Genomic DNA, 114,889 nt, shown 5'->3' on the forward strand with positions numbered 1-114,889 from the left:
GAATTGGCGTATTTAGTGATAAACCGCCGTTTGGATATTTAGATGCTCAAGGTAAAAATCAGGGCTTTGATGTAGAAATTGCTAAGCATGTCGCTAAAGACTTGTTGGGTGATGAAAACAAAGTTGAGTTTGTTTTAACTGAAGCGGCTAATCGTGTTGAATATTTAAAAGCCAATAAAGTCGATATTATTTTTGCAAACTTTACCGTTACACCTGAACGTAAAGAAGTGGTCGATTTTGCTAAGCCTTACCTAAAGGTTGCTTTGGGCGTAGTTTCTCCTAAAAGCCATCCGATTACTGATGTGGCTCAACTTAAAGATAAAACTTTGTTGGTAAATAAAGGTACAACGGCTGATTCATTCTTCACCAAGACTCATCCTGAAATTAAACTACAAAAGTATGAACAAAACACTGAAACTTTTGATGCTTTAAAAGATAGTCGTGGTGCTGCGCTTGCCCATGATAACTTGCTGGTTTTAGCTTGGGCTAAAGAAAATCCAAATTACACCGTTGGCATTACCAATTTAGGTGAGCAGGACTTAATTGCACCAGCAGTGAAAAAAGGCGATAAAGAGTTACTGGACTGGTTGAACCAAGACTTAGAGAAACTGGCAAAAGAAGGCGTGATTCATCAAGCTTATGAAAAAACTTTAAAACCAGTCTATGGCGATACGATTAATCCAAAAGATTTATTGGTTGAGTAATCGTGCTAATAACCTCTAATGATTAGAACTCTAGATAGTATTTACTCGAACTAAGATTCATCTACAGCCTGCCCATAATTTATAAAGGTAATGTTTTTGCAATATTTTTTATAGATGTAAACAGTGGTCAGGTTCTGTAGATGAGAAAGTTTTTTGGTTACTTTTTCCAAAAAAAGTAACAGAATTAGCTGATTGCTTTAGAGTTTAAAGGTAGGATTCAATCGTGCTAATTCTTTGACTTTATATTACTTTAACTTAAATAAAGTCGGCTCTGCTGCTAATTTATCTGCCAAATATTGAATCAACACACTCAATTTAGGCGGGACATGCCGTGTCGGTGGGTAGAGTAACCACAGCCCACCGCTATAATAGGTCTTAAAATACCAATCTGGTAAAACCTGAACTAAGGTACCTTGTTGTAGAGCATGGCGTGCAACGAAGTACGGCAAGCTCGCAATACCTAAATGCTGTAATGCAGCACTCAAACGCACACCCGTATGATTTGCTGCATAACGACCACGTACGGCAACACTTATCGATTTATTTCCTTGCTGAAATTTCCATTTTGAGTCACTGGCTTGTTCACCTAAGTAAATACATTCATGCTGCTTTAAATCATGAGGGTGGCTCGGTATGCCATGCTTGGCCAAATACTGAGGCGTAGCACAAACCAAGTGATCAATATCAATGAGTTTTCGACCCATAAGGCCACCCGGTGGTTGCTCTGTAATTCGAAGTGCTAAATCGACTCCATCATCAATGAGATCTACATAACGATCTTCTAAAAGCATTTGTATATCAATTTTCGGGTAGCGTTCTAAAAATTCGGGCAAATGTGGGTGAATCATAAAATGTCCCACAGCTTTCGGAACACTCATGCGAATAATACCTTCGGGTTCGACATGGAATTGGCCCGAACTTTCCATGACTGCTTGCGCAGCATTCACCATATCTAAACAACGTTGATAGACCTGTTGTCCACTTTCACTTAAACGAAGTTTCCGTGTGGTCCGATAGAGTAAGCGGGTACCTAAAGCACGTTCTAAACGAGCAATTGCACGACTAACAGCGGAAGGTGTGGTGCCAAGTTGTCTTGCAGTTTCGGAAAAACTTTCTGACTCGACCACCTTAACGAAGGTCGCCATTTCATTTAACAGAACCAGACTTTGATTTGTGCTCATGAGGCAAAAGTTATTTGGATTTTAATTGGATTATCGCGTCTAAAAAATCGCAATACAATCTTTTAGGTGATTTTCAGGAAACTAAATTGTTATGTGGCAGTTGTATGGGCATGAGTTTTTAACGCTAGCTCTTATTCACTTTATGGCGGTGATTTTACCGGGACCAGATTTTGTGATTACGGTAAGACAAAGTGTACGTTATGGCTACTTAATTGGATGTCTAACCGCAATTGGTATTGGTGTAGGGATTTCAGTGCATGTGTTTTATACACTTGTTGGTATTGGCTTTTTGATTCAGCAAAGTGAATGGCTCATGTCACTGATCAGAACAGCAGGGGCAGCTTATTTGATTTATTTAGGATGGCAGTGTTTACGTAGCCAGCCGAATACTAATATTGAAATTAATGGCCAAGCAAACGGTGATACGCCAAGTTTATTTAAAGCTTTTACTATGGGTTTTCTTACCAATGCATTAAACCCAAAAGCCACTATCTTTTTTCTGGCAATTTTTACGACGGTTGTAAGTACGACCACACCAATGAAAGTTCAGGTTTTTTATGGAGTGTGGATGTGTATGGTCAATGCTATCTGGTTTATGGTGGTGAGTGTACTGTTTGCACAGCCTATCGTACGTAAAAGATTTTTGGAGTTTGGGGTTTATTTTGAGAGGGTGATGGGATTGTTGTTGATTGGAATTGCATTGAGATTGATTTGGGGATTGTTTAATTAAGTTGGATATCTATTGATATTTCCTCAGGTTAAAGTCATCTGCAAGTTTTTAGACTAGCACAACGGAGTCCATACTTGCATTTGCTCGTGCTAAATTTCATCCACAGCCTGCCCATAATTTATAAAGATAATGTATTTGCAATATTTTTTGAAAAATGAAAACAGAGAACAGGTTCTGTGGATGAGAAAGTTTTTGGTTACTTTTTTAAAAAAGTAATGGAATTAGCTACTTTTTTTGGAGACAAAAACGGTAAGACTCCGCCGTGATAACCACTAATAATTTTTAGCTCAACCTAAAGTCATCTGCGAACTATTGCATAGCACGACAGAGTATTATCGCTTAAAGTTTTAATTTCTTCAGTCGCCTTCGGCTGGACTTACTTTGGTTTCGCTCAAAGTAAGCAAAAGCATTGTCATCTGCAAAACCTGTCGACTTATTTCATTTAACTAGTGTTTCACAGAAACAGAATCTTTTTGATGCTACGCAGGTTGCAGACGACTTTTGCTCGAGTAAATGTGGTGCTAGGACTATTTGAGTTTTAATAGTTTCCTCATTGAAAAATTGAATTTTAATGATGGCAAATTAATTATAAAAAAAGACCGCTCAAAAGCAGTCTTTTCTACAAATAGATTTAATTGCTACGCCTATTACGCGTCAGTTGATGTAACACTGACACCAATAAATCAATTTCTTCAGTCGTATTATAAAAAGCCAAAGACGGACGCACAGTCTGTTCTACACCAAAACGACGTAAAATCGGCTGTGCACAGTGGTGGCCAGAACGTACAGCAATACCATGTTGATTTAAAGCTTTACCGACTTGTTCGGTTGAATAGCCTTGTAAAGTAAAGGACATCACACTGGCTTTGTGATGCGCCGTTCCGATCAGGCGTAAACCAGACACACTACTCAGCGCATTTTGACCATATTCGAGTAGATCATGTTCATAGCGAGCAATGTTATGAATGCCTAGACTTTCTACATATTCAAGTGCAGCACCTAAACCAACAGCATCGGCAATGTTTCCAGTTCCAGCTTCAAACTTGTTTGGTGCAGGTTGGTAAACTACTTGTTCGAAGGTGACATCCTGAATCATGTTACCGCCGCCTTCCCAAACAGGCATATTTTCTAGCAACTCTGGTTTTGCATAGACCGCACCAATGCCCGTCGGCCCAAATACTTTATGTCCAGAGAACACAAAAAAGTCTGCATCGAGAGCTTGTACATTGGTAGGGATGTGCGAAACAGATTGCGCGCCATCAACTAAAACGCGTACACCTTTGGCATGGGCAATTTTAATGACTTCAGCAACAGGTGTGACTGTACCTAAAGCATTCGAAACTTGAGTAATTGACAGCAGTTTAGTGCGTTCATTAATCAGTTTTGGTAACTCTTCTAAAATAATCTGGCCCGTGTCATCCACAGGAATGACTCTTAATTTCGCTCCAGTTTTTTTAGTGAGTTGATACCAAGGCACAATATTGGCATGGTGTTCTAAGTGAGAAACAATAATTTCATCACCTTCACCAATATTTTGCTCACCCCATGTTTTTGCAATCAGGTTAATGCCTTCGGTTGTTCCTCGAACAAAGATAATTTCTTTAGAAGAGGGGGCACCAATAAATCGGGCAACTACATTTCTTGCATGTTCATAGGCATCAGTTGCACGAGCCGCTAACTCATGGGCAGCACGGTGAATATTTGAGTTTTCATGCTGATAAAAATAAGCAATCCGGTCAATCACACGCTGCGGTTTTTGTGTGGTCGCTGCATTATCAAACCAGACCAAAGGTCGACCGTTGATGCGTTCCTGTAAAATTGGAAAATCGCGACGTATGGCATGTACATCGAGTGGTTGCGCACTGCTTGCCACAAAGATTGGTTGTGATGGTTGATAATGGCTATAACTTTGTCCACTTTGAGGCAAGTCTAAAAAATAAAATGCAGAGCTTGCTGAACTTTGGGTAGGCGTGTTCGTTGCAAAACGATCTTCCGTCAGTAAGGACTTTAGCTGGTCACCATGTGGCAACTGAAAAGACTGCGCAACCGAATAATTGTCTTCAACACCTTTAACAGATGGTTCTGTTGCATTGGGGGCAGAAAAATCATTTAAAAAATAATAAGGTGATTCACCAGCACCCGTTGGTAAGTTTGGTTCAATGCGTGGCACATTTGGTTCACTATGAGCAGCTTGTGGCAAATGTGGTTCAAATGGTGGGCGTGGTAAATTAGCTCCACCAACCACAGGCGCAGACGCTACAATTCGGCGTTCAGGGTAGTCGGGCAAATTTGGAATATGCTCAGGATATTCCGGATTGAGACTTTTCTGAAAGGCGATATTGGGCGCACGACCACTGAGTGCAGAAAATGGTTCACCCGGTTGTGGTGGGTGCGGTGGTGCTCCGACAGGTAAATCCAAGTTAAGGCCCGATGGAGAAGTCGAACTGCTTGAGCTTGGCACTGCTGAAAAAAACTCATTAGCAAGTCGAGCAATGGTGGACTCATCAGGGAAGTTGGCTGGTGGGTTAACACCAGTCACTTCAGGCCCCGTTGGACTACCTTGCAGATTACTTGTAGTTAACTGGGTAGTCATGATATTTGTCCACCTCCACATCATCTAACACTGCCAAAGCATCGTCTGTTAATACTGCAAGTGAGCAATATAACGAGATTAGATACGACGCAATCGCGTTACGGTTGATTCCCATAAAACGTACTGAAAGCCCCGGTGACTGTTCACCCGCAAGACCCGGTTGGAACAAACCAACAATCCCTTGACGCTTTTCACCAACACGAAGCAGCAAGATTTTAGTTTTGCCATCTTCTACAGGAATTTTATTTGATGGAATAAGTGGAATTCCGCGCCATGTAATGAACTGCGAACCAAACAGACTAACCGTTGGAGGCGGTACACCACGGCGTGTACATTCACGGCCAAATGCTGCAATCGCATCAGGGTGTGCTAGGAAAAATCCCGGTTCTTTCCAGACTTTACGTAGCAAATCATCAAGATCATCAGGAGTAGGTGGGCCATTTAAAGTCGAAATACGTTGGTCATCTGTCACACTTGCCAGTAAACCGTATTCCGGGTTATTGATAAGCTCACTTTCTTGACGTTCTTTAATGGTTTCAATGGTTAAGCGAAGCTGTTCTTTAATTTGGTCATGTGGGCTGCTGTAAAGGTCGGCAACGCGTGTATGTACATCTAAAACAGTAGATACACCATTTAAAAAGTATTCGCGTGGCTCTGGGTCATAATCAACAAAAGTCTGAGGTAAAGTTGCTTCATCACGTTGTGTACAAGCCACCTGAATATCATCGGTATTATTGACACGGTTTAGGCGATAAATACCTGCTTCAACAGGAATCCACTGAAGTAAGTGAGTCAGCCAGCGGGGAGTAATCGTGGAAAGTTGGGGAGCTGTCTTGGTCGCATTAGCCAGTTGACGCGCTGCGTGGTCCCCAAGTGCAAGTTGGGCTTTGTCTGTATTTTTCGCCATGAATCATTTTTCCTTATTACATTGGCTTTTTGAAAATAAAAATTCTAGGATGCATATAAACTAGAATTAGTTCTGGTTTTAAAATTAAAATCGCGTTATAAATTTTTTAAATACTGAGCTTATTAATGAGTTATCTATTTTCTAAATAAAAATATATTTAAACTAGAAATAAGCATTTTATTAATCTGCACGTTCTTTGTTTATTTATCTCCTTATCTATTTATTTCACATCTATAGTTTTTAACCGGCAATATGATTTTTTTGATAAGACTCATTCGGTGACTGTAAAATCTGGCTACCTGCAGCAACACTATGGGTTAGCCAAACATTCCCCCCAATAATTGACCCTCGACCAATCGTAATACGACCTAAAATAGTGGCGCCTGCATAAATCACGACATCATCTTCAACAATTGGATGGCGTATATAGTCTTTTTTCAAACCACCATCATCATTGGTTTCAAAGCGTTTTGCTCCAAGGGTCACGGCCTGATAAATACGAACGCGTTCCCCAATCACGCAAGTCTCACCAATCACCACACCCGTACCATGATCAATGAAAAATCCTTTACCGATTTGTGCACCCGGATGAATATCAATACCTGTTGCAGAGTGAGCCAACTCCGAAATAATGCGTGACAATAAAGGCACTTGAGCATAGAGCTGATGGGCAATTCGGTGATAGATAATCGCAAATATGCCCGGATAGCAGAGTAATACTTCGTCTACACTATGTGCTGCTGGATCACCTTCATAAGCCGCCCGCACATCGCCGTCTAAAAGGCGCCGTATAGAGGGCAAAGTGTTGGCAAAATCCTGCACAATAGTTTGAGCAAGTTCTTGTGGCTGCTGCACTAGGCTTGAATGACTCAAATGTCGTTTCGCTTCATAATTTAAAGCCAGTTGTACTTGAGCATGTAAAGCTGTTAGTACCCGATTTAAAGTATAGGCAATATAAGAATCTTCAGTTTCCTGACGTAAGTCGGCAGGGCCTAAACGCATTGGAAATAAAATCCCGCACAGGTCATCTAAAATGGCCTTTAAAGCTTCTTTAGATGGAAGTTCACGGCCCCCAAATTCTTTGGTCCTGTGTTGCTGCTGACGCCAGTCATGCCTTGCTTGTTGTAAACCTTGTACAACCGCATTAATGTTCCATTGAGTCACAAGCTTTCCTTGATTCACTGAAAATTGATTGAAGTATTAGTCTTGTTGCCAAGGAAGTTGGTGGATGCGCCAGCCATTTTTCTGATTACGCTGTTGCTGTCCATTTAGATCACCTTCAAAGCCTTCAAGAACGTTATAAATGTGTTCAAAACCTACATTAAATGCGGCTTCGGCAGCTTGTGCTGAACGGTTGCCACTACGGCATAACAAAAGAATGGTTTTGTCTTTACCAACTTTTGATTCAAGTTCTTTTAAAAAGCGTGGATTACGGTTAAATGATGTGCCTGTTGCCCATGCAACATGGATACTTTCAGGGACATAACCCACAAATTTACGTTCTTCATTGGTACGCACATCAACTAAAACAGCTTCTCCTTGTTGTACGAGTTGCCATGCGTCAACAGGTGATAAACTGCCACTAAAATTTAGTTCGTGTTCTTGTGCATATTGCTGCGCTTTAGCAAGAATATCTTCGGCTGAAAAGGATGTATTTGAACCATTTGAGATAAAACTTTGTGGAGTTTCAGTATTTAATTTAGCGTTCATTGAATATATCCTTATCTTTGATTCAGATTGTTAAGGTTCAATTTACGCGGTTTTAAATATAAGCAAAAATAAGGAATATCTATTTATATATATTATTTTGATAAATAAGAGCGGTGGATATTTTATATAAAACAGTATTAGTTAATCTTATAAAGTTATTAAAATAAAATAGATTTAAGAAATTTTATTATTTAGTAAAAACCGTACAGATTAAAATAATCCGCACGGTTTTTAAAATTAAGCAAATCCACCATTTACACGAATGACTTGAGAGTTTACCCAGCGCCCATCTGGACCAGCCAGCATGGCCACTACGCCAGCAATTTCGTCAGGTGTCCCGATTCGTTCCAATGGAGCAAGTTTTGCAATCGCCGCCACTTGCTCTTCAGTTTTTCCATTATAAAAAAGGTCAGTGCCTATCGGGCCGGGCGCAACGGCATTTACAGTGATATTGCGTCCACGTAACTCATTTGCTAACACATGTACCAAACCTTCGACACCTGCTTTTGAAGCAATATAAGGACCATATGCCGGAAAAGATTTGGCAATTACACTGGTTGAAAGTGCAATAATCCGACCACTATCTGGCACTGTTTCGGCAGCATGCGCCAATATTAAAAACGAGCCACGTAAATTGGTATGAATCACTTTATCGAAATCTGGCAGGCTTTCAGGTGTAATTTTTGCCATAGGCATAATACCGGCACTATGAACTACCACATCTACTTGACCATTAATGGCTTTTGCTTCTTGAAATAAACGGCTCACCTCATGTTCATTTGCAACGTCCGCTTGAATAGCTAAGGCTTGACCACCTTGCTCAATAATATGTTCTACAGTGGCTTGGGCATGCACTTTATTGCCAGCATAATTAACTATCACATAAAAACCATCTTGAGCTAAACGTTCTGCAATAGCACGGCCAATACCACGTGATGCACCAGTAACCAGAGCTGTTTTTCTTGAAATATTCATTTTTAGATTGCCTATTTGATTAAGTATGGCTTATTTTAATAATATAGAAATATGGGATAAATCATCAGAATTGGATAAGATAATTCCATATTTATTAATAATAGACAGGGTTAAAAGCGAGCACTATGGATAAATTTGATACCTTGCAACTTTTTACCCGCATCGTAGAGCTGGGTAGTTTTAGTCAGGCAGCCGATCAGCTGAATATCCCACGCGCTACAGCAAGTAACGCCATTAAAGAGTTAGAGAGTAATTTACAGTGCCGTTTATTAGAGCGGACGACTCGGCATGTAAGACCATCACTAGATGGACAGGCATTTTATGAACGCTGCACACAAATATTATCGGAACTTGATGATGCCGAATCATCTTTACGGAATGTAATTGCTCAGCCCCGTGGTTTATTACGTGTCGATTTATCAGGCGCACATGCGACTAAAATTGTTTTACCCAATATCGATCAATTTCATCAACTGTATCCCGACATTGAACTGGTAATCAGTACGGGTGACCGCTTGGTTGATCTGATTAGGGAAGGCATAGACTGCGTGGTGAGAGCGGGACGTTTGGATGATTCCACTTTAATTGCTAGACATTTGATCGATATGCCGCAAGTGATTTGTGCAAGTCCTGACTATTTAAATAAACATGGAACGCCAGAGCAACCAGAAGATTTATTATCACATTATTGTGTCAATTTCTTTTCGACATCAGGCGGACGGAATTATCCATTTGAATTGATGGTGAATGGCAAAAAACAAGATTATTTTTTGAAAAGTTGGATCGCGGTAAATGATGCTGAAAACTATGTATTATCTGCCTTACAAGGGGCTGGCTTAATTCAAGTACCGCGCTACCATGTGGCAAATGAATTAAAAAGTGGGCGACTGGTTCAGGTTTTATCTGAGTGGGAAATTCCGAAGATGTCAGTTTCTGCTTTATATCCGCAGCATCGGCAGCTCTCACCACGCGTACGAGTTTTTGTAGCTTGGCTGAGTGAGTTATACACGAGTTATTTTGCCAACTTTGAATACCCGCAAAAATGAAATATCTTGCGGGTAAGTCAAAAACTAAATGATATTTTTAAGACTGATTCTGCAATTTATCTTGAGTCTTGGTCTCAAAATCACTCGCATCATGGCGTTCATGCAACTGCGTAGCTAAATCACCAAAGGTACGATTTACCATACGGCCACGTTGTACCGCAGGGCGCGCTAAAATCGCATCTGCCCAACGTTGAACATTTTTATATTGATCGACACCTAAAAACTCCGCGCCGTTATACACCCAGTTTTTAACAAGACCGCCATACCAAGGGAACGCTGCAATATCAGCAATGCTATATTCAGAACCAGCCAAATATTCGTTTTTTGCCAGATGCTGATCTAATACATCAAGTAAGCGTTTTGTTTCCATTGCAAAGCGGTTAATCGCATATTCAATTTTAACAGGGGCATAAGCATAAAAATGTCCAAAACCACCACCTAAGTAAGGTGCACTGCCCATTTGCCAGAATAACCAATTGAGGCATTCAGTACGTGCAGCAATATCAGTCGGAATAAACGCTTTAAACTTTTCAGCCAAGTAAAGCAAAATTGAGCCAGATTCAAATACTCTTAATGGCGGGTTTTGGCTATGGTCAACCAATGCTGGAATTTTAGAGTTGGGATTAATGTCTACAAAGCCACTACCAAATTGCTGTCCTTCACCGATTTTAATCAGCCATGCATCATATTCAGCATCTTTATGTCCTAACGCTAAAAGCTCTTCAAGCAAAATAGTAACTTTTTGACCATTAGGCGTTGCTAAAGAGTAGAGTTGGAGCGGATGTTTTCCTACTGGAAGTGTATGCTCGTAACGCGCACCTGAGGTAGGTTGGTTTAAATCGGTTTTTTCTCCAGTCCATTGCCAAACTTGTGGAGGAATATAGTTTGAATTACTCATTTTTTATCTCATGTTTGGTGTAAATATAAGGATTTATTTATGTCGCAAGGCAAGCCATTTTTGTACGGTCGGACGTTGCCATTGCTGTAATGCATAATTTTTTAGGCGCTCTGGTACAGCATCACCATTTTGAATAAGACGTTGCAACATTAATGCAAGTTCAGCATCCACAATGCTCCATGAACCAAAAAGAAATTCGGCATCAGACGCAAGAAGTTTTTCTGCAACAAAGAAAAGTTTTTCTGCTGCTTTTTGGCCTTGTTCGGAAAGTGGAGTGGACTTGGGCTGAATAAAAATAACATCGGTTGGACGCTCAGTTCTTAGTGCCACTAAGTCCGATCTGAGCCATGCCTGTATTTGTCTTGCTCTTGCGCGAGCTTGAATATCTTTGGGATAAATAGCTGTGTCTGGATAAAGCTCTTCAAGATATTCCAAAATGGCAGAAGATTCTGATAAGGCAAAATCGTTATGCTCAAGTACAGGCACTTTAGCTGTTAATGACTTTTCTACAAAAGATGTTTCAAACTGGCCTTGCTGACCTAAGTCGATGGTTGCTATTTCAAATGGAATTTGTTTTTCGTGTAGTCCTACAAAAACTGTAAATGCATAGGGACTTAGAAATTGTGAATCTGTATACAGCTTAAAATGCTCGTTATTCATTGTTATTGTCCGTATGATAAACAGATGGGTCTAGTCTAAGTGAGCTAAGCCAAGATTGGGTAGCTTTTTTGTGGAAAAGCTTTATCGGTTTTTGAACTAAGCTATTTCGGTGGTCAACGTTAGGGTTTAATGTGCTGAAAATGTTGACGAACAATGCTAAGCCAAGCTTGTACTGCTGGTGAAACAGGAAGATTTTTTTTCCAAGCCATCACTAAGTGCCACTGAATATTTGGTTTTTCGAGTGGTACCGCTGCAAATAAACTAGGATCAAGCATGTCGGTATAATACTGCGGGAGAAGCGCGATTCCCATGCGTTGTAAAACCATATCTGCCAAGAGGTGCCATTGGCTGGTACGGCAAGCAATGGTTGGGTAAAAACCATGCTGCTTACAGGCATCGAGAATAATACTGTTTAAAGAGAAATTTTCAGGAAACATTAAAAATGATTGGTGTTGTAGCTCTTCTAGATTTATTTTTTTACGGGTTGCCCAAGTCGCATCCCGACGTAAAAGAACCATTAAAGGGTAGTTACATAACTCGATGCTATTAAAAGTTTGTTCATCAAAAGGCTGCAATAAAACGCCAACGTCTAACTCATTGTTAAGCAAAGCTTGTTCAATACCGCGTGAACCCACTTCCATAAAAGCCAATTCAATATCTGGCCATTGACGATGAAAGTCAAATAGGGCAGTCGTTAGGAGCTGCGAACCTAAAGGTGGAACGCCAAGTTTTAAAGTACCTGTTTTTAATTGTTGATAGTTTTCTATTTCAAGAAAGATGTTTTGCTCTGCTTGAAGAAGCTCGACTGCATGTTGATAAATACGCTCTCCAATTTCAGTTAATTCAATTTGTCTTTTTCGTCCATGATCGGGTTTAACCAAAAGCTGTACCTGAAGCTGCTCTTCGAGTTGTTGTAATATTTTACTAATGGTGGGCTGAGTCAGATATAACTCTTCAGCAGTACGGGTAAAACTTTTAGTTTTAACCAGAGTAACAAAGCACTGTAATGATTTTAGAGAAAGCATAATAAAGAATAGGTTATTCCATTTTGGAATAATATTAACATGAATAATTCATATTTAGCAGGTTTAACCAAGCTAGCATAATAGTGTAGTTAACCATTTAATTTCGAAAAATGAGTACTGAATCTGCTTCTGGAACACCCTCACAACCATCACTGTTCGTGTTAGTTAAACAAATTCTCATTTTGGCTGGTTTTTGGTGGATCGGGTATCTCTTACACCAAAAACTCGGTGTGCCTGTCTCGGCAGGTATTTTAGGTATGTTTTTATTGCTTTTATGCCTGTTCTTTAAAATTATCAAAATGGATCAGGTGGCAATGGGAGCAACCGTGGTTTTAGGTGAGCTATTACTGTTTTTTGTGCCTGTAGTCGTTGCCGTTGTCCAGTATAAAACCCTGTTTATGACCGAAGGATGGCAAATCGTCTTAAGCATTGCTGTTGGAACCATTTTAGTCATGTTAAGCACTTCACTGACTATTCATTATTACAATCGTTTGAAGGCTTATTTACAGGCTAGAAAACGTCTTCAACATAAGCATATCTAAAGAGCATAATGACATGAATATCTGGTCAATTCTTTGTCTCATCTGGACTTTGGTCGCTTATGTTGTGGCAAAGCGAATCTATCAGAAACATCCAAAACTTTGGTTATCACCCGCAATTAGCGTGCCTGTACTTACCATCATTTTGATGACGATTTTTGGAATTTCATACCAAACTTATTCAGAAGATACCCAGTGGATTGTTAATTTATTAGGTCCTGCAACGGTAGCTTTCGCTATACCGATTTATCGTTATCGGGAAACGATTCGTAAAAACCTCGGAGTTCTTACGATTGCGATTATTGTCGGCATGAGTGTAGGCGTGATGACTGCTTATAAAATGGCGCAGTGGTTTCACTTTAGCCCTGAAGTCACCAACAGTTTGATGGCACGTTCTATTTCAACACCTTTTGCCATGATTTTAGCTGAAGATATTCATGGTTCGGCAGCATTGGTTTCCCTATTTACCGTTATTACCGGTTTGGTCGGTATGATTTGTGGCGATGCAATTTTAGCGATTACTAAAATCCGTTCTAATGTGGCCAATGGGGCGGCCTTTGGTAATGCAGCGCATGGTTTTGGTACAGTTAGAGCACAGCAGCGCAATAGTGAAGAAGGTGTAATTGCCAGTTTAACCATGGTCATTGCAGGTATTTTAATGGTACTCATTGGGCCATTTGCCATTCATCTATGGTTGCTGTTGTAGGCCTTATCTAAAAAGGCCTGTCATATTGTTGAATAATCTTTGATAATTTTTTGATAGCTTGTTGCATCAGTTCGGGTTCAAAATCCCCTAAACCGACAATCAGACCCGAACGTTGCTGTTCTTTTGAAAATGTCGGTGAAATTGCTTTAATGGCAATACCTGCATCGACTGCCGAGCTTGCAACGTCAATATCATTAATATGCTGAGCAAGCCATAACACCATGTGCATGCCTTGATCGCCCGGTTGTAACCAAGCAAGCTCTTGAGGTATGTATTTTTCAATCAAGCCAATAATGTATTCACGGACTTCCGCATAGACATTCCGAGTCCGTCGGATATGCCGCTCTAAATAGCCTTCTTGAATAAAAGCAGCCAAAACATGCTGGTCGGCAGCAGGTGGATGTCGATCAATTAATACTCTTAGCCCACAAAAAGGAGCTACCAGTTCTTTAGGTAACACGGCATAGCCAAGCCTAAGCGATGGAAATAAGACTTTGCTGAAAGTCCCAAGATAAATGACTTGGTCAGGTGCCATGCCTTGTAAAGATGGGAAGGGCTGACCGTTATAGCGAAGTTCACTGTCATAGTCATCTTCAATGATCCATGCATTTTGCTGTTTTGCCCAAGCTAATAAAGCTGTACGTCTTGCTAGACTCATTGGCATGCCAAGTGGATATTGGTGAGATGGGGTTACAAACGCAGCACGGGCATGTTTAGAAAGCTTAATTCCGGTTTCAACCTGAATGCCTTCTTCATCAACAGGAACACGCACCATTCGAATGTTTTGCATAGTATGCTCAAAAATGGCTGTTGTCCCACGATAAGCTGGATCTTCAACCCAAACTTCATCTTTCGCTTCAAATAAAATTTGGCTGCAAATATAAAGTGACTGTTGAATGCCGGGCGTAATCACAATTTGTTCAGGTTCGCAGTGGACAGAACGTGAGCGTCGTACATAGTCTGCTATAGCAATTCTTAGTGATAATACACCTTGGGGTTCGCCATATCCTGAAGGAACACCTGCTCCCCGAGATCTAAATTTATTACCAAATTTACGCCAGATATCACTTGGTTGAGTACGGCCGACGGGGACAGATACCGCAAAAGGAACATGGGGAAGTGGCTTAAATTCATCAAGCACTTTGGCATATGAACGTGCCGATTTGGTCAAAGATATCGAGTTAGGTTTATTTTCTTTTGATGAATGTTGTATTACAGGTGTTTTAACCAAAGCATGAGACACATAAGTGCCAGTTCGTGGTTGAGAGTCAAACACACCTTCAGCTAAAAGCTGATCATAAGCTTCAATAATGGTTCCGCGAGCGACACCTAGGGTTAAAGCTAGTTCACGAGAAGAAGGCAATGGATCGCCGGGTTGTAAATCACCACTTTGTACAGCTTCACGTAAAGCTTGAGTCAGTTGAGCACTTATCTTTCCTTGGCTTTTATCAATCTTTGCAATAGACGGAAGTTCCACAACTTTTGCCATTCTTGCCATAATTCTGGTCTACTTAAAAAAATGCAAAGTGGTTCTTTTTAATAAACCACATAAACCAGAAAATTTACAACACAAAATATAAATAGCCCTGATATTTACAGCGAGGTTTTTAGCCATGTATATCCCTGATGATTTTGCAGAAAACCGTTTGGATGTATTGCATTCTCTTATTGCAGACTATCCATTTGGGGTGCTTTTTACGCATGGAAGTAATGGCTTAGATGCAAATCATCTTCCATTCGAGTTGCAAGCAAATGAAGGGAAATTTGGCATGCTACATGCCCATGTGTCACGAAATAATTCTGTTTGGCAGGACATTAAAAATGGAGATGAGGTGTTGGTCGTTTTTCAAGCAGGCGATGCTTATATTTCACCAAACTGGTATCCATCTAAACATGAACAGCACAGACAAGTACCGACGTGGAACTATAGGGTTGTGCATGCTTATGGCAAAGTGACAATTCGAGATGATGAGCGTTATGTTCGTGGTGTGGTGGCTCGTTTAACCCGTACTCATGAAGCATCTCAACCTGAACCATGGAAAATGTCCGATGCACCAAAGGATTATCTTGAACTGATGTTAAAAGCCATTGTAGGTATTGAGATTGAAATTACCAAGCTGCAAGGGAAATCAAAACTTGGGCAAAACAAAGAACGCCGAGACATTTTAGGTGCGGCAGATGGCCTATCGAAATCTGGTCATCAAACTATAGCGAATGCCATGTACAGTGTGGCTGAGTTAAATAAATAATTTTGAAAATATAAAAGCTTAAGATCAATTGAGGAGATAAAGATGTCTTTGACTACACCTGTTGAATTAGTGGGTGAGCACGTTATTTTAAAGCCGCTAGATGTAACTCAAGCTGAAGCGCTCAAAGAGGCCGTTTGCGATGGGGAGCTCTATAATCTTTGGTATACCCGTGTGCCAAGACCTGAACAGATGACTGCTGAAATTGAAAGACGTCTTGATTTGCAAAAATCCGGCTCTATGTTGCCTTTTTATATTGAAGACCGAAAAACGGGACGAGCGTTGGGCATGACAACACTCATGCATATTGAAGAAGCGCATCGCCGTGTAGAAATTGGTTCGACATGGTACCGCAAATCTGCACAGCGTACGCCTGTAAATACTGAGTGTAAAAAGCTATTGTTGGCTCATGCATTTGAGACTTTAAAGTGTATTGCGGTTGAGTTACGCACATCTTCTTTAAATGTTCAAAGCCAAGCCGCGATTGTACGCTTGGGTGCAAAGCTAGACGGTGTGCTAAGAAGCCATCAAATTGTGAAAGATGATATTTTGCGGGACACTCATGTTTATAGCATTTTAAAACATGAGTGGCCTGCGGTTCGCCAAAATCTGGAATGGTTATTGAATAAACCGCGTTAGGAATTAATGCATAAGTCTATATTCTTGTGGAGTATTACCCGTCCAGTTTTTAAATGCTCTGCTAAAAGAATTGTGCTCTTGAAAGCCCAATAGAAATGAAATTTCACCTGTACTCATTGATGACTTTTCTAAGTAATGTTGGGCAAGAGATTGACGTGTTGTATCCAAAAGCGTTTTAAAATTAGTTTGCTCTTCTAAAAGTAGCCGTTGTAGCGTACGTTTGCTCATCGCGAGTCGTTGTGCAACATCTTCTATTGTACATAGTCCAGCAGGTAGGTTTTCTAAAAGTATAGCTTTAACTTTTTCGCTAACTGTTGCATCTTCATCAAGCTGTATAAGACTACGTTGCAAGTTTGGCTCGAAAAAAGACCACATGGTCGGGTTGGCTGTTAAAAAAGGACGTTCAGCATCTTGGCGTGAAAAGACAATTGAAATGTGTTCACTTTTTTGTGGAAGTACGCCAAAAAATGTTTTGTACTCCGCCAGATTATTAGGTAAATCGGGCAGTGTAACTTTCAAAGGTATAACCTGATGTCTTGTACATATTCTTGCTAATTGAGCAAAGAAGACCAGTTCTGACATGGCAAGACTTTGCGGCGTTGGCGTAGATACATTATAAAATTTGAGTTCTAGCGTTGTTGTGTCGTTATCAATTGCTACTTGTAACTGCATTGGCCCAATCAGTCTTTTAAATTCAGATAGACGCTGTATCGCAATATTGAAGTTGGGACTACAAATACAGGCAAAAATCGCTGGGTCAAAAAGCTCAACTGTAATCATTTGACCGATTTTTAAAGGTAAGTCATTTATTCCTGCAAGTTGTTCAATTGCGTGCCAAAAATTGAAATATTGAACGGGCGTAAGGCTTGCATCTTTACGGTTGAATAAATCAAGCGGTAGAGATGCCAAACGTAATGCATCTTCAAGATTTATGCCTAGGTCGTTCAGTAATAACTTCCAGTTGGTATTTAGGGCAAAATTTGAAGCATATTTCATTTGAGCATCTCAACATTAAACTTATATGGGTCACTTCATTTATTTAATAACTGACATCACCATACGATCAAACACACGGTCGCCAAACCATTTACGTACAAATATCATCAGTTTGGCATATTTGCCACCCACATAACGTGTTTTAGGTGAGGATGCATGAACAGCTTTCATCAGCATATCAACGACAACTTGCACGTCTGAAAGTTCACCTTTTTCAACAGAGGTATGTGTTGAGTTAGCAACTGCGGCTGCCATATGGCTATACGCACTTTGCCCTGAACGTTCAAGCATAGGTTGGACCATTACATCTGCAAATTCAGTTGCGATAGCACCCGGTTCAATGACAACAACATCAATATTAAATGATTTTAACTCTAAACGTAGACAGTCAGACCAGCCTTCAACTGCATGTTTACTCGCATGATACCAACTACCAAGTGGGGTATAAATTTTCCCACCCATTGATGAAATATTGATAATTCGACCCTGCATTTTTTTACGCATACTAGGCAGAACCTTTTGGGTTAAATAGGCCATACCAAACAGATTCACTTCAAATTGATAGCGTGCATCGGCAAGGGTAGTATCCTCCATTGCACCATACATACCAAAGCCTGCGCAGTTAACTAAAATATCAACACCCTGGGTTTCTTTTTCAATAGTTTTCACAACTTGGTCGATATCATCCTGATTGGTAATATCCATTTTTAATGTATGAGCACCAAGTGCTTTTAGTTCTTGCATAGCATCAACGCGACGAGCAACGGCATAAACAGTTGCACCTTCTTTGAGTAATGCTTTGGTAAATGCTTTTCCCATACCAGATGATGCGCCTGTGATGAGAACGATTTTTTCTTTAACTGTGTTCATATTCTGTCTCTCAACTAAAGTTTTAAGGAACTTGCTTTTCGATAGAGACATCATAGGAATTTGAACGATATTTATCCAAATCGAATGGCGACAATGTTTAATCAAAGTGCGCCAAATTTTAGTAAAGATCATTTATTAGAAATAGAAAAATAAACTCTGCATAAAGCGAAAGCTTATTTTTTGTTTAATCATGATGAACATAGGGCAATTAATAACCACGGGATTAAGCCATACTTAAATCATTAACCTGAAGTTAATAACAGCTCATCTAGGTTGATTGATCGAAAGTCCATAAAGCGTTTTTATAGATTCAGAACAAAACTGCGATCTATAGGTAAGTACATGGAAGGATCAGTTCAGAATAAAGAACGATTATGGACAAAGCGGCGTCATGCCAAACAACTAAAACTAGAGATGGCAAACCAATATATCGATGGTGTGGTGATTCCAACTCAAGACATTATTAAAGTTTTGGAAACCTTAATTACACCGGGTGACAAAGTTGTACTCGAAGGGAATAACCAAAAGCAGGCTGATTTTTTATCGCGCTCTTTGGCTCAAACCAATCCAGATATTTTGCATGATTTGCATATGATCATGCCAAGCGTAGGGCGTTCAGAACATCTTGATCTGTTTGAAAAAGGCATTGCGCGTAAGCTCGATTTTTCTTTTGCTGGCCCGCAAAGTTTACGTATTAGTCAGTTAATTGAAGATGGACTATTAGAGATTGGTGCGATTCATACCTATATCGAGTTGTATTCACGTTTGGTAGTCGACCTCATTCCAAATGTGGTGCTCTCAGCGGGCTTTATGGCAGACCGCCAAGGCAATATCTATACAGGTCCAAGTACCGAAGATTCTCCAGCACTTATTGAACCTGCTGCTTTTAGTGACGGTATCGTGATTGTTCAGGTCAATGAACTGGTCGATGACGTCTCAGAGTTACCCCGTGTCGATATTCCTGCCTCTTGGGTGGATTATGTGGTGGTCGCAGATCAGCCATTTTATATCGAACCGTTATTTACTCGAGACCCGAAACATATCAAGCCAGTGCATGTGCTCATGGCGATGATGGCAATTCGCGGAATTTATGAAAAGCATAATGTGCAATCGTTAAACCATGGTATTGGTTTTAACACTGCGGCAATTGAACTGATTTTACCGACCTATGGTGAGTCTTTAGGTTTAAAAGGAAAAATCTGCCGAAACTGGACTCTGAATCCACATCCAACCTTAATTCCAGCGATTGAAACGGGATGGGTTGAAAGCGTGCATTGTTTTGGTACCGAACTCGGTATGGAAAAATATGTTGCTGCTCGTCCCGATGTTTTCTTTACAGGTCGTGATGGCGCTTTACGTTCCAACCGCATGATGTGTCAGCTCGCAGGTCAGTACGCCGTTGATCTATTTATTGGTGCAACTTTGCAAGTTGATGGCATGGGGCATTCTTCGACCGTTACCAAAGGTCGTTTGGCTGGTTTCGGTGGTGCACCAAACATGGGGCATGATCCACGTGGACGTCGTCACGATACGCCAGCATGGCTGGATATGCGTTTGCAAGGTGCCAATGAAACAGAAACCTATTTGGCACGTGGTAAAAAGTTAGTTGTTCAAATGGTGGAAACCTTCCAGGAGGGTGGCAAGCCAACTTTTGTAGAACGTCTTGATGCGATTGATGTGGCTAAAAACGCAGGTTTGCCTTTAGCCCCGATCATGATTTATGGCGATGATGTGACCCATTTACTCACCGAAGAAGGCATCGCTTATCTATATAAAGCAAGCAGCCAAGAAGAACGTCAAGCCATGATTGCTGCGGTGGCAGGTGTGACCAGTATTGGTTTAACTCAAGACCCGAAAACAACAGCACGTTTAAGAAGTGAAGGCTTGGTGGTATTCCCTGAAGATTTAGGTATTCGTCGCACTGATGCAACACGAGAACTTTTAGCTGCAAAAAATATTGCCGACTTGGTGACATGGTCTGATGGTTTATATCAACCCCCTGCAAAATTTAGGAGTTGGTAATGATGGCACAAGTTCAATATCAAACGCTCAGCGATAGTCAGCTTTTGGCAAGTTTAGCAGTCGAAGCGTTAATTGATGAAGTGAATCTGACCCCTAAGCCCGCCTTGGTAGATCGCCGTGGCAGTGGTGCGCATGATGACCTGACTTTGGAGTTAATGGAGCGCTCTGCGAAAAGTTTAGGGCCTATGTATGATGCGATGGCGCAAGCTGCAAAGCATCATGGAAAAGTCTGTTTAGCTTTGCGTGAAGACATTGGAGAAATCGGTCGCCAAGGTGAAAAGACCATGATGTTGGCAACAGATGGTGTAAATACACACCGCGGTGCAATTTGGGCCTTGGGTTTAATGGTTACCGCAGCAGCATTGGCGCGCAGTAATCAGCAATATTTATCGGCTGTTGAGCTATGCCAGTTAGCAGGCCAGATTGCTCAGCTTGAAGATCGCTTTATTCCAGAGCAGGCCTTGAGTCATGGTCAGCAAGTACAAAAGAAATTAGGCATCTTAGGTGCCAAAGAACAGGCACAACAAGGCTTTCCAACTATTGTGAATTTTGGGTTAAAGCAACTTTATCAAAGTCGTAGTAAACCCATGAAAGAAGAGTTTGCTCGCTTAGATGCCTTACTTGCCATGATGACAGATTTGACCGATACCTGCGTGCTTTATCGCTCTGGCACATCTGGTTTAAAGCGTATGCAACAAGGTGCTCAGCAAGTATTGGATTTGGGCGGTAGCTCAAGCTTAGAAGGTCGACGTGCTTTGCATCTTTTAGAGATTGATCTGCTTCGGATGAAGGCGTCTGCTGGTGGTGCCGCAGATTTGTTGGCAGCAACCTTGTTTATAGATCGTGTTGAGCAGACATCTGTGAAAAATAAAAAGGGATTTTGATTATGGAAACACTTCATTTTGAATTTGTGGCCACAGAGCCACCTGTAAAAAAAGCATTGGTAGGATGTGTTGGTTCAGGTGATTTAGAAATTTTGATGGAACCTGGTGAAACTGGAAAAGCTTCTATTCAAGTGGTGACTTCGGTAGATGGCAGTGCAGCACGTTGGCACAATCTTTTTGAACGAATTTTTACTGCGCAAATACCGCCAGCGGTCAATATTGATATTCATGACTTTGGTGCAACTCCTGGTGTTGTTCGCTTACGTCTGGAACAAGCATTAGAGGAGATTGCTCATGACTGATATCGAGAGCTTGTTAAATAAACAAGATTTTATTGAGCTGAGTGCGAGAGAGCGTGCTAAAGCATTATTAGATGAAGGGACTTTTCGAGAATTACTCGACCCATTTGCCCGTGTTATGTCGCCTTGGCTCGTTAAGCAAAATATTGTGCCGCAAGCCGATGATGGTGTAGTGATTGCAAAGGGAACTATTCAAGAACAGCCAGTAGTTTTAATTTCTATTGAAGGCTTATTTCAAGGTGGAAGTTTAGGTGAGGTAGGTGGTGCCAAAATTGCAGGAGCCTTAGAACTTGCGGTTGAAGACAATCTGAAAGGCATTCCAACAGCTGCAATTTTATTGTTGGAAACGGGTGGCGTTCGCTTACAAGAAGCAAATCTGGGTTTGGCTGCAATTGCTGAAATTCAGGCTGCAATTGTGAACTTACGTCAGTATCAACCCGTCATTGCTGTAGTTGCAGGCAGTGTAGGGTGCTTCGGCGGTATGTCAATTGCGGCTGGTCTATGTAGCTATATTGTAATGACACAAGAAGGACGTTTAGGCTTAAATGGCCCGCAAGTGATTGAACAAGAAGCTGGTGTACAAGAATATAACGCCAAAGATCGTCCATTTATATGGAGTATTGCTGGTGGTAATCAGCGTTTCGCTAGTGGTTTGGCAGATGCTTATGTTGACGATGATCGCCAGAAAATTCGTGAGCAAGTCATCGATTATTTAATTCAAGGCGTGCCTCAGCAGCATCGTAGTTCAAACTACTCATTCTATTTAGAGAAGCTACAACAAGTCGATACTGCTGAGCAAATTACCCCAGCACAAGTTCAAGCTTTGTATCAAGGAGAGCAAGCATGAATATTGCCGTTGATACATTAAAAGCATCTACTCGTGGTGCACATTGGTTTAAAGCACTGATACAAGGCTTTAAGACAGTTGAAGGTTTTCCAGCTTCGGTTTGGGTGGCTGATGGTCAGATTGATCAGCAAGCGGTACGTGTGATTGCAGTTGTCCAAGACAGCAATAATCTATTCCCGCGGGCAAAACAAGGTGAAGTTGGACTGCTAGAAGGCTGGAGCTTGGCAAAAGCGGTTGATGACGTGATTCAAGTCGATGTTCATTCAGAAACTAAACGCGGCATTTTATGCTTGGTTGATGTCCCGAGTCAGGCCTATGGGCGCCGCGAAGAATTATTAGGTATTCATCAAGCTTTAGCGGGTGCAGTAGATAGCTATGCTAGAGCCAGATTGGCAGGCCATCCTGTTGTCAGTTTATTGGTTGGTAAGTCGATGTCGGGTGCTTTCCTAGCGCATGGATACCAAGCCAATCGTATTATTGCCTTAAAAGATTCAGGTGTTATGGTGCATGCGATGGGTAAGGAATCTGCTGCACGCGTTACCTTGCGATCGGTTGATGAGTTAGAGCAATTGGCTTCCAGTATTCCTCCAATGGCTTATGACATTGAAAGTTATGCAACTCTAGGTTTGTTATCTGAACTGTTATCTGTTGAAAACCCTGAACAACCGACAACCGATGATCTTTTGTCAGCGAAGCAGGTGATTGCTCAAGCGTTTAAAGAAATTAATGCTGATCAATCTAGAGGGTTGGAACAAAGACTTCACGGCCAAAACCGTCAAATGTCTAAAAAAGTCCGTGAATTATTGCGTGAGCAATGGTCATGAAACTTAAGCTCGAAGCCCATGATTTACTGTGGGGAATGACGGTCGATTGCTTGGCTGATGATGTTCCACTTTGGGTGAAAGAGGTATTGCAACGAGGCGATCCTGTTGTAGTTCGACGGTCAATTACTCCTGTAGATCAGGTGGCTGTGGGTGTAAGAGGGCAATTTCGTCATCAACGCTATGCAGCTCAAATGCCACGATCTGCAATTAGCAAACAGCTTAAGCCAGAAGCGCTGACTCACCTAGATAAGCAACAGTTTGAGCACTTGGCAGAACGTTTACAGAGCATTTCCAGCATTATGAAAAACTTTTCAGGATGCTGGGGATATACAGGAAGTTTTGGGTTTGAACTGGCAACGGGCATTAAAACAGTAACCGAGCAAAGTGACATAGATTTATTGATTCGAGCTGAACAGCCTTTTGCCAAAAAGCAGGCAGTTGAGTTACTCGAAAATTTTCAGCAAGCCGGGCTGAATGTGGATATACAGCTTCAACTTCCACAAGGTGGGTTGGCGTTAAAAGAATGGGCTAGGAACAGTGGAAAAGTTCTATTGAAACGTCCTGAGGGTGCTGTTTTAGTAGAAAACCCATGGAATTAGGGAATAGATATCATGGCTTCAATTTGGGTATATCCGGGACAAGGTGTGCAACGAAGCAATATGTTGCACGACTTACCTCAAACAGCTCTGGTTAAAGAATACCTTGAGCGTGCATCGGATGCACTCAAAGAAGATGTCTTGATGCTAGATAGTCCGGCTGCATTGCAATCGACACGTGCAGTACAGCTTTGTTTACTTATTTCAGGTGTGGTGAGTTCTGCACTATTAACTGAGGAAAACTTAACACCTGACTATGTGGCTGGTCTATCAATTGGTGCATGGTCTGCTGCGGTTGTAGCGGGAGTTTTAGCCTTTGAGGATGCCGTTCGTTTGGTTGCCTATCGAGGTGAACTCATGCAAAACGCCTATCCAACAGGCTATGGTATGACTGCACTGATTGGTACAGACCGTGCAGCTGTTGAAACATGGGTCAAACAGATTTATGAAATAACGTCAGAGGTGTTTGTCGCAAATATTAATGCACATAACCAGATCGTTATTTCAGGAAGTTTTGAGGCCATGAACCAAGTTGCTGTTTTGGCAAGGCAACAAGGCGTGGTGGCAAAAAAATTAGATGTATCGGTGCCATCGCACTGTGAATTATTAAGTCAGCAAGCAAAGCAACTTGCAGCGTCTATGGAGGGAGTGACTTTAAAGCAGCCTAAAATACGATATTTAAGTGGTACAACGGCTCGTACGCTTAGCAGGCCAGAACAGATTGGTGATGACTTGGCTTTTAATATGAGTCGAACTGTAGATTGGGAAAGTACCATCCAAGCTGCATGGGAGCGAGGTGTGAGGTTACAGATCGAAGCTTTGCCGGGAACGGTGCTTACTACACTTGCACGCCGAACATTTAAAGAAGGAACCGTGTTGTCATTTCAAGGGACACGCATAGACACTATTCAGATGGCAATGCAAAAAGAACAGGCAAATAGTTTTTCTTTTTGAGTCAGATTTTACAAAAGCATAAATGATCCAAGGATATGAGGGATTGTCATGATTATATATGGAGTTGGTTTACTCGCACTTTGCACCTTGGTGGGTGTTATTGTTGGCGACTTGTTGGGCGTTTTATTGGGTGTAAAGTCCAATGTTGGTGGCGTGGGTATCGCCATGATTTTACTCATTTGTATACGGTTATGGATGGAAAAACGTGGTGTTATGACAGTTGAAGCCGAAAAAGGCGTTTCATTCTGGGGCACTATGTATATTCCTGTTGTTGTTGCTATGGCAGCACAACAAAATGTGGTTACAGCATTATCTAGTGGACATATGGCACTCTTCGCTGCGGTAGTTTCGGTTATCGTTTGTACACTGACCATTGCAGGTTTAAGCCGCTATAACAAGGCAAGCCCTTTACCGAAGGAAGAAGACACCACATTAAACCGCATTGGAGGCAAAGTTCATGGTTGAATTATTATTAAAGGACTTAACCCATTTAGGTTTAATTACAGCTTTCGCTTTAATTGCTTTAATTATGTGGTTGTCGACCAAGCTATCTAAATATTTAACCAAGGGACGAGTGCATGCTTCAGCAATTGCGATTGTGATTGGTTTGATCTTGGCATGGTTTGGCGGAAAAATGACAGGCGGTGAAAAAGGTATTACCGATCTTGCACTCTTTACTGGTGTCGGACTCATGGGCGGTGCAATGCTTCGTGACTTTACCATTGTTGCAACTGCATTTGAGGTACAAGCGACTGAGGCGAAAAAAGCCGGATTTATTGGCGCCTTCTCTTTATTTCTCGGAACCATTTTGCCATTTATTGTCGGTTGTATGTTTGCGTGGATTTTTGGCTATCGCGATGCGGTAAGTATTACCACAATTGGCGCAGGTGCAGTGACCTACATTGTGGGGCCAGTGACAGGTGCGGCCATTGGTGCGAGTTCTGAGGTCATGGCGCTTTCAATTGCAACGGGGCTGGTGAAAGCAATTTGTGTAATGGTTTCAACACCGCTTACAGCAAAATTTATGGGATTAGACAATCCACGTTCTGCCATGATTTTTGGTGGCTTGGCAGGAACTGTGAGTGGTGTGTCGGCTGGTTTAGCAGCGACAGATCGCCGTTTGGTTCCTTACGGTGCGCTTACAGCAACGTTCCATACAGGTCTTGGTTGCTTAATGGGGCCGACTGTTTTGTTCTTTGCTGTTAAAGCTTTAGTTGGTTAATCAGTATTTAATATTCAGTCAAAAAGGCCGTTGCTATTAACAACGGTCTTTTTTATTTTTGAAATTAGAGGCAAACATTCGACATTCAGCAATCAGAGCAAGTAAGTTTGGATCGCGCTCTTTACTTTTTAAAAAGACGAGACCGATTTCTTGTTGCATGTGATATTGCTGTTTTAGTGGAATAAGTTTTACTGAACTTTCATAAACTGCAGAAATACGGCCGGGTAGTAGAGCAAAACCGACACCTGAGCTGACCATACTAATTAAGGTAAAAATATCATTGACCTGTAAAGCAACTTTTGGTGAAAAACCTGCTTTTTTAAAAATAATGTCACTGTCGTTATGAGTTGCAAAACCCTTAGTTAAAGTTAAAAAAGTTTCTTCTTTTAAAAGGCTTAAATCAATATCTTTAAAATCGGCATATTTTGAATCTTTATTGACGGCCAGAAAGATATCGTCTGAAAACATCGGCAAAATTTCAAAGTCATCATCTTGAGTGGTTTCATTTAAAGCCACGATAATGGCATCAAGCTCAGTTGCTTTAAGCTTTTTCACCAAGTCCTGATTTGAACTCAGCAACAGTTGAATATCAAGCTCACTACGTCTGAGCTTAAGACCGCTAATCACATTTGGAATGGTGTTTACCGTCAAAGAATAAAGAGAACCTAGATGTAAAACCTTGGCTGCAAAGCCAGCGGCTTCTCTGGTTTTATTTACGGTGATAAAAATGTCTTGTACGATTTTTTGTGCCCGTTCCTCAAAGACATAAGCACTTTTTAAAGGAATGAGGTTACGGCCTTCATTTTTAAAAAGAGGACAACGTAAAGCGCTTTCTAAAGAGTGTAAGGCTTTATGAACACTGACATTACTCAACTGCATTTCTGTGGCTGTTTTAGACAAATTTCCACAGCGCATGAAAGCCAAAAAAATCTGTATTTTTTTCAGGGTGAGTTCTTCATCAATTTCCATATTAATCCTTTGAACCTGCTTCCCTAAAACCAATAGATTTGAGCTATAAAGTTACCACAAAATAAAGTCTATAAAATTGTGCTTAGGTCGAAGCATTTCTTTAGAGACTTGCTTCAACTCTCTGTTGAATGGTTTTGATAACCTGATCTAATGCATTTTGAATTTTAGTGTTCCATTCAAAAGAACAGTTAATTCTCAAATAATGCTGCTGTGTAGGTAAAACACTAAATAGAGGGCTTGGCGCAACGCCAATATCTTGCTGAATCAACTCTTCATAAACTTGCATACTGTCTAGGGTACTAGGAAGTTTGACCCATAGAAAATAGCCACTTGGGTAGTAATACACTTCGCAAGAGCTCGGTAAATGCTGCTTTAAGTAGTGATAAAACTGCTTTTTATAACGCTCAAGTGAAAGTCTAAGTGTACGCAAGTGCTTTTCATAATGATGATGAGATAAAAACTCGACTAATGCATTTTGAATAAGGGCATTTACTGAAATGGTACTCATGAGCTGCAAGTGTTGAATATGGTCTGAAAACTTACCCGCATAGACCCAACCGACCCGAAAACCAGCACCTAATGTTTTAGAAAAAGACGAGCAGTGAAGCACCAGATTTTGTTGGTCAAAATACTTCATTGAAAGTGGTTTTTGGCCACCATAAAAAAGCTCTTCATAGACATCATCTTCAATCAAATAAATTTGGTGCTCGTGAAGCAACTTGGCAATTTTATATTTAATGTCATCACTGACGGTAAAACCAATCGGGTTATGGGCATTCAGCATCAGCCAACACACCTTAATTGGGTATGTTTGAATAACCTGTTCAAAAGCTTCTAGGTCAAAACCATATTGAGGATGTTCGGGAATGGTAATCACTTTAAGCCCTAAACGCTCGGCAGCTTGCCAAGCGCCGTAAAACACGGTTTGTTGCAATAGAATATAGTCACCCGGTTTAGCAACTGCTTGTAAAGAAAGATTGAGTGCATCTAATCCTCCGGATGTAATGACAATGTCATCTGGGTCGGTTTGTATGCCTTGCATACAGTAGCGCTGAGCAATCAGTTTTCTTAAGGCTAAATTACCGGGAGGTAGACTTGCTGTCTGGTCATAGCTTTGTCTTTGCCGAGCAAGTTGTCCCATAATTTGAATAAGTTTGGGGGCAGCTAAAAGCTGACTATCTGGAAAAGCTGAACCAAAAGGTACGACAGATTCATGTTGAATTGACTTTAGGTATTTAAAAACTAATGAGTTAATTTCGATTTTAGAGTTTAGTGAAACAACTGAATATTGCTCGAGTGGCTTTAGTGCAATTTGCTCGGCAACGAAATAACCCGATTTTTCTTTTGAATAAATGAGCCCTTGAGATTCAAGTTCTTGGTAAGCATTCATGACAGTCATTAAGCTAAAACCAGAACGTTGTACCTGATCTCTTAAAGACGGGAGTTTCTCATGCGCATTTAAATTTCCGCTCTCAATGAGTTGGCGAATACTATGGGCAAGTTGTTCAGATTTATACATGTGTTGGCTGCCAAAAATGACAAAATAAAAGAAGCGCTTACTCAATAATAAATGCCGTTTGTAGAATCTACAAACGGCATTTGTCTATAAGGATGGAATTACTTTAAGTAAGGGGCTGCATAAATCAATATCACTTTAAACAATCCCGCAATCACAGCTAAGGCTAAAAAACCACCAAGCCATAGCAGAATAAACCATTGGGTTTGATTGAGTTTAACGGATGACTTTTTCATAAAACCCTCCATACTTAATGATAGCCTTCATCACCTACACGGACTTTGTCTCTAAATACCCAGTAAGACACAATGGTGTAAGCAATAATGATTGGAATCAAAATAAGCGCCCCCACTAAAGCAAACATTTGGCTTGAATGAGGTGCTGCAGCCTGCCAGATGGTGACTGATGGCGGAATAATATAAGGCCATAAACTAATTACAAAACCAGTAAATGCAAGGAAAACGAGGGCCAATGTATATGCAAATGGTTTGAGGTCATGATCTTGCTTTTTACACGCTGATAAAATTAGACCAACAAACAATAAGACCAAAATAGGCACAGGGCTAAAATAGAACAGATTTGGTAAAGAGAACCATCGATCTGCAATTTCAGGATGTGTTAAAGGCGTATATAAGCTGACAGCACCAAAGATAATGAGCAGTGTAATAATTAGCTTAGGCATAAGCTCATACATACGTTGCTGTAAGCCTTTTTCGGTTTTTAAAATGAGCCATCCACAGCCTAAAGTGGCATACATAGCCACTACGCCAATACCTGTAAAGATCGTAAATGGAGACAACCAATCCAGAGACCCGCCAGCAAAAATACCATTTTCAGTTTTAATCCCTTGAATATAGGCACCCAGAATAATCCCTTGTAGGAAACTGGTTAAAACTGAACCCCAAATAAAAGCCAAGTCCCAAAGATGTTTGGTTCGATGAGCTTTAAAGCGGAATTCAAAAGCAACCCCACGGAAAATCAGTGCAATCACCATGAAAATAATAGGCAGGTAGAGCGCTGATAAAACTGTTGAATAGACCAGTGGGAAGGCAGCATATAGACCAGCACCACCGAGTACCATCCATGTTTCGTTACCATCCCAGACAGGGGCAACGGTATTCATCATGACATCACGTTCTTGGCTACTCTTAATGAACGGAAACATAATCCCGATTCCTAAGTCGAAGCCATCCATGACCACATAAATCATGACACCTAAACCGATAATACCGACCCATATTAAAGAAAGATCAATCATGACGGTTCTCCCCAGAGTTTTGTTTGCTGTCAATATTTTCATCGACTGCACTGAGCGGACGCATTGGTGTTTTAAAGTGTCCAACACCACCAGACTCGATATTTGGTGTATCGATAAATGATGGGCCTTTATTAATCAGTTTTAAGGTGTAGTAGATACCGCTACCAAAAACGATGGTATACACCACTACAAAAATAAAGAGACTGAGGCCAACTTGATCTGCCGACACCGTATGCGATAGACCATCTTTTGTTCGCAGAATGCCATATACCACCCAAGGTTGACGGCCAACCTCTGTGGTAATCCAGCCTGCAAGCATTGCAACATAACCTGCTGGGCCCATTAATAATGCAAATTTATGGAACCATGAAGTGTCATAAAGTTTTCCGCGTTTACGTAGCCAAAGTGCAATCAGTGACAAGGTGACCATGAGTACACCAAGTCCTACCATTACACGGAAACTCCAGAAAATGATGGTTGAGTTTGGACGATCTTCAGGTGCGAATTCTTTTAAACCTATGACTTGTCCATCTAAGCTATGCGTTAAAATTAAACTACCCAAATATGGAACGCCGACTTCAAAATGGTTACGTTCTTCTTTCATATCTGGAATGGCAAATAACAGTAATGGCATCGGCTCATTGTGGTTGGTTTCCCAGTGACCTTCCATTGCGGCAAGTTTGGCAGGTTGATGTTCACGAGTGTTTAAACCATGGTTATCACCAATCACCACTTGTAAACATGAAGTCACAAGTACCATCCATAAACCCATCGAGAATGATTTTTTCACCAATTCATCACGACGACCTTTTACTAAATGCCAAGCAGATGTTCCCACCACCAATAAAGATGAAACCAAGAAGGCAGCAGCACCCATATGGGCTAAGCGGTAAGGGAAGGATGGGTTAAAGACAATAGCTAACCAGTCTTTTGGCACAATAATGCCATTTTCGATGGCAAAGCCTTGAGGAGTCTGCATCCAGCTATTGGAAGATAAAATCCAGAACATGGAAATACATGTTCCGATGGCCACCATAAGTGTTGCGAAGAAATGGGCTCGAGGACCAACACGTCCCCAACCAAACAGCATAATGCCTAAGAAACCTGCTTCTAAGAAGAAGGCACTCAAGACTTCATAGGTAAGTAAAGGACCAGTAATACTTCCGGCGACGCGTGAAAATTCACTCCAGTTCGTACCGAACTGGTAACTCATGACCACGCCCGAGACCACACCCATACCAAAGGCAACGGCAAAGATCTTAATCCAGTATTTAAAAAGATCTTTATAAATCGGGTTTTGGGTTCTTAACCATTTCCACTCTAACACTGCTAAAAAGCAGGCAAGACCGATGGAAGTGGCCGGAAAAATAATATGGAAGGATACTGTGAAAGCAAATTGTATTCGCGCTAATTCTAGAGCGGTTAGACCGAGGCTCATAAACTTTCCCCCTGTGAACTAGCTGATGATGATTAAATGAGTTAAATACTTATTTTCAGGCAAAAAAGTACTCTGGCGATTAAACTTACTTCTGTGATAAATGTTCTTAGCAAGTAAAATGCCAACAGGGTAAAGCAACATAATTGCTTGATATTTCAATAGAATAGAGCGATTGATTGTTTTCAATCTGTTAACAAAGTTTATGCTTGATGTTGCATTTGTAAAAATGCATGTTGCATTGAAACATTGATGAAATATCTGGCGATATGCAATAGATCGTCTCATGAAAACTACCTACCTTAAGAAGTTTCCTTAATCATGCACTCACTGTATTTGTATATGTAGATACAGAAATTTTTTATAAAAATATAACAGTTAAACCGTGTTTTGATGGCGTGCTATAGTTTTTTTTCAATCATCTGTAGCTATATATCCAGTCCTCTAAAGTTCAAAATAAAAATGAACAGGATTTACCGCCAACCTAAATCAACTTTCAAGACATAATGTGAACGCTGTTTTAGATTTTATATAAGTACATGATAGTGTTCTTCTTTTCTATTCCATTGTTGTTTTGTGTAGGGTCTGGTTGTTGCGTGTTTCTTAAAGACCTAAGTGTAAGTGTAGCGCTTCTAAAATAGCTTGGATGTTAAAAAATGTTTATTACTTCTCAACTAAATGTTCTACATAAAATTATTAAAAATCAGTCTATTTCTACATTGGTAGTAGATCAGTTAGAACAGACTTATGTAAACCTTGAAGCAACCTTACTTAGAGCGAAAGTACTCAGAGACTTTTCTAAAACTCAAACGGTATATTTAATTCAGTCTCATATTGAGCCACAGCAAAGCAGTTTGGCTTATCTGTTCTCGCCATTTATTTTTGCGAACCTAAACAAGGCTGCTATTTATACAACACCTGCAACACCACCTGTGCTTACTATCCTGAATAAATACTATCAAGCTGACAAGAAGGTTGTGTTTAAGGTAGATGAGGTTTTAGAGAGTCTAAAAATATATATAGATTTGGAACTTGCAGAGCTTAATGAAGTTGAGTTTATTTATTTAAGCCTAATCAAGGCACTGTGCCGAAGTGATCTCTCAACAGTTTTTTTAATTACGAGTTTAGACGTAGATGTCGAGCATTTAAAAGCACTGGAGCAATTTTTAAAGATCAAAATTTATTGGATTAAAACCACAAAAGATAATGACTTAAAAAACCTCAATGGCTTAGAAATGCGGAAATTATTATTCAAAAATAAAGATGAAACTTATGTCAAATTATGCGCGAAATTCGCTCAAATGAATGCAGCGCTGGTTGGTTTATGCGACACTTTTACTGCTGCTCAAATGACACATTTAATTGATGATATGTTCTATTCAGAGCATATTTTCGAAAAATTATCTGTCTATTCAGAATATATACAAACACTTCTACAAAGCCAGCAGAGCATTAGACAAAAAGAGTTATCTTAGGGCTTGGGAGATGAGCTTTTTATGTTTGTGTTTGGGTTCTTATATAAAGAATGAATACAGTTATAAAAAAATAATCGTTTTCATGTGAAATAAATATTTTATGGTAAAAGCAAAGCAATATTGGTTTTACTTACATGACAAATTTAAATTTTGAGCATCATCTCGGTTCACTAACGCATGCTGCCCTTAGTCAGGCTTCAATCATTTCTCGCGTGTGGGGTGAAGGGCCTTCAGAACGTTATGATGAGTTGGCAAAAAATTTCAGACCGACTTTTGCCCGTATTAAAGAAGGGGCTTTAATCCGTGAGCAGCAGCATATTTTGCCGTATGAACAACTTCAGTGGCTCAAAGATGTTGGTTTTACGCGCTTAAGACTTCCCAAAGCCCATGGTGGCTTTGATGCAACTATTCCTGAATTATTTGCATTGCTCATTGAACTTGCAGAAGCCGACTCAAACTTACCGCAAGCTTTACGTGTGCATTTTGGTTTCACTGAAGATGTCTTGGTAAGTAAAGACAAAGCGTTTCAACAGCGTTGGCTTAGCCGAATTGCAAATGGGGAAACAGTAGGCAGCGCGTGGTCTGAAGGCGGGAAAGAGTCAATTGATCAGTTCGAAACACATTTATATCGAGACAGCGAAGGAAAAATTCGCGTTAAAGGTAAAAAATATTACACCACTGGAAGTCTATATGCCGATTGGGTGGACGTTGGTGTAACAGATTTACAGGGTGAATCCGGCTCAGTCGTTGTTCGCCGTAAAGATGAAGGTGTCGAAATTGTTGATGACTGGAATGGCTTTGGTCAGCAACTTACCGCGAGTGGTACAGCATATTTCCATGACGTATTGGTCGATGAAACTGAAATTTTACCTGATGACGACCGTTTTAAATATTCAGCGGCTTACTATCAACTGGTTCAACTGGCAATTATTACAGGTCTAGGACGTGCTGCAACCTATGATGTTTCTCAAGCTGTTGCTAAACGTACCCGAAACTATACGCATGCAAATGCTCAATTTGTAAAACAGGATCCGCAAATTTTACAAGTAGTAGGCCAAATCCGTGGTGCGGCTTATAGTGCAGGGGCGATTGTTGAAAAAGTCGCACAAAGCTTACAACGTGCTTACTTAGCTGCATTTCAAAATAATGAGCAGTTTGAAGAGGAGCAAAATGCGCTTGCCGAACTTGAAAGTGCACAGTCTCAAACGGTCATTACTGATCTAATTTTAAATGCTTCTACGATTTTATTTGATGCTTTAGGTGCTTCTGCAACAGACAAAGATTTAGGCCTAGATCGATACTGGCGTAATGTACGAACTTTATCTTCACATAATCCGAGAGTATTTAAAAATCGAATTATCGGTGATTTTAGTGTAAACGGCACATTACCTCCGTATCAATGGCGAATAGGGAATGTTGATAAACAATAACTTATAGTTTTAGATATTAAGCTGCTATTTTTAGTGGCTTAATATTATTTTAATTATTTAAATTAAATTATAAAAATCTATTAGAATAAAATCATATTTTGTTTGGGGTATATATTATAAAGAAAATGTAAAAATTGCTTTAGTATAAAAATAAATAAAATGCTGGCGAATATTTTATGACTAAGAAAATTAGTTTTAATGCTTTTGAAATGAATTGTATTGCCCACCAATCTCCTGGATTATGGCGACATCCTCAAGATCGATCTGTTGAATATAAAGATTTAGAATATTGGACAGATTTAGCACAAATTCTTGAGCGTGGTTTTTTTGACGGTATTTTTATTGCGGATGTGCTTGGTATTTATGACGTTTATCATCAAAGTGCTGAACATGCATTAACAGGTGCAGTACAAGTTCCGGTCAATGATCCGCTACAGATTGTGCCAGCGATGGCAGCAGTCACAAAGCACTTGGGTTTTGGTGTCACGACCTCTATTTCCTTTGAACATCCTTATCCTTTTGCTAGACGTATTAGTACGCTAGACCATTTAACCAAAGGACGAGTTGGTTGGAATATCGTGACGTCTTATTTAGAAAGTGGTTCGAAAAACTTAGGTTTAAAAACTCAGGTTAATCATGACAATCGTTATGATATTGCTGATGAATACTTAGAAGTTCTTTACAAACTTTGGGAAGGTTCTTGGGAAGAAGGTTCGGTACTGCGTGACCGTGAAAGCGGTATCTTTGCTGACCATAAAAAAGTGCATCCAATTCAGCACGAGGGTAAATACTTTACTGTACCGGGTATCCATATTTGTGAGCCATCACCACAGCGAACACCAGTACTTTACCAAGCAGGTGCATCTTCACGCGGACAGAAGTTTGCTAGTCAAAATGCCGAGTGTGTATTCATAGCAGCGCCGTCTAAAATTGCCACTAAAAAAGTGGTACAGGGTATTCGCCAGAAATTGGCTCAAGAAGGCCGCGACCCGTACTCTGTCAAAATTTATGCACTTTTGTCGATTGTCACTGATGAAACTGATGCAAAAGCTCAGGCTAAGTTTAAAGAATATCAAAGCTATGGAAGCTATGATGGGGCGTTAACATTGCTGTCTGGCTGGTCGGGTGTGGATTTTTCGCAATACCAGCCAACGGACAAAGTTGAATATATTCAAACCAACGCGATTCAATCTTTATTAGACTCTTATGTAAATGCAGATCCGGAACGTGTCTGGACCATTGAAGAAATTGCTAACTGGAACAGTTTAGGTGGTAATGGACCAGTATTGGTGGGATCTGCAGAAACCGTTTCGGATGCTCTAGAGCAATGGGTTGAAGATACCGATGTCGATGGCTTTAACCTTGCCTACATTTTGGCACATCAAACCTTTGCCGATGTAGTTGAGTTTATTGTGCCAGAGTTGCAAAAACGTGGGGTATATCAAACCTTATATGCACAAGGAACATTAAGAGAAAAACTATTTGGTGCTGGGCCATATTTGCCTGAAAATCACCGAGGTGCAAAATATCGCAATCTAAAAGAGTTAAAACTTGCTGAGGCGAGTTAAATATTTTGGAAAGTCTTTAAATAAATAGCTGGTTAAATGCCAGCTTTTATTTTGTCTTTTTATATCGATTTTATTGCTGAGTTAATAATGAAAAGATAATTCTATAATTTAGATTAAAACATCAGATTAATTTGTTTTTGTATGGTGTGAATAATCATTATTTTGTTCCTGTGATTAAAATACAGGAATTATTAAGTGAGCACAAAAGAACTCTATCATAACCATCGTTATGAAATTAAATCTCCCGATGATGTTTCACAATTAATTTCCAAATTTGCAGGGAAGGGTAAATCGAATAAAGTTATTTGGTTGGCACTGATTGGCGTATTTATTGATGCCTATGATCTAACAACGCTCTCTTTCGGTATTGAACAAGTTATCTCAGAATTTTCTTTAAGTCCTGTGATGACTGGTGTGGTGGCTTCAGCAATTGTCTGCGGAACCATTGTGGGTAACCTGATTGGTGGTTGGCTGACAGATAAAATCGGCCGTTATCGGGTCTTCATGGCGGACATGGTGCTCTTTGTCATTGCTGCAATTGTTGCTGGTTTTGCACCAAATGTTTGGGTTTTGATTTTAGCCAGATTTATTATGGGAATTAGTGTTGGTATTGATTTGCCTGTCGCAATGTCATACTTATCTGAGTTTTCCAAATTTAACGGTAGTAGCAACAAGGCAGCGCGTTTAGCCGCATGGTGCCCAATGTGGTATGCCGCTTCTTCGGTATGTTTTGGTCTAGTTCTGGCGCTTTATTTTCTTTTACCTCCTGAGCATAGTAACTGGTTATGGCGAGCATCTTTAATTTTTGGAGCAGTGCCAGCGTTACTCATTATTTTTATTCGCGGTAAATATTTAACTGAATCACCAATCTGGCTTGCAAACCAAGGCGATTTAAAGGGGGCAGCTAAAGTTCTACAAGAATCCTATGCAATTAATGCAGTCGCTACAGTTGAAAAAGTAGAAAGAACTGCTGAAAAGAAAAAGCGTGAGGGTTTTGCAGTTTTATTTAATAAAACCTATTTGCCAAGAACGATTGTGGCCATTGTGATTCACATTTCGGTGGCATTTCAGTACACGACCATTGCCTTCTTTTTACCTTCTATTTTAACGCGTTTCTTTCATACCGATGTCTTGACGACCATTACCACCACACTTGGACTTAATTTATTATTTGCATTTACGGGCGGGCTGTTAGGCGTATTTGTTGCTAGCAGATTTAAATCTCGTCATGTGTTGCTTACAGGCTTTTTACTCCAGTTTATAGCCCTCATTGCTTTGGCATTCATTGGTGAACCCGGTAATAGCTTTTTACTCTATACCGCAATTGGCATGCTCGGTTTGTGGCTTTTTGCCGAAGGCTTTGGGCCTGGGGCACAAATGATGGTTTATCCAACCATGGCTTATCCAGCTTCGATTCGTGGTGTTGGTGTGGGCTTTAACCGTGCAGTAACGGGCGTTGCTCAAGCAATTGCTTTGTTTGTTTTACCAATCTGGATGGCGGGATATAAAACTGATGTTTACCTGATTATTTCTATCTTTGCCTTTATTCCTTTAATTGTGATTGGTCTACTGATTAAGTTTGAACCTACCGCCCAAGATGTCGATGTTATCGATGAAGATAAAACAGAACTTCCACTCAATAATTCACCAGTAATCGACTAGAGTGAAAATAAATATCTAGATAAAAACAAAGGCCAACATCTGTTGGCCTTTGTTTTTCGAGTTAGAAGTAATAAGCAAAAATCACAAACGCTTTTTTATTCCATTTATCATTGGTTCCACCAGCCGCAAGGCCTTCACTGTCTCCTAGATATGGATCGTGTTTACCAATGAGTAACTCGGCTTGTACTGTCAATTTTTGATAGTTAAAGGCAATGCCGGGAATCAAACGGGTTGAATCTTTAAAGCCATCTTGCTCTTTTCGATAAGAACTATAGTTTAGGTAGGGGCGAACAGAGGTAATTGGGCCAAACTGCTGAGGAAATAAATAGCTGAGTTCTGCTGAATAAATCTGGCCTTTGGTTGCTGAGTTAAATGAATAATCGAAACCACCCAAAGTCAGGTGGTCTTTATATTCAGTGTCGGCATTATCAATGTCTTGATAACCAGCCAAAAGCTGTAAATTCCATTGATTGTAATTGGTATTGCTAAAAACTGAATAGACTTGGCGATCGCCATCTTGTCCTGAACGTTTATTTTCAATGGTGGAGTACCATGCAGAGGCGCCCAGTTGGGTAGAGAAATTTTCTTGGCCTAAGACATTTTTAAAGGTATGAGCACCGCGAACAACAATCGAGTTCTTTTCTTTGGTATTGGTGCCTTGTGGTACTGAGTCATCCGCATTGACAGGATTGATACTAAATCGACTCGAGTCTTTGCTTTTACCTCTATAGGTGCCACCATCGGTAGGATAAAAGGCGAGTTGTGCTTCATTGATTCCATCATTGAAATCATATTTCACCCCAAGGTTATGTACATCTTCCCAACCTGCACTATTGGCAATGCCTAAATAATAAGTATTTCCCCAAAAGCGACCTAAGCCAAAAGGAACTGGGTTTAAGCCCGCAATAATTTTACTGTTATCATTAATTTTATAACCCAACCATGCATCAGTAAGCCAATTGGCATCGCCTAAACGCCCGTAATATTCATAAACCCGATAATCTAGACGGCCAATCCATTTCGGGGAGTTGTAGTCCAGCCATAATACTGCGTCATTAAAGGAAAATTTACTGGTAGTGGGATCAGAGTCAAAGTCATAAACATATTTAGCTCGAACAGTACCACTCACTTTAAGTTGACCTTCTTCAGCATTACCAAAGGTGAGAGCCGCATGACTTGAAAGGCTAAATGTAATTAAAGACGCTGTAATTAATGTTTTTTTCAAAAATTGAGAATGTTTAAACAAAAGAATTTTTCTCCTCTTAAAAATAAAAATTAAATTTGCGTCATGTATAAACCAGAAAAAGATTTGTCCAAATCTTAATATTTGCAGAAGTTTTAAGATAAAAAGATAATAAAATCTGAACTTTATATAAAAGAATGAAAATTAATTAGATGCAAAACTCTGGATGCGATAAGCAAAAAATAAAAATGACGAAATGAGTAGGATAAAATAATTAGAGTAGGTATGTCAGGTTTTTCTCATCATGTATTTTTTGAATATCCTTTTTAATTATTGATATATAAGTATTTTAATTTTATGGCTAATCTGTAAGTTTGGTTGATATTTGCTTTTTACCAAAAGATAAAAACTTATATGAAAAAGTTATTTATCAAAAATAGATAAGCAACTCATATTTTTTTATTTTTCATTATAAAGCCAGCTGCATACCATGAGCTTATATTATTGAAAGATCATGAAATTATGAGCACAAAGACCAAACCGTTGATTATCACGGCAATTGTGGTTGTAGCAATTGTTGCATTTATCTTATGGCAAAATAAGAAAGACAATAATACAAGTGCTTCAGTTCGCGACAGCAAACCTGTCGTAATTGCCTATCAAACAGGGGTGGACCCAAGCAAAGTTGCGCAGGCCAATGGGGAATATGAAAAACATAGCCAACGTAATATTCAATGGAAAAAATTTGATGCGGGTTCAGACGTTGTAAATGCACTTGCTTCAGGCGATGTCGTACTTGGCAATATTGGTTCAAGTCCACTTGCTGCTGCGGCAAGCCGTGATTTACCGATTGAAGTATTCTTAATTACATCAAAACTTGGTGGATCTGAAGCATTAGTGGTAAGTAATAAATCAGGCATTAAAACGCCTCAAGATTTAATTGGCAAAACCATTGCTGTACCGTTTGTTTCAACAACCCATTACAGCCTTTTGTCGGCACTTAAACATTGGAACATTCCAGAAGACAAAGTCAAAATTATTAACTTGCGTCCACCTGAAATTTCAGCTGCTTGGGAACGTGGTGATATTGATGCAGCATATGTGTGGGAACCTGCTTTAAGTAAAGCCAAAGCATCTGGTACGGTTTTAACCGACTCAAAACAAGTGGGTGAATGGGGCGCTCCAACTTATGACTTATGGGTTGTGCGTAAAGATTTTGCAGAGAAAAATCCTGATTTCTTAAAAGCTTTTGTTAAAACTACGCTTGAGCAGCTTGAAAAATATAATCAAGATCCAGCCGCTTACGTTAAAGATGCCGATAACGTGCAAAAAATTGCGCAGCTCACAGGTTCTGATCCAAAAGATATCCCGCTTTTATTAAGTGGAAATATTTACCTTGACCATGCTCAGCAAAAACAAACGTTAGATGGTGAATTTGCGCAAAATATTTTTGATACAGCGAAGTTCTTAAAAGGTCAGGGCAAAGTCGATCAACTTAAAGCCGATTATAAAGGCAATGTGAATTCTTCATTTTTGCAGCCTTAAGGAGTTGTCATGAGTGTACTAGAAGCCAAACATATTCATCTGACTTTTCCTAAACAGCAAAAGCCAGTTTTACAAGACATTAACCTAACGATTGAAGAAGGTTCTTTAACCGTCATTTTAGGCGAGTCAGGTTGTGGCAAAACAACTTTGCTTAATATCTTGGCGGGGTTTCAAAAGCCGAGTTCAGGTGATGTGCTTGTAAATCACGAAGTGGTAAATGGACCAGATGTAACCCGCGCTGTCGTGTTTCAGGATCATGCACTCCTTCCTTGGTTGAATGTTGCAGATAATGTTGGCTTCGCTTTGCAGTTAAAAGGTTTAAAGCGCGCGGATATCGAAGCACAAGTGAACGCAATTTTAAAAATTGTGGGTTTAAGCCACGTTGAAAAAGCCAATATTTGGGAACTTTCCGGTGGTATGAAACAACGTGTTGGTATTGCCAGAGCTTTGATTAGTCACGCGCCGTTTATTTTGTTAGATGAACCTTTTGCGGCATTAGATGCTTTTACGCGTGAAAACATGCAGCAGTTAGTGCTCGATTTATGGATTCAACAAAATAAAAGCTTCTTTTTAATTACTCATGATATTGAAGAAGCATTATTGCTCAGTAATCAATTAGTTCTAATGACAGCGCATCCTGGCAAAATTGTAGAAACTCTACATCTCGATTTTGCTAATCGATATCGTCAGGGCGAGACTATTCGCTCAATTAAATCGGACCCTCAATTTATTCAGCTCAGAGAGCAGCTGTTTGAAAGTTTGAGGGCACAAAAGCAAAGCGGTAAGGAGGCGTTAACCACATGAGTACTAAAGATAACGTCTATGAATATGACAAAGCAGGGCTAAAACTTAAGCCAGATGTGCAAACAGAAAATGCTTCATTTCTATCGTCATTTTTTGAGAAGCATCGCACTTTGGCAGTCAGCATAATTAGTGTGGGAAGTGTGCTTGCACTCTGGTTTATCATTACTGCTTTGCATGTCGTACCTGAACTGTTTTTACCGAGCCCACAGGCAGTCTGGCAAAAATTTATATCGGTCAGCCAAGAAGGCTTTATGAAGGCTACTTTGTGGCAACACTTGGCAGCCAGTATCTCTCGTGTGTTTTTGGCTTTGATTGCTGCCGTGGTGATTGGTGTACCACTGGGTTTATGGATGGGCCTGAACAAATGGGTTCGCGCTGTTCTAGATCCTTTGGTTGAATTATTACGTCCAATTCCACCGTTAGCTTATTTACCCTTACTCGTAATTTGGTTCGGTATTGGCGAAACCACGAAAGTACTTTTGATTTTCTTCTCGATTTTGGCGCCTGTCATTATTAGTAGTGCGCATGGTGTTTTAAGCCATCAGCTTAATCGTGAGCGTGCGGCATTGTCGTTGGGTGCGAGTCAGTCACAAGTCTTTTGGCATGTCATTTTACCAACGGCTTTGCCTCATATTATTACCGGTATTCGTATTGGTCTTGGGGTGGGGTGGTCAACATTAGTTGCAGCAGAGTTGGTTGCAGCGGACCGTGGTATTGGTTTTATGGTGCAATCGGCAGCGCAGTTCTTAATTACCGATACGGTGATTCTAGGCATTATTGTGATTGCGATTGTCGCAGTTAGTTTTGAGCTGTTTTTACGTTGGTTACAAAAACAGTTTTCTCCTTGGTATGGTCAGCAGTTGTAGTAAAGAAGATGAATACAGAAGTAGCAAACTTAAATATTGAAGTGATCAAGCCTACCATTGGCGCAATTATTCACGATATTGATTTGAATGCGTTAAATGAACAGACAACGCAACAAATCCAGCAGGCTTTGCTTGATCATCAGGTCATTTTTTTTCGAAAGCAACAATTAGCACCGCAAGCACAAGCAGACTTGGCACGCAGTTTTGGCACCTTACACGTGCACCCGATTTATCCTTCAATTGAAGATGTACCTGAAGTGATGGTGCTCGACAGTTGGAAACAAGATTTGCGTGACAATGAACTTTGGCACACAGATGTGACTTTTAGTAAAACCCCGCCTTTAGGTTGTGTGTTGCAAGCCATTAAAATTCCACCTGTAGGCGGAGATACATTATGGTCGAGCAACACAGCAGCTTTTAAAGGGCTTCCGCTTGAGTTACAGCAAAAACTACGTGGCTTAACTGCAACCCACGATATTCGTAAGTCTTTTCCGCTTGAGCGTTTTGCTCATAACGAAGAAGAACGTGAAAAGCTTTTGCAAACATTTAAGCGTAACCCACCAGTGGTTCACCCAGTGGTGCGTACCCATCCGGTTACAGGTGAGCCTTTGTTGTTTGTAAGTGAGGGCTTTACCACTCGCATTAATGAGTTACCTGAACAAGAAAGTGAGCAATTACTTGATTTCTTGTTTGAACATGCGACCCAAGAGCAATTTCATTTGCGTTGGAAGTGGCAAGATGGTGATATCGCGATTTGGGATAACCGTTGTACGCAACATAAAGCATTATTTGATTATGGCGATGCTCATCGCATCATGCACCGCGCAACCATTAACGGTGATGTGCCATTTTATAAAAATGAACAACAGCCAGAGTTAGCTGAAGTTTAATTCTTTGGTTTTCAGCCGTTTCAATTCCAACGCAGCGCTTTGAGTTGGAATTGAAACAATAACTCTTTAGTGCACTCCAAATCCTGACAATATGCCTGTGTAACTCTTTACAGGAGGTGAGGCCCAATCACCAACTTTGCTGGTTTTTAAATTTAACTGAACTAACATTTCAGCTTGTTTAACTGCTGCTGCAACGCCGTCAATAATAATCACTCCCAATTCGTTTTGTAGTTTTAGGCATAAATCACTCATACCTGCACAGCCCAAAACAATCGCATCGCTTTTATCTTCTACTAGTGCTTTTTTGCACTCATCTCGTATGGTTCGATAAGCATCTGAGTCAGGAAGCTCCAATTCTTCAACTGCAATGTCACAAGCTCGAACATTTTTGCAAAATGGTGTAGCCCCATAGCGATGAGCTAGATGCCAACTCATATTCACTGTGCGTTGTAAGGTTGTGACCACACTAAATCCAGTACTTACATAACTTGCAGTTCGCATAGCTGCTTCGGCAATCCCAATCACAGGCGCTGAAGTCATTTCACGGGCAGCATAAAGCGCAGGGTCACCAAAACAGGCAATAACATAAGCATCTACGCCTAGAAGTTCACCTTGGCGGATTTCCTCTAGCACACCTACTGCACTTAGGGCTTCATCATAATAACTTTCAATCGTTGCAGGGCCCATTTGAGGACTCACTACAATAATTTGAGTAGCAGAATTTGCGACTATCTTTGCTGATGCAGCAATTTTGTCTGTCATGCTTTGAGTGGTATTGGGGTTAATAATTTTAATTTTCATTGTACTTTTGCCTTAGTCATTGCCGATTTAGCATGGGCAAGCGGTTGGTTAAGAAATCGGTAAATGACAAAACCAAATCCCATACCGATAAACCATGTGAAATTAGCAAGTGCAGATAATTGTGGTAAAAGCACACATAGAATAGGAATTAATGAAGCTGGAATTAAGGCATAAAAGGCAGAGTGGTTATAACCATTTTTGTACCAATACAAACCTTTGCTATCTAAAGTATATAAATCATCTACTTCGATTTTTTGTTTTTTAACGAGGTAAAAATCGGCGAGCAATACACCGAAAAGTGGACCGATAAATGCACCTAAAATATCAATGGTGTAATGGATCACTTGAGGGTTATTAAATAAATTCCATGGGGTAATGAAAATTGAACCTACTGCTGCAATCATTCCACCCATACGCCAGCTAATTTTGCTCGGTGAAACGTTGGAAAAATCAAAGGCAGGTGAAACAAAGTTAGCGACAATATTAATTCCAATGGTGGCAATCATTAACGTCAAGCTGCCTAAAATCACCACAAAGGTACTATCAAGTTTTCCAACCATCTCGACAGGGTCTGTAATGAGCTTGCCGTAGACTGGAAGCGTTGCCGCAATACACACCACAGTAAGTAAAGAAAAGCCTAAGAAATTAATCGGTAGTCCAAGAAAGTTGCCCATTTTAATCGCGTTAAAGCTTTTACCATAACGAGAGAAATCACCAAAGTTCAGCATAGGCCCTGAAAAATATGAGACAACAAGCGCAATAGCACCAATCATGACTGGTACAACCGCAAAACCGTCGTATTGAACACCGCTCAAGTTTAAATCAATATTTTGCCAGCCAGCTTTCCAGATGAGCCATACTGCCATCGCAAACATAACTACGTAGACAGCCGGACCTGCCCAGTCAATAAACTTACGAATACTGTCCATGCCAGACCAAAAAACAATCGCTTGAAGTAGCCAAAGCAGCATAAAGCCAACCCATCCTAAATAGGAAAGTCCAAGAAAGCCGTAAGTTGAAACATCGGCATAGACCGACCATTCTGGAAAGAACTTTAAAATGACCAATAAAAAGGCACTGGAGGCCAAATAGGTTTGAATGCCATACCATGCGACAGCAATAAGACCACGAATAACAGCAGGAATATTTGCACCAAGCACACCAAAGGTTGCGCGGCAAATAACAGGATAGGGCGTACCAGTTTGTTGGCTAGACTTGGCAATCAGGTTTGTAAAAAACTGAACTATGGCAATGCCGATGAGTAAAGAGAGAAGTACCTGCCAGCTATTGAGCCCTAGTGCAAAAAGGCTCCCAGCCATGACATAACCGCCGACACTATGAACATCAGACATCCAGAAAGCAAAAATATTATAAGCGCCCCATGTTTGCTTTTTTAAAGGAGCCAAGTCTTGATTTGTCAGTTTTGCATCATAAGAAGGTTTAATTATTGCTTCGGTATTATTCATCTTGAACACTCACTTCCTAAAGATGGAGGCACTTTCAGCAGCATTGTTTTTCTGTCTAAAAGAATGAAATTAAAATTGTGTACAATGTGATATTTAAATTGTGCACAATATTAATTGAGCAAAAGTTATGCCAAATTTAAGAAGTAGCGCTTATGAGTCATTTAAACTGGTATGGATTTTGGATATGCAGAGACAGATTTATAAAATGGGAAGTGCTTAATTTTTTATAAAAAGTAAGTAAATTAAGGTGTATAAGTGGATCTTTAGAGATTTAACATTGAATTATTTGGTTCAGTATAGTTGTTGTGGGAATGAGAGCAATATTCCAAAATGCTTAAGTTAAACTTACACTACTGTCATTAGATAAAGTTTTAAAAAGAGGAGGCGTTAATAAAAATGGATAAATCAATGTCATCGAATGCACCAAAAAAAGCCGTAGAAATGAGCAATGATGAAATTGATGACCATATATATAACGCTATTGTAGATGCTATTTTAAATCGACAACTTGTCCCTGGCGCACGTTTAGTTGAAGCACCTTTGTGTGAAGCATTCGGTGTAACGCGAGGAGTGTTGAGACGTGTTTTCGTCAAACTTGCACATGATAAGGTCATCGAAATTCAGCCTAATCGTGGAGCACTCATCGCAAAACATAGTGCTCATGAAACAAAAGAGGTCTTTGAAGCACGTAGCATGCTTGAAATCGCTACTGTAAAAAAGCTAGCTCAAAAGTCACATAGCTTAGATTTTAGTGAGCTTCGAGGTTTAGTAGATCAAGAGTCTCATGAGCGTTTAGCTGGCAATTGGGCCGAGTGGATTAAGCTATCAGGGCAATTTCATTTAAAGCTGATTGAAGCAAATCAAAATACGATTATGACCAGTTATTTGCAGACGCTTATTGCAAGGACTTCGTTATTAATTGGGTTATATGAAATTCCAAAACATAATAATTGTTCGGCAGATGAACATCGTGCAATTTTAAATGCCATTGAGCAAGGCGATGAAAAGCGAGCCACTCAATTGATGGAAGAGCATTTAGAACACTACGCGACGACATTTGTTGAAGAAGACAGCACAGTAACAGCAGAGCAAAATTTATTAAATTTATTTAAAAATAAGAAGATTGAAACCATTTAAACTAACTAAAAAATAATGGGCCATCTCCTATGGAAAAGGCCCAGATTAGTTATTTTATAGGAATGATTTGATGCGTTAAAAAATCAATAAATAGTTTTACTTTCTTCGATAAAATCTTACGATTTGGCCATGTAACATATAAGTGAAGCGGCTGACTGGTGTAGTCCTCCAAACATTTCTGTAATTTACCTTCTTTGTAGTAAGGCTCTGCAATAAACTCTGGAAGAAAAACAATACCGTGATCTTTTAAACACATATCTAATAATAATTCACCATTATTACAGGTCATCACAGGGAAGCAATTGAAAGAGACCTCTTTCTGATCTTTTTGAAAAATCAATTTTTTATGTCGGCTATCCTGATAATAAATCAGAAACTTATGTTCTTTAAGTTCTTCTAATGATTCTGGTAATCCATGCTGATTAAAATACTCAGGTGTCGCATATAGATAGCGCTGATAGGTATTTAATATTTTACTATTTGCTAAGTTTGGAGGAGAGCCATCTACACGAATGGTTAAATCAAATTTATTATTATTCATGTCTAGTAGTTGATCAGTCATGAATAAATCAATTTTGATGCTGGGATATTTCTCAATAAAATCTGAAATGATATTTTGAAGAAAAATATTGCTAAAAGACATTGGTGTATTGAGCTTGAGTTCGCCTTCTGGGTACTGCTGATTATAGCTAATTTCGTAGGCAGCCCATTCAAACTCACTTAAAATGACTTTGCTATGCTGATAAAACTTTTCTCCACAAGAGGTGAGGTTCATCTGTCTTGTGGTTCGAGTTAACAGTGTAGTTTTCAGGTCATTTTCGAGGTAGCAAACACGTTTGGCCACTAAGTCACGAGAGATGTCGAGTGCTCTGGCTGCGCTACTAAAATTCCCATGTTCTACGACACTTACAAAAGTGGAAATACAGTCTAATCGATCCATGGATAAGCAATAGTTAAAAAAATATATATCAATGATTAAACTATAAAAATTAAAAAGCAATCATTGATTTTATTGTATTCGTACAGCATACAGATTCGTGTTGATTTGCTGTCTATGCTTTTACATTTTTATCTGTTTTGATAATGACCAGTAAGCAATTTTAATGCATTACTCATAAGGAATAATGGAGTTTACCCATGAATAAGTCACTTTTAGAACAACTTTCACCAACAAATTGTCAGGTTATTTTTATTGATCATCAGCCACAAATGGCTTTTGGGGTACAGTCAATAGACCGCCAAGTATTAAAGAATAATACTGTAGGGTTAGCAAAAGCAGCTAAAACATTCAATATTCCTGTCACCATTACCACGGTTGAAACTGAAAGCTTCTCTGGTCATACCTATCCAGAACTTTTAGATGTATTTCCAGATGCTCCATTACTAGAACGTACTTCAATGAATTCATGGGATGACCAAAAAGTACGTGATTCGCTTGCAAAAAATAATCGTAAAAAAGTGATTGTTTCAGGTTTGTGGACTGAGGTGTGCAATAACACCTTTGCTTTTGGTGCCATGCTAGAAGGCGATTATGAAATTTATATGGTTGCCGATGCTTCTGGTGGTACATCAAAAGAGGCACATGACTATGCCATGCAACGCATGATTCAAGCAGGTGTTGTTCCGGTAACTTGGCAACAAGTGTTACTCGAATGGCAACGCGATTGGGCACACCGTGATACGTATGATGCAGTTATGGCAATTGTACGCGAGCATTCTGGTGCTTACGGTATGGGTGTGGACTATGCCTATACGATGGTACATAAGGCGCCTGAACGTACAACATCAAAACACGAAGTACTTGCACCAGTTCCTGCAAAATAAGAAATAGTTGAGTTAACGGTATTTCGATATTTAAGTTGATTTATTCGATTTTTGACTATATTGGATAAGTGGAAAAGCCATCTGCAACAGTTCGAGGCAGGACAAAATCTGAAAAGATTGTAATTGAACGGGTTTTGCAGATGGCAATGGTTTTGGTTACTTTTCCCGAAAGAAAAGTAACAGAATTAACTCCTCTTATTGGATGTAAAACGGTCAGACTCCGTCGTGTAAAATCAAAAAGAATAATGAAATATATATGTTGCTATACCTTTATTTTTTAGAACGATAATTCACAAGAATGGAGTTCAGAATGACCGAAATAAACCTCATACTCATAAACGGTAAAATCACAACACTAGATCCTCAGAACCCCGAAGTACAAGCAATTGCGATTGCAGACGGTAAAGTCGTACGTACGGGTACAAATGATGAGGTTATGAAGCTCGCAACACTAACAAGCAAAGTCGTAGACTTAAATGGCCGTCGCGTTATACCAGGTCTAAATGACAGTCATCTGCATATTATTCGTGGTGGCCTAAATTACAATATGGAATTGCGCTGGGAAGGTGTGCCATCCGTTGCAGATGCACTACGCTTACTTAAAGAGCAAGCAGATAATACGCCAGCTCCACAATGGGTTCGTGTAGTAGGTGGTTGGACTGAGTTCCAGTTTGCTGAAAAGCGTTTACCCACTTTAGAAGAAATTAATAAAGCTGCGCCAGATACTCCTGTATTCGTTTTACATTTATATGCCAGTGCTTTGTTGAACCGAGCTGCGCTTGATGTATTAGGCTTTAATAAAGACACTCCAGATCCACCGGGTGGCAAGATTGTAAGAGATGAAAAGGGTGAGCCAACAGGTCTGTTGCTCGCAACTCCATCCGCTATGATTTTATATTCGACTTTAGGTAAAGCGCCGAAATTGCCAGTTGAAGATCAAGTCAATTCAACTCGTCATTTCATGCGTGAACTCAACCGATTAGGCATTACTTCAGCAATTGATGCGGGTGGCGGTGGTCAAAACTATCCTGAAGATTATGATGTGATTAAGCAATTGCACGATCAAAATCAAATGACGGTACGTATTGCTTATAACCTATTTGCTCAGAAGGCAGGCCAAGAGCTTGATGATTATCGCCGTTGGACAGAAATGACATTTCCGGGCGATGGTGATGAGCTATTTAGAATGAATGGAGCAGGTGAGAACCTGACTTGGTCAGCTGGTGACTTCGAAGATTTCTATGAGCCACGTCCGGATTTACCGGAAAAAATGGAAGGTGAACTCGAAGCCATTGTAGAGCACTTGGCTGAAAAGAAATGGCCATTCCGTATTCATGCAACCTATGATGAAAGCATTAATCGTCTGCTCAATGTATTTGAGCGCGTCAATTCAAAACAGCCATTTGCAACTCGATTTATTATTGACCATGCTGAAACGGTATCTGAGCGTAATATCGAACGTATTGGTGCGTTGGGTGGTGGTATCGCCATTCAACACCGTATGGCATATCAAGGTGAGATTTTCGTCAAACGCTACGGTGCTGAAGCTGCTCAGGCAACGCCACCAGTTAAGAAAATGTTAGAACTCGGTGTTCCTGTGGGTGCGGGAACAGATGCGACTCGAGTTGCCTCTTATAACCCTTGGGTATGTTTGTATTGGCTAAGTACGGGCAAAACAGTTGATGGTTTGCCACTCTATGATGAAAAAAATCTGTTAGATCGCCAAACAGCACTTAAACTCTGGACTAAAGGTTCGGCTTGGTTCTCGGGTGAAAAAGATGTCAAAGGATCACTCACAGCAGGTGAGCTTGCTGATCTGGTCGTATTGTCCGATGACTACTTCAAGGTTGAAGCAGAAGATATCCAGTGGATTGAGTCTGTACTCACTGTTTTAGGCGGAAAAGTGGTATATGCAGGTGCAGAGTTTAAGCAAGATGATCCGCCATTACCGCCAGCATCTCCAACATGGTCGCCGGTAAAACGCTTCGGTGGTCAGTGGCGTTTATCTGAAAACCGTAATGCACCTTCGAATCAATCATTACAGTCGCAAAGTGCATTGTGTGCATGTGCTAGCAGCTGTGGAATGCATGGACACAGCCACGCTTGGATGCTTGATGTACCTGTAAATGATAAGGACAAAAAATCTTTCTGGGGCGCACTTGGGTGCTCGTGTTTTGCATTTTAAATAAAACAGTATGGGAACCTGCTGATTAAATGGCTTGCTTCCCTAAGGTATGTACGATGAAAATGTACTTGTTATCTTTGGCTGTAGGGTTGCTTGTTGGTGTCTTATATTATGTTTTAAATGTTAAGTCACCAGCTCCACCTCTTGTTGCATTAGTCGGTTTATTAGGCATGGTAATAGGAGAGCAACTGCTTCCTTTTATTAAATCCTATTTTTAATCCGTTTCATTCAGAAAAAGCTAAATGGTGTCATGCCATTTAGCTTTTTATATTACGAAGTATCTTCAATTACTTTATACGACGGCCTTGTTCGTCAATAATCACTTCACCATCTTCTTTTGCAAAATAGCCTAAGTTTTGTGAATCTAAAATGTCGAGCACTACTTCAGAGGGGCGGCAAAGTCGTGTGCCTTTTGGTGTAACCACAAATGGGCGATTAATTAAAATTGGGTACTGAACCATAAAATCAATTAACTGCTCATCGGTCCAATGATCTTGTTCCAACTCTAAATCTTTATATGGATCAACATTTTTACGAATTGCTTCACGTACAGTTAGGTTTGAATCCTTAATGAGTTGGATTAGCTCATCTTTACTTGGTGGTGTTTTTAAATATTCAATAACGAGAGGTTCAAGCCCGGCATGACGAATGAGTGCCAAAGTATTGCGTGACGTGCCACATGCAGGGTTATGGTAGATCTTCACTAATTCAGTCATGACAAATTTATCGATAAATTAAGATATTGCATTTATATATGGATATCCGTATATTTGCAATAACGAATATATACTGTTGAAGATATGATCAACCAAGTCGATTTCTTTAAATGTCTATCTGACCAAACTCGGTTAAATATTCTTAAATTAGTTCTAGATAAACAAAATATTTGTGTTTGTGAGCTAACAGAACAGCTTGAGTTGAGCCAACCGAAAATCTCTAGACATTTAGCCTTATTAAGAACTCATGGCGTATTACTGGATGAAAGAAAAGGACAGTGGGTCTATTACAGCTTAAATCCTGATTTGCCTGTCTGGGCTTTAGATATTTTAAAGGTGATAGAAAATGACGAGAGTGAGACAAGAGTAAAGCAACAAGATCAGCCTTTCATCACTACAACGTGCTGTGATTAATCTTCCTAGATTTCTGTCTTAAAAATTCGGATTTTCTTAGCATAAGTACATTAGTCATTTGTGTGTATTGAGCAAAATTAATCAATTCTTTCTTCGAGTAGAACATGACCAAACAAGGGCTTTCATTTTTAGATCGAAACCTGACGCTATGGATTTTCATTGCAATGGCTTTAGGTTTAGCCATTGGAGTTTTCTTTCATCAGGCATCTGTGTCTTTAAATGAGTTAAGTGTAGATAACGTTAATATTCCAATCGCAATCGGTTTAATTTTGATGATGTATCCGCCTTTAGCAAAGGTAGATTATGCTACGCTACCAGAAGTATTAAAAGATAAAAAAACCTTGGCTTTATCGTTGATACAGAACTGGATTATTGCTCCAGTTTTAATGTTTATCCTTGCGATTATTTTCTTACATAACTATCCAGAGTATATGACGGGCCTTATTTTAATTGGCTTAGCACGTTGTATTGCCATGGTATTAGTCTGGAATGGCTTGGCTTGTGGCGATAACCAATATGTTGCAGCGTTGGTTGCTTTTAACAGTATTTTCCAAATTTTGTTTTTTAGTACTTATGCATGGTTATTCTTGACCTTTTTGCCGCCGTATTTTGGTGTGGCAGGGCAAGTCATCGATGTCAATTTCTGGACGATTACACATGCGGTTTTGGTGTACTTAGGTATTCCATTTTTAATGGGATTCTTGACGCGTTTGATTTTAGTTAAATCAAAAGGGTTAGATTGGTATCAAACTAAATTTTTACCAAAGATCAGTCCAATCAGTCTTATTGCTTTGCTATTCACCATTGTTGCTATGTTTAGCCTAAAAGGTGGTGATGTAGTGAGCTTACCTTTAGATGTATTACGTATTGCGATTCCACTCACGATTTACTTTGTAGTGATGTTCTTCATTAGCTTCTTCATGAGTAAACGGATGGGGAATAACTACCCACGTACTATAGCCATTTCATTTACTGCTGCTGGCAACAATTTTGAGTTGGCATTAGCGGTTGCTATTGCAACATTTGGTTTAGCATCACCTGTCGCTTTTACCACAGTGATTGGACCATTGGTTGAAGTTCCCGTTTTAATTTCACTCGTTACCGTTTCTCTTTGGCTAAAGAAAAAGTATTACGCTTAAGAAATATAACAAAATTTATTTGTTTAGGGGGTATTAAAGTGCCTTTGTACAGGCACTTTTTTATTGTCTCGTTATTCACATTCAAGTCATCGTTGGTAATAGTTTTTGTAGTAGTTCAATGAAGTTTGAAACTTTCGCAGAATTTTCATTTTCACGTGTAATCAAGTAAATAGGCGCATTCATTTTTATAGAGTCATCAAACTCGCGATATACAATTTCATGTTCCCAAAAGTTATGCATTGAGGCTGGCACAATCGTTATACCAATTCCTGCAGCAACTAAATTTAATGTTGCGGTAGGACGTGGTGCTTCCTGAATAATACGTGGGCTAAAGCCTGCTTGATAGCAACTATATAAAATATTGTCATATAAGCCTTGTCCTGAAGAACGACGGTATAAAACAAAATTTTCATCTGATAAGTCATTTGAGCTAATTTTTTCTTTTTGTGTAAGTGGGTGGCCCATAGGTAATGCCACTACCATTGGCTCATCTAATATATGAAGATGCTTTAGCCCAATATCACGGCTGATGGGTGCTCTTAAAAAAGCGATATCAAGTTTCTCTGAGATTAATCGATCTAATTGTTTTTGGCTGCCTGCTTCTTCAAGTTTGGTTAGTACCTTTGGATATATTTCTCGATATGAGCGCAATACGAGTGAAATAAGCGGATGCAAACCTGCGGAACTTGTAAAACCAATATTGAGTTGTCCAGTTTTACCTTGGCTAACATCTTGGACTAATTTTGGAATATGTCTGGCATGTTCTAATAAAAGCTGTGCTTCTTTAAATAAGGCTAAACCAGCCTCAGTTGGTTCAATTCCTCGAGGCTGGCGAATAAGTAATTGTGTACCAAGTTCTTCTTCGAGTTTTTTAAGTAAACGCGTTAGAGGCGGCTGTTGAATAAACAATCGGTTTGCGGCATGCGTAATATTCCTTTCTTCAATTACTACAACAAAGGCATGGAGCTTATGTAAATCGAGCATAGGAATACCTTTATGGTATGGTTAATGAAAATAAAAGCATTTGTAGATATATCACAAAAGTATCATTCTATCTTGGTCAGATAAAGTGAAAAGTAACGAAAATGAACCATGTTGAGATTGCCGTGCAGAAGGAGAGTGTCCCGACCTGCACAGAGTTATTTTTAGGTTTTTTAACATTAGGTTTAATTGGATTCGGTGGCGTGCTGCCTTTAGCCCGTAAAGTTATTGTAGAGCAGAGACGGTGGTTAAGCCCTGAAAAATTCACTGAGTTACTTGGTCTGTGTCAATTTTTACCAGGCGGCAATATTATTAATTTATCGGTTGCGATTGGCATGGAGTTTCGCGGTGTTCGTGGGGCAGTGAGTTCAATCATTGGTCTGATCCTTGCACCTACGATAATTGTTGTACTTTTACATTATGTCTATGAGCAGTTCCAAGATAATTTAATGGTTAAGCATCTTTTCGAAGGTTTAGCGGCGGCGGCGGCTGGACTTCTGGTTGCAACAGGTTTGAAAATGCTTAAACCATTATTACGTAATCCATTAGCGATTTGCGTAGTTGTTGCTGCAATTATCAGTATTGCTTTTCTAAAAATCTCTTTACTAGTGACGATGCTGATTTTGTTGGCATTTTATTCAGCTATCATTTGGAGACGTGTGTAATGGGTGCAGTTCTACTTACTTTAGCGATCATTTTTACTCAATTGTCTCTTATTGCATTCGGTGGAGGGAATACAATTTTGCCTGAGATGCAACGCCAAGTAGTTGATATTCACCATTGGATGACGGCACAAGAATTTAGTGCATTATTTGCCATGGCTCAAGCAGCTCCTGGTCCAAACATGATGATTGTACCGTTGGTAGGATGGCATGTAGCAGGGTTGTCAGGTCTATTGGTAACGTCTACAGCTAAATTTTTACCTTCATCTCTTATTACTGTGTTTGTAATGAGAGGCTGGTCAAAATTTAAAGATAAGAAATGGCGCCGTGTTTTACAGCTTGCTTTACAACCTGTCACTGTGGGAACTGTGCTTGCCAGTGCTTGGATTATTTCTGAGGCAGCTGCAATAAATACTTTACTTATCATTATGGTAGTCATTGCAACCTTATTATCTTTAATTAAAAAGGTTCATCCTTTACATGTCTTGATTGCTGGGGCTGTATTTGGTGTGGTCTTACTCTAGTTTAACCAGTTTGCCGACCTGCGCTGGATGAGTTCAGGTTGGCTTTTTTTGATTTGAAGTAAATAATAATTAAATCTAAAAAACCGATCAAATATATAAAAACATACTGTTTCACCTATTTTATGTTTTCACGTACTATGCATCTATTGAAAGAATTTGGATGCATTGGAGTAAAAACAGATGTTAGATCAAAACATTAAAACTCAATTAAAAGCTTACTTAGAACGTCTAGAAAGTCCAATCGAATTAGTGGCTGCTTTAGATGAATCAGATAAAGCTGCTCAAATTAAAGAATTAGTTTCTGAAATTGCTGAGCTTTCTGACAAGGTGACTGCCCGTTTTGACGGTAACAATACACGTCGTCCAAGCTTTGGTGTGGCTAAAGCAGGTGAACAACCTCGTGTGTTCTTTGCTGGCTTACCAATGGGTCATGAGTTTACGTCTTTGATCTTGGCGCTGTTACAGGTGTCTGGTTATGCACCGAAGGTTTCTGATGAAGTCCTGAACCAGATTAAAGGTTTAAACCTCAAAGCCAACTTTGATGTATTCGTATCACTTAGCTGTCATAACTGTCCGGACGTGGTACAGGCACTTAACTTGATTGCAATTTATAACCCGAACACCACAGCAACCATGATTGATGGTTCATTCTTCCAAGACGAAGTGGAACAACGCAAAATCATGGCTGTACCAATGGTATTCCAAGACAACGAACACATTGGTCAAGGTCGTATGACCCTTGAAGAGATTGTGGCAAAACTCGATACCAACTCAGCTGAAAAAGATGCAGCAGCACTCAATGCCAAAGATGCCTTTGATGTATTGGTGATTGGTGGTGGACCTGCGGGTGCAACAGCAGCAATCTATGCAGCACGTAAAGGCATTAACACAGGTATCGTAGCTGAACGCTTCGGTGGTCAGGTCATGGACACCATGGACATTGAAAACTTCACGTCTGTGCAAAAGACTCAAGGTCCTAAGTTTGCTGCTGAGATGGAAGCACATGTTCGTGAATATGATGTCGATATCATGAACCTGCAACGTGTCAGCAAAATCACAGGTGCCAACCAAACTGAAAATGGTCTGGTTGCGGTAGAACTTGAAAACGGTGCAAAACTTGAATCGAAAACTGTGATCCTTTCAACAGGTGCACGTTGGAGAGAAATGAATGTACCGGGCGAGCAAGAATACCGTACCCGTGGCGTTGCATACTGCCCACACTGTGATGGCCCATTGTTCAAAGGCAAACGTGTAGCGGTGATTGGTGGTGGTAACTCAGGTGTTGAAGCTGCAATTGACCTTGCAGGGATTGTTGAGCATGTGACTTTGGTTGAGTTCGATACAAAACTTCGTGCTGACCAAGTGTTGCAAAACAAACTGCATAGCTTGCCGAACACTACAGTGATTATGAATGCCTTAAGTACAGAAGTGTTAGGTGATGGCTCACAAGTAACTGGTCTTAAATATAAAGACCGTGCCACTGATGAAGAGCATGTGGTCGAGCTTGCAGGGATCTTTGTACAGATTGGTTTACTGCCAAATACTGACTTCTTAAAAGACAGTGAAGTTGAGTTAACCAACCGTGGCGAGATCATTGTGAATGACCGCAACGAAACCAATGTTCAAGGTGTATTTGCTGCGGGTGACTGTACCACTGTGCCTTATAAGCAAATCATTATTGCTACAGGTGAAGGCGCTAAAGCATCCCTTTCTGCGTTTGATTACATCATTCGTTCTGGGCAGTAATATTTAGTCTCAAAACAAAAAGAGCCAAAGGATATCCTTTGGCTCTTTTTGTTTTTTATGGTTTATACAAACCATGTTCAACTAAATGCTCTCGTAAAATACGACGCAATTCTAATACCGCTTGTGGTGTGAGCTGGATTGAATGACCACCCGGAAGAACTTTCTCAGACTTTGCACCTTCTAGATGAGCACTCTTATAAGGAACAATACCATCGGTAATCACATTTGGATCATCGCTCTTGGTAATGTTACCCATAATAGAGTGGAAGACTAATCCTTGGTGTGGGTTAATATTTTCCGTAAGCTCCATAAATTTAGATTGATGGCTTAAGTCACTTGGTCCATTTTGAATTAGACCATTATCAATGTTATTCAAGAAATCTTTAACATCTAGGTTTTCAGTAGTTAGTGACGTCGCTACAGCAGATAAAAAAGCACCCGGCAAACGAATAATTTTACGAGCAGCCAAAGTAAACCATCGGTCTGCATAATCTGTACCTCTATGAGGCGATGCCAAGAAAATTGCACGATCAAAGTTTCCAATTGAATGCATTTGCAATCGCTCGGTAACCATAGGATGTTTTTTAAAACGGTTTTGTTGACGTACGGTCATCAACTTCAAGGCTGGTTGAGTAATATCACCATCGCTGACCAGCAAACGGCTAATAATACCGCCCATACTATGACCTACAAGCACAGCATCGTGTGCAGCAGGGTCATTGGGGTTTAGCGAACCGAACGCTTGTTTAAGCAGAGCATAAATCTGGAAGCGACTTTCCAAAATTGGCATATTGGTCGAGTAGAAAACTTGCCAAACCTGATAGTTATCTCTTAAAACAGTATCGCCCATGACATCGTTGGTGAGTGCAATCCATGCCTCGGGGCTACTTGCCAAACCATGCACCAACACAATAATTTTTTTGTTTGGATTATAAGGTTCGAGCATATATAAATGCGGCATAGTTAAATGCTGATCACGATCAATCAGGCTTAAATAAGCCGCTACGCCTAAGTTATTTTCAGCTAGCCATAAACCATAAGGTGCAGAGAAGTTCGCAGCTAGAGGGTATTGCTTACCAGCGACATTAATATTATCGGTGCGATAAGGGTCATAAACTCGAATTACAAATTCTGGGTTATTTATAATGTCTTGAACAGTTTTGGCATTTTTAGGCTCAGCCACAATCGTTGCTGCTAAATAACGGGCATGGTGAATATTAGGATTTACACCATTTTTATAGCTGTAATTGAGTGGATCTAAAATATATTCATTAATGTCTTCTTTTCCTGAACTCGGAAAAACAGCCACAAATTCAGAACCGAAACCATCACGACGATTGATTGTTCTCAAACCAGAGAAATTTAAGTTATAGCTCGAAATTAATTTCTCTAACTTTTGACCAGTTAATTGTCTATGAAACTCAAAGTCTATTGAATAAACACTCTTACCAATATGGATTTGCGGCTCTACCACATTTTTTTTCGGATATCTTAAATCATAGACACTCACCATTTTGGCAATGGCTTGATTATAAAAGTCGCGTATTTGAACTTGTCTGTTATCAAAAATACGGTCGGTCGGCTGACGTTTTGTAGAAAACAGATAAGCATAGCTATAACGGATACTCTTATCGAGTAGACTCAACTGTTGATCTAAGCATTCATCATATTTATTCTGAATCGCTTTTTGTTCATCAGCCGCTTTGTGTTTAGTGAATCGACTAATTTTACACTCGGAAGAATCTGATAAAGCCATCGCTTTTGCCAGATACATTTCGCTCGCAGCAGATAAAAGCTGTTCGTCTAAAATTTGGGGAAGATTTTTAAGCTGATTAACACAGGTGTCAGGGGAGTCTGTACAGGTTTTGGCCTCTTGTCCTGACATAGACAAAACGTTAAGACTTGCTTCACTCAGTTTATCTTGGGTAAGAATACTATTACGTTCATTTGCAATAGTAACGTTGAGAGCTTGTTGCTTAACATTGACCACCTGACATCCGCTCAGAATTGAACCGAGGAGTATGACCGTGAAGAGCGCTGAGTTTCTTTTTCTAACAAACATTATGGTCAAATATGTGGATCAGTAATATGCTGATCATACAAATTTTAAAGTATTTTTCAATTGATCAAATATAAAAAAAGGGCTGTCAAATCAGCCCTTTTTAATAAGCTTATACTCTTACTTTTTTGCAGGTGCAGTTGGGGTAGCTGGTGCCATAGCAGGGTTTGTTAATACTTGCCATACATTCCAACGACCTTGTTTTTCAATTTCTTGAATTAAACGATCTGCAACTTCAGCTTCGTCAGGGTATTTAACCTTGTAATTTTTCAAAGTCTGAATCGCATTTTTCTTTTGTTCCATTGCAATATAGTTATTTGCAGCGGCTAAATATGCTTCTTGAACATTGCCTTTAATGGCTTTGTCTAAGTATGGAATAGCTTCACGTTGACCACCACCTTCAGACAAACCAAAACCAAACCAGAAATTCGCTTCTGCATCGTCTGGGTTAATTTTTAAAAGTCTTTGAGCATATTCTAAAGATCTAGTTGTATGCGCAGTACCTAAATCAAGGTTACGGGCAAGTACGCTTGCTTTAAAAGCACGAATAAGAATATCAAATGACGCATTTGGATTAGCAGCTAATGTATCTAAGCGCTGAGTGACTTCTTTAAGTTTGCTTTCAAAACCTTTACGTTCTTGACGGTCAGTAAAGCGAGGCGGGTAGTGACGAGCTTTACCTTCAACAAGTTGTAAGAAGTCATCAATTTCAGTCACATCAATTTCATTATCGCCCGCTAAAACTGCGTATTTCATTGAACGTTGTGAATTATTGATAGTAGGTACAATTAATTTATTTGTATCTAATGTAAGTGATTTAGTTGGATCGTCCTGACGAGTTACCACCATTTTAGTTACAGGCTGTGCTGCAGCTTCTTTTAAAGCGACTTCAAACGCAGGTGGAGCATCATAATTAAATGGATTTAACGCATAAAATGGAGGAGTAAGCTCTGGTTCCTTGAAAACAAAAGGTTCAATTTTTTGTTCTTTTACAGGTGCCATTGTACACGCTGTTAAACTAGAAGTTGCAAGGATTAAATACGCCAATGGCTTAAAATTCATAGGATCTTCCGTTCATTTTAGTAAAGTCAGATTTGGTACAGCTAAGTCTAGGAAAAGCTAAACCCACATGCAAGGGTAAGCGTGTTACATTATGAATCAAGAATATTACGTTTTTGATGTCTTGTTTTGTGCACCGCATTCACGACGAACTTCTTCAAGAATTTTTAGCTCTTCATCACTAAAAGGCTGTTCATCTTGGCTTTCTTTTTTGAAAGTTGGATCAAGTTCAGATAAGCGTTGGCACAAACTATTCATACGTGTTTCATTATGTTGAATACGGTCAAGTAAAACTCGCATTCCTTCTAAAATTGGGTCAGATTGATCAGCAGTAGTCGCATACGGAGCAAAACCAATACTCTGTGCATAATCACGGCGACGTTCTTCATCTTTATCTTTAGTTTTGTCGGCATCTTTATAAATATAGCGAGCAGGGTTTCCAACTGCTGTTACACCAGCAGGAACCGCTTTTGTCACCACAGCATTTGAACCAACTTTAGCACCTTTACCTACTGTAAATGGGCCTAAGATTTTTGCACCAGCCCCTACAACCACGCCATCTTCTAGCGTTGGATGGCGTTTGCCAGTTTTCCATGTGGTACCACCTAAGGTAACACCATGATAAAGCGTTACATCGTCACCAATTTCAGCAGTTTCACCAATCACAACACCCATACCATGATCGATAAAGAAGCGTTTACCAATTTTAGCACCAGGATGAATTTCAATACCTGTTGCAAAACGGCTAAATGATGAAACAAAGCGGGCAGTCCCTTTGCAATCTTTTTTCCAAAGCTCATGTGCAAGTCTGTGCAAGAGCAAGGCATGAATACCAGGATAAGTAGTGAGTACTTCAAATGTATTTCGTGCAGCAGGATCTCGCGCGAATACAGCCTGTATATCTTCTTTAAGCTGTTTAAGCATTGGATTGATCCTCCTTATCCGATGATGCTTTTTTCCATTTGCCGCTAGTCAGAGCTTGAACTCGACTAAAAATACCGCGAAGTAAATGATATTCCATACGATCTAATTGTATACGACCAAATAAACGACGCAAGCGTAAAGGTAATAAACGTGGATTTTCTGGATCTAAAAATTCAATTTCGGTCAGCATTTTTTCCAAATGAGGATAAAACTCTTCCATTTGTTGCTGAGTGACTAAAGGCTCATCCCATTGCATGCTTTGACCTTGAGCAAGTGGCATTTGTCCATCATCAGAAATAGACTCTTTTTGCTCTAATACCGACATGCGAAGTTCGTAACATACGACTTGAATCGCTTGAGCAACGTTAAGTACACCATAGTCCGAGTTTACAGGAATAGTAAGATGATAATTTGCTAACGCTAATTCTTCATTGGTTAAGCCGCGGTCTTCACGTCCGAAAACGATCGCAATCTGTTGACCTTGTGAAGCTGCCTTAATTGCTTCTTTGGAAGCAGGGCGCACATCGAGCAAAGGCCATGGAATAGTACGGCTACGCGCACTCGTTCCAAAAACTAAATGGCAATCTTTAATCGCGTCTTCGAGTGTTTCAACAATTTCAACTTGTTCTAATAAATCTTGTGCACCAGCAGCTAGCGCCTGAATATCTGGATGTGGATAGGTCTTTGGTGAAACCAGAACCAACTTACTCAAGCCCATTGTTTTCATTGCGCGTAAAGCACTGCCAATATTAGCAGGCAAAGTGGTATTGACCATCACAATACGCACTTGTGCTAATTGTTTTGACACGGCGGTGTCGTCAAACAAACTCATAAGATTTCCAGAAATTACGAATATTGAGAAACTTCGCTTTGGTATGAATCCAATGCATCATCAATAGTCATGTCCACAGGAGGTGAGGCAACAGGTTGTGGACGAACAGGTTCTGCTGCTTTAGCTGCCTTAGATTTTACCTGATATTCAATATGAATATTATCTTTGCCAAAGTAATCTCTCAGTTTGGCAAGAAGTTCATCTAAAGGAGCGACTTTCCATTGTGGACCAAGCTGAAGCTCAGCTTGCGCATATGGTTGGTCAATCTGTAGTTGTATTGCAATATGCTGATGCATATCGACATTACAATAAGGCAATAATATATTTTGTAGATCTTTAGCCAAACTTGGTTGCATTAAATCATTGGTTAATTTGATTTGAATACTATTGGCACGTTTTTGTCTGATTTCATTTAAGTTAAATGCTTTGTTTAATCGCCCCATTGGACGATCAAAGCCTTCACGCTCATAAATTTCGCCTTCAAAGACGACTACACGTTCAACTTGAATGATATCTTTAAAGCGTTGGAAGCGCTCATGGTTACAGCTGACTTCAATACGTGCTGTTCCATCGTCGAGTACGATAACAACACGGTTTGGGAAGTTGGCTACATCAAGAACAAGACCTGCATAAACAGTCGTTACGCCACGACGAGTTGCTGTAATTTCATTAAGTTTTGCAGGAATAAAGGCTTTGAGTTCTTGACGGTAAACATCAATAGGGTGACCTGTTAAATACAAACCAAGAGTGTCTTTTTCACCCTTAAGACGAACTTCATCGCTCCATGGCTTAACTGGCTTGGCAGGTTTACGTTGAACTTCTTCAACTTCACCAAATAAGTCCATAATGCCGCTTTCACGGTTACTGCGGGCTTGTTCAGCAGCTTGTACAGCTTCTGGCAATTGAGCCATTAAACTAGAACGTTCAATACCTAAACAGTCTAGCGCACCAGCACGGATAAGTGCCTCTAAAGTTCGTTTATTGATTTTCTTCAAATCAATACGGTGGCAGAAATCGAATAGATCGGTATAAGGCCCTTGTTGACGACGGGAGTCAATAACAGACTGCATTGCCTGTTCACCGACGCCTTTAATTGCACCTAAACCATAAACAATAGTTTTATCATCACTAGCATGGAAATGATAAGTCGACATGTTAACCGATGGAGGTAGAACTTCGAGTCCGTTATTTCGACAGTCATCAATCAAAAATACCACACTGTCAGTGTTCTGCATTTCCGATGACATTACCGCTGCCATAAACTCGGCAGGATAATGAGCTTTTAACCATGCTGTATGGTATGCAACAAGAGCATAAGCAGCTGCGTGCGATTTGTTGAAACCGTAGCCTGCGAACTTTTCCATATAGTCAAAGATATGGTTGGCTGTGCTCTCATCAATGCCTTTTTGTCCAGCACCTTCAAGGAAGATTTGGCGTTGTTTCACCATTTCTTCAGGTTTCTTTTTACCCATTGCACGGCGAAGTAAGTCAGCGCCACCGAGCGTATAACCCGCACAAATCTGTGCAGTTTGCATTACCTGTTCTTGGTAAACCATAATCCCGTAGGTTGGCTCTAATACGCCTTCAAGCAAAGGATGAAGATATTCAAAATCTCCACCATGCATACGGTGAATAAAGTCAGGAATCAGGTCCATCGGGCCCGGGCGATACAAAGACACGAACGCAATAATTTCTTCGAATTTACTTGGACGTGCTTCTTTCAGCATTCGTTTCATACCGACGGATTCAAACTGGAATACCGCGGTTGTATTTGCATCGGCAAAGACAGAATAAGCTTTAGGATCGTCAAGAGGGACGTGTGAAATGTTTAAAGGGTCATTGCCACGATTTTTATTAATATTTTGAATAGCATCTTCAATAACCGTTAAGTTACGTAAGCCCAAGAAGTCGAATTTTACGAGACCTGCAGCTTCTACGTCATCTTTATCGTATTGAGCTACACGGTTAGTACCGTCGGCGTCACAAAGTACCGCAGAGAAATCGGTAATTTTACCGGGTGCAATAACAACACCACCGGCATGTTTACCGGTATTTCGGGTAATACCTTCTAACTTTAATGCCATTTCCCAAATTTCACTGGCATCATCATTATCTGGGTTTGAAGGATTGGTGACGATATCTTTAAGCTGAGGTTCCATCTCAATCGCAGTTGCCAAATCTACACCGAGTGGTTTAGTTGGAACCATTTTTGAAATACGGTCAGCTAGACCATAAGATTTACCTAAAACACGGGCAACGTCACGAATTGCACCTTTTGCAGCCATTGTACCGAACGTGGCAATCTGGGAAACCGCTTCACGGCCATAAGTACGTGATACATAGTCAATAACACGGTCACGACCTGCGATACAGAAGTCGACGTCAAAGTCGGGCATCGATACACGTTCTGGGTTTAAGAAACGTTCAAAGAGTAGATCGTAACGAAGAGGGTCAAGGTCGGTAATTTTTAAGCTATATGCAACCAATGAACCAGCACCAGAACCACGGCCCGGGCCTACAGGGACACCATTATTTTTTGCCCATTGAATGAAGTCCATGACGATAAGGAAGTAGCCGGGGAATCCCATTTTAAGAATGATTCCGACTTCATAATCAATTCGCTCATCATATGGCTTACGAATTTCTGGCCAGTCTTCACCACGTTTTTCAACTGGGTAAAGATAGTTTAAACGCTCTTCCAAACCTTCTTTTGATAAGTGCTCAAAATAGCTGTCGATGGTAAAACCATCAGGAATTGGGTACTCAGGTAAGAAGTAAGTGCCGAGTTTTAAGCTGACATTACAGCGTTTAGCAATATGATATGTGTTTTCAATAGCACTCGGGATGTCTGAAAATAGCTCGATCATTTCATCTGAGGTTTTGAAATGCTGTTCCGGGCTATATAAACGTGGACGTCGGTCATCTGCTAAAACATAACCATCTGCAATACATACACGTGCTTCGTGTGCTTCGAAATCTTCTTTTTCAACAAAGTGCACATCGTTATGTGCAACTACACCAATTTTGTATTTAGCTGCAAGTTTGGCAGCTTCTTGAATAAAGTCTTCTTCGCCCGGACGATCAGTACGTGTTAAAGCAAGATAAACACGATCGCCAAACTTTTCGATCCATTCTTCGAGTAAAGGTTCAGCTTTTTGTGGGTTAGATGAGCAAAGCATTTGCCCAACATCGCTGTGCTGACCCAGTAAAACAATAATATCTTGGTGTTGTTCTAGAACCCATTCTTTTTGTACGCAAGGGATACTGAGTTGTTGACCTTCAATGAAGCCACGCGAAACAATTTCAGTCATACCTTTCCATCCAACCTCACTCATTGCAAGTAACGTTGCACGATGCTGGGCATCGTTAAGACGGATGGTGCTACCTAAAATAGGTTTAATACCTTTTTTTAGACAAGAGTTATAAAACTTTACAGCAGCATGCAGGTTGGATAAGTCGGTAAGTGCCAGCGCAGGCATTTCATCCTTTACAGCAGCCTTGACCAAGTCGGGTATGCGAACAATCGACTCTGTAATCGAAAATTCTGTGTAAATACCGAGATGAACAAACTGCATAAACCAATCCTTAATGCGACCGAAGCATAGTTTAACACGCAAAGTTCAAACGAAATGCTTAATATTTTGGCAACTGTTATGGATTTTAGTATTTAAACAGAATGTTGAGAACACGAGAGTGGAGGATTGACCAAAGATGGTGCGTATTTTAAAGGAGAGAATTAAGGAGAAAAGAACCAGCCCAAACTGAGTTGGGCTGGTTGAAAAACTTAGTACTGCCAGAACATGCGTTGAATTTCTTTAGCATCATTCGTCTTGGTAAGAGCTAAAGCTGCAAGAAGACGTGCTTTTTGTGGGTTTAAATCATGAGCAGCTACCCAACCATATTTATCATCAGGTTGTTCAGCATTACGTAATACGAAACCTTGTGGTACACGTGATGAACGGATAATTTGAATACCGTCTTTATCATGAAGTTTTTGTAAAGTTGGAACAATATAGTTCGCAACAGAACCGTTACCTGTACCCGCATGGATAATCGCTTTAGCGCCAGCTTTTGCATATGCTTCATAAGCATCAGGAAGCATAGAGTCTGAACCGTAAACGATTTGTACGAGTGGAAGTGCATCACCTTTAATATTTTCAATATTAAATTCTGAAGCATTTGCAAAACGTTTAACAGACTGTCTGAACCAGTATGGTTTACCTTCAACTAATGTACCTAAAGCACCCCATTGGCTAACAAAAGCATTTGTATGAATGTTAATGCCTTTAGTTACATCACGTGCAGCAAAAATAGAGTCATTCATGAGAACCATAACGCCTTTATTTTTTGCTTCATCAGAAGCTGCTAAAGCAACTGCGCTATAAAGGTTAAGTGGTCCATCTGCTGAAAGTGCAGTTGAAGGACGCATTGAACCAACAACAACAATTGGTTTGTCAGTATGAACAACAAGATTTAAGAAAAATGCTGTTTCTTCTAAAGTATCTGTACCATGAGTAATTACGACACCATTCACAGATGGCTTCTTAACAAGGTCGTTTACTTGACGAGCAATTTGTAATAATTCCTTGTCAGTAATACTTTCAGAAGCAACCTGTAATGCTTGAATACCGCTTACATTTGCCAAATCTTTGATTTGTGGCACTGCATTGATTAAAGCATCAACTGGAACTTTTGCTGCTGTGTAAGTTGCACTATTTGCTGAGCTTGCACCAGCACCAGCGATTGTACCGCCAGTAGCAACGACAACAACATTGTTTTTTGCGTAAAGTGGGAGAGAGCAGGCCAATAAGCCCATAGCTAAACCGAAAGATTTAACAGTTTTAGTCAACATCGAAAATATCCTTATGAAGTGACGAAGTAGAAGTTTGCTGAATACGCCTGCTTTTCCTAAGCAAAATACATACCATGTAAAACATATTCACAACTTGTCTGAATAAGAAGCATCCCTGAATATCATTTTGTTTCGACAACAATCATTTAGTCATTGCTCTTATTCAGCGCTAATAAATATCATGAAAAAAATAAAAAATCTATTAAGTTTTTCTAATTTATCTCTCTTTTTTTACTTTTTTATATAAAGATTACAAATGACTTTTTTATTATTATAAAAATAAAAAATAATAGGTGGTTTTGAAGTTTTATTTACCATATGATAATTTTATATTGTTGATTTTTAATGTTATAGTTAAAATTATAAATAATATTAAAATTTATATAGTTAAACTCAATAATAATTTCAGTTATTTAATATAAATAATAAGCAGTAAGTTGAATTAAAAAGTAAACATTTGATCTGTATTTTTAAAAATATAAATTTTGATTGTTTGGTTTTTATTCTTTTTTTAAGGTTTAGGTTTGATAAATTTAATAGGAGTTAAAATCTATTTTTGAGACTATTATTTAATATAAAAATGTCCGTAAATTTTGATTGTTTAATTTTAGAATAAAAAAAAGAGCAATTTTATTGGTCATATAAAATTGCTCTTTAGTTGGGAGAGTGGGAGAAAAGAGAAACTTAAGCGATCGTTTGTTCTTGTGTTGTTTTAATTAATACAGGTTCTGGTGACTCTTCAATATCAGCAACTTTGTCACCTTCAAGTTTTGCGACGACTGCGGTAGCAATACTATTACCAACCACATTTGTAGCGGTGCGGCCCATATCTAGGAATTGGTCAATTCCGAGCAATAATAAAATGCCAGCTTCAGGTAAATGGAACATCGTCAGGGTTGCTGAAATCACCACAATAGAAGCTCTCGAAACACCTGCAATACCTTTACTTGTGACCATAAGCGTTAACAAAATTAAGATTTGCTGGGTGAAGCTCAAATCAATATGGTAAGCCTGAGCAATAAAGAGTACTGCAAATGTGGTGTACATCATTGAGCCATCTAGGTTAAATGAATAACCCAAAGGTAAAACGAAACTGGTCACTTTTTTAGGCACACCGAACTTATTTAGGGCATCCATAACTTTTGGATAAGCCGATTCGCTCGAAGCTGTAGCAAAAGCAAGTGTTACAGGTTCACGAATTAACTTACCTAAACGGAAGATATCTTTTTTAAGTACGATTGCACCAACAGAGAACAAAATGATCCAAAGTAATAAAAGACCGAAGTAGAACTCTGCAATTAAAATACCGTAGTCAACAATTAAGCCTAGGCCTTGTACAGTAATTGCAGATGCAATCGCTGCAAACACTGCTACAGGTGCAAATTTCATGACGTAATCAGTAATACGGAACATGATTTTACTGAGTTCATCCGTTAGACGAATAATAACGGAGTCTTTTTCTTTACCCTGATTGACGTATGCAAGTGCTGAACCAAAGAAAATAGCAAAAACAAGCACTTGTAAAATATCATTGTTCGCCATGGCTTCTGCAATACTGCGCGGGAATACATGGCTTAAGAATGACTGTAGTGTAAAGCCAGTAGTCGCTGGGAGAGTGGCGCTACTGAGTTCTTGAGCTGTTGGTAATACTAAATTTAATGCTGCGCCAGGCTGGAAAAAGTTGACTAAGCCCATACCGATTGCAAGCGATACAAACGACGCAGTAATAAACCAAGTCATTGACTTAAGCGTGATACTACCAATAGAAGTTGATTTACCCATAGATACAATGCCAGACACAATTGTGGCAAATACCAATGGTGCAATAATCATTTTGATGAGACGTAAAAAGATATCTGTGACGATATTAAAATAAGAAGCGATTTGCTTCAGTTGCTCACCTTCGTTAAAGAAGTGGTGACAGATCCAACCCGTCAATACTCCTAATAAAATAGCAACCACAATATACTTGAGCAATTTCTTTTGCTTCATATGAACCTCTATCCTTTGGGTTCAATCATCTTTTAGATGGGCTAGAGATGATTGAAAAGCTTTCCTTGTAACTTCAGTTCGGTCCTTTAACTGATTTCATCTTCCTAAATCTGCATCAGTGTTAACCGAATCGAATATGGTGATGTTGTTATGGAAAGGGATTGTTGCTCGATTTTGAAGCAGTGTGAAATGCAAAAAAATATCAACTCATGCATTTTTTGCATAATTACTAAAAAGCAAATAGAGGAAAAATATAATAATTTAATCGAATGGTAAAAAATCTAGGTTTCTTTTTAAGGAGGAAAAGTGGTGAATTAAATTTGTTAAAAATATATATGAATCAATATATTAATTTAATTTATTAATTTTTTTAAATAGAAGCGAATAAATTTTAAATGCATATATAGATGATATAAAAAACAAAAAAGGCATCTAATTTAAGATGCCTTTTTTATTATGCATTTTTTAACGGCGATTTGCTAAGAAACGACCTAAACGACCAATTGCTTCACGTAATTCATTTTCTGCTGGTAAGAAAACAACGCGGAAATGGTCTGGTGTTGGCCAGTTAAATCCCGTTCCTTGTACTAAAAGTACTTTTTCGGCACGAAGTAAATCTAACATTAATTTTTCATCGTCTTCGATTGGGTAAATATTAGGATCAAGTCGTGGGAAACAATACATTGCACCTTCTGGTTTTACACAGCTTACCCCAGGAATTTCATTTAACATTTCCCATGCGATATTGCGCTGTTCATATAAACGACCACCCGGGCGGATCAAGTCATTAATGGATTGATAGCCACCAAGAGCAGTTTGAATTGCATATTGAGCTTGTACGTTTGCACATAAACGCATAGAAGCCAACATGTCTAGGCCTTCAATATAATCTAATGCACGACTTCTATCGCCTGTGATTGCCATCCAACCTGAACGGAAACCCGCAATACGATAAGCTTTTGATAAGCCATTAAACGAAATACATAGCTGATCGCCGGCTAAAGAGGCAACTGAAACGTGCTCAATTCCGTCATAAACAATTTTGTCGTAAATTTCGTCAGCAAATAGAATGAGGTCGTATTTCTTGGCAAGTGCCACAATTTGTTCAAGCACGTGGCGTGGATATACCGAACCAGTTGGATTGTTCGGGTTAATGATCACAATACCGCGCGTATTTGAAGTAATTTTACTTTCAATATCGGCAATATCTGGATACCAACTGTTTTCTTCATCACATTTATAGTGAATGGCTGTACCACCTGAAAGGTTAACGGCTGCTGTCCAAAGCGGATAGTCCGGCATTGGAATGAGCATTTCATCGCCATCATCAAGTAGGCCTTGCATAGCCATGACAATAAGTTCAGACACACCGTTACCAATATACACGTCATTCACGTGCATATTTAGGATGCCTTTTTGCTGGTAATACTGGCAGATCGCTTTACGTGCTGGAAAGATACCTTTCGAATCAACATAGCCAATTGCATTTGGTAGGTTTAAAGCAACGTCATTAATAATTTCTTGTGGTGCTTCAAAACCAAATGGCGCAGGGTTGCCGATATTTAGCTTAATGATTTTATGTCCTTGCTCTTCCATTTCATTGGCGGCTCGTAATACAGGTCCGCGAATGTCATAGCAAACATGCTCAAGCTTCGATGATTTCTTAATTTCACGAGAAGTTGGCATGGATTGGAGAGTAGCAGTATTTTTAGACATAGCTGGATTCACTTTTGCATATCGGTATAAATAACTTTTAAATGTTTTAACTGTCACCAAATTCAGATCGTGTTGATCTTTTAGTAATTCAACAATTTTTTCATGGGTAAAGCCCGATTGCTGATACTGTTTGATAACTGGTAATAGTTGCTGGAAAAGCACACTTTTTTTCTGAGACATGTTTTGTCCTATACAACCGTGCCAAACAAGAATAGCACCATCTTTGCTTCCTTGAAAGAAAATAAAGCATAAATCTGCTTACTTTTACTTTTGTAATTTGCTTACCTTTTGCTTTCTATTACTTAGATGATTAAATTCCAACAAATTTTACGTTCAGAGACTAGTGTTTTTTTGATGAATGGCGTAAATATAAAATACGATTATCAATTTATGTTTACATCAGAATAAAAGGTGCAGCTCATGGGAAAAGTTAATAAAACAGACCGGGAATGGCAAAGAGAGTTATCACCAGAAGAATATCGGATAACGCGACAAAAGGGCACTGAACCAGCTTTTACGGGGCAATACTGGAACACTAAGCAACACGGTACTTATGTTTGTCGTTGTTGTGGCGCGGAATTGTTCTCGTCAGATGCAAAATACGATAGCGGTTGCGGCTGGCCAAGTTTCTTTCGTCCAGTAAATGGAACGGTCATTGAAGAACATGAAGATTTAACGCATGGTATGGTCAGAACAGAAATTGTTTGTCATGATTGCGAAGCTCATCTTGGGCATGTTTTTGAAGATGGACCACAGCCGACTGGTTTGCGCTACTGTGTGAACTCGGCATCATTACAACTTAAAACACAAGAAAAAAATGACGAGGAAACTTATCCATGAGTAACATTTATCAGTTTGAAGCTGAATTGTTAGAAGGTGATATTAAGCAATTTGCTGATTACAAAGGTAAAGTTTTATTAATTGTAAATACTGCCAGTAAATGTGGTTTTACTCCACAATTTGCAGGTCTCGAAAAACTTTATGAAAAATATAAAGATCAAGGTTTAGAAGTTTTAGGTTTTCCCTGCAATCAGTTTGGTGGGCAAGATCCAGGAAATAATAAAGAAATCGGGGCATTCTGCCAGCGAAATTATGGGGTAAAGTTCCCTATGTTTGCCAAAGTAGATGTAAAAGGGCCTGAAGCTCATGTGATTTTTAGATATTTAACACGTGAAGCAAAAGGAATTTTGGGAAGCAGTAGCATTAAATGGAACTTTACCAAGTTTTTAGTTGGCAAAGATGGCTCAGTTTTGAATCGTTATGCACCTACAACCAAACCAGAAGCATTAGAAGCCGATATTGAAAAAGCATTAGCGGGCTAATCAATTCAATGAACGCTATTCCTCAAACTTTCGAGTTTTGGCAAGATCGGCGAATGCCATATGTTGAAACTCGAAGGTCGTGTCGTAGTCGGACATGTTATAAGTCTCATAGTCATCCAACATTTTCAATTGGTGCGGTAGACGAGGGGAATAGCATTTTTCAAAGTTCTTTTGGCACTGCTCAAGAGATCTCAGCGGGTACTTTAGTTATTGTACCTGCCCATATTGAACATTCTTGTAACCCTAAGCCAAATGAGGCTTGGAGTTATCAAATGCTGCATCTGGATATAACGTGGTTAAGTCAGTTGTATTCTGAATTTCAACAGCAAGGTTTTGATTTGCATCTACCTCAGCATAAGCCGCTCATTATAAAGGACGACTCTTTATATGAAGCTTTCACTGAAATGAATGAGACACTATTTGATTCGCAAAAGTTAATTCTTGAAAAAGAACAATCGCTTCTTCATTGTCTTATACATTTGTTATTGCCTCATTTTATTTTAGAAGAAATACAAAAACCTCAATATTTATATAAAGATTTTCTAAATTTGGTCGATGTGATTACTTCTTCTGAGAATTTTATTTCTTTAGAGGAACTTGCCCAGCAGGTTGGTTTGAGCAGATATGCAATCATACGGCTATTTAAAGCCAATGTTGGTTTAACACCATATGCCTTTCAAATAAATTTAAAGATTAACCAAGCTCGAGAACTCCTTAAACAAGGAATTTCACTCGCAGAGCTGGCTGTCAATTTAGGCTTTAGTGATCAAAGTCATTTTCATAAAGCATTTAAAGCCCATACTGGAGTTACTCCTCGACAGTTTCAACTTGCAGCCGCGCAATAATTTACAAGAAATAATTCGCTTCTATTTTTAAGATTTTCCAGACTGTTTTATAGATGAAGCTGTTATGGAAGTTTTTTTAGTTATCGCATTTACTCATTTCTTAGCATTGTTATCGCCGGGTCCAGATTTCTTTTTAATTCTTACTAGTCTTTTACAAAAAGGACGCGGTTATACCTATGGTGTTGTTTTGGGCATTACTTTCGGAAATGCTTTAATTTTAGCTGCATGTTTGTTTGGTTTTATGCTACTTGGAGATTTGAGCAGTAGTATTCTTACATTATTGAAATGGCTTGGTGCAGCTTATTTAGTTTATTTGAGTTTTCTTTGCTTTAAGGCAGCCAGATCTAGTGTTTTATCTTTTTCAACTGAAGACAATAATTTAAGTGATCAAGCCAACTTTAAGCAAAACAAAATTAAAAGTTTAATGTTAGGTGTGCAGTCTAGTCTTCTAAATCCTAAAAATATTATGTTTTATAGTAGTTTGATGCTGCTTATACAATATAAGTTTAGCTTAATTCAAAAACTGCTCATGAGTGTATGGATGGTCAGTGTCGTTCTTGGTTGGAATATTCTGCTGGTTGGATTACTTGCTCAGGGGCAGGTTTTAGACAAAATTAAGCGCTCTGCGACAGGTTTATACTATTGTTCTGCTATAGCTTTTATTCTTTTTGCTGTGCTTTTAATTACATATAAATAGTGTTATAGCCCAGTTGTACAACCTGAGTAAAAGGCTGTACAACTGCTAAGAAGAGACTTAAAGAACTGCTTTTAAACGCTTAACTACTTCTTCACATTGTGCCAAGTCTGCCACTAAAGCCATACGTACATGGTTGGCTCCAGGGTTACCTTGTTCCGTATCACGAGATAGATAACGACCCGGTAAAACTTTAATATGTGCTTTTTCCATGAGCATCTTGGCAAAAGTTTCATCATTATCAACTTTTAGCCAATAGTAAAAACCAGCATCAGGTTTTTGTAATGGCAGTAAATGGCCTAGTTCAGATTGGAATAAGTCAAATTTTGCACGATATTGCTTACGGTTTTCTTCAACATGATCTTCATCATTCCATGCCGCAATTGATGCAAGTTGATGTTGAACAGGCATTGCTGCGCCGTGATAGGTACGGTATTGCAAATATGGCTTTAATAAAGCAGCATCACCCGCTACAAAACCTGAACGCATACCCGGTAAGTTTGAACGTTTTGAAAGTGAATGGAAGACGATACAGTTTTTGTAGTCATCACGTCCAAGTTCAGCGCAAACTTCTAATAAACCTGTAGGTGCTTGGTCGAACCAAAGCTCTGAATAGCATTCATCAGAAGCAATAACGAAATTATATTGATCAGATAAGGCAATCAGTTTTTTAAATTGTTCTTTAGAAAGCACAGTACCTGTTGGGTTCCCCGGTGTACATACAAAAAGAAGGGCTGTTTTTTCCCAAACTTCTGCTGGTACGGCATCAAAATCACCTAAGTAACCGTTTTCTTCTGTGCAATTAATGAAGTATGGCTTTGCGCCGGCAAGTAATGCTGCACCTTCATAAATTTGATAAAACGGGTTTGGCATTACCACATATGGTGCATCTTCACGGTTAATTAATGCCTGTACAAAAGAGAAAATTCCTTCACGCGTACCAGACACAGGCAAGATGTGGTTTTCAGCACTAATACTATTCAGTTTAAAACGCTTAGTTAGCCAATCTGCAATGCTTTGGCGAAGCTCTGGTAAGCCTTTACTGTTTGGATAAGTGGATAGATGGTTAAAGTTATCAATAATAGCCTGTTTAACAAACTCTGGTGCTGGGTGCTTCGGTTCGCCAATTGATAGAGGAATCAAGGGAAGGTTAGCTGGGGTAATATCCTTAAAAAGTTGGTTTAACTTTTCAAATGGATACGGATGTAATAACGACAAGCTAGAGTTCATTAAACAGTTACCAAGTAGTTGAGTTTCAGTGCTGACAAATTTGATTAGATGCTTCATCTAATGCAGCTTTCAGTTTTTCCGAGAAGAGTTTAACCTCTTCGTGATTCAGTGGTTTTCCATCTTTTTTGGTGACAAAGAAAATATCTTCTGCACGTTCACCTAAAGTTGCAATTCGGGCTGAATGGATGTCTAAACCTTGCATCATAAATAAACCACCTACACGTGCAAGTAGGCCGGGATGGTCAAGTGTTGAAATTTCGACCATGTTTTGCTGTAAAGCTTCATTCAATGTAACGTCGACTGTATTTTCAATGTCAAAGTGACGTAATTGACGTGGAATACGGCGTTGCATGAGTCCCGGGTATTGGTCTGGTTGGCTAAGTGCCTTCACTAATGCATTTTTAACCGTTTCTTCGCGTTCTGGGTCGGTAAGCAATGTACCGAAACGATCGAGTACAACATAGGTGTCTAAGCTAAATGCTGTACTTGCCGTGATAATTTTTGCGTCCTGAACGTCTAGGTTCATTCGGTCTAAAACGGCAACGGTTGTAGCAAACAGGTTAGGTTGATCGCGTGTATAAATAAAGATTTGTACCGCATCTTGAGCTGCTTTACGGTGAGCACGTAAGAGGACTAATGGCTCAGGGTTATCGCCGTGTTTTAAAATAGCTTGTGTGTGCCATGCAATTTCATCGGCCGATTCTTTAATGAAGTATTCATCACCAAGTTCTTGCCATACTTTTTCGACATCTGCCAATGCGAAGTTATTCACGAGTAATTCACTTGCTGCAAATTTGGTGTCTTCAATCAGCATTTGATAGTCAACAGGACGACCTAAACCAGTACGGATTACATCACGGGCATGCGTATAAAGCTGACGCATAAGTGATGCACGCCATGTGTTCCAAAGTTTTGGATTTGTCGCATTAATATCGGCAACCGTTAAGGTGTATAGATAATCGAGATGCTCCATATCGCCCAGTTTTTCTGCAAAATCTTTTACGACGTCTGGATCAGAAATATCTTTTTTCTGAGCAGTGAGTGACATGAGCAAATGGTTTTGAATCAACCATGCAATTAATTTGCATTCACGTTCTGTAAAGCCATGTGCACGCCCAAACTCAATCGCATCTTCGGCACCGAGTTCGCTATGATCACCACCACGACCTTTTGCGATGTCATGGAATAAAGCAGCAATAAACACAATATCTTGACGAGCAAGACGTTGGAAAACTGAACTTACTACAGGGAACTCTTTAGCAAATTCAGGTTCTCTAAAACGATTTAAATTGCGCAGCAATAATAAAGTATGGGCATCAACCGTATAGATATGGAATAGGTCATATTGCATAAGACCCATAATTTGACCAAAAGCAGGAATATAGTTTCCTAAAACACCATAACGTTTCATCGCAACCAAGGTATCGTATAGACGATATGGTGAGCGAATAATCGACATAAACAATGCTTGGTTTTCTGGGTTATTACGGTAACTTTGGTTAATTCTTTTTGCTGCAAGAATAAGTAAGCGTAAAGTACGAGCACGAATACCTTCGATATCTGGTCTATTTGCTAAAATATAGAACAACTCTAAAATCGCGCTTGGATGCTCAGCGAATATTTTATGATGCTGTACGGCAAGTTTATTATCGACAATCTTAAAGTGATCGTTAACAACTTCAATTTTGCGTTCGTAGTTGGGTAGTCGAGGTGTAATCACCGATTCGCTAAAATACGCCAGTAGCATTTCATTCAGTGTCGAAACCTGTTGCGCCGTACGGTAGTAGCGTTTCATGAACTGCTCAACGCCGTAATTTACAGGTTGACCTTCTTGACGAACATAGCCAAATTTTGCGGCGATTTCTCTTTGATGGTCAAAAAGCAAACGGTTTTCGTCACGTTTCGCTAAACGGTGTAAGTGGTGACGAATTTCCCAAAGAAAACTTTCAGCTTCTTCTAAAACACCCAACTCAAATTCTGAAATAAAGCCTAAATGTACTAAGTCATAAATACGGTTTACACGGAAGTGGCGTTTGGCAATCCAACCAATCTGGTTAATATCGCGAATACCGCCGGGTGCATTTTTAATGTCAGGTTCTAAATTACTTTCAGTATTGTTGTGTTGGTGGTAACGCTTAGCTTGTTCTGCCATTTTTGCGTCATAAAAGGTTTTATCTGTCCACGTCTGCGAAACAATGCGGCGAGGCCATCTCGCAAGTTGAGTATTACCTGTAATCAAACGCGCTTCAATGAGTGTTGTTGCAACGGTTAAATCGGTAGCAGCCTGCTCAACACAACTTTGAATGGTACGAACGCTAATGCCGGGTTTAAAGTTTCCAACGTCCCATAATGAAGAAATAAAAGTAGAGATACGTTTTTCATTTTCTTCACTGATTTCATGTTCTGACAAAATCATGATATCGACGTCAGAGTAGGGCAGCATTTCACGGCGCCCATAACCACCTACAGCAAAAAGACCCAATTCAGTCTGATCGAGTTCAGCATGTTTCCATAAAAAGATCAGTGCCTCATCAACTAGATCTGAACGGGCTTTAATAATTTCACGAATAGATTGCCCATTTTCATATGAATCTTGCAATTGCTTTTCTACATCCGTTCGCCACTGATTAATGGCTTTAATATCATGATGACTTGAGACATAGTTCAACAATGGCGATGTATTGATCATGAAAATGGGTCTACCAATAAGTAAAAATTAAGAGTTTGTTTGAACGCTTACTTGATCAGCGGTTTCTTTCGCTAAAGTACGAGCAAGATCTGTATTTTCAGCACGAGCAGTTGCGACACCCATACGACGACGTTTGAAACCTTCCGGTTTACCAAACAAACGTAAGTCGGTATCTGGATGAGCTAAAGCTACATTCAGATTGCTATAACTTAAATTGTTAGCATCTACACCCGCATAAATTACGGCACTTGCGGCCACACTGTGGCGTGCTGTGTTTACAGGTAAACCTAAAATGGCACGTGCATGCAATTCAAATTCACTTTGATACTGAGATGCTAAAGTTACAAGTCCTGTGTCGTGTGGACGAGGTGAAACTTCACTGAACCAAACTTTATCACCCTTAATAAACAGTTCTACACCAAAAATACCACAGCCACCAAGTGCTGTTGTCACTTTATTTGCAATACGTTTTGCTTCTTCAAGTGCAACAGGAGTCATGGGTTGAGGTTGCCAGCTTTCTACATAATCGCCTGCATCTTGGCGGTGACCAATTGGGTCACAGTAGTGAGTTTCAATTTCACCGGTTTCAGGGTTTTTAGCACGAACGGTAAGTAGCGTAATTTCAAAATCAAAATCAATTTGAGACTCAATAATGACAGTGCCTTGATTAACACGGCCACCTTGCATCGCATATTCCCAAGCAGCATCGACTTCATCGAAACTTTTTACACGAGACTGACCTTTACCTGAAGATGACATGACTGGTTTTACAAAGTTTGGATAACCAATATCATCACACGCGGCGCGGAAACTTTCTAAAGAGTCAGCAAAACGATAAGCAGAAGTAGGTAAACCAAGCTCTTCAGCCGCAAGGCGGCGAATACCTTCACGGTTCATGGTGAGGTTTACAGCTTTAGCAGAAGGAATGACAGTTGCTGTTTGGTTAGCTTCAATCTCAAGCAAAACTTCTGTCGCAATTGCTTCAATTTCTGGAACAATTAAATTCGGTTTAACTTTTTCAATGAGCTGTTTTAATTGAGAAGGATCAGCCATGTTTAACACATAAGAAAAGTGTGCAACTTGCATGGCTGGTGCATGATCATAACGGTCGGCTGCATGTACTTCTACACCAAGGCGTTGTAGGGAAATTACAACTTCTTTGCCAAGCTCTCCTGAACCTAACAATAAAACTTTAAATGCAGAAGATTGAAGTGGGGTACCGAGTGTCACGCTCATGCGAATCATCCTGACAAAATTATTTTTTTAAGCATAGCAGAACTTATGGTGGAGTTAAGCCTTATAACGCATAAAAAGATGAATTTTGTCAGACAATGCGGTAAGTCGTTTTTAAACGTTAACTTGATAATTTAAACGTAATTCATCTGCGTTTTGACCACGGATGCCCCAATTTTCTTTAGGGGTTTCAAAAATAGTGATTTCAATGTCTTGAGGATTAATTCGGCAATACTGTTCAATATTACGAAATAAAGTTTGAATTAATCTTTTCTTGGCTTCGGTACTTCGGCCAGTAAACATTGAAAGTTCAATAATAACGTAGTGCTGGCTTCGGTCTGATGGATAGATAAAATTTTCTGGTTTAAGGCTAATAAACCTTTGAAATCTCTTCTCGATTGGGTATTTCAACTCTTCAATGAGGGCCTGATGAACTGCATGAGAAAGCATTTCTCGATACTGCATGATGGTTTGTTCATTTGCATAAATTTTAACTTGTGACATTTTTATCTCTAATCGCTAGATGGTGTTATCTTTTAATAAATTTCAAAAATGAATTTTCATGCTAGAAGTCATTATTTTTAATCACTTCTAGTATTTATATATTATATAAGGTTGATAAGTTTATCTATTTATAAAGGTAAATAAGTGTAGATCAAGCCATAAACGAGCGCAGCAGTTAACGTTGCTGGAACAATTTTCTTAAATTTAAAATAAAGACCTGCTAAAACCAGAAAGCCGATGAGCATAGCTAAACTTTTATCTGGATTTTTAAGAAGTGGTGGAAGAGTTGCTACCACAAGCATGGCGCTAATTGCAGATATACCAATACTTCCCAATGCAATTTTTATCCATACAGAACCACGTTTTTGATGAGAACCTTGTAGTTTTTGTATAACGAAGAATGGTCCGAAACGTGAAGCAAAATTGGCAATACCAACAATAATACCCACCAAAATAATTTCTAAATTCATATCAGGCTTCAACCTCATCAAACTGTTTCAGCACATAATATTTAAATAGACCCGCTAAAATGCCTGAAAAAATACCAATAAAAATAGCAGCAGATAAGTTAATCCAATAACAGGCTAAGGCTGAAACCACTAAGGATACGCCGACAACCAAAGTATGTTTACGTTCAAAAGCCGCGAGTAAAAAACTTAAAAATAAAGCTGGTAGTAAAAAGTCTAGAGCTGCTTGTAAAAATTTTGGAAGATGAGCGACTTGATCTGCAAAGAGTCCACCTAACAACGAACCACTTGCCCACGACATCCAGCTGAACAGACTTAAACCTAACATCCAAGATTCAGACCATTGCTGCTTGCGCTGTGAAAGCTGAATCATTCCACTCGCAAAAACTTCATCTGTAAGACCCCAAGCCCAAACAGCTGTCTTTTTTAAGTTCAGTTTATTCGGAATTAGGTTATAGAGCGCTGGACCATAAAGGACATGGCGAATATCAAGTGCAATAACCGTTAGGGCAGTTAACCAGATAGATGAACCACTTGCTAAAAGAGCCACCACTAGAAATTGGCTAGCACCGGCATACATGGAGCAAGAAAGAAAAAATGCTTCCCACGGGCTAAAACCAAATTGAGATGCTGAAACGCCAAAAGCAAAAGAAACGGGTAAATAGGTAAGTACGATGGCTTGACTATCTTTGGCACCTTGCCAAAAAGTTGCTGTTTGAGCAGCCATCTGTTGTTGATTTGACACAATGCACCTTGGCAGGAAAACAATTATAAAAACTTGAAAGATTGAGTATTGTAGCCGAATTTAATAGCATAGTGCCGAAATGTTTAATTCGGCAGTTTGATATGTTCAAGTCAAAGACTCGTTTAGTTTATATCGCCATCCTGAGTGCGAGCGTATTTATATTGCAAGGCTGTGATAATGGAAATCAGAGCACGGATAAAAAAGTTGAAATTAAACCAGCGCCGAAATTAACCAATGATGCAACGGTCTATGCAAATAAGGCATGGACATTAATTAACACGGTTGATCCTTTAGTCTATGGGAAACAGCTTAATCAAATCAATGATAAGGTTCGTAAACCGCTACGTCAGCTCAGTACGGATTGGCGTATTAATGTAAAAATGACAGATTCGGTAACTGAAGGAAAATATGCACTTTGCCGCAAAGCCTTAACAAGTCTAGATGTGTGGGCAAGAGAAACTGTGGAAAATTCAAATTCTGTTGCTCAAAAACAAGCTGATTACGAGCGTGATAAACAGCAGTGTAAGGATGCAATTGCAAATCCAAATTTAGGAAATACATCTCCAAAATAAAGTCATTGCATATAAAAAAGCGAGATTTTGAATCTCGCTTTTTTTAACTCATAAATTAATCAATATTAATTATGGTTTTGTCGCAGTTTTAGCAGTGTTCGCAGTTTTTACAGCATCTTGTTTCATTTGGTGAGTAGCTTGATTTGCTTCTTGTTTAGCGTGAGTTGCGCTAGTCATTGCAGCATGTTTCTGCTCATTCATATCTTTTTTAACATCTTGTTTTGTTTTTTCAGCTTCTTTTTTTGCTTTTTGAGCAGTAGTTTTGCCGCTTACAGCAACACATTTACCGCCTTTATGATGTGGTCCAGTTCCTCCTTGGAGTTGAGTTCCCTTTGGACATGCAAATGCCGAAACACTTAACATTGCCAATACGCCAGCTGTAAGAATTGTTGATAATTTTTTCATGTTAATCAGCGCCTTGTTGAGTTTTTGAGTATTATTGCTCAGTCTGAGTGTAAAATGAAAATTTCTGTTTTGGAATACTTATTTTGTGAAATAGAGTTTGAACAATGTTTTATTTTGCAGTGTTATCTGATTTTTTAATTTAATTTTAAGTTTTTATTATATAGCGTCTTTAAGTATTAGATTTTGCAATTAAACTTAATTTTTCGATATCTAAAATTTCAATTTTTCTAAAGGCAATTTTAATAATATTTTGTTTTTCTAACAAGTTTAATTCGTGATTAATGGTCTGTCTCGAGACGGTTAGCATATTAGCTAATTGGTCTTGAGAAATATGAATTTGTCTTTCTTGGACAATAAGATGATTGCCGTAACCCTCTAGAATAAATAAAAGACGTTGAGCAAGTCTTTGAGAAATACTGCGTGTTTGGATAGCGATCTGTTCTAAAAAAACATATCTGAGCTTTTGACTGGTTAAGCGCGCGAAGTAGTACCAATAATACGGATTGTCCTTGAGTAGCTCATTTAATGGTTTTGCAGGAATATGTAGAACGATACTTTTTTTCAAAGCAATCGCATCGTGCGAACGTGGTTCATGATCAATCAGCGATATTTCACCAAACCACATAATTGGCTCAGCAATTGCAGAAAGGGCTTCGTTACCATTTACGTCGACATAACCTAAGCTAATTGAGCCTTCAAGCACAGTATAAATACCATCAAATACATCTTGGGCACGGAACACATAATTGTTTTTTTCAAATGTTCTTTGCTTACCATGTTCTAAAATAAAATTTTGGAATGCTTCCGGAAGCAAACTAAACCATGTATTTTCTCTTAGTCGATTAATATAAATAAGATCCAATATCAGCCCATCCATGAAAAAATCATTACTTTGTCAAATAGCTGACAACTTTAAGTTTTCCTTATTTGTACAGTATGACTATAGATAGATGAATAGGGAACAACTCATGTCAAATCTGGAGCAACAGCTTAGCAAATATGCAGCTTACCACTTAAATCATCAAAATATTTTGACGCATTTTATCGGTATTCCGCTCATCGTGTTTTCAATTTTATGTTTAACTGCGAGAGCTGGAGTCGATATTGGCAGTTTTAAACTGACTTTAGCTGTAGTGTTGATTGCAGTTAGTACGATCTATTATTTCATTTTAGATAAAGTTTTTGGCGTAATTATGCTGATTCTTTTAGCCGCTGTGTATCCACTGGCGAGCCAAATTGCTCAATTATCCTTAGGACAATGGTTAGCGGCAAGTATTGGTTTCTTTGTGGTGGGTTGGGTCTTTCAGTTTGTTGGGCATTATTTCGAAAAGAAAAAACCAGCTTTTGTTGATGATGTGATTGGACTTGCCATAGGGCCATTATTTGTATTGGCAGAATTTATATTTATGCTAGGTTTTAGAAAGCCTTTGCATGCGCGTATTTTACAAGAGGCGCGCAGTAAACGAGAGGCGATGGATTTAAGTCATTAACAATAAAAAAAGCCCCAATATGATGGGGCTTTTTCTTTCTTAAACTTTAACTTATACGTTAAAACGGAAGTGCATTACATCGCCGTCTTGAACAACGTAAGTTTTGCCTTCTAAACGCCATTTACCAGCTTCTTTAGCGCCGTTTTCACCGTTGTATTGTACGAAGTCATCATATGCAACAACTTCAGCACGGATAAAGCCTTTTTCGAAGTCAGTATGAATCACACCAGCTGCTTGAGGAGCGGTTGCGCCAACTTTTACTGTCCATGCACGAACTTCTTGTACACCAGCAGTGAAATAAGTCTGTAAACCTAAAAGCGCATAACCTGCACGAATAACCACATTTAAACCTGGTTCTTCCATGCCCATTGCTTCTAAGAATTCAGCACGATCTTCATCTTCTAATAATGAAATTTCAGCTTCGATCTGGTTGCAAAGAGGAACAACAATTGCGTTTTCTTCAGCCGCAAGTTTTTTAACTGCGTCTAAGTGGGGGTTGTTTTCAAAACCATCTTCAGCAACGTTTGCAATATACATGGTTGGTTTTAAAGTCATTAAACCAAAACCACGAACTAATTTACGCTCGTCATCAGACAAATCAGCCGCGCGAGCTGGTTTACCTTCGTCAAGTAAAGGTTGGATTTTCTCTAAAACTGCTTTAGTTGCTACAGCTTCTTTATCACCGCCTTTAGCAACTTTAGTTAAACGTAAAATTGCTTTAGCAACAGTTTCAAGATCGGCAAGCGCAAGTTCAGTATTAATCGTTGCAATGTCGTCTAATGGATCAATTTTACCATTTACGTGAATTACGTTTTCGTCTTCGAAACAACGTACAACATGAGCGATTGCATCAGTTTCACGGATGTTAGCAAGGAATTGGTTACCTAAGCCTTCACCTTTTGATGCACCAGCAACAAGACCTGCAATGTCCACAAATTCCATTGTAGTTGGCAAAATACGCTGTGGTTTAACAATCGCAGCAAGTTTGTCTAAGCGTGGATCTGGTACAGGAACAATACCTGTGTTTGGTTCAATGGTACAGAAAGGGAAGTTTTCCGCTGCAATCGCTGCTTTCGTTAATGCATTGAAAAGGGTAGATTTCCCTACGTTTGGCAGACCAACAATACCGCAATTAAAACCCATGAAAACCACTCACAAATGTGTAAATTAAAAATTGTTGCTGATTTTACATGAAAGCCATGACAAAGTCATGGCTAGAGCGGGGTTGTATTGCTTTTAAACTTTACGTTTATCAAGTTGCTGGGCTAATGCATCGCCAGTCGCTTGTACTAACATGACTAAAACAATAAGCACAAAAATTACAGCCAACATAATTTGCATATCAAAACGTTGATAACCATAACGATAAGCAATGTCTCCTAGGCCACCTGCACCAATAGCACCAGCAATCGCAGAGGAGTTAATCATAGTCACAATAGTCACGGTAAAGCCTGCTACAATACCCGGCAAAGCCTCTGGTAAAAGCACATGCCAAATAATTTGTTTACGGTTACAACCCATGGCTTGTGCAGCTTCAATTAAACCTTGGTCGACTTCACGTAAGCTGACTTCTGCAATACGCGCAAAAAAGGGAATTGCTGCAATAGTTAAGGGAACAACCGCTGCCCAAACCCCATAACTTGTCCCGACAATCCAGCGAGTAAGCGGAATAAGTGCAACCATTAAAATAAGAAAGGGCACAGAACGAGTAATGTTGATGACCCAACCTAAAGCCTGATTAATCTTTTGTGACGGATGAATGCCATGCTCAGAAGTGCTAACTAAAACAACAGCAATAGGTAAGCCAATTAAAAAAGCAATAAACGCAGATGCACCTACCATGAGTAAGGTATCTACAGTTCCAGTAATTAATAAATCAATGAGCTGGTCGTGCATAGCCAAGTACCTCAAATTGTGCAATTGCAGTTGATGCATCTTGTCGTATAGATGAAAGATTAATTTCTACGTTAGGAATACCGACTAAAAGTGAACCAATAATGTGCCCTTGAATGGTATCGACCTGACTTTGATATAAATTGACGGGTGCTTTGAATTTGGCAAGTAGTTCTTGAATATCCGGAACCTGATGTGCTTCAGCTTCATATTTCAGTTTTACAATAATATGAGTCGAATCTTCATCGGGTAGAGTACTGATTTTAAAAGGCAGGGTGATCTGTTCAAGATTCAGTAATTCTTGAGTAATCTGTTGTTCTGGTCGTGAAAATACAGACCAAACTTGCCCAGCCTCTACAATTTCACCTTGGTCAATCACCACGACTTGATCACAAATTTCTCGAATGACTTGCATTTCGTGAGTGATGAGTACAATCGTTAGACCAAGTTCCTGATTAATCGTTTTAAGTAAAGCCAAAATAGTGGCAGTACTTTCTGGATCAAGTGCTGAGGTGGCTTCATCGCAAAGTAAAATTTCTGGATGGTGAACAAGTGCACGTGCAATACCGACACGTTGCTTTTGTCCGCCTGAAAGTTGCGACGGATAATGACCAGACTTATCTGCAAGACCTACGAGTGCCAGAACTTCATTTACACGTTGATCGATATCTGCTTTGTTGTAATTGGAAACTTTTAAGGGCAATGCCACATTTTCCCAGACCGTTTTTGCAGACATCAAATTGAAATGTTGAAAAATCATTCCAATGCGTTGGCGAGTTTGAATAAGCTCTGAATGACTCAATTCAGCAATGTTTTGTTGATGAATATGAATGCTGCCAGTATTTACTTGTTCTAAGCCATTTAATGTGCGGAGTAGGGAAGATTTTCCCGCACCACTTTTACCAATAATGCCTAAAATCTTACCTTGAGGAATATCAAGGTTAATCTCTTTTAAAGCATGCAGTTTTTGACCCTGCGATTGGTAAAACTTATTTAAACCACGAATTTTGATATGGGGTAGAGAAAAATCAACTTGTGATCCAAAACTCACCATTGTCATTCTCCTTATTTCCAGCCTTGAAACCACATACCTTGGCCAAAGTCTTTATCCAGAATATCTTGTGCTTGTTTTGAGTTCTGGAATGCTTTAACAAAGGTTGCAAGTTTTTGGTTTTTATCTTGGTAATCGCGACGGGTCACAAACAAAATTGCATATTTTTTATCGATTGGGTCCAAAAATAATGCGCTATGTGGGTCGGTTACCTTTGCCATTTTTAAGTAGTGAGGGAAGCCGAAAATTAAATCGACATCGTTATATGCATGTGCTGTCTGCGGGCCTTCAACCTCAACAAAGCTCAGCTGTTTGGGATTAGCAATAATGTCTTGAGTGGTTGAAAGTTCATTATTAATGTCTTTAAGCTGAATTAAACCTGCACGGTGCAATAAAATTAAAGCGCGAGCTAAATTGACGGGATCGTTTGGAATAGCAACACGTGCATTTGAAGGTAAGTCTTTAAGTGATTTATATTTTTTTGAATATAAACCGACATGACTTCCTGAGCCCACGGCAAATGCATGTAAGTCATAACCCGTTTCTTTAACAGCATTACGTAGAAATACGCTTTGCTGGAAAAAGTTTGCATCAATATCACCGTTTTGTACGGCAACATTTGGTGCTCGCCAATCAGAAAATTCAACAAGCTTGACATGAACGCCTTGCTTTTCTACTTCATTGGCAACACTTTGTAATAACTCAGCATAAGGTGGACTAATGCCAATCGTTAAAACATCATCGGCTTGTTTATTTTTAATATAACGGTAACCGACGAGGCCCAGAACTACGATTAAAATCGTAATTCCGAGTAACCAAGGCTTATGCTGTTTGAACTGAATCGCCATAATATTTCCGTTATTACTTCCAGCCAGGGAACCAAAGTTTTGGCCCAATCTCAGCGTCTAAAACAGCTTTAACTTTTGGCGAGTTTTGATAGATCTCAACAAATTTCTTTAATTTATCGCCCTTATCTTGATAGTCGTCACGTACTACAAACAAAATGGCATAACGTTTATTGGTATTGTCATCCAGTAAAAGTGCACTATTAGGGTCAGCTGTTTTTGCTAAGCGTAAGTAATGTGGATAGCCAAAAGCTAAGTCAACATCATCAATTGCACGAGCAGTTTGTGGTCCTTCAACCTCAATAAATTGCAAGTTTTTAGGGTTTGAAACAACATCTTTGAGTGCAGATAAATGATTGTTTGAATCTTTAAGCGTAATTAATTTAGCTTGCTGTAAAAGGAGTAGGGCACGACCTTGATTCACTGGATCATTTGGGATGACTACACGTGCGTTTTGTGGCAATTCATCAAGGCTTTTATATTTCTTTGAATAAAGTCCCACATGTGATGCTGCCCCTACTGCAAATGCTTTTAATTTAAAGCCAGTTTCTTTAATTGCATTGTCTAAGAAAGGTTGGTGCTGGAAAAAGTTGGCATCAATATCCCCATGATTTAAGGTAATGTTTGGTGTGTTCCAGTCAGAAAACTCAACCAGTTTCACATTTAAACCTTGTTTCTTTGCTTCATCGGCAGCAGCTTGTAAAGGTTTTGCAAATGGTGGACTAATACCAATCACAAGTTCATTTGAGCCACTTTGACGATGTTTATTCCATAAGAATAAAGCAACAAAAAGGACTACAACGACTAAGCCTACGCCTAGCCATTTTTTAGAGGCTATTTGAGCCATGTCTATCTCCAAATTTAAGCGGTTATTTCTTCAATTTTTGTTAGGTTTTTGCTGTTGTTATAGGGACTACATCGGAACGCTTGAACAGGGTGCTGTTCTGGTAATTGATCACCCCGATTAAAAATTTTGTTCCGTAGTGAACCCGTTTTATATGCAGTTTTATAGCGACCACGTTGCTGTAGTTCAGGAATAACCAAGCGAATAAAGTCGTGGTGAGACTCAGGCGCAACTGTACGTGTCAAATTAAAGCCATCAATATCGGTCTCATCTAAAAGATGAATTAAGTATTCAGCAACTTCTTCGCCACTACCCACGATGAGGGGATAACGACCACCTAAAACATGCTGAGCTTTTAAATCATTTTTCGTGATTTGTTGCTCTTTAAACTTTTCGGTAATTGAAACAATACTGTTACTTTTTTGGTAAGGAATCGCTTCATCGTCGGCAAATTTACTTAAGTCGATGCCAGTTGAACTCGCATAATGCGCGAGGCCTGCTTCAGGACTTGCATACTGACGATATTCATTAAGTTTTTGTACAGCCAGATCATGTGTTTCGGCCACAACAACGGTGATGCCAACGAAGACTTTAATGTCATCCGCTGAACGGCCTTGCTGTTCTGCAAGAGCACGAATCTTTTTCACTTGGTCGCGTATTTTTTCGGGTTTGTCGCCGCCAATAAACACACATTCAGCATGACGAGTAGCAAACTGCATACCTTTTGGTGAAGCACCTGCTTGAAACAGTGTTGGGGTGCGTTGCACAGAAGGAGACACCTGAAACACACCTTCACTTTGGTAATATTTTCCCTGGTGGTGAATGGTGTGAACTTTAGATGGATCTGTAAAAACACGCTGTACTTTATCTTTTTTAACGGCGTCGTTTTCCCATGAACCTTCCCAATATTTATAGCAAAGTTCTAAAAATTCTTCGGCTTGTTCATAGCGAGCATCGTGGTCTTTTAAACCTTTTTGGCCAATCAAGCGTTCTGCACTATCTAGATAACCCGTCACGATATTCCAGCCAATACGACCTTGAGTTAAATGGTCGAGACTCGCAAAGCGGCGGGCAAATTGATAAGGATGCTCATAGCTTAAGTTCACAGTGACCCCAAAACTTAAGTTTTGAGTGACTGCCGCCATAGCAGAAATGAGTGTAGATGGATCATGGCTCGGAAGCTGAATGGACTCTTTTAAAGTCAGATCAATACCGTTTTGATAGACGTCATAGACACCTGTAATGTCCGCAATAAATAAACCATCAAATAAACCACTTTCTAAGGTTTTGGCTTGTTCTGTCCAATAGCTCAGTTCATTAAAGCGGTGTGATTCATCACGTGGATGTGTCCATAAGCCATGATTGATATGTCCAACACAGTTCATATCAAAGGCGTTTAGTAAAATTTCTTTCGCTTTAAAATCAGCCATTACAATGTCCCCCGACGAGGTGGTAGAACACCGTTAAGAACATAGTTCCCAATAAAGTAATATTTCCATCGCGCAGCATCATGCAATGTATGAACGCGCGCATTACGCCAGAAACGGTCTAAGCCGTCTTGTGACTGACTACCACGACTACCAGCAAGTTCAATCAGCTTAGACGATGCTTTTAGTGCGGTATCGCTACTATGAGCACGTACTTTGGCCACATCAATTGAAGCTTTAGCAATACTTTCAGGTGTGGTTTCAATTTTTGCGGCATCAATTGATTGAGCAGCTTGTTTTAATAGCACTTCACTTGCCCGTACATCTACGGCAATGCGTCCTAATTCATAAATCGTTAAAGGATCTTGGTTTGCTGTTTCTACATTTGAATCAATCCATGGGCGGGCTTGATGTACTCTTTGCAAGCTTTCTTCAAAGGCTCCACGTGCAATGCCTACCTCAATTGATGCATGCATAATTTGAGCAAAAGGGCCCACTAAGGTTGGTTGTAAGAATGCAGTATCAAAAGGAATAACATCATCTGTATCGACAAAAACCTGATCAAATTTAACTGTGCCGCTGCCTGTGGTTTTCTGTCCAAAGCCAGACCAGTCATCAACAAGTTTCAATCCTTGTGAACCACTTTTTACAAAGGCTAGATATTCTCGGCCTGCATCGTCTAAAACTAAGGTTGGAATACGGTGAGCAAATAAACTTCCTGTGCAGTAAAACTTTTCACCCTGAATCAAATATCCATTTTCATGCGGACGAATGTTGGTTTGTTTATGAGTTGAAGTTTTAGTTTTAAACTCGGCAAGTGCATTACCAAAGCGAGTACCATTTAAAACTTCGCCGTATAAACGTTGTTTTTGAGCTTCTGTGCCTGTATTGCGCAATACTTCTAAGGCATAGAAATGGTTTTGTGGAATTTGTCCAATTGAACCATCTGCACCGCTTAAAAGTGCAATCACTTTAGCAACTGTATGACTTGAAACTTCAGCACCGCCATATTGTTTTGGTACTGTAATTGCCCAAAGCCCTGATTGGCTCAAAGCATCGATTTCGGTATAGGGTAAAATTCGTTTAGCGTCTCGCTCAACTGCGGTTTTTTTAAATTGCTCAGCAAACTGTTTTGCAACTTCTAAAGCTTCAGCATCATTTTGAATAATGTGTGCTTGGCCAGATGCCGATGTTTGTTTAGTTTGAACCGATTGATATGAAGTCATGACAATTTCTCCTTAAATCCAGGCGTGGCGGGCAGGGAAATGACCATTAAGGTAATAATTGCCAATGGCATGTAATTTCCAGCGAACAGGGTCGTGTAAGGTATGTACACGGGCATTTCGCCAATGTTGATCTAAATTATGTTGGCTTAAACTTGAACGGCTACCGCCCAGTTCTAATAATTTTTCAGAGATTTGTAGAGCCGCATCATTGGCATAGACCTTTGCTTCAGCAACCAAAATTGAAGCTTTAGCTACTTGTTCATCAGTCACAGTTTGAAGTTGGTCAAGTTCATCTAAATATTCAGCAGCTTCATCAAGCAGTAAGATTGCAGCATCGAGCAAAATATTTAACTTACCCACTTCTTGTAAGGTGTAATGTTCAAAGCTGGCTTTTTCAACGTTTGCATCAATAATTGGACGTGCTTTATGAATAGTTGATAACGTGTCATCAAATGCAGCTTCTGCAATACCGACATCAATGGCTACTTGTAATAACTGAGAATAAGCACCGCGATAAGTAGGGGTTTGAGTCAATAAACGTTCATCAAAAATAAGATCAGGGTTAACTTCAACATGATTTAATTTAACTGTACCACTCGCTGTGGTACGTTGCCCAAATCCATTCCAATCATTAATGACTTCAATACCTTGAGCCTCCCGGTTAACAATGACTAAAACCACATGACCTTCGGGATGAACCGCTTTAATTGCGAGCCAATGCGCAAAACTTGTTCCAGTCGAATAAAATTTTTCACCGTTTAAAATGTATTTACCGTTTTCAATGGTAAGCGTGGTTTTTAGTGTTTTTGAGTCATGTGTATTACGCTCTGGACCGCCGTTAGCAAGACGTTTGCCTGCTAATATTTCTGAAAAGATAAATTGTTTTTGTTGTTCTGTACCCAAGATTTCGATGAGGTTTAACAGGCTAATCTGATTTTGTGGAATTTGACCGACATTGGCATCGCCTTTACTTAAAATACGGAAAACTTGAGCCAAAGTTTTATTGGAAACAAAAGCACCACCATATTTTTTTGCAATGCGAATTCCGCCTAAACCTTTTTGGCTAAAGCTCTCGATTTGCTCATGCGGTAATAAGCGTTGTTGATCACGTGTATTACGACCCTCTAAAGCAAAATCAGCCACTTGATAAGCGGCATTAATCGCTTGTTGATCATTTTGAATGACTTGGACGTATCCCGTCGTTTTAGATAGAGAATTAGACATAATGACACCTTGTATTGCTGTCATTACCTTACAAAAGAAATATTTTTCCACTAAACGAGGACTTATGCTCAGCTTATGAATAAAAATGCAAAGCACTTTTTTTGATTTTTAATAGATAAATATAGATATAGAAATATATTAAAAATCAAATAATTATGCTTTTTGTTTGCAAAATGAATTACTAAAGTAGTTTTAATATGAAAAAGAGCTATAAGTACGGTAAAAAAAGATATAAAAAATATAGCCCTAACTGTCAGTGAAAAATGAGCACAATATCCATTGTTTTCATTAAAAATAGCTTCTAAAGTATCTAGTTACCGAAGACGATTTTTGTACGAATAGTCAAATAAAAATAAACGTGGAGATTTTATGCGGGTTTTGTATCAGTTTCCTTTATCTCATTATTGTGAAAAAGCTCGCTGGTTGTTAGACCATAAAGAACTTGATTACGTTGCACATAATTTGATTCCTGGCTTTCATCGTGCTTTTGCACAACTCAAAACAGGGCAAAATTTATTGCCAATTTTGAAAGATGACCATCGCTGGATTGCTGAATCAACTAAAATTGCGCTTTATCTGGATGACACCTATCCAGAACATGCACTTTTACGCCGTGATGAGCAACTTAGACAGCAAACACTCAAGATAGATAGTTTGGCAGATGAACTGGGTGTACATGTACGTCGTTGGGCACTTGCCCATACTTTAGCCCACGGCGACCATGCTCTAGAGATTATGATGGGCGAACAAGGTTACTTGCGCCAGTTTGAAAAAATATCAAAACCTTTCCTCAAGACTTTAGTAAAGAAGAACTATAAGCTTGAAGGGGAAGTGGTGAGCCAGTCAAAAGAACGTATGGATGAACTCATCAGTGAGTTGAATCAGTACCTCATTGAAAACCAAGCACGTTATATGGTTGGAGACCGCTTAAGTCTCGCTGATATTTCGGTGTGTTCTATGCTTGCACCTTTATTAGAAATAAAAGGGACACCATGGGAGCCCGAAGAGGATGAAGAGGTGTCGCCAGAGTGGAGCAATTATCAAAAAAGTTTACTTGATTTGCCGCTTGGACAATATGTTTTAAGAATTTATCAAACTGAAAGGAATGCACGAGTTGATTGGCGAGGCATTTAATTTATAGATTTTATAAAAAGGCTCGAAATAAATCGGGCCTTTTTTTTCTCATATTCCCAAAAACATTTTAATTGTAAAAATATTACTATCAATTTTATAAATGGATTTTATTAAAACATTTATAAATATTATTTTGATGCTTTATCTTCTTTTTTCGAAAAATAATCTACTTCGGTCTAACCGTTTAATAAGTTTAATTTTTCTTTTTATCAAGAAAGTAATCTTTTTCTAAAAACTGTTTTTAGAAAAATTTAAGCCACTTTATTGTGCATGTGTTTACATTGTAATCAATAATTGCCACATTTAAGTGTAAATAGATGAGCTTAATAATAGACAGAAGATTAAAACTTAGATTAAAGTAGAAACATGTGAGCAGTTTTAAAGGTATTAATTCTGCGAAACAGATGAATAATAAGTGAAGCAAATGGATGGAGTCCTGCTTGGAAAAGTTGGCTCGATAATTGCAATTTAATAATAAATCGCTCTATTTCTCTATAAGAATGATTCTTTAGACAAATAGAGAGAATGATCATCAAGGAGTTCTTATGAAACGTTCTGCAACCTCTCTCATTGTTTCAACAGTTATGCTTTGTACGGTTGGTGCTACTTCTCAAATTCAGGCAGCAGATACATTAGCTAAAATTAAAAGTACTGGAAAAATCGTTATTGGTCACCGAGAATCATCCGACCCAATTTCATACGTTGTTGGAGGTAAACCAGTAGGTTATGCAGTCGACATTTGTAACCAGTTCGCAAATGATATTAAAAAAGAATTGAAAATGCCTGGTTTAAAAGTTGAATACAAGGCAGTCACTTCATCAACACGTATTCCTGAGCTTTTAGCCGGCAATATTGATATGGAATGTGGTACCACTACAAACTCTAAACAGCGTCAGCAGCAAGTTGGTTTTTCAACGAACTACTATGCAACAGAAGTGCGTATGGCTGTTAAAGCCAACTCTGGTATTAAGAGTCTAGCTGATTTAAATGGTAAAGCAGTTGTAACGACTCAAGGTACAACATCAGACAAGTACATTAAAATGAATGAAAAAGGTCAGTCACTTAATGTACAAAACATTTATGGTAAAGACCATTCTGACTCGTTTGCCATGATGGCATCTGGTCGTGCCGCAGCATTTGTAATGGATGACAATATCTTAGCTGGTCTAATTGCCAAGTCATCTACACCAAAAGCATTCGCAATTGTAGGGCCAGTACTTTCGTCAGAACCTTATGGCATCATGATTGCAAAAGATGATCCAAAATTTAAAGCAATTGCTGACCGTACCGTAAATAATTTATGGAAAACTGGTCAAATGGACGCTTTATATAAGAAATGGTTCTTATCGCCAATCCCACCAAAAAATACTAATTTGAACATGCAACCAAGTTCATCTTACAAAAAACTTAAAGCTCACCCAACAGATGCAGGAATCTAACCAGATCCTTTTGTCCTAAATTTACTTGTGCAAGTGTAAAACTTCATTTGCACAAGTGGTCTATTTTCTAAGATATTCATTTAAGGGGCAAACATGTCAGTCGGCTCGCTAAACTGGACTATATTCTGTGCGGAGTCTAATGAATATGGTGTCGATAAAGCCGCATGGGCAGAATCAGTTTGTAAAGTCATTGGTAGCTCTAGCTACAATGCCTATTCTGAGGCGCCCACATGGTTACAAATGTTAGGTTCTGGTGTCTTTACTATGGTATGGACTGCCGTTGTAGCCTTTCTTATCGCATTTTTATTAGGTTCTCTCCTCGGGGTAATTCGTACTTTACCCAATAAACCGCTTGCTTTTATCGGCAACTGTTATGTCGAAATATTCCGTAATATTCCTTTAATTGTACAGTTATTCTTCTGGGCTTTTGTATTCCCAGAGTTCTTACCAGATAGTTTAAGTGCTGGAAGTGGGGACGTCGTAGCAGGTGGTTGGTGGAAAAATATTTTAAATCATCATCCTGCTGTTATTGGTGTTTTTGCTTTGGGTCTATATACCGCAGCACGTGTTTCTGAGCATGTAAGAGCGGGGATTAACACGGTTTCTCGTGGACAAAAATTTGCAGCTTCTGCAATGGGTTTCACCACAGCGCAAAGTTATCGTTATGTGATTTTACCGGTTGCATACCGTACGGTATGGCCAACCATTACTTCAGAAGCCATGAACGTCTTCAAGAACTCGGCAGTTCTATATGCTCTAAGTGTTTTGAACTTCTTCGCTTATACCAAAACCATGCGAGAAGAAACTTCTCAGGACATTATTATTCTTATTCTGTCTACGCCGGTTTATTTGATCATTACCTACACAATTAAATTTGTGATGGCATGGATTGAAAAACGCATGGCTGTACCAGGTTTAGGTTCGGGAGGAAAATAAATATGGATTTTTCTCTATTACATAACCCTGATGTTATTGCTGCATTAAAAGAAGGTTTTATCTTCACGCTTACGGTAACGGTACTTGCGATGATGGGGGGGATCCTGATTGGAACTCCATTGGCAATGATGCGTTTATCTAACAGCACCATTGCAAGTAACTTTGCGAAATTTTATGTCGATCTGTTTCGTGGTATCCCATTAATTCAGGTCATCTTTATTTTCTATTTTTTGTTGCCGAAAATATTTGAGTTTCAATCAGATACTTATTGGGGGCCATTATTTTCCAGTGTTGTGACCTTTGCTATTTTTGAAGCTGCATTTTTCTCGGAAATTGTACGTTCTGGTATTCAGTCTATTTCAAAAGGTCAGGTCAATGCAGGCTACGCTTTAGGGTTTACCTATGGGCAATCTATGCGTTATGTGGTGTTACCGCAGGCCTTCCGTAATATGCTCCCAGTATTACTAACTCAAACCATTATTCTCTTTCAGGATGTGTCATTAGTTTATGTGATTAGTGCACCAGATTTCTTAGGTCGTGCAGATACATTGGCTAATACCTATGGTCCTGAAACAAAAGCAACATTCTACTTAATCGTCGCTGTGGTGTATTTCTGTAGCTCGTTTGTGCTATCACAATTAGTCAAACGCTTACAGAAAAAAATTGCCATCATTCGCTAATTGGAGATTTTAAATGCCAATGATAGACATCCAACATATCTCTAAATGGTATGGTGATTTTCAGGTTTTAACAGATTGCACGACGAGTATTGAAAAAGGTGATGTCGTTGTTGTTTGTGGACCATCTGGTTCAGGAAAATCAACGCTCATTAAAACTGTAAATGCTTTAGAACCATTTCAGCAAGGTGACATTATTGTTGATGGGGTTTCATTAAAAGATCCAAAAACTGATCTGGCAAAATTCCGTTCTCGTGTAGGAATGGTGTTCCAGCATTTTGAACTTTTTCCGCACATGACTGTTTTGGAAAATTTAACCATTGCTCAAGTGAAGGTGTTAAAACGTTCAGTTGCTGAAGCGCGTGAAAAGGGGCTTAAGTATTTAGAACGCGTTGGGTTACTTGCTCATAAAGATAAATTTCCAGGTCAACTCTCTGGTGGGCAGCAACAACGTGTTGCAATTGCTCGCGGATTATCGATGGACCCGGTCTGTATGTTGTTTGATGAACCTACTTCGGCACTCGACCCTGAAATGGTAGGTGAAGTGCTTGAAGTTATGGTGCAACTTGCTCATGAAGGTATGACCATGATGTGTGTGACCCATGAAATGGGATTTGCTAAACGCGTATCTAACCGCTTAATTTTCATGGATGAAGGGAAAATTCTTGAAGATTGTCCAACCAATGAATTTTTTGATAATTTAGAGGCTCGTCATGAGCGCGCTAAACTGTTCTTGCAGAAAATTCAAGCCATGCACTAATACTATTAATAAAAAAGAGCCTTTTGAAAGGCTCTTTTTTTACATACAAATTTTAGAAACTATATTTTGCTAATAAATTTATGCGGGAGTAATCGCCTTTATCATCTGCAAATGTTTTGCGCTGGCCATAAGTATATTCTGCACCTAAGTCAATGTTCTTAACAGGGTTCCAAATTAGGTTAACCAGTGCATTATAAATTTCTTTGTTATAGCTGGTGCTGATTAAATTGCTATTTGCATAGATGCTATCATCTTTATATTGAATACCGCCTATTGCAAAAGTAGAGCGGAGGATAGGGCTCCATTTACGTTGATAGCCGATAACTGCACTATCAAATTCAGCTAAATTAATATCCTGAGTTGTTGTGTCATAGGCATAAGCTGAGTTGCTATAAAGTAAATAGCGGCCATCTCCTTTAACATGATAGTAATTAGCAACCAAGCTATCTTGAGGTGTTAAATCATATTTACCACCTATGCCGACACCCCAACCAAATTTTTCTTCAGAAGTGCTATCTTTGGGAGCTACACGGTTTTCATGAGCAAGACCATGTAACTGTAATAGGCCTTTATTATCTGTAGTTTTGAAATCATATCGTGCTGTTAAAGCAGGAAAGCGGCTTCCACCAGCAGCGTTACCAGCTTTCTCAACATCGCCGCCTTCTAAGGCAACTAATATTTTTTGTTGTGCATCAATCGGCTGAGTATAACGGACTTGTACAGTACGCGTTGTTCCTGTACCAATAGCGCCATTAAAATCTACTGTTTCTGGTGATGTATCTGTATTTACAAAAGGTGAAGTCGTTTGACCTGCTAACCATTTTCCTAAAGACATATAAGCATGGCGAACACGGAAGGTACCATTACCATTATCGCCATTTCCACCCATGAAATCGGCTTCAATTTTTCCGGTTAAATCTCCGTACTGAGTAGGTCGAGTGATGTCTAGACCAATTCTTGAAGTCGCAGCAGATACATTTAGTGAATCTTGTTTTGGATCATCTTTATTTAATGGATAGTTAGCGCCATTTGAAATGCTGCCATTTGAACCTTTAAAGTCATAGGTTGCATCTGCACGGACACTACCATAAAGCTTAACTTGGGTTTGTCCATCCGTCATTGCCATCCAACCTGGTTTTGATACAGGAGGAGTAGCTGGTGCTACGGGAGTTGTTGCTGGAGCACTAACCGATAAAACTGTTTTTTGTTGATCAGATAGTTTCTGGACGAGTTGTTTCAACTCCTTTACTTCATCACGTAATGCATTAAGTTCTGCATCAGTAGCCGCGTGAGCAGGCATAACTACACCTGTTAGGCTGACAGTACTCATCGCAAGAACTAAAGTTTTGATTTTTTTCACAAGCATTCCCCACATCGGATAAAGTTTTCCCATATGTGCATAACAAAAACAGTGCCAACTTTTTAAAATTATATAAAGTTATTGATTTTATTAAAGAAATTGTAGGGGTTCTAAGATGCGATGGTCTTTCTTTGAGGCGGTAAGGAAAATGTTGAAGAGATATAAGGCGATAAACGATTGCAAATGCGCTATAAACGTCATACCACTGCACAGTTAACAGGCACAGTGTTGACTCAAGATATTGAAGTAAAGCTTAATTCTTTTTTAATTGAGTTTGATTTTTAAAGTAGACTTAGCTTTAGGATATACTGTTAACCTAAAAAGAGCTCATTGGAGAAAAGAATGGAGTTAGACCGTTTTGATAAACAAATTCTGGAAATTTTGTCTCATGAAGACCTGAATTTGAATGAGCTCTCAGAACGGATTAATCTTTCAGTTAGCTCTGTTCATCGCCGCATTAAGCATTTGATTGAAGCTAATATCATGGGGCAGCTTAAAAGAGAAATTAACTTTAGCAAATTGGGGTTTACCTTGCATATTTTGCTACAAGTCTCTTTAAGTAAACATGATAGTGAGACCTTCGATAAATTTCTTTCTGAAATTGAAGCGATTCCTGAAGTTACAAATGCATTTTTAGTGACGGGTCAAAGTGCCGATTTTATTCTTGAATTAGTGGCACGTAATATGGATGACTACAGCGAAATTTTATTAAGACGTATTGGTAAAATTGACAATGTGGTTGCTCTACATTCGAGTTTTGTCATTAAAGAGTACAATGTGTTTAACTGTTATAACTTATTAAATAAACTATAAAAAAAACGCACCGATTGGTGCGTTTTTTAATTTCAATGTTTTGTTTAAGCATCTAATTGAGCTAAAACTTCATCTGAGAATTCAACGTTTGTATAAACGTTTTGAACATCATCAAGATCTTCAAACATATCGATCATTTTAAGAATTTGTTTTGCTTGGTCAATATCTGTAATTTCAGCTTTTGTTGATGGGCTCATCACAACTTCTGCGTTATCAGATTTTAAGCCTGCAGCAGCAAGAGCATCTTGAACTTCACCAAAAGTTTCTGGTGAGGTGATAACTAAAATTTCATCTTCTGAAACTTCAATATCTTCTGCACCTGCTTCCAAAGCAACTTCCATGATTTTGTCTTCTAAAGACACATCTTCAAAAGTAATTTCGCCACGTTTAGTAAATAGGTAAGATACAGAACCCGCAGTTCCTAAGTTACCATTGGTTTTACTAAAGCAGTGACGTACATCTGGAACTGTACGGTTAAGATTATCTGTCATTGTTTCAATAAGGACAGCAACACCACCAACACCATAACCTTCGTAAGTTACTTCTTTTAAATCGTCATTGTCTTCACCACCAACACCGCGTTGGATTGCACGGTTAATGGTGTCACGTGTCATGTTGACAGAAAGTGCTTTTTCGACAACAGCACGAAGGCGAGGGTTGCTAGCAGCATCTCCACCACCAAGTCTGGCAGCAGTCACAATTTCACGAATATATTTAGTAAAAACTTTACCGCGACTTGCATCTTGTTTAGCTTTACGATGCTTAATATTGGCCCATTTAGAATGACCCGCCATGGAAGTGAACTCCAAAAATTAAAAAATGCAAAAGTGACAGAATATTATCATAGGCATGGTTTTCTTGAAAACTGTTGTCCTATGTTTTGTTAACCAATTAAGTAAGCTTAGAGGCCCTAAATTTAAGTAAAAAATAGTTCCTAAAGTTGTTACAGAAAAAATTAGTTAATCTTCACATCAATATCATATTGCGCGTAAAGTTCTTTAATCGTTTCAAGATCTTTTTGCAAATCAGAAGGGTAAATCTTACCTAAAATACCGCCTTTCTTTGTTCTTGCATTTGCATACATCAGTACAATTGGAACATTCGCAGCTTTTGCAATATGCCAGAAACCTGTACGAATAGGTTTACGCTCAGATCCATCTTTTGCACGAGTTGCTTCAGGGGCAATGACTAGATTGAAGGTATCATTACTTTGAAATTTCTCGACCATTTGAGACACAATATCTTTGCTTGCTTTGCGGTCTACAGGAATGCCACCTAGTTTCTCAAGTATGGGCTTCATTGGCCCTTTAAAAAGCTCTTTTTTAATTAGCGTATGAATCTTTAAATCTAATATTTGAAACATAGCGATTGATAAGATCGCATCTAGGTTAGAAGTATGCTCGAACCCAATAATAACTTGTTTTTTTTCAAGAATTGTAGGATCTACATCATAGGTCCAACCAACTGCTTTGAAGATAGAATTGCCTAAAAACTTTTTCATAGAGACGTGGGAGACAATAAGGTTGCGGAATTCTAATATGAGTTGGTCTAAAAAGGTAGAAAATTATCAACATATTAAACTTTATTTATTTTAATTTTTAAATTGAAATATTTAATAAAATTTATATTTATTAATATTATATTTTAACTCTCCAATAGAAAAATATATAATAAATCAATTTAAAGTAATCTTTTATATATTAAAAATACTATGAATTCTCGGTTTTAATTAAATACTCGATATATCTCCATTTTTTTACAGGATCAATCAATTCTTTATCAATGGTTCCATCAATAATAATCCCATCAATAATCGAGATGATGATATGAGTAAGCGGAGTAGGGTCTTTAATATCTAACTCTACTAATAAACTGTTGAGTAAATTGATAAGCCAATTTGTATATTCTTGAAATGGTTCACGAATTGAGGTGTATTGTTTAGATACTTCAATAAATGCCTTCTTAAACAAGCAACCATTAAAGTTTTCGCTATTAATCCAGTCAATATACCAGTTAAAAATAAGATGTATTTTTTCAAGCGGCTCAGCATCTGGATGTAAATTTAATTTTTCATAAATTGAATTTTGTATATTAATATTTCGATGATGTAGACATTCCATGATTAAACTTTCTTTGGAAGGAAAGTATTTATAGAAAGTCATCTTCGCGACGTTTGATTCAGCAATAATTTTATCTACGCCTGTAGCGTTATAACCGATTTGGTTAAAAAGATCTAAAGCAGTATTTATAATATCTTCTTTTTTTGACATTACTGTTCCATATAGTTAAAACTAATTATTACTTTACATAGATTTTAAATTTTTAATCAAATTGATCATAATCAAAAACATAATTTGATTCAAGTTAATATTATAAAAATAATAAGCATTATTTTTAACTTTTTTTAAATATTCTATTTGATTTCGTATGATTTTAATTCTAATATGGATTTTTGATAAAAGGAGTTTTATTTTTGGTATAACTCTTTGTTTTTAAAATAAAATATGGAAAACCAAAGAACTTTAATAAGTTTAACGAGCGTGGATTATGCCTAAAAAATTTGAGAACTTTAATAATCCTAGGAAAAAGGCACTCGCAGGGATGAAACAAAGCATTTCAGCTGAACTTTGGGATAAAAATCTTAACTTTTTAACTCAATTAAGAGCGAAGATTGCGCAGCATCCGGTATCTCATCATCCTGCAATTGGAACTTTAAATAACGGAGAGATTAATAAAGAAAATTTAAAGCGTATTCATTTGGAATATCGCCATGCAATCGTACAAACATTCACAGATGCTTTATTAATGGCTCAGTATCAAACAAAGCAGTTAGAGCCTAGATTGCACGCAGGGGCAAAAATGTTCCCACGTTTTCTTTTGAGTCTGAATATATTTGATGAGTTTGGATTTAGACCCGGAGCTGACCGAGATGGTTACTATCAGGGAAACCCTGAATATGCTCATTATCCATTATTCGAAGATGTGCTTAATGATTTTGGAGTAACTGAGGAAGAGCGCCGAAGTTATAAACCGACTAGCATTGCACATCAAGTAAGAGAATTTTTAGAAAACTCCTATAACGACTATAAAGCTGTTTCCGCTTTACTAGCAGTAGCCGAAGAAGAAGTTATTTTATATAGTCCACCTTTGCGAAGAGCAACCAGTGCTGTCGGTATAGAGGTTGAGGGTGGTGGGTATTACCATGTTCATGGTGTATCCGAAGATGAAACTGCTGAGGCAGCAGATGATGATCATGAAGAAGATTTATGGTTTATTTTGATGCAAGCTTGTACAGAAGAAGACTATGTTCATTTAGAAAACTTATGTCTTGAATATTGTGATTTATGGGAAAAGTTTTGGGATATTCAAATGGAAAACTCGAAATCAATTCCTAAACAGAATCTGGCTTAAGAATATATCAAATAATTAACTCAATAATTTATAACAATCATAAATACTAAAGGGAATATTTAAAAATATGGAAATAGGTAAAGATCTTTTAAAGTTTAAGCGACCAATTTTTGAATAATGTAGTGATATTCAGCAGTATTTTAAGATGCCTAAAATTAAAGAACCCCAAAAACTTTAGGTTTTTGGGGTTTGTATTTGGTGGGCCCACACAGACTTGAACTGTGGACCAACGGATTATGAGTCCGCTGCTCTAACCAACTGAGCTATAGGCCCTATAAGTAAGAAAAGCTTTTAATCTCAAGGCTTTTCAGTGCCTGCAATACTAATCAATTTTTTTATTAAACACAAGTATTTTTCAAAAGTAGGCGCAGTAGACCTGAAAAATATTTTGCTATATTGTTAATTATCACAAGCGATAGGGATTCTAGCTTATGAGCACTTCACGAGTAAAGCTAACTAAGCCATTTATCGATCAACTTAAACTCATTCCAGCAATTTATCGCGACAGTGAGATTATTGGCTTTGCTATTCGTGTAAATAATTCCTATAAAACCTATATTGTAGAGAAGAAAGTAAAAGGTAGATCAATACGTTGTAAATTAGGAGACTACGAAAACATTACACTCGAAGAAGCACGTATACTTGCCCAGCAAAAGTTAAAAGATTTATCTGATCCCAAACATTCAACTATCAAGAATAATAAAATATTAAAAAATAATTTAGATAAGAAAAATTATCAGCCCGACTTAAATGAAGCTTTCCAGACTTATATAAATCACCATAACCTAAAAGAAAGGACATTAGTTGACTATAAAGAAGTCATAGAAAAATACTTAGTAGACTGGGGGGAGCTTAAACTAATTCATATTACTGAACAGATGATTGAAGATAAGTATGTCCAGTTATCTAAAAGTAGTTATGCAAAAGCGAATCTATCTATGCGGGTATTGAGAGCTGTTTATTGTTTTTCGGTTAAATATTATCAAGATAAAAATAAAGAAACAGTCATACCTATGATGAACCCAGTTACTTTTTTAAATTCGAAACAACTTTGGCAAGCGGTTCCACCTCGAAATAATTATATTGATAGAGAAAATTTAACAAAATGGGTCCATGCAATTATTGAATATCAAGGTCGGGGCCAAGAAAATGAAACAAATAAGGACTTTTTATTAACACTTGTTTTAACAGGGCTCTTTAGAAATGAGTGTGAATGTTTACGTTGGGAAGATCTAGACTTGGACGAAGGTAGCCTCTCTTTTATAAATACTTATAATAATGAGCGCTATAAAATTTATATGGGTGATTTCCTTTGGCATTTAATGAAAAAACGTAAAATGAAAATTAGGGAAGAATGGGTGTTCCCATCTGTGAAGTCTAAAACTGGTCATATTGTTAATATTTCAAAATTCCGAAAAAAGATAGAAGAGCAGTGTAATATCTTTTTTACTTTTCAAGATTTGCGTAGAACATTTAATTTTGTTGTAGATCACTTAAGTGATAAACCACTATTTATTAGAAAGGCGGATGAGAAAGAGAAAACATCAGAATCTATCACTGTGGCTCACGATATGCGCAATAGAATGAATAGGGTAGAACAAGTTGTTCTTGGCGCATATAGAGATGAATTTATTAAATCTATCACTACCCATCTATAAAAATTTTGAACTTTCTAAACTAAAAATGAGAAGACTTTTCTCTTTTAGAATTAGTGTAAGTTTATAGTAAGTTTTGTCAGTAAAACACAGAATGATTATTCTTTCACACTTCCTACAACTATTTGTAATTGATGAATTTTATACTTGACTAAAACACTTGGAATTTATACAGTAGTGGAGTATTTTTGATAATTATTATTATTGCTTAGTCCTGAAATACAGTAAGAAGCCTATTCGTTATGAATAGGCTTTTTGCTTTGTTTTTAAATGATAACTAAAGTCTAAATCTCTTAAAAAATTAATCTAATAAAATCAAATAAATAGTTTTTAGACGTTTTTTAATAAATTGAAAAAAATTGACACGTAAATTTTCATTATGAACAAAACTGATTTAAATAGTAGTCAAAGTGAAACATACCTAAATGCTAAGTTTGATTTTCACTAAACGAGGCATAGGAGTGTCATCATGTTAAAAGCAATGTTTTTCTTCAGCGCAGGTGCAATGTTTGGCTATTGTTATAAGCATAAGAATGATAAAGCTGAAGCTGATAAATCTAAATAAGCACTGAAAAACCGCCTATATGGCGGTTTTTAATGAGCAGCATTAGATAAGTTGGCTTGAATAATTTGTACAAGCTCTCTTGCTGCTTTTGATAAGGGTTTATCTTGGAGCCAGATGAGATAAATAGAGAGCGGTAAATGATTTTTTGTATTTTTAAAATCTAGTTGAACTAAATGTCCTTGCTCAATTTTTTCTTTTATTAAAGATAAAGGAAAATTTCCCCATCCTAAACCAGCCTCGACCATATGAATGGCAGTTTGTAAACTATTGGTTTTCCAATACATGGCCCCAACGATGGAACGTGAGTCCTGCATATTTAATTCGCTACTTGCAACCACAATTTGCCGAACATTAATCAAGTCTTCAATAGAGATTAACTTATTTTTTTGTTTTAAAAGTGGATGATGAGCAGAAATTGTGGCGACTAGAGTTTCATTCATCACCAATTGCAAACTTTCACGCATTTTTATATTGAGATCTGAACCTGCAAGGCAAAGACTAATATTTTCTGTATAGAGCAAATTTAGAATATCGTCTTGTGGAGCTGTAATAATCTCTATGTTAAGTAAGGGAAATTTGTCAGCCAGTTTCTTTATGGCTTTAAAAAGTAAATCGGTATTCGCATCTGAAACAACACCAATTTTTAGTTTACTTTCAAGCCCTAATGAAAGTTCATAGGCATGGGTGCCTAATAGCCTAAGTTGCTCAGCAATAATTCTTGCTTGAGGCTCTAATGCTAAAGCTGCCGAAGTAGGAATAACTTTACGGTGAGTACGTTCAAACAGGGGGTAACCAAGTTCTGCCTCGATATTGGCAACAGCCATGCTCACTGCTGATGGTACTCGATTTAACTTACGCGCCGCTGCCGAGAAAGATCCTGTATCTAATACAGTTAAGAAAAGCTCTATATTTTCGCTATTAAAATTCATTTTGATATCAGTAAAACTGAAAGCTGTTAACTTTATGTGTGATTTTAACTGAAACTAAAATAAAAAGAAGTAAGAAAAGATGATTGGTTATGCAAGGTTTAAAGCGTCGTATTGTTTATGTGTCCTCATATGAAATTATTGGAATGGTGATTTCATCAGTTGGTTTAGCTCTTCTCGCTGGCGATAGTGTAGAGCATACTGGTCCGCTCTCAGTCATGATTACGACCATTGCGGTAACATGGAACTTTATTTACAACATTCTTTACGAAAAATGGGAAGCCCGCCAAGAAAATAAGACACGTACGGTTAAACGTAGAATCGGACATGCGATCGGTTTTCAAATCACTTTGGTGATGTTCTTAATTCCGCTGATTGCATGGTGGATGAATATTTCTCTCGTTGCCGCATTCTGGCTAGATGTTGCCTTTATTATCATCATTCCAATTTATACATTTATATTTAACTGGACGTTCGATAAATTATTTGGATTACCTGCTTCTGCACAGGTAAAGATTGTTCAAGAGTAGACGAAAATATTTAAGAGATATCAAAGTACTAATCTGTTAACTTTGATATCTCATCTGAAATTATTTAATTTGTTCAAGCTCAAGATTTTTTGAAACCTTTATTTGAGCTCTTTTTGCTAACACATAATATAAAAGCGCAGTTGATAACAATCCAACTAACCAAGATAAATCAACTCCACCTAACATTTCGGCAATTTGTCCTTTGTAAAATTTGCTATCGATAAAGGGTAGTTGAAGTAATATGCCAATAAAATAACAAGCAATACCAATGATGTTCCAGCGTCCATATTTACCATTTGGATCATATAGTGCGTCTACATCACATTCTTCTTTAGAAATAAAATAATAATCAACTAAATTAATTGCACTCCAAGGAATGAAAAATGTCAGAAGAAATAAAATAAAAGCTTTGAATGCACTTAAGAAGGTATGTTCACCTACAACAGCAATAAATGTTGAGATTAGAACCATTGCAAGAACAATGATAAGTCGGGTCAGTTTTGAAATTTGTCCAGTTGGTTTAAAGTTATTCCAAATGGTTGCTATACACATAAAACTGCCATAAGCATTGAGTGTGGATAAAGTGACCTTTCCAAAGGCAATACTAAAATATAAGAAAGTAATTATGAGAGCGATTGGGTTCATGCCTACAACATATTGAACTTCATTACCGACAAAACCACCATTCGATACTTGAGCAATCAATACACCCAGTGTCATAGAAATTTGTGAACCGACTAAAGACCCGAGTCCAACCGCCCAAAACACCCGATTTGAAGAGGTTTTTGTAGGTAAATAACGAGAGTAATCGGCAACATAAGGCCCAAACGAAATTTGCCAAGAAGCAGAAAGAGAAACAGCTAATAAAAATGATGACCAGCTAAAATGGCGTACCGCAAGCAATTCTGAAATATTCGAAAGAGCCAAAATTTGAGTAAGGATAATAATAAAAGCAATTAAGCCGATAACGCTTGCGACTTTTCCTACCCAGTGAATTAAGCGATAGCCAATAGTTGCAAATACAATAATAAAACAAGCATAAATTAAAATACCTGTCGTATTACTGACTTGTGCAAGGTGCGCAATCGCTTTACCAGCCAGTACTTCACCAGTTGCGGTAAAGCCAATATACATTAGACAAACCAGAATAATGGGAATACATGCACCATACACTCCAAATTGAACCCGACTGGAAATCATTTGGGGAAGGCCAAGTTTTGGTCCCTGAGCTGCATGCAAAGCCATGACAGCAGCACCAAAGCATTGTCCGATAAATAGGCCAATGATTGACCAAAATACATCGCCCCCTAATACGACGGCTAATGCACCCGTGACAATAGCTGTAATCTGTAAATTGGCACCAAACCAAAGCGTAAATTGGGCGAATATATTGCCATGCCTTTCATTTTCAGGAATAAAGTCAATACTTCGGTTTTCAACAAATCCGCTTTTCGATGTTCCAGTTGATGAGTCCATAACACTCTCCTTATCCTTTAAGAGCTTTTCTTTTATTAGAATCCATTTTGTACAAACAAATACAAACATGTATATACAAGTTATTTAAAAAAGAAGCAATGGGTTTATTTAAACCATTGCTATAAAATTTGTGGGCTCATAAATTTAGATATGCTGTGAAAATTCAACTGGTGTTATGACTGATTTTATAAATATGGAAATATTTAACCTATAAATTAAGCTTATAAAAAAGCCCTCTAATGAGGGCAGATCATCAGACTTCTGCATCAAGAATGGCCTGAAAAAATACAGATAGTTCCGAAAATTGAACTAACTGAGTTTTATCATCGTGCTTATAATAGTATTGATAGTGGGGTGTTTCAAAAGCGCTATCGAGATATTGTGTTGCATCAGAAAATTGAGCTTTTGCAACGGGTTTATCTTTCTTAAATTTAACGATAAGTGGGTTCACAGAGTTTAATTTAACGGGTACGCCATTTTCAAATTTGGCAGTTTCAATCAGTAAAGAGATTTTAAAATCACCAAATACGACACAAAATTGGCCTCCTTTTTCTGTTTTAATTTCTCGATCGTGAAATAATTCTTTAAATAAGTCTTTTAATGATTCTCTGTGTTTGTCTAAAGCTAACTGAAAATCATGATCTTGCTGTTCTAGTTTCTCTTGCTCTTCTTTTAGCAATCTGGCCTGTTTTTCGATTGTTGTAAAATCCAAATTCATCTTAATTTCTCCTTGTTGTGTTTTTAAAACTATATATGGCAACCAATTGTTAAGTTTTAAAGAAACATACATTCTTTGTTACAACGCAATAATTAAGATGAATTTGTGTGATCACTATTTCGTACAAGGCTTAGCCATAAGTGTCGGACGCTTGATTTGAATAAATCCTCCACTACTTAGCACGCCTAGCATGACTAAAGCAGTCCCTATAAGTTGCCAGATATTAAGAGCTTGACCAGCCAACAGTGCCACCAACATACTAAAAACTGGAACAAAATTAAAAAAGATTGATGCTCGGCCTGCGCCTAGTTTTTGAATGCCATTAAACCAAAATAAATAAGCAATCATGGTAGAGCAGATAATGACGTAGCCCATTGCCAAGTGTGCAGTAATAGGTGCCATAACAACTGCTTTAAATGGATGTTCGAAAATTAGACTTAATATGATTAAAGTCAAAGCACCGAACAACATAGAGAAAGTGGTAGTTTCTAACGGCGTAGCATTTTTTACATAACGGCGTGATAACACATTGGCTAAACAAAAGCTGATACCACCGAGTAAGATGAATAAGTCACCGATTGCTATTTTTAAATGAAGTAGCGTTGAAATATGCCCATGGCTAATAACGAAAAGCACACCACTTAAGCCAAATACAACACCAATAGATTTAGGAAGTGTTAATTTTTCTCCATTGAGCAAAATTGCTAACAGTAGAGTAATCAATGGCGTAGTTGCCATGATTAAAGCACCGTTGACTGCTGATGTGGTTTGTAAGCCATAGAAACAGCCTATATTAAAACCAGCAATACCTATAATTCCAATAAGAAGATAGATAAATAAATTCTGCCGTAAAACGGTCCAACGCAATTTTCCCATGGCCGCAAAAACAATAAATAGGCCAAGACTTGCAAGCGTAAAACGTTCAGCTGCTGCTGAAAGAGGAGGCATCGATTGGATAATATAAGACATCGCATTAAATGCTGAGCCCCAAAAAAGCATCGTTATTACAACACCTGTGTAGGCATAAACCATCATTTTATTCATGATAAGGCTCCGAAAAAGAATGTCTCTATTCTGAGTAATCACTTAAAGGTGTACAATTCCATATTAATTCATCTCTGATGTGAAAATTTGCACAATGATAGATTGGGAAAATTTACATTACTTTTCAGTTTTTTCTGAAGAAAAATCACTTTCAGCTGCGGCAAGAAAGTTAGGGGTTGACCATGCCACTGTTGCAAGAAGAATCGCTCAGTTAGAACAGAACTTAAAATTAAAATTAGTTGATCGTAGACCTCGCACTTACGTTTTAACATCGGAAGGCGAGCGGCTTGCCCAAGTAGTGGCACGTATGATGGAAGAGACATTTTCTATTGAGCGGCTTGCTCTAGCTGGACAGCAGGAGGTTACGGGTACTGTTTCTATTAGTATGCCTCCATTAACGGCTGCTCATCTAATCATGCCTCATCTCGGAAAGTTTTATCATCATTATCCTCAATTAAAACTGCGTGTACTTGGGGATGTTCATTATGTATCTTTGCAGCATAGAGAGGCTGATATTGCGGTAAGGTTTGGGCGACCTAAAGATGAATATTTAGTTGCTCGTAAAGTCGGAGAAATCCCTTTTGGAATATATGCTACTCCAAGTTATTTGGCTTCAACGAACCAAGAAAATTATGAGTGGATTAGTGTGGAGGTCGGTGGTGTACATGGACAGAAACAACAAAAATTAAAAGAGAAATTGAATAATAAAGAGCCACTCATGGTTACTAATCATCCTGAGTTGCAATGGAGAGCAGCATGTGGGGGAGTAGGTTTAGCTGTATTACCTGACTTTTTAGGTCAACAAGGCAATTTGGTAAAATTACCAGATAATGACCCGATGAGCGCTGAAATTTGGTTGGTCATACACGAAGATCTACGGAGTAGTCCTGTGGTAAGAGTAGTGATGGATTTTCTTTTAAATTGTTTTGAGCCATTTAGAGTTTAATTTTAAATTTTCTTTAACTCTATTTTTCTTAATGTACCTATTAAATTAAAGAAATTTTTATTCGTCGGGAAAAATTCCTGCATCTTCTCGTGCTTGTTTTAAAGCTAGAAAAAAGCATAGTAGAAAAAGTAAACCAATAAAAAATAAGAAAAAATCTAAATGACTAATACCTATACCAATTCCGAAAGCCCCTAAACTTAATAATAAAATACAAAAGATTTTCCAAAAAATAAGCATGCGGTTTTATAGTAAAAACTTGAAGTTAGGCTGTAATTGAAGAATATTTCTAGATTTGTTTATGTTTTTTTTCTTATAGGTTATGTAAAGCTTTATAATTTATGGAGTTACATACTATGAAGGTTTGTTTTTATGTCAAACTATCTACTTGAGAGACTTTTTAATTATATTGCACATTAGTCTCTATAAAATTCATATTTTCTTAATTAATAGAATGATAATTCTTTAGAAAGCCTGTAGAATAGGGAGTCTGAATTTTATTTTTAATTAATTTTTGTTTAAAATTAACCGGTTAAATAGTTTTATCAAACTTTTGTTAAAAAAAAGACTTGATATTTAAGCTAAATTTTGAAATTATAGTCATGCAAATTGTGATCTATTTCCCACAATTTGTATTTCAGGTTAAGTGGTTATCACTAATGCTCATGAGCTTTATTCGCTTATGAGCATTTTTTTAGCTTATTTATTAGTAAAATTTAAAAAATAATTCATGTTAAAAATTAATTTTTTTAGTATTAATTAAAAATTATTTCTATAATTTTTTCATTCAATATATCTAACTATGTGCTGTTCAGAGTCAGTACTTAGAATGTACCAAAACTATTCTAATCATATTGAATCGTGACTGTGGCGTTAGCTTTGACTTCTCCAGCGGTGACATTGGCAGCAGTCTGGTAGTAACGCGCAGTTAAGGGGACATCATATTGAACCGTTTGGTTAGAGCCTATAGTACCAATCCCTAGTTTATTTCCTTTTTGAATCGTGTTGTTTGCACCATTCATATTCCATAGAAGCTCTACACCAACGCCGTTTGCTTTAGTCGATTCAGCAGCGCTGTTGTTAATAACCTGACTATTTGCAGTGTCAGAATTATAGTCAAAGCTTAAACTCAATGTATTACTTGTAGGTACACCCGAGTTATTCTCGCCACCATTACACAGAATGGATAGGTTAAAGTTTTTCTCGCCTTGAGTTGATCCGATAGCTCTAAAGCCTGATTTTGTCACAGTGGGAAGTTCGACAACCGTATCTACGCCATTTTGGATTTCACAAGATGATGATGCAATGAGAATAGGTGCACTTCCTAATACTGTGGTTGTTAAGAAGGGACGATTCTGTTGACCTGTTACATAGTAAGTACTATAACGACCAGCCACCAATGCCCCAGAACCAGTAGTAGCAGCAGTTTTAATCACTTCCAAGACAAAATAGCCTGGTGAAAGAGTGTATGTTGTCTGGGGAGTCAATGTAAGTTTATAAGGGTAATAGCCAGAAGCGTTTGAAGAGTCTGTTACTTCACGATAAATTCGAATGCCTATACCCGGAATATTTGTAGCATAAACATTATTGCCTATAGCACTAATTGGATAATTTAGAGGTAGAGCCGCTGTAATTTGGTCACTGGGGCGGTTACACGTTGCAGTAGAATTATTGGGTGAAATGGTAAAAGTATTCTTTTGTAGAACTGTTCCGATTGGATCGGTTGGACGAACTACAATGGTACCAATCGTTATTGGAATATCCACTGTGGTAAAACCTTTACTTAAAGTACAGTTTGCATAGGCTTGGTTGTAAATAAAGAAACTCGTAATTAGTAAGCCATTCTGTATAAGCATTTTTTTCATTTGCAGATTGCCTCTGTCATAATAATTGATTGTTTTTCCTGTAAGATTTTTGATTGAATGTCATATTCAAGTTGACATTCTTCGGTATTACTTTCTCCCCATTTCACATAAAGATGATCATGGGTCAGAGGAGTACGTAAATAAATGCGACTACCTTGAGCTACCATTCCAACCGCTTCGTTATTCTGGTTAAAAACTTGCGCAGCAAATGGCAGATGACCACCATTAGGTGTTTGGGTACTAATAAAGAGTGCATAACCCGTTTTTGTTGAAAAATCGACTTTGGTTATTGATCCTGCATAAGGTGCAATACGGTGACTTGTTTCTGAAAGTTCAACATTTGATGGCATTCCTTGAGGGTCAAGGCTAATGTCATTCAAACGGTACGGGGTAACATAAGGAATAACTGCATAACCTTGCTTATTAATGCTTAGACCAGACGTGTTGCCGACTCGAGCACCTGTGGCTTCAGGCGCATAGACCAATACCATGGTTTGCACTTGATCTGGTCCAAATAAAAGACCTTTCGAATGGGCAACTACACTTCCGTTTAAATTGACCATTTCCTGTTGATATGCGTCTGATTGACTAAATGACGCACCTACAGTTGTGTAGTTGGTCCGGTAGGTACTATTAATATTTGCGCTGGTTTGTCCTTGATCTTGATATGAAACGGATGAGCCATATTCAAAGCGGTTTCCGATATAACCGCTCATCCCTAAAGTCTTACTATCTTCTGAAATAGAACTATTAAAGTTAATTGTGTTTTTCTTAATTTTAAGTGGAAAAGATAAGGACAATAAATATTGCGTTTCATGATCTGACCGTTGATTTTCTAAGTCTAGCTCATGAGTCATTGCGGAAATACTGTAGGTTAAATCTCTAAATTGATTGCTATATCCAAATTGAAATTGTTGATTACGATGAGGTTGATTCCAGTAACTAATCCATGAACCTACCAAATAAAAATTGCCCCACTGATTTGGAAGACTTTGATTTAATGTGACCTGAAATTCACTTTTTTGTTTACCTACAGAAAAACTATCGATATTTCTTTGTTGTAAATCTTGAATTAAAATTGAATCTCTTAATTTCAAATAATTTTCGGTTGAGTATCTGTAGGTTGCCAAAGTTAAATTTGTATTCGTTGGCGTAAATAAACGATTATAACTTAAACGGTAACTTTGCCCTTTAAGTGTAGGTTTTTGCTCGAAATCTGCATTCGATCGAGTTGCATCAAATGCAATTGCACCAATTGGAGTTGCAAATGCGCTACCTATGAGAAAAGACTGGTAGTGTTCGGTCGCCTGAAATCCTGCATAACTTGTTAAATAGTTATTAATGCCTCTTTGATATTTACCTTGTACCAGCCATGGATTTAAATTGATATTGGCATCTCTAAACTGTCCCAGAGTAAAAGAATAACGGCTCATCTTTGGGCGTAGCATCTCTACTACAGAAGCGTAGGGAATAGAGAACTTTTGAATCTCTCCATTGGTCTCGTATATAGAAACTTGTAGTTCACCACCAAAACCTGTCGGGTAAAGATCGTTAATTTCAAAACTTCCGGGTGTAACAGTAGTTTGATAAATTAAATTTCCCTGTTGGCGTACTTCAACTTTCGCATTAGTCTTTGCATAACCCCGAATTTGTGGAGCATATCCAAGCATACTGTTAGGCAGCATACGGTCATCACTTGATATGTTAATTCCACGATAAGGTAAGGCATCAAAAAAATTACTATTGGTAAAGTAATCACCTAATGTAACGACACTATTGAGCTTAGGAAATGCTTTTTGGGCATAAGTATTATTTGATGTATAGGAAGAAGTCTTTTCTGAGATTTCGTTATGATCTTGCCATTTCCATTGTCCAGTATGGCGTAACTGCCAATCATAGAGATTTATCCCGACATTTGTACCCATAAAAGCATGATTTGTTTCATGGTCATTACTTACAATACGGTAGGCAGAAGCATTGTATGCAAAAAAAGCAGCATTTATACCACGATCCCATAAACGTGGGTCGACGTATCCTTGAGCATTTTTTTGTAAAGCAACTTGAGGGATCGAAATATCAAGTCTTAAACGAGAAGTATCAAATTGATAAAAAGCATCGTTGACCCATTTTTCTAAATCACTACAGGTAGGTAAATTATTTGCTTCCCGATGAAGAATTTCTGATTTAACCCCATATTCTAAAAGCATATCTGCGGTAAAACATGTTTTTGCATTTTCATTGGAACTTGTAGTTTTAAAAACAAACTTTCTTTTACCTAACCATTGTCCATTAATATATACGTCAAGACTATATTCGCCCGGTAAAATAGGATTGCCGTATTTAAATCGACCAATGTCGATTTTCTGTGCATTTCCCACTAAAAAGTTAGTATCAAAGTCTGCTTTTAGTATATTTTGCCCACTCATATTATCTGACGCATATGCGACTAAGGGCACATTAATCGCTATGCTTAATACTAGATAATAACTAGTGCGCTTTTTAAAGCATGTGCTGAGTATGAACCATTCTGACATAGTCTTTATGCCTATTCATAAATAGGTGTTTAAATTTTTAAAAAGATAGATAAGCTTAGAACTTTATTGTTTTTTCAATTCGTCCGCCGTAATCATTTATATAAACAAAGCTCATATTCGTTATATTGCTATTTTTAAGTTTTATCTGATCTTCTGAAAATGGAGCAATCATCAAACCTTGTTTTAATAAGTCTGTTTTTTGATGATTCTGTTCTTGAAAAATTGAGCTTATTGTAATGTAAAAGGGAGTAGGGTTTTTAATAAGCAATGTTTCCCCATTTTTTACCCACTGGATTTTTTCACTAAATGTATCAATATTTTCTTTTAAATTTACTGGTCGATAAAAGAATTTAATTCGTGAACGAATCGCTAATTGAAGAAAATTATTAGGTAATACTTCATTGTTTTCTTGTTTTTTCCCTTCTGGTCTTGGGGGAATATCTAATACATTAAGCCAGAAAACACTTTCTTTATTTTGGTTTAATTGAGACGCATTTGGTAGCGCAGTAATTCGTAAGGTTTGACCTTTAGATGGTTCGATGCGTGAAATAGGAGGTGTAATAATAAAGGGTACATTCGACTCATCGGGAGTCGATTTTGCATTTCCGTCATCAATCCAAGCTTGAACAAGAGAAGGCGCTATACCATTATTGCTGAGCTGTAAGCTGACTTCTCGGGCATCCGATGGGTATATTACACGTGTACCATGAAGTACTATTTCAGCATGTCCTGTAGTAGCAATTACGGCTTGAAGACAAGCCATTCCCCAAAAAAATTTACGACCACGAAAAAGCATGAGTCATATTCTCAATAACAAATAATAGATGAGATATAGCTTCTATTTAATAATAGAAGCTGGTTTTAATTTATTGATAAATAATCGTGTATTTCACTTGTGAAGTTACAGTACCAACAGTAGATGCACCAGTCGCATAATATTCAGCATAATAATTAAGATCAGCATTACCACCAGCAGAAACATTTACCCATTGAGAGTTATCCTGCGCACCTGAAATTCCTTTAGCAAGTACAGGAATTACTGCATTATTGCTTCCTAATAGTTGAATATTGACATTAGCAGCTGCACCAGAGGTAGCTTGGTTTAATAAGCGACCAGTATTAAAATCAACCGTTGCGCCTGGTTCAAAATAAGTCGCAACTTTTCCAGCTGAAGCACAATTGGTTAAATTAATTTGAAAAGGGGTGCGGCCAGCAACATCACCTGCATTTTTTAAAGATTGAGATGATACTGTAGGTAAATTCACAGTAAGGTTTTTATCACCTGTATCGATTGTACAAGTATTATCAGTTACTAAACCATTAATAGTAATTGTACCGTCCGCTGCTTGTGCTGCTGTAATATTAAAAAGTGTAGCTGTCGCTATAAAAATAAATTTTTTCATGAAATCCCCGAAATATCCTATAAGTATAGATTGCTTACTTTTCAGTGCTTTTATTCTGATCAAGTAGTGCGGTGGAAATATAGCACCTTTCAATTAAAAAACAAGAATAACATTATATTTTTATGTATTTTGATTGGTTATTTTTTAATGAATAATTGGGTTTTAATTCTAATTTTTATCATCTGGTAAAATACATTAAATTTATTTTATTTAAAATAAATTGATAATGAGTTTAATTTAAGTTGTTGAATTTAATTAATTTAAGTTTTTCTTTAAAAAGAAATATAAAAT

At 38.6% G+C, this 114,889-nt stretch carries 110 protein-coding genes and 1 tRNA gene (1 of these 111 running past the window's edge); 49 read left to right on the plus strand and 62 right to left on the minus strand.

Annotated elements, in window-relative coordinates; translation table 11 throughout:
* Positions 1–704, plus strand: partial view of a cysteine ABC transporter substrate-binding protein gene (locus tag ACG59Z_RS09390; RefSeq protein WP_002057776.1) — the 3' portion only. It extends 163 nt beyond the left edge of the window; 704 of the gene's 867 nt are visible here — the last part of the coding sequence; its start codon lies beyond the left edge, outside the window; it ends in the stop codon at positions 702–704.
* A 50-nt stretch (positions 705–754) separates the two neighbouring features.
* Here ACG59Z_RS09390 and ACG59Z_RS09395 read toward each other — a convergent pair whose 3' ends face one another.
* Entirely contained in the window at positions 755–874 is a 120-nt protein-coding gene (locus tag ACG59Z_RS09395; protein ID WP_001990052.1) for a hypothetical protein, read from the minus strand.
* Positions 875–949: 75 nt separating this feature from the next.
* Positions 950–1,885 carry a LysR family transcriptional regulator gene (locus ACG59Z_RS09400; protein ID WP_005132266.1) on the minus strand — a complete coding sequence of 312 codons (936 nt, stop codon included), beginning with the start codon at positions 1,883–1,885 and terminating at the stop codon, positions 950–952.
* 91 nt (positions 1,886–1,976) lie between these two features.
* Between ACG59Z_RS09400 and ACG59Z_RS09405 the strand changes: the two genes are divergently transcribed.
* Entirely contained in the window at positions 1,977–2,615 is a 639-nt protein-coding gene (locus tag ACG59Z_RS09405) for a LysE family translocator (RefSeq protein WP_005132265.1), read from the plus strand.
* A gap of 631 nt (positions 2,616–3,246) precedes the next feature.
* On the opposite strand, the gene ACG59Z_RS09410 is transcribed toward ACG59Z_RS09405, so the two are convergent.
* The 5 genes from ACG59Z_RS09410 to ACG59Z_RS09430 all read right to left on the minus strand — a co-directional run bounded on the left by ACG59Z_RS09410 (position 3,247) and on the right by ACG59Z_RS09430 (position 8,800).
* Positions 3,247–5,208, minus strand: coding sequence for a family 2A encapsulin nanocompartment cargo protein cysteine desulfurase (locus tag ACG59Z_RS09410; protein WP_000211573.1), 1,962 nt, complete (start codon positions 5,206–5,208; stop codon positions 3,247–3,249).
* Complete coding sequence (locus ACG59Z_RS09415) at positions 5,183–6,115, minus strand: family 2A encapsulin nanocompartment shell protein (RefSeq protein ID WP_001107594.1); 933 nt, start codon at positions 6,113–6,115, stop codon at positions 5,183–5,185. Before ACG59Z_RS09415 ends, ACG59Z_RS09410 begins: the two co-directional genes overlap by 26 nt.
* A gap of 240 nt (positions 6,116–6,355) precedes the next feature.
* On the minus strand, positions 6,356–7,297 hold the full coding sequence (gene epsC, locus ACG59Z_RS09420) for a serine O-acetyltransferase EpsC (RefSeq protein ID WP_136512706.1): 942 nt from the start codon (positions 7,295–7,297) through the stop codon (positions 6,356–6,358).
* A gap of 18 nt (positions 7,298–7,315) precedes the next feature.
* Entirely contained in the window at positions 7,316–7,825 is a 510-nt protein-coding gene (locus tag ACG59Z_RS09425; protein ID WP_005132261.1) for a rhodanese-like domain-containing protein, read from the minus strand.
* Between the two features lie 237 nt (positions 7,826–8,062).
* Positions 8,063–8,800 carry an SDR family oxidoreductase gene (locus ACG59Z_RS09430; protein ID WP_005132260.1) on the minus strand — a complete coding sequence of 246 codons (738 nt, stop codon included), beginning with the start codon at positions 8,798–8,800 and terminating at the stop codon, positions 8,063–8,065.
* A 125-nt stretch (positions 8,801–8,925) separates the two neighbouring features.
* Between ACG59Z_RS09430 and ACG59Z_RS09435 the strand changes: the two genes are divergently transcribed.
* Positions 8,926–9,846: a LysR family transcriptional regulator gene (locus ACG59Z_RS09435; RefSeq protein ID WP_400198956.1), complete on the plus strand. Its 921-nt coding sequence runs from the start codon at positions 8,926–8,928 to the stop codon at positions 9,844–9,846.
* Between the two features lie 37 nt (positions 9,847–9,883).
* Here the strand turns inward: ACG59Z_RS09435 and yghU are convergent, their stop codons facing one another.
* From yghU to ACG59Z_RS09450, 3 genes are all read right to left on the minus strand, one after another.
* Entirely contained in the window at positions 9,884–10,744 is an 861-nt protein-coding gene (yghU, locus tag ACG59Z_RS09440) for a glutathione-dependent disulfide-bond oxidoreductase (RefSeq protein WP_272251790.1), read from the minus strand.
* Positions 10,745–10,777: 33 nt separating this feature from the next.
* Positions 10,778–11,404, minus strand: a complete 627-nt coding sequence (gene yfcF, locus ACG59Z_RS09445) for a glutathione transferase (RefSeq protein ID WP_272242446.1) — start codon at positions 11,402–11,404, stop codon at positions 10,778–10,780.
* A 119-nt stretch (positions 11,405–11,523) separates the two neighbouring features.
* Positions 11,524–12,429, minus strand: a complete 906-nt coding sequence (locus ACG59Z_RS09450) for a LysR family transcriptional regulator (protein WP_075400381.1) — start codon at positions 12,427–12,429, stop codon at positions 11,524–11,526.
* 110 nt (positions 12,430–12,539) lie between these two features.
* Here ACG59Z_RS09450 and ACG59Z_RS09455 point away from each other — a divergent pair, with 110 nt between their 5' ends.
* On the plus strand, positions 12,540–12,971 hold the full coding sequence (locus ACG59Z_RS09455) for a CidA/LrgA family protein (protein ID WP_000102767.1): 432 nt from the start codon (positions 12,540–12,542) through the stop codon (positions 12,969–12,971).
* Between the two features lie 13 nt (positions 12,972–12,984).
* On the plus strand, positions 12,985–13,674 hold the full coding sequence (locus ACG59Z_RS09460; protein ID WP_001028713.1) for an LrgB family protein: 690 nt from the start codon (positions 12,985–12,987) through the stop codon (positions 13,672–13,674).
* A 7-nt stretch (positions 13,675–13,681) separates the two neighbouring features.
* On the opposite strand, the gene ACG59Z_RS09465 is transcribed toward ACG59Z_RS09460, so the two are convergent.
* The gene (locus ACG59Z_RS09465; RefSeq protein WP_005132254.1) at positions 13,682–15,172 is read right to left on the minus strand and encodes a PLP-dependent aminotransferase family protein; all 1,491 of its coding nucleotides are present in this window, start codon (positions 15,170–15,172) and stop codon (positions 13,682–13,684) included.
* 115 nt (positions 15,173–15,287) lie between these two features.
* Between ACG59Z_RS09465 and ACG59Z_RS09470 the strand changes: the two genes are divergently transcribed.
* Positions 15,288–15,923: an FMN-binding negative transcriptional regulator gene (locus ACG59Z_RS09470; RefSeq protein WP_005132251.1), complete on the plus strand. Its 636-nt coding sequence runs from the start codon at positions 15,288–15,290 to the stop codon at positions 15,921–15,923.
* 42 nt (positions 15,924–15,965) lie between these two features.
* Positions 15,966–16,559, plus strand: coding sequence for a GNAT family N-acetyltransferase (locus ACG59Z_RS09475; RefSeq protein ID WP_002045672.1), 594 nt, complete (start codon positions 15,966–15,968; stop codon positions 16,557–16,559).
* 3 nt (positions 16,560–16,562) lie between these two features.
* On the opposite strand, the gene ACG59Z_RS09480 is transcribed toward ACG59Z_RS09475, so the two are convergent.
* The gene (locus ACG59Z_RS09480; protein WP_000872515.1) at positions 16,563–17,555 is read right to left on the minus strand and encodes an AraC family transcriptional regulator; all 993 of its coding nucleotides are present in this window, start codon (positions 17,553–17,555) and stop codon (positions 16,563–16,565) included.
* A gap of 39 nt (positions 17,556–17,594) precedes the next feature.
* Positions 17,595–18,425 carry an oxidoreductase gene (locus tag ACG59Z_RS09485; RefSeq protein ID WP_002045697.1) on the minus strand — a complete coding sequence of 277 codons (831 nt, stop codon included), beginning with the start codon at positions 18,423–18,425 and terminating at the stop codon, positions 17,595–17,597.
* Between the two features lie 342 nt (positions 18,426–18,767).
* Between ACG59Z_RS09485 and mdcA the strand changes: the two genes are divergently transcribed.
* Genes mdcA through madM form a run of 9 tightly spaced genes read left to right on the plus strand, consistent with a single transcriptional unit; the run spans position 18,768 to position 26,073 of the window.
* Complete coding sequence (mdcA, locus tag ACG59Z_RS09490; RefSeq protein WP_005132248.1) at positions 18,768–20,447, plus strand: malonate decarboxylase subunit alpha; 1,680 nt, start codon at positions 18,768–18,770, stop codon at positions 20,445–20,447.
* A complete protein-coding gene (locus ACG59Z_RS09495; RefSeq protein ID WP_005132247.1) occupies positions 20,447–21,331 on the plus strand; it encodes a triphosphoribosyl-dephospho-CoA synthase in 885 nt (294 codons plus the stop codon). The genes mdcA and ACG59Z_RS09495 overlap by 1 nt, the downstream gene beginning before the upstream one ends.
* A 2-nt stretch (positions 21,332–21,333) precedes the next feature.
* Positions 21,334–21,633, plus strand: a complete 300-nt coding sequence (locus ACG59Z_RS09500; RefSeq protein WP_000448956.1) for a malonate decarboxylase subunit delta — start codon at positions 21,334–21,336, stop codon at positions 21,631–21,633.
* Complete coding sequence (locus ACG59Z_RS09505) at positions 21,626–22,477, plus strand: biotin-independent malonate decarboxylase subunit beta (RefSeq protein ID WP_400198963.1); 852 nt, start codon at positions 21,626–21,628, stop codon at positions 22,475–22,477. The genes ACG59Z_RS09500 and ACG59Z_RS09505 overlap by 8 nt, the downstream gene beginning before the upstream one ends.
* A complete protein-coding gene (mdcE, locus tag ACG59Z_RS09510) occupies positions 22,474–23,301 on the plus strand; it encodes a biotin-independent malonate decarboxylase subunit gamma (RefSeq protein WP_400198965.1) in 828 nt (275 codons plus the stop codon). Before ACG59Z_RS09505 ends, mdcE begins: the two co-directional genes overlap by 4 nt.
* Entirely contained in the window at positions 23,292–23,900 is a 609-nt protein-coding gene (locus ACG59Z_RS09515) for a malonate decarboxylase holo-ACP synthase (RefSeq protein WP_400198967.1), read from the plus strand. Before mdcE ends, ACG59Z_RS09515 begins: the two co-directional genes overlap by 10 nt.
* A 12-nt stretch (positions 23,901–23,912) precedes the next feature.
* Positions 23,913–24,851, plus strand: coding sequence for a malonate decarboxylase subunit epsilon (gene mdcH / locus ACG59Z_RS09520; protein ID WP_400198969.1), 939 nt, complete (start codon positions 23,913–23,915; stop codon positions 24,849–24,851).
* A 48-nt stretch (positions 24,852–24,899) separates the two neighbouring features.
* A complete protein-coding gene (gene madL / locus ACG59Z_RS09525) occupies positions 24,900–25,316 on the plus strand; it encodes a malonate transporter subunit MadL (RefSeq protein ID WP_400198971.1) in 417 nt (138 codons plus the stop codon).
* Positions 25,309–26,073 carry a malonate transporter subunit MadM gene (gene madM, locus ACG59Z_RS09530; protein WP_005132241.1) on the plus strand — a complete coding sequence of 255 codons (765 nt, stop codon included), beginning with the start codon at positions 25,309–25,311 and terminating at the stop codon, positions 26,071–26,073. The genes madL and madM overlap by 8 nt, the downstream gene beginning before the upstream one ends.
* 36 nt (positions 26,074–26,109) lie before the next feature.
* Here the strand turns inward: madM and ACG59Z_RS09535 are convergent, their stop codons facing one another.
* The 5 genes from ACG59Z_RS09535 to ACG59Z_RS09555 form a co-directional block, all read right to left on the minus strand.
* The gene (locus ACG59Z_RS09535) at positions 26,110–27,042 is read right to left on the minus strand and encodes a LysR family transcriptional regulator (RefSeq protein ID WP_005132240.1); all 933 of its coding nucleotides are present in this window, start codon (positions 27,040–27,042) and stop codon (positions 26,110–26,112) included.
* 100 nt (positions 27,043–27,142) lie between these two features.
* Positions 27,143–28,561, minus strand: a complete 1,419-nt coding sequence (locus tag ACG59Z_RS09540; RefSeq protein ID WP_400198973.1) for a PLP-dependent aminotransferase family protein — start codon at positions 28,559–28,561, stop codon at positions 27,143–27,145.
* Positions 28,562–28,659: 98 nt separating this feature from the next.
* Entirely contained in the window at positions 28,660–28,794 is a 135-nt protein-coding gene (locus ACG59Z_RS09545; RefSeq protein ID WP_000749813.1) for a hypothetical protein, read from the minus strand.
* Between the two features lie 14 nt (positions 28,795–28,808).
* On the minus strand, positions 28,809–29,816 hold the full coding sequence (gene cydB, locus ACG59Z_RS09550; RefSeq protein ID WP_343569521.1) for a cytochrome d ubiquinol oxidase subunit II: 1,008 nt from the start codon (positions 29,814–29,816) through the stop codon (positions 28,809–28,811).
* A complete protein-coding gene (locus ACG59Z_RS09555) occupies positions 29,809–31,254 on the minus strand; it encodes a cytochrome ubiquinol oxidase subunit I (protein ID WP_400198975.1) in 1,446 nt (481 codons plus the stop codon). Before ACG59Z_RS09555 ends, cydB begins: the two co-directional genes overlap by 8 nt.
* 653 nt (positions 31,255–31,907) lie before the next feature.
* Here ACG59Z_RS09555 and ACG59Z_RS09560 point away from each other — a divergent pair.
* From ACG59Z_RS09560 to ACG59Z_RS09575, 4 genes are all read left to right on the plus strand, one after another.
* Positions 31,908–32,726, plus strand: coding sequence for a hypothetical protein (locus ACG59Z_RS09560; RefSeq protein ID WP_400198977.1), 819 nt, complete (start codon positions 31,908–31,910; stop codon positions 32,724–32,726).
* A 134-nt stretch (positions 32,727–32,860) separates the two neighbouring features.
* On the plus strand, positions 32,861–34,156 hold the full coding sequence (locus ACG59Z_RS09565; protein ID WP_400198979.1) for an acyl-CoA dehydrogenase family protein: 1,296 nt from the start codon (positions 32,861–32,863) through the stop codon (positions 34,154–34,156).
* 176 nt (positions 34,157–34,332) lie between these two features.
* The gene (locus ACG59Z_RS09570) at positions 34,333–35,724 is read left to right on the plus strand and encodes an LLM class flavin-dependent oxidoreductase (RefSeq protein WP_400198981.1); all 1,392 of its coding nucleotides are present in this window, start codon (positions 34,333–34,335) and stop codon (positions 35,722–35,724) included.
* A gap of 195 nt (positions 35,725–35,919) precedes the next feature.
* On the plus strand, positions 35,920–37,386 hold the full coding sequence (locus ACG59Z_RS09575) for an MFS transporter (protein WP_400198983.1): 1,467 nt from the start codon (positions 35,920–35,922) through the stop codon (positions 37,384–37,386).
* 61 nt (positions 37,387–37,447) lie between these two features.
* Here the strand turns inward: ACG59Z_RS09575 and ACG59Z_RS09580 are convergent, their stop codons facing one another.
* Positions 37,448–38,632, minus strand: coding sequence for a hypothetical protein (locus ACG59Z_RS09580; protein ID WP_400198985.1), 1,185 nt, complete (start codon positions 38,630–38,632; stop codon positions 37,448–37,450).
* Positions 38,633–39,073: 441 nt separating this feature from the next.
* Here ACG59Z_RS09580 and tauA point away from each other — a divergent pair, with 441 nt between their 5' ends.
* Genes tauA through tauD form a run of 4 tightly spaced genes read left to right on the plus strand, consistent with a single transcriptional unit; the run spans position 39,074 to position 42,674 of the window.
* Positions 39,074–40,114, plus strand: a complete 1,041-nt coding sequence (tauA, locus tag ACG59Z_RS09585; RefSeq protein ID WP_400198987.1) for a taurine ABC transporter substrate-binding protein — start codon at positions 39,074–39,076, stop codon at positions 40,112–40,114.
* Positions 40,115–40,123: 9 nt separating this feature from the next.
* The gene (locus ACG59Z_RS09590) at positions 40,124–40,918 is read left to right on the plus strand and encodes a taurine ABC transporter ATP-binding protein (protein ID WP_400198989.1); all 795 of its coding nucleotides are present in this window, start codon (positions 40,124–40,126) and stop codon (positions 40,916–40,918) included.
* Positions 40,915–41,784 (plus strand): taurine ABC transporter permease TauC, encoded by an 870-nt coding sequence (gene tauC / locus ACG59Z_RS09595; protein WP_400198991.1) that lies wholly within the window; start codon positions 40,915–40,917, stop codon positions 41,782–41,784. The genes ACG59Z_RS09590 and tauC overlap by 4 nt, the downstream gene beginning before the upstream one ends.
* A gap of 8 nt (positions 41,785–41,792) precedes the next feature.
* Positions 41,793–42,674 carry a taurine dioxygenase gene (tauD, locus tag ACG59Z_RS09600; protein WP_400198993.1) on the plus strand — a complete coding sequence of 294 codons (882 nt, stop codon included), beginning with the start codon at positions 41,793–41,795 and terminating at the stop codon, positions 42,672–42,674.
* A 66-nt stretch (positions 42,675–42,740) separates the two neighbouring features.
* Here the strand turns inward: tauD and ACG59Z_RS09605 are convergent, their stop codons facing one another.
* Positions 42,741–43,475, minus strand: a complete 735-nt coding sequence (locus ACG59Z_RS09605) for an aspartate/glutamate racemase family protein (RefSeq protein WP_400198995.1) — start codon at positions 43,473–43,475, stop codon at positions 42,741–42,743.
* A complete protein-coding gene (locus ACG59Z_RS09610) occupies positions 43,472–44,941 on the minus strand; it encodes an NCS1 family nucleobase:cation symporter-1 (RefSeq protein WP_400198996.1) in 1,470 nt (489 codons plus the stop codon). The genes ACG59Z_RS09605 and ACG59Z_RS09610 overlap by 4 nt, the downstream gene beginning before the upstream one ends.
* A gap of 396 nt (positions 44,942–45,337) precedes the next feature.
* Between ACG59Z_RS09610 and ACG59Z_RS09615 the strand changes: the two genes are divergently transcribed.
* Positions 45,338–46,078, plus strand: a complete 741-nt coding sequence (locus tag ACG59Z_RS09615; protein WP_400198998.1) for a GntR family transcriptional regulator — start codon at positions 45,338–45,340, stop codon at positions 46,076–46,078.
* 49 nt (positions 46,079–46,127) lie between these two features.
* Here ACG59Z_RS09615 and ACG59Z_RS09620 read toward each other — a convergent pair whose 3' ends face one another.
* A complete protein-coding gene (locus tag ACG59Z_RS09620) occupies positions 46,128–47,018 on the minus strand; it encodes a LysR family transcriptional regulator (RefSeq protein WP_049836460.1) in 891 nt (296 codons plus the stop codon).
* Positions 47,019–47,215: 197 nt separating this feature from the next.
* Between ACG59Z_RS09620 and ACG59Z_RS09625 the strand changes: the two genes are divergently transcribed.
* The 3 genes from ACG59Z_RS09625 (at position 47,216) to ACG59Z_RS09635 (ending at position 50,305) form a co-directional block, all read left to right on the plus strand.
* Positions 47,216–47,902, plus strand: a complete 687-nt coding sequence (locus ACG59Z_RS09625; RefSeq protein ID WP_001043290.1) for a hydrolase — start codon at positions 47,216–47,218, stop codon at positions 47,900–47,902.
* Between the two features lie 310 nt (positions 47,903–48,212).
* Positions 48,213–50,087: an amidohydrolase gene (locus ACG59Z_RS09630; RefSeq protein ID WP_400199002.1), complete on the plus strand. Its 1,875-nt coding sequence runs from the start codon at positions 48,213–48,215 to the stop codon at positions 50,085–50,087.
* 56 nt (positions 50,088–50,143) lie between these two features.
* On the plus strand, positions 50,144–50,305 hold the full coding sequence (locus ACG59Z_RS09635) for a DUF1427 family protein (protein WP_000784879.1): 162 nt from the start codon (positions 50,144–50,146) through the stop codon (positions 50,303–50,305).
* A 69-nt stretch (positions 50,306–50,374) separates the two neighbouring features.
* Here ACG59Z_RS09635 and arsC read toward each other — a convergent pair whose 3' ends face one another.
* Entirely contained in the window at positions 50,375–50,803 is a 429-nt protein-coding gene (arsC, locus tag ACG59Z_RS09640; protein ID WP_400199005.1) for an arsenate reductase (glutaredoxin), read from the minus strand.
* Positions 50,804–50,887: 84 nt separating this feature from the next.
* On the opposite strand from arsC, the gene ACG59Z_RS09645 reads away from it, so the two are divergent.
* Positions 50,888–51,217, plus strand: coding sequence for an ArsR/SmtB family transcription factor (locus ACG59Z_RS09645; protein ID WP_400199007.1), 330 nt, complete (start codon positions 50,888–50,890; stop codon positions 51,215–51,217).
* Between the two features lie 104 nt (positions 51,218–51,321).
* Positions 51,322–52,356, plus strand: a complete 1,035-nt coding sequence (arsB, locus tag ACG59Z_RS09650) for an ACR3 family arsenite efflux transporter (RefSeq protein ID WP_400199009.1) — start codon at positions 51,322–51,324, stop codon at positions 52,354–52,356.
* Positions 52,357–52,437: 81 nt separating this feature from the next.
* Here the strand turns inward: arsB and ACG59Z_RS09655 are convergent, their stop codons facing one another.
* Positions 52,438–53,340, minus strand: a complete 903-nt coding sequence (locus ACG59Z_RS09655) for a LysR family transcriptional regulator (RefSeq protein ID WP_400199011.1) — start codon at positions 53,338–53,340, stop codon at positions 52,438–52,440.
* 101 nt (positions 53,341–53,441) lie between these two features.
* On the opposite strand from ACG59Z_RS09655, the gene ACG59Z_RS09660 reads away from it, so the two are divergent.
* The 3 genes from ACG59Z_RS09660 (at position 53,442) to ahpF (ending at position 56,269) form a co-directional block, all read left to right on the plus strand.
* On the plus strand, positions 53,442–54,002 hold the full coding sequence (locus ACG59Z_RS09660; RefSeq protein ID WP_400199013.1) for a chromate transporter: 561 nt from the start codon (positions 53,442–53,444) through the stop codon (positions 54,000–54,002).
* A complete protein-coding gene (locus ACG59Z_RS09665) occupies positions 54,002–54,523 on the plus strand; it encodes a chromate transporter (protein WP_000501457.1) in 522 nt (173 codons plus the stop codon). Before ACG59Z_RS09660 ends, ACG59Z_RS09665 begins: the two co-directional genes overlap by 1 nt.
* A 180-nt stretch (positions 54,524–54,703) precedes the next feature.
* The gene (gene ahpF / locus ACG59Z_RS09670) at positions 54,704–56,269 is read left to right on the plus strand and encodes an alkyl hydroperoxide reductase subunit F (protein WP_005076939.1); all 1,566 of its coding nucleotides are present in this window, start codon (positions 54,704–54,706) and stop codon (positions 56,267–56,269) included.
* Between the two features lie 55 nt (positions 56,270–56,324).
* Here the strand turns inward: ahpF and ACG59Z_RS09675 are convergent, their stop codons facing one another.
* The 8 genes from ACG59Z_RS09675 to ACG59Z_RS09710 form a co-directional block, all read right to left on the minus strand.
* Positions 56,325–58,331 (minus strand): esterase/lipase family protein, encoded by a 2,007-nt coding sequence (locus ACG59Z_RS09675; protein ID WP_400199018.1) that lies wholly within the window; start codon positions 58,329–58,331, stop codon positions 56,325–56,327.
* Between the two features lie 117 nt (positions 58,332–58,448).
* Positions 58,449–59,390 (minus strand): ABUW_2363 family tetratricopeptide repeat lipoprotein, encoded by a 942-nt coding sequence (locus ACG59Z_RS09680; RefSeq protein WP_263613517.1) that lies wholly within the window; start codon positions 59,388–59,390, stop codon positions 58,449–58,451.
* A gap of 105 nt (positions 59,391–59,495) precedes the next feature.
* Positions 59,496–60,311, minus strand: a complete 816-nt coding sequence (gene cysE, locus ACG59Z_RS09685; protein WP_311071465.1) for a serine O-acetyltransferase — start codon at positions 60,309–60,311, stop codon at positions 59,496–59,498.
* A complete protein-coding gene (locus ACG59Z_RS09690) occupies positions 60,304–61,143 on the minus strand; it encodes an RNA methyltransferase (protein WP_400199020.1) in 840 nt (279 codons plus the stop codon). Before ACG59Z_RS09690 ends, cysE begins: the two co-directional genes overlap by 8 nt.
* A gap of 14 nt (positions 61,144–61,157) precedes the next feature.
* A complete protein-coding gene (gene dnaE / locus ACG59Z_RS09695) occupies positions 61,158–64,718 on the minus strand; it encodes a DNA polymerase III subunit alpha (RefSeq protein ID WP_400199022.1) in 3,561 nt (1,186 codons plus the stop codon).
* Positions 64,719–64,927: 209 nt separating this feature from the next.
* Complete coding sequence (locus ACG59Z_RS09700; RefSeq protein WP_022574713.1) at positions 64,928–65,995, minus strand: type II asparaginase; 1,068 nt, start codon at positions 65,993–65,995, stop codon at positions 64,928–64,930.
* Positions 65,996–66,679: 684 nt separating this feature from the next.
* The gene (locus ACG59Z_RS09705) at positions 66,680–67,987 is read right to left on the minus strand and encodes a dicarboxylate/amino acid:cation symporter (RefSeq protein ID WP_263613521.1); all 1,308 of its coding nucleotides are present in this window, start codon (positions 67,985–67,987) and stop codon (positions 66,680–66,682) included.
* Positions 67,988–68,452: 465 nt separating this feature from the next.
* Positions 68,453–69,883 carry a pyridoxal phosphate-dependent aminotransferase gene (locus tag ACG59Z_RS09710; RefSeq protein WP_263613522.1) on the minus strand — a complete coding sequence of 477 codons (1,431 nt, stop codon included), beginning with the start codon at positions 69,881–69,883 and terminating at the stop codon, positions 68,453–68,455.
* A gap of 240 nt (positions 69,884–70,123) precedes the next feature.
* Here ACG59Z_RS09710 and msrB point away from each other — a divergent pair, with 240 nt between their 5' ends.
* The 4 genes from msrB to ACG59Z_RS09730 all read left to right on the plus strand — a co-directional run bounded on the left by msrB (position 70,124) and on the right by ACG59Z_RS09730 (position 72,567).
* Positions 70,124–70,543 (plus strand): peptide-methionine (R)-S-oxide reductase MsrB, encoded by a 420-nt coding sequence (gene msrB, locus ACG59Z_RS09715; protein WP_004702186.1) that lies wholly within the window; start codon positions 70,124–70,126, stop codon positions 70,541–70,543.
* The gene (locus tag ACG59Z_RS09720; protein ID WP_002050111.1) at positions 70,540–71,025 is read left to right on the plus strand and encodes a glutathione peroxidase; all 486 of its coding nucleotides are present in this window, start codon (positions 70,540–70,542) and stop codon (positions 71,023–71,025) included. Before msrB ends, ACG59Z_RS09720 begins: the two co-directional genes overlap by 4 nt.
* Positions 71,025–71,870, plus strand: a complete 846-nt coding sequence (locus ACG59Z_RS09725) for an AraC family transcriptional regulator (RefSeq protein WP_400199079.1) — start codon at positions 71,025–71,027, stop codon at positions 71,868–71,870. Before ACG59Z_RS09720 ends, ACG59Z_RS09725 begins: the two co-directional genes overlap by 1 nt.
* Before the next feature lie 64 nt (positions 71,871–71,934).
* Entirely contained in the window at positions 71,935–72,567 is a 633-nt protein-coding gene (locus ACG59Z_RS09730; RefSeq protein WP_400199027.1) for a LysE family translocator, read from the plus strand.
* 57 nt (positions 72,568–72,624) lie between these two features.
* Here the strand turns inward: ACG59Z_RS09730 and dapC are convergent, their stop codons facing one another.
* The 6 genes from dapC to ACG59Z_RS09760 form a co-directional block, all read right to left on the minus strand.
* Positions 72,625–73,794, minus strand: coding sequence for a succinyldiaminopimelate transaminase (gene dapC / locus ACG59Z_RS09735; RefSeq protein WP_400199080.1), 1,170 nt, complete (start codon positions 73,792–73,794; stop codon positions 72,625–72,627).
* Positions 73,795–73,819: 25 nt separating this feature from the next.
* Positions 73,820–76,483 (minus strand): [protein-PII] uridylyltransferase, encoded by a 2,664-nt coding sequence (gene glnD / locus ACG59Z_RS09740; RefSeq protein ID WP_263613524.1) that lies wholly within the window; start codon positions 76,481–76,483, stop codon positions 73,820–73,822.
* Positions 76,484–76,510: 27 nt separating this feature from the next.
* Complete coding sequence (gene purT / locus ACG59Z_RS09745) at positions 76,511–77,728, minus strand: formate-dependent phosphoribosylglycinamide formyltransferase (RefSeq protein WP_400199029.1); 1,218 nt, start codon at positions 77,726–77,728, stop codon at positions 76,511–76,513.
* A gap of 102 nt (positions 77,729–77,830) precedes the next feature.
* The gene (locus ACG59Z_RS09750) at positions 77,831–78,220 is read right to left on the minus strand and encodes a tautomerase family protein (protein WP_400199031.1); all 390 of its coding nucleotides are present in this window, start codon (positions 78,218–78,220) and stop codon (positions 77,831–77,833) included.
* A gap of 128 nt (positions 78,221–78,348) precedes the next feature.
* Entirely contained in the window at positions 78,349–78,690 is a 342-nt protein-coding gene (ygaH, locus tag ACG59Z_RS09755) for an L-valine transporter subunit YgaH (RefSeq protein ID WP_263613527.1), read from the minus strand.
* A gap of 1 nt (position 78,691) precedes the next feature.
* Positions 78,692–79,414 (minus strand): AzlC family ABC transporter permease, encoded by a 723-nt coding sequence (locus ACG59Z_RS09760; RefSeq protein ID WP_400199082.1) that lies wholly within the window; start codon positions 79,412–79,414, stop codon positions 78,692–78,694.
* 119 nt (positions 79,415–79,533) lie between these two features.
* On the opposite strand from ACG59Z_RS09760, the gene ACG59Z_RS09765 reads away from it, so the two are divergent.
* Entirely contained in the window at positions 79,534–80,004 is a 471-nt protein-coding gene (locus ACG59Z_RS09765; RefSeq protein ID WP_400199033.1) for a hypothetical protein, read from the plus strand.
* 69 nt (positions 80,005–80,073) lie between these two features.
* Here the strand turns inward: ACG59Z_RS09765 and ACG59Z_RS09770 are convergent, their stop codons facing one another.
* Together ACG59Z_RS09770 and ACG59Z_RS09775 are read right to left on the minus strand one after the other, a co-directional pair.
* A complete protein-coding gene (locus ACG59Z_RS09770) occupies positions 80,074–80,409 on the minus strand; it encodes a hypothetical protein (RefSeq protein WP_396462817.1) in 336 nt (111 codons plus the stop codon).
* Positions 80,410–80,578: 169 nt separating this feature from the next.
* Positions 80,579–81,286: a Crp/Fnr family transcriptional regulator gene (locus ACG59Z_RS09775; RefSeq protein ID WP_400199035.1), complete on the minus strand. Its 708-nt coding sequence runs from the start codon at positions 81,284–81,286 to the stop codon at positions 80,579–80,581.
* 91 nt (positions 81,287–81,377) lie between these two features.
* Between ACG59Z_RS09775 and ACG59Z_RS09780 the strand changes: the two genes are divergently transcribed.
* The gene (locus ACG59Z_RS09780) at positions 81,378–81,899 is read left to right on the plus strand and encodes a DUF962 domain-containing protein (protein ID WP_049065043.1); all 522 of its coding nucleotides are present in this window, start codon (positions 81,378–81,380) and stop codon (positions 81,897–81,899) included.
* Positions 81,900–81,950: 51 nt separating this feature from the next.
* Here the strand turns inward: ACG59Z_RS09780 and ychF are convergent, their stop codons facing one another.
* The 8 genes from ychF to ACG59Z_RS09820 all read right to left on the minus strand — a co-directional run bounded on the left by ychF (position 81,951) and on the right by ACG59Z_RS09820 (position 90,433).
* Positions 81,951–83,042 carry a redox-regulated ATPase YchF gene (gene ychF / locus ACG59Z_RS09785; RefSeq protein ID WP_004642544.1) on the minus strand — a complete coding sequence of 364 codons (1,092 nt, stop codon included), beginning with the start codon at positions 83,040–83,042 and terminating at the stop codon, positions 81,951–81,953.
* Positions 83,043–83,135: 93 nt separating this feature from the next.
* Positions 83,136–83,795, minus strand: a complete 660-nt coding sequence (locus ACG59Z_RS09790) for a methionine ABC transporter permease (RefSeq protein ID WP_004792864.1) — start codon at positions 83,793–83,795, stop codon at positions 83,136–83,138.
* Complete coding sequence (locus ACG59Z_RS09795; protein ID WP_400199041.1) at positions 83,776–84,852, minus strand: methionine ABC transporter ATP-binding protein; 1,077 nt, start codon at positions 84,850–84,852, stop codon at positions 83,776–83,778. The genes ACG59Z_RS09790 and ACG59Z_RS09795 overlap by 20 nt, the downstream gene beginning before the upstream one ends.
* A gap of 5 nt (positions 84,853–84,857) precedes the next feature.
* Positions 84,858–85,691, minus strand: a complete 834-nt coding sequence (locus tag ACG59Z_RS09800; RefSeq protein WP_400199042.1) for a MetQ/NlpA family ABC transporter substrate-binding protein — start codon at positions 85,689–85,691, stop codon at positions 84,858–84,860.
* 13 nt (positions 85,692–85,704) lie between these two features.
* The gene (locus ACG59Z_RS09805; RefSeq protein WP_400199044.1) at positions 85,705–86,535 is read right to left on the minus strand and encodes a MetQ/NlpA family ABC transporter substrate-binding protein; all 831 of its coding nucleotides are present in this window, start codon (positions 86,533–86,535) and stop codon (positions 85,705–85,707) included.
* 14 nt (positions 86,536–86,549) lie between these two features.
* Complete coding sequence (locus tag ACG59Z_RS09810; RefSeq protein WP_400199045.1) at positions 86,550–87,962, minus strand: LLM class flavin-dependent oxidoreductase; 1,413 nt, start codon at positions 87,960–87,962, stop codon at positions 86,550–86,552.
* Entirely contained in the window at positions 87,962–89,185 is a 1,224-nt protein-coding gene (locus ACG59Z_RS09815; RefSeq protein ID WP_400199046.1) for an SfnB family sulfur acquisition oxidoreductase, read from the minus strand. The genes ACG59Z_RS09810 and ACG59Z_RS09815 overlap by 1 nt, the downstream gene beginning before the upstream one ends.
* 12 nt (positions 89,186–89,197) lie before the next feature.
* Entirely contained in the window at positions 89,198–90,433 is a 1,236-nt protein-coding gene (locus ACG59Z_RS09820) for an SfnB family sulfur acquisition oxidoreductase (protein ID WP_396479370.1), read from the minus strand.
* A gap of 345 nt (positions 90,434–90,778) precedes the next feature.
* Between ACG59Z_RS09820 and ACG59Z_RS09825 the strand changes: the two genes are divergently transcribed.
* From ACG59Z_RS09825 to ACG59Z_RS09845, 5 genes are all read left to right on the plus strand, one after another.
* Positions 90,779–91,543, plus strand: a complete 765-nt coding sequence (locus ACG59Z_RS09825; RefSeq protein ID WP_002050156.1) for a glutathione S-transferase family protein — start codon at positions 90,779–90,781, stop codon at positions 91,541–91,543.
* Between the two features lie 545 nt (positions 91,544–92,088).
* Positions 92,089–92,982 (plus strand): amino acid ABC transporter substrate-binding protein, encoded by an 894-nt coding sequence (locus ACG59Z_RS09830; protein ID WP_002049815.1) that lies wholly within the window; start codon positions 92,089–92,091, stop codon positions 92,980–92,982.
* A gap of 93 nt (positions 92,983–93,075) precedes the next feature.
* Positions 93,076–93,918, plus strand: a complete 843-nt coding sequence (locus tag ACG59Z_RS09835) for an amino acid ABC transporter permease (RefSeq protein WP_004709206.1) — start codon at positions 93,076–93,078, stop codon at positions 93,916–93,918.
* 2 nt (positions 93,919–93,920) lie between these two features.
* On the plus strand, positions 93,921–94,598 hold the full coding sequence (locus ACG59Z_RS09840; protein WP_002049960.1) for an amino acid ABC transporter permease: 678 nt from the start codon (positions 93,921–93,923) through the stop codon (positions 94,596–94,598).
* Between the two features lie 13 nt (positions 94,599–94,611).
* Positions 94,612–95,355: an amino acid ABC transporter ATP-binding protein gene (locus ACG59Z_RS09845; RefSeq protein WP_002049786.1), complete on the plus strand. Its 744-nt coding sequence runs from the start codon at positions 94,612–94,614 to the stop codon at positions 95,353–95,355.
* Between the two features lie 52 nt (positions 95,356–95,407).
* Here ACG59Z_RS09845 and ACG59Z_RS09850 read toward each other — a convergent pair whose 3' ends face one another.
* On the minus strand, positions 95,408–96,715 hold the full coding sequence (locus ACG59Z_RS09850) for a DcaP family trimeric outer membrane transporter (RefSeq protein ID WP_400199050.1): 1,308 nt from the start codon (positions 96,713–96,715) through the stop codon (positions 95,408–95,410).
* Between the two features lie 342 nt (positions 96,716–97,057).
* Between ACG59Z_RS09850 and ACG59Z_RS09855 the strand changes: the two genes are divergently transcribed.
* Positions 97,058–97,528, plus strand: coding sequence for an Lrp/AsnC family transcriptional regulator (locus ACG59Z_RS09855; RefSeq protein WP_002050132.1), 471 nt, complete (start codon positions 97,058–97,060; stop codon positions 97,526–97,528).
* Between the two features lie 44 nt (positions 97,529–97,572).
* Here the strand turns inward: ACG59Z_RS09855 and ACG59Z_RS09860 are convergent, their stop codons facing one another.
* The 3 genes from ACG59Z_RS09860 to ACG59Z_RS09870 form a co-directional block, all read right to left on the minus strand.
* Positions 97,573–98,322 carry a YebC/PmpR family DNA-binding transcriptional regulator gene (locus ACG59Z_RS09860; protein WP_263613538.1) on the minus strand — a complete coding sequence of 250 codons (750 nt, stop codon included), beginning with the start codon at positions 98,320–98,322 and terminating at the stop codon, positions 97,573–97,575.
* 161 nt (positions 98,323–98,483) lie between these two features.
* Entirely contained in the window at positions 98,484–99,029 is a 546-nt protein-coding gene (locus ACG59Z_RS09865) for a 1-acyl-sn-glycerol-3-phosphate acyltransferase (protein ID WP_311087791.1), read from the minus strand.
* A 208-nt stretch (positions 99,030–99,237) separates the two neighbouring features.
* Positions 99,238–99,798, minus strand: a complete 561-nt coding sequence (locus tag ACG59Z_RS09870) for a TetR/AcrR family transcriptional regulator (RefSeq protein ID WP_263613540.1) — start codon at positions 99,796–99,798, stop codon at positions 99,238–99,240.
* Between the two features lie 277 nt (positions 99,799–100,075).
* Between ACG59Z_RS09870 and ACG59Z_RS09875 the strand changes: the two genes are divergently transcribed.
* The gene (locus tag ACG59Z_RS09875) at positions 100,076–100,939 is read left to right on the plus strand and encodes a hypothetical protein (protein ID WP_400199053.1); all 864 of its coding nucleotides are present in this window, start codon (positions 100,076–100,078) and stop codon (positions 100,937–100,939) included.
* Between the two features lie 196 nt (positions 100,940–101,135).
* Here the strand turns inward: ACG59Z_RS09875 and ACG59Z_RS09880 are convergent.
* A tRNA-Ile gene (locus ACG59Z_RS09880) sits at positions 101,136–101,212 on the minus strand.
* Positions 101,213–101,370: 158 nt separating this feature from the next.
* Between ACG59Z_RS09880 and ACG59Z_RS09885 the strand changes: the two genes are divergently transcribed.
* Positions 101,371–102,597, plus strand: coding sequence for an integrase (locus tag ACG59Z_RS09885; RefSeq protein ID WP_400199054.1), 1,227 nt, complete (start codon positions 101,371–101,373; stop codon positions 102,595–102,597).
* A 591-nt stretch (positions 102,598–103,188) separates the two neighbouring features.
* On the opposite strand, the gene ACG59Z_RS09890 is transcribed toward ACG59Z_RS09885, so the two are convergent.
* Positions 103,189–104,088, minus strand: coding sequence for a LysR family transcriptional regulator (locus tag ACG59Z_RS09890; RefSeq protein WP_400199057.1), 900 nt, complete (start codon positions 104,086–104,088; stop codon positions 103,189–103,191).
* An 89-nt stretch (positions 104,089–104,177) separates the two neighbouring features.
* Here ACG59Z_RS09890 and ACG59Z_RS09895 point away from each other — a divergent pair, with 89 nt between their 5' ends.
* A complete protein-coding gene (locus ACG59Z_RS09895; RefSeq protein ID WP_400199059.1) occupies positions 104,178–104,615 on the plus strand; it encodes a PACE efflux transporter in 438 nt (145 codons plus the stop codon).
* 60 nt (positions 104,616–104,675) lie between these two features.
* On the opposite strand, the gene ACG59Z_RS09900 is transcribed toward ACG59Z_RS09895, so the two are convergent.
* The 3 genes from ACG59Z_RS09900 to ACG59Z_RS09910 all read right to left on the minus strand — a co-directional run bounded on the left by ACG59Z_RS09900 (position 104,676) and on the right by ACG59Z_RS09910 (position 107,853).
* Positions 104,676–106,091, minus strand: coding sequence for a purine-cytosine permease family protein (locus tag ACG59Z_RS09900; protein WP_400199060.1), 1,416 nt, complete (start codon positions 106,089–106,091; stop codon positions 104,676–104,678).
* Between the two features lie 253 nt (positions 106,092–106,344).
* Positions 106,345–106,809, minus strand: a complete 465-nt coding sequence (locus tag ACG59Z_RS09905) for a hypothetical protein (protein ID WP_400199062.1) — start codon at positions 106,807–106,809, stop codon at positions 106,345–106,347.
* Between the two features lie 114 nt (positions 106,810–106,923).
* A complete protein-coding gene (locus ACG59Z_RS09910; RefSeq protein ID WP_400199063.1) occupies positions 106,924–107,853 on the minus strand; it encodes a DMT family transporter in 930 nt (309 codons plus the stop codon).
* A gap of 94 nt (positions 107,854–107,947) precedes the next feature.
* On the opposite strand from ACG59Z_RS09910, the gene ACG59Z_RS09915 reads away from it, so the two are divergent.
* On the plus strand, positions 107,948–108,799 hold the full coding sequence (locus tag ACG59Z_RS09915) for a LysR family transcriptional regulator (RefSeq protein ID WP_400199064.1): 852 nt from the start codon (positions 107,948–107,950) through the stop codon (positions 108,797–108,799).
* 57 nt (positions 108,800–108,856) lie between these two features.
* Here ACG59Z_RS09915 and ACG59Z_RS09920 read toward each other — a convergent pair whose 3' ends face one another.
* The 5 genes from ACG59Z_RS09920 to ACG59Z_RS09940 all read right to left on the minus strand — a co-directional run bounded on the left by ACG59Z_RS09920 (position 108,857) and on the right by ACG59Z_RS09940 (position 114,598).
* Positions 108,857–109,036 (minus strand): hypothetical protein, encoded by a 180-nt coding sequence (locus ACG59Z_RS09920; RefSeq protein ID WP_263613549.1) that lies wholly within the window; start codon positions 109,034–109,036, stop codon positions 108,857–108,859.
* A gap of 605 nt (positions 109,037–109,641) precedes the next feature.
* Positions 109,642–110,661, minus strand: coding sequence for a fimbrial protein (locus ACG59Z_RS09925; protein WP_400199065.1), 1,020 nt, complete (start codon positions 110,659–110,661; stop codon positions 109,642–109,644).
* Positions 110,658–113,195 (minus strand): fimbria/pilus outer membrane usher protein, encoded by a 2,538-nt coding sequence (locus ACG59Z_RS09930; protein ID WP_400199067.1) that lies wholly within the window; start codon positions 113,193–113,195, stop codon positions 110,658–110,660. Before ACG59Z_RS09930 ends, ACG59Z_RS09925 begins: the two co-directional genes overlap by 4 nt.
* A gap of 55 nt (positions 113,196–113,250) precedes the next feature.
* Positions 113,251–113,991, minus strand: a complete 741-nt coding sequence (locus tag ACG59Z_RS09935; protein WP_400199069.1) for a molecular chaperone — start codon at positions 113,989–113,991, stop codon at positions 113,251–113,253.
* Positions 113,992–114,061: 70 nt separating this feature from the next.
* Positions 114,062–114,598: a fimbrial protein gene (locus ACG59Z_RS09940; protein WP_400199071.1), complete on the minus strand. Its 537-nt coding sequence runs from the start codon at positions 114,596–114,598 to the stop codon at positions 114,062–114,064.
* Positions 114,599–114,889 lie beyond the last annotated feature (291 nt).

The sequence above is a fragment of the Acinetobacter sp. ABJ_C1_1 genome (genome assembly GCF_044684115.1).
GTDB lineage: Bacteria > Pseudomonadota > Gammaproteobacteria > Pseudomonadales > Moraxellaceae > Acinetobacter > Acinetobacter nosocomialis_A.

What these genes read in the sequence shown, in the direction of transcription:
- ACG59Z_RS09400 (WP_005132266.1), bottom strand. Translation starts at nt 1,885, where the DNA reads ATGAGCACAAATCAAAGTCTGGTTCTGTTAAATGAAATGGCGACCTTC.
- ACG59Z_RS09405 (WP_005132265.1), top strand. Translation starts at nt 1,977, where the DNA reads ATGTGGCAGTTGTATGGGCATGAGTTTTTAACGCTAGCTCTTATTCAC.
- ACG59Z_RS09410 (WP_000211573.1), bottom strand. Translation starts at nt 5,208, where the DNA reads ATGACTACCCAGTTAACTACAAGTAATCTGCAAGGTAGTCCAACGGGG.
- ACG59Z_RS09415 (WP_001107594.1), bottom strand. Translation starts at nt 6,115, where the DNA reads ATGGCGAAAAATACAGACAAAGCCCAACTTGCACTTGGGGACCACGCA.
- ACG59Z_RS09425 (WP_005132261.1), bottom strand. Translation starts at nt 7,825, where the DNA reads ATGAACGCTAAATTAAATACTGAAACTCCACAAAGTTTTATCTCAAAT.
- ACG59Z_RS09430 (WP_005132260.1), bottom strand. Translation starts at nt 8,800, where the DNA reads ATGAATATTTCAAGAAAAACAGCTCTGGTTACTGGTGCATCACGTGGT.
- ACG59Z_RS09435 (WP_400198956.1), top strand. Translation starts at nt 8,926, where the DNA reads ATGGATAAATTTGATACCTTGCAACTTTTTACCCGCATCGTAGAGCTG.
- yghU (WP_272251790.1), bottom strand. Translation starts at nt 10,744, where the DNA reads ATGAGTAATTCAAACTATATTCCTCCACAAGTTTGGCAATGGACTGGA.
- yfcF (WP_272242446.1), bottom strand. Translation starts at nt 11,404, where the DNA reads ATGAATAACGAGCATTTTAAGCTGTATACAGATTCACAATTTCTAAGT.
- ACG59Z_RS09450 (WP_075400381.1), bottom strand. Translation starts at nt 12,429, where the DNA reads ATGCTTTCTCTAAAATCATTACAGTGCTTTGTTACTCTGGTTAAAACT.
- ACG59Z_RS09455 (WP_000102767.1), top strand. Translation starts at nt 12,540, where the DNA reads ATGAGTACTGAATCTGCTTCTGGAACACCCTCACAACCATCACTGTTC.
- ACG59Z_RS09460 (WP_001028713.1), top strand. Translation starts at nt 12,985, where the DNA reads ATGAATATCTGGTCAATTCTTTGTCTCATCTGGACTTTGGTCGCTTAT.
- ACG59Z_RS09465 (WP_005132254.1), bottom strand. Translation starts at nt 15,172, where the DNA reads ATGGCAAGAATGGCAAAAGTTGTGGAACTTCCGTCTATTGCAAAGATT.
- ACG59Z_RS09470 (WP_005132251.1), top strand. Translation starts at nt 15,288, where the DNA reads ATGTATATCCCTGATGATTTTGCAGAAAACCGTTTGGATGTATTGCAT.
- ACG59Z_RS09475 (WP_002045672.1), top strand. Translation starts at nt 15,966, where the DNA reads ATGTCTTTGACTACACCTGTTGAATTAGTGGGTGAGCACGTTATTTTA.
- ACG59Z_RS09480 (WP_000872515.1), bottom strand. Translation starts at nt 17,555, where the DNA reads ATGAAATATGCTTCAAATTTTGCCCTAAATACCAACTGGAAGTTATTA.
- ACG59Z_RS09485 (WP_002045697.1), bottom strand. Translation starts at nt 18,425, where the DNA reads ATGAACACAGTTAAAGAAAAAATCGTTCTCATCACAGGCGCATCATCT.
- mdcA (WP_005132248.1), top strand. Translation starts at nt 18,768, where the DNA reads ATGGAAGGATCAGTTCAGAATAAAGAACGATTATGGACAAAGCGGCGT.
- ACG59Z_RS09495 (WP_005132247.1), top strand. Translation starts at nt 20,447, where the DNA reads ATGATGGCACAAGTTCAATATCAAACGCTCAGCGATAGTCAGCTTTTG.
- ACG59Z_RS09500 (WP_000448956.1), top strand. Translation starts at nt 21,334, where the DNA reads ATGGAAACACTTCATTTTGAATTTGTGGCCACAGAGCCACCTGTAAAA.
- ACG59Z_RS09505 (WP_400198963.1), top strand. Translation starts at nt 21,626, where the DNA reads ATGACTGATATCGAGAGCTTGTTAAATAAACAAGATTTTATTGAGCTG.
- mdcE (WP_400198965.1), top strand. Translation starts at nt 22,474, where the DNA reads ATGAATATTGCCGTTGATACATTAAAAGCATCTACTCGTGGTGCACAT.
- ACG59Z_RS09515 (WP_400198967.1), top strand. Translation starts at nt 23,292, where the DNA reads ATGGTCATGAAACTTAAGCTCGAAGCCCATGATTTACTGTGGGGAATG.
- mdcH (WP_400198969.1), top strand. Translation starts at nt 23,913, where the DNA reads ATGGCTTCAATTTGGGTATATCCGGGACAAGGTGTGCAACGAAGCAAT.
- madL (WP_400198971.1), top strand. Translation starts at nt 24,900, where the DNA reads ATGATTATATATGGAGTTGGTTTACTCGCACTTTGCACCTTGGTGGGT.
- madM (WP_005132241.1), top strand. Translation starts at nt 25,309, where the DNA reads ATGGTTGAATTATTATTAAAGGACTTAACCCATTTAGGTTTAATTACA.
- ACG59Z_RS09535 (WP_005132240.1), bottom strand. Translation starts at nt 27,042, where the DNA reads ATGGAAATTGATGAAGAACTCACCCTGAAAAAAATACAGATTTTTTTG.
- ACG59Z_RS09540 (WP_400198973.1), bottom strand. Translation starts at nt 28,561, where the DNA reads ATGTATAAATCTGAACAACTTGCCCATAGTATTCGCCAACTCATTGAG.
- ACG59Z_RS09545 (WP_000749813.1), bottom strand. Translation starts at nt 28,794, where the DNA reads ATGAAAAAGTCATCCGTTAAACTCAATCAAACCCAATGGTTTATTCTG.
- cydB (WP_343569521.1), bottom strand. Translation starts at nt 29,816, where the DNA reads ATGATTGATCTTTCTTTAATATGGGTCGGTATTATCGGTTTAGGTGTC.
- ACG59Z_RS09555 (WP_400198975.1), bottom strand. Translation starts at nt 31,254, where the DNA reads ATGAGCCTCGGTCTAACCGCTCTAGAATTAGCGCGAATACAATTTGCT.
- ACG59Z_RS09560 (WP_400198977.1), top strand. Translation starts at nt 31,908, where the DNA reads ATGTTTATTACTTCTCAACTAAATGTTCTACATAAAATTATTAAAAAT.
- ACG59Z_RS09565 (WP_400198979.1), top strand. Translation starts at nt 32,861, where the DNA reads ATGACAAATTTAAATTTTGAGCATCATCTCGGTTCACTAACGCATGCT.
- ACG59Z_RS09570 (WP_400198981.1), top strand. Translation starts at nt 34,333, where the DNA reads ATGACTAAGAAAATTAGTTTTAATGCTTTTGAAATGAATTGTATTGCC.
- ACG59Z_RS09590 (WP_400198989.1), top strand. Translation starts at nt 40,124, where the DNA reads ATGAGTGTACTAGAAGCCAAACATATTCATCTGACTTTTCCTAAACAG.
- tauC (WP_400198991.1), top strand. Translation starts at nt 40,915, where the DNA reads ATGAGTACTAAAGATAACGTCTATGAATATGACAAAGCAGGGCTAAAA.
- tauD (WP_400198993.1), top strand. Translation starts at nt 41,793, where the DNA reads ATGAATACAGAAGTAGCAAACTTAAATATTGAAGTGATCAAGCCTACC.
- ACG59Z_RS09605 (WP_400198995.1), bottom strand. Translation starts at nt 43,475, where the DNA reads ATGAAAATTAAAATTATTAACCCCAATACCACTCAAAGCATGACAGAC.
- ACG59Z_RS09610 (WP_400198996.1), bottom strand. Translation starts at nt 44,941, where the DNA reads ATGAATAATACCGAAGCAATAATTAAACCTTCTTATGATGCAAAACTG.
- ACG59Z_RS09615 (WP_400198998.1), top strand. Translation starts at nt 45,338, where the DNA reads ATGGATAAATCAATGTCATCGAATGCACCAAAAAAAGCCGTAGAAATG.
- ACG59Z_RS09620 (WP_049836460.1), bottom strand. Translation starts at nt 47,018, where the DNA reads ATGGATCGATTAGACTGTATTTCCACTTTTGTAAGTGTCGTAGAACAT.
- ACG59Z_RS09625 (WP_001043290.1), top strand. Translation starts at nt 47,216, where the DNA reads ATGAATAAGTCACTTTTAGAACAACTTTCACCAACAAATTGTCAGGTT.
- ACG59Z_RS09630 (WP_400199002.1), top strand. Translation starts at nt 48,213, where the DNA reads ATGACCGAAATAAACCTCATACTCATAAACGGTAAAATCACAACACTA.
- ACG59Z_RS09635 (WP_000784879.1), top strand. Translation starts at nt 50,144, where the DNA reads ATGAAAATGTACTTGTTATCTTTGGCTGTAGGGTTGCTTGTTGGTGTC.
- arsC (WP_400199005.1), bottom strand. Translation starts at nt 50,803, where the DNA reads ATGACTGAATTAGTGAAGATCTACCATAACCCTGCATGTGGCACGTCA.
- ACG59Z_RS09645 (WP_400199007.1), top strand. Translation starts at nt 50,888, where the DNA reads ATGATCAACCAAGTCGATTTCTTTAAATGTCTATCTGACCAAACTCGG.
- arsB (WP_400199009.1), top strand. Translation starts at nt 51,322, where the DNA reads ATGACCAAACAAGGGCTTTCATTTTTAGATCGAAACCTGACGCTATGG.
- ACG59Z_RS09655 (WP_400199011.1), bottom strand. Translation starts at nt 53,340, where the DNA reads ATGCTCGATTTACATAAGCTCCATGCCTTTGTTGTAGTAATTGAAGAA.
- ACG59Z_RS09660 (WP_400199013.1), top strand. Translation starts at nt 53,442, where the DNA reads ATGAACCATGTTGAGATTGCCGTGCAGAAGGAGAGTGTCCCGACCTGC.
- ACG59Z_RS09665 (WP_000501457.1), top strand. Translation starts at nt 54,002, where the DNA reads ATGGGTGCAGTTCTACTTACTTTAGCGATCATTTTTACTCAATTGTCT.
- ahpF (WP_005076939.1), top strand. Translation starts at nt 54,704, where the DNA reads ATGTTAGATCAAAACATTAAAACTCAATTAAAAGCTTACTTAGAACGT.
- ACG59Z_RS09675 (WP_400199018.1), bottom strand. Translation starts at nt 58,331, where the DNA reads ATGTTTGTTAGAAAAAGAAACTCAGCGCTCTTCACGGTCATACTCCTC.
- ACG59Z_RS09680 (WP_263613517.1), bottom strand. Translation starts at nt 59,390, where the DNA reads ATGAATTTTAAGCCATTGGCGTATTTAATCCTTGCAACTTCTAGTTTA.
- cysE (WP_311071465.1), bottom strand. Translation starts at nt 60,311, where the DNA reads ATGCTTAAACAGCTTAAAGAAGATATACAGGCTGTATTCGCGCGAGAT.
- ACG59Z_RS09690 (WP_400199020.1), bottom strand. Translation starts at nt 61,143, where the DNA reads ATGAGTTTGTTTGACGACACCGCCGTGTCAAAACAATTAGCACAAGTG.
- dnaE (WP_400199022.1), bottom strand. Translation starts at nt 64,718, where the DNA reads ATGCAGTTTGTTCATCTCGGTATTTACACAGAATTTTCGATTACAGAG.
- ACG59Z_RS09700 (WP_022574713.1), bottom strand. Translation starts at nt 65,995, where the DNA reads ATGTTGACTAAAACTGTTAAATCTTTCGGTTTAGCTATGGGCTTATTG.
- ACG59Z_RS09705 (WP_263613521.1), bottom strand. Translation starts at nt 67,987, where the DNA reads ATGAAGCAAAAGAAATTGCTCAAGTATATTGTGGTTGCTATTTTATTA.
- ACG59Z_RS09710 (WP_263613522.1), bottom strand. Translation starts at nt 69,883, where the DNA reads ATGTCTCAGAAAAAAAGTGTGCTTTTCCAGCAACTATTACCAGTTATC.
- msrB (WP_004702186.1), top strand. Translation starts at nt 70,124, where the DNA reads ATGGGAAAAGTTAATAAAACAGACCGGGAATGGCAAAGAGAGTTATCA.
- ACG59Z_RS09720 (WP_002050111.1), top strand. Translation starts at nt 70,540, where the DNA reads ATGAGTAACATTTATCAGTTTGAAGCTGAATTGTTAGAAGGTGATATT.
- ACG59Z_RS09730 (WP_400199027.1), top strand. Translation starts at nt 71,935, where the DNA reads ATGGAAGTTTTTTTAGTTATCGCATTTACTCATTTCTTAGCATTGTTA.
- dapC (WP_400199080.1), bottom strand. Translation starts at nt 73,794, where the DNA reads ATGAACTCTAGCTTGTCGTTATTACATCCGTATCCATTTGAAAAGTTA.
- glnD (WP_263613524.1), bottom strand. Translation starts at nt 76,483, where the DNA reads ATGATCAATACATCGCCATTGTTGAACTATGTCTCAAGTCATCATGAT.
- purT (WP_400199029.1), bottom strand. Translation starts at nt 77,728, where the DNA reads ATGATTCGCATGAGCGTGACACTCGGTACCCCACTTCAATCTTCTGCA.
- ACG59Z_RS09750 (WP_400199031.1), bottom strand. Translation starts at nt 78,220, where the DNA reads ATGTCACAAGTTAAAATTTATGCAAATGAACAAACCATCATGCAGTAT.
- ygaH (WP_263613527.1), bottom strand. Translation starts at nt 78,690, where the DNA reads ATGAATTTAGAAATTATTTTGGTGGGTATTATTGTTGGTATTGCCAAT.
- ACG59Z_RS09760 (WP_400199082.1), bottom strand. Translation starts at nt 79,414, where the DNA reads ATGGCTGCTCAAACAGCAACTTTTTGGCAAGGTGCCAAAGATAGTCAA.
- ACG59Z_RS09765 (WP_400199033.1), top strand. Translation starts at nt 79,534, where the DNA reads ATGTTCAAGTCAAAGACTCGTTTAGTTTATATCGCCATCCTGAGTGCG.
- ACG59Z_RS09770 (WP_396462817.1), bottom strand. Translation starts at nt 80,409, where the DNA reads ATGAAAAAATTATCAACAATTCTTACAGCTGGCGTATTGGCAATGTTA.
- ACG59Z_RS09775 (WP_400199035.1), bottom strand. Translation starts at nt 81,286, where the DNA reads ATGGATGGGCTGATATTGGATCTTATTTATATTAATCGACTAAGAGAA.
- ACG59Z_RS09780 (WP_049065043.1), top strand. Translation starts at nt 81,378, where the DNA reads ATGTCAAATCTGGAGCAACAGCTTAGCAAATATGCAGCTTACCACTTA.
- ychF (WP_004642544.1), bottom strand. Translation starts at nt 83,042, where the DNA reads ATGGGTTTTAATTGCGGTATTGTTGGTCTGCCAAACGTAGGGAAATCT.
- ACG59Z_RS09790 (WP_004792864.1), bottom strand. Translation starts at nt 83,795, where the DNA reads ATGCACGACCAGCTCATTGATTTATTAATTACTGGAACTGTAGATACC.
- ACG59Z_RS09795 (WP_400199041.1), bottom strand. Translation starts at nt 84,852, where the DNA reads ATGACAATGGTGAGTTTTGGATCACAAGTTGATTTTTCTCTACCCCAT.
- ACG59Z_RS09800 (WP_400199042.1), bottom strand. Translation starts at nt 85,691, where the DNA reads ATGGCGATTCAGTTCAAACAGCATAAGCCTTGGTTACTCGGAATTACG.
- ACG59Z_RS09805 (WP_400199044.1), bottom strand. Translation starts at nt 86,535, where the DNA reads ATGGCTCAAATAGCCTCTAAAAAATGGCTAGGCGTAGGCTTAGTCGTT.
- ACG59Z_RS09810 (WP_400199045.1), bottom strand. Translation starts at nt 87,962, where the DNA reads ATGGCTGATTTTAAAGCGAAAGAAATTTTACTAAACGCCTTTGATATG.
- ACG59Z_RS09815 (WP_400199046.1), bottom strand. Translation starts at nt 89,185, where the DNA reads ATGACTTCATATCAATCGGTTCAAACTAAACAAACATCGGCATCTGGC.
- ACG59Z_RS09820 (WP_396479370.1), bottom strand. Translation starts at nt 90,433, where the DNA reads ATGACAGCAATACAAGGTGTCATTATGTCTAATTCTCTATCTAAAACG.
- ACG59Z_RS09825 (WP_002050156.1), top strand. Translation starts at nt 90,779, where the DNA reads ATGCGGGTTTTGTATCAGTTTCCTTTATCTCATTATTGTGAAAAAGCT.
- ACG59Z_RS09830 (WP_002049815.1), top strand. Translation starts at nt 92,089, where the DNA reads ATGAAACGTTCTGCAACCTCTCTCATTGTTTCAACAGTTATGCTTTGT.
- ACG59Z_RS09835 (WP_004709206.1), top strand. Translation starts at nt 93,076, where the DNA reads ATGTCAGTCGGCTCGCTAAACTGGACTATATTCTGTGCGGAGTCTAAT.
- ACG59Z_RS09840 (WP_002049960.1), top strand. Translation starts at nt 93,921, where the DNA reads ATGGATTTTTCTCTATTACATAACCCTGATGTTATTGCTGCATTAAAA.
- ACG59Z_RS09845 (WP_002049786.1), top strand. Translation starts at nt 94,612, where the DNA reads ATGCCAATGATAGACATCCAACATATCTCTAAATGGTATGGTGATTTT.
- ACG59Z_RS09855 (WP_002050132.1), top strand. Translation starts at nt 97,058, where the DNA reads ATGGAGTTAGACCGTTTTGATAAACAAATTCTGGAAATTTTGTCTCAT.
- ACG59Z_RS09860 (WP_263613538.1), bottom strand. Translation starts at nt 98,322, where the DNA reads ATGGCGGGTCATTCTAAATGGGCCAATATTAAGCATCGTAAAGCTAAA.
- ACG59Z_RS09865 (WP_311087791.1), bottom strand. Translation starts at nt 99,029, where the DNA reads ATGAAAAAGTTTTTAGGCAATTCTATCTTCAAAGCAGTTGGTTGGACC.
- ACG59Z_RS09870 (WP_263613540.1), bottom strand. Translation starts at nt 99,798, where the DNA reads ATGTCAAAAAAAGAAGATATTATAAATACTGCTTTAGATCTTTTTAAC.
- ACG59Z_RS09875 (WP_400199053.1), top strand. Translation starts at nt 100,076, where the DNA reads ATGCCTAAAAAATTTGAGAACTTTAATAATCCTAGGAAAAAGGCACTC.
- ACG59Z_RS09885 (WP_400199054.1), top strand. Translation starts at nt 101,371, where the DNA reads ATGAGCACTTCACGAGTAAAGCTAACTAAGCCATTTATCGATCAACTT.
- ACG59Z_RS09890 (WP_400199057.1), bottom strand. Translation starts at nt 104,088, where the DNA reads ATGAATTTTAATAGCGAAAATATAGAGCTTTTCTTAACTGTATTAGAT.
- ACG59Z_RS09895 (WP_400199059.1), top strand. Translation starts at nt 104,178, where the DNA reads ATGCAAGGTTTAAAGCGTCGTATTGTTTATGTGTCCTCATATGAAATT.
- ACG59Z_RS09900 (WP_400199060.1), bottom strand. Translation starts at nt 106,091, where the DNA reads ATGGACTCATCAACTGGAACATCGAAAAGCGGATTTGTTGAAAACCGA.
- ACG59Z_RS09905 (WP_400199062.1), bottom strand. Translation starts at nt 106,809, where the DNA reads ATGAATTTGGATTTTACAACAATCGAAAAACAGGCCAGATTGCTAAAA.
- ACG59Z_RS09910 (WP_400199063.1), bottom strand. Translation starts at nt 107,853, where the DNA reads ATGAATAAAATGATGGTTTATGCCTACACAGGTGTTGTAATAACGATG.
- ACG59Z_RS09915 (WP_400199064.1), top strand. Translation starts at nt 107,948, where the DNA reads ATGATAGATTGGGAAAATTTACATTACTTTTCAGTTTTTTCTGAAGAA.
- ACG59Z_RS09920 (WP_263613549.1), bottom strand. Translation starts at nt 109,036, where the DNA reads ATGCTTATTTTTTGGAAAATCTTTTGTATTTTATTATTAAGTTTAGGG.
- ACG59Z_RS09925 (WP_400199065.1), bottom strand. Translation starts at nt 110,661, where the DNA reads ATGAAAAAAATGCTTATACAGAATGGCTTACTAATTACGAGTTTCTTT.
- ACG59Z_RS09930 (WP_400199067.1), bottom strand. Translation starts at nt 113,195, where the DNA reads ATGTCAGAATGGTTCATACTCAGCACATGCTTTAAAAAGCGCACTAGT.
- ACG59Z_RS09935 (WP_400199069.1), bottom strand. Translation starts at nt 113,991, where the DNA reads ATGCTTTTTCGTGGTCGTAAATTTTTTTGGGGAATGGCTTGTCTTCAA.
- ACG59Z_RS09940 (WP_400199071.1), bottom strand. Translation starts at nt 114,598, where the DNA reads ATGAAAAAATTTATTTTTATAGCGACAGCTACACTTTTTAATATTACA.